This window comes from Biomaibacter sp. TOL (genome assembly GCF_059717795.1).
This window is the reverse complement of the sequence record NZ_AP046092.1, coordinates 2,606,436-2,721,778: the sequence shown is the minus strand read 5'-3', so window position 1 is coordinate 2,721,778 and position 115,343 is coordinate 2,606,436. Positions and strand designations below refer to the sequence as shown.

The 115,343-nt window shown below is 43.4% G+C and carries 114 protein-coding genes, 6 pseudogenes and 1 riboswitch (2 of these 121 cut by a window edge); of the genes and pseudogenes, 28 read left to right on the top strand and 92 right to left on the bottom strand.

Annotated elements, in window-relative coordinates:
• Nucleotides 1–475: the final stretch of a YcdB/YcdC domain-containing protein gene (locus AC6I1H_RS13475; protein ID WP_497738059.1), read on the top strand. Its footprint begins 1,700 nt before the window's first position; 475 of the gene's 2,175 nt are visible here — the last part of the coding sequence; its start codon lies beyond the left edge, outside the window; its stop codon occupies nt 473–475.
• A gap of 64 nt (nt 476–539) precedes the next feature.
• On the opposite strand, the gene AC6I1H_RS13470 is transcribed toward AC6I1H_RS13475, so the two are convergent.
• The 7 genes from AC6I1H_RS13470 to AC6I1H_RS13440 all read right to left on the bottom strand — a co-directional run bounded on the left by AC6I1H_RS13470 (nt 540) and on the right by AC6I1H_RS13440 (nt 7,352).
• Nucleotides 540–2,264, bottom strand: a complete 1,725-nt coding sequence (locus AC6I1H_RS13470; RefSeq protein WP_497738058.1) for a PEP/pyruvate-binding domain-containing protein — start codon at nt 2,262–2,264, stop codon at nt 540–542.
• Between the two features lie 900 nt (nt 2,265–3,164).
• Nucleotides 3,165–4,310 (bottom strand): NAD(P)/FAD-dependent oxidoreductase, encoded by a 1,146-nt coding sequence (locus AC6I1H_RS13465; RefSeq protein WP_497738057.1) that lies wholly within the window; start codon nt 4,308–4,310, stop codon nt 3,165–3,167.
• A complete protein-coding gene (locus tag AC6I1H_RS13460) occupies nt 4,294–4,581 on the bottom strand; it encodes a (2Fe-2S)-binding protein (protein ID WP_497738056.1) in 288 nt (95 codons plus the stop codon). The genes AC6I1H_RS13465 and AC6I1H_RS13460 overlap by 17 nt, the downstream gene beginning before the upstream one ends.
• Nucleotides 4,578–5,075, bottom strand: coding sequence for a 4Fe-4S binding protein (locus AC6I1H_RS13455; RefSeq protein WP_497738055.1), 498 nt, complete (start codon nt 5,073–5,075; stop codon nt 4,578–4,580). Before AC6I1H_RS13455 ends, AC6I1H_RS13460 begins: the two co-directional genes overlap by 4 nt.
• A gap of 23 nt (nt 5,076–5,098) precedes the next feature.
• Complete coding sequence (locus AC6I1H_RS13450; RefSeq protein ID WP_497738054.1) at nt 5,099–6,190, bottom strand: NAD(P)/FAD-dependent oxidoreductase; 1,092 nt, start codon at nt 6,188–6,190, stop codon at nt 5,099–5,101.
• A complete protein-coding gene (locus tag AC6I1H_RS13445; RefSeq protein ID WP_497738053.1) occupies nt 6,187–6,492 on the bottom strand; it encodes a (2Fe-2S)-binding protein in 306 nt (101 codons plus the stop codon). The genes AC6I1H_RS13450 and AC6I1H_RS13445 overlap by 4 nt, the downstream gene beginning before the upstream one ends.
• Nucleotides 6,493–6,653: 161 nt before the next feature.
• Nucleotides 6,654–7,352, bottom strand: a complete 699-nt coding sequence (locus AC6I1H_RS13440) for a FadR/GntR family transcriptional regulator (protein WP_497738052.1) — start codon at nt 7,350–7,352, stop codon at nt 6,654–6,656.
• A gap of 183 nt (nt 7,353–7,535) precedes the next feature.
• Here AC6I1H_RS13440 and AC6I1H_RS13435 point away from each other — a divergent pair, with 183 nt between their 5' ends.
• Both AC6I1H_RS13435 and tsaD read left to right on the top strand, forming a co-directional pair.
• Nucleotides 7,536–9,413, top strand: a complete 1,878-nt coding sequence (locus tag AC6I1H_RS13435; RefSeq protein WP_497738051.1) for an ABC-F family ATP-binding cassette domain-containing protein — start codon at nt 7,536–7,538, stop codon at nt 9,411–9,413.
• 112 nt (nt 9,414–9,525) lie between these two features.
• Nucleotides 9,526–10,536 carry a tRNA (adenosine(37)-N6)-threonylcarbamoyltransferase complex transferase subunit TsaD gene (gene tsaD / locus AC6I1H_RS13430; RefSeq protein WP_497738050.1) on the top strand — a complete coding sequence of 337 codons (1,011 nt, stop codon included), beginning with the start codon at nt 9,526–9,528 and terminating at the stop codon, nt 10,534–10,536.
• 108 nt (nt 10,537–10,644) lie between these two features.
• Here tsaD and rimI read toward each other — a convergent pair whose 3' ends face one another.
• The 14 genes from rimI to acpS all read right to left on the bottom strand — a co-directional run bounded on the left by rimI (nt 10,645) and on the right by acpS (nt 22,078).
• The gene (gene rimI / locus AC6I1H_RS13425; RefSeq protein ID WP_497738049.1) at nt 10,645–11,106 is read right to left on the bottom strand and encodes a ribosomal protein S18-alanine N-acetyltransferase; all 462 of its coding nucleotides are present in this window, start codon (nt 11,104–11,106) and stop codon (nt 10,645–10,647) included.
• Entirely contained in the window at nt 11,072–11,818 is a 747-nt protein-coding gene (gene tsaB / locus AC6I1H_RS13420; protein WP_497740801.1) for a tRNA (adenosine(37)-N6)-threonylcarbamoyltransferase complex dimerization subunit type 1 TsaB, read from the bottom strand. The genes rimI and tsaB overlap by 35 nt, the downstream gene beginning before the upstream one ends.
• A complete protein-coding gene (gene tsaE / locus AC6I1H_RS13415; RefSeq protein WP_497738048.1) occupies nt 11,818–12,273 on the bottom strand; it encodes a tRNA (adenosine(37)-N6)-threonylcarbamoyltransferase complex ATPase subunit type 1 TsaE in 456 nt (151 codons plus the stop codon). Before tsaE ends, tsaB begins: the two co-directional genes overlap by 1 nt.
• Nucleotides 12,274–12,421: 148 nt before the next feature.
• Nucleotides 12,422–13,036 carry an ECF transporter S component gene (locus AC6I1H_RS13410; protein WP_497738047.1) on the bottom strand — a complete coding sequence of 205 codons (615 nt, stop codon included), beginning with the start codon at nt 13,034–13,036 and terminating at the stop codon, nt 12,422–12,424.
• Nucleotides 13,037–13,202: 166 nt separating this feature from the next.
• Nucleotides 13,203–13,331, bottom strand: a riboswitch (FMN riboswitch).
• Between the two features lie 165 nt (nt 13,332–13,496).
• Nucleotides 13,497–14,672: an amidohydrolase gene (locus tag AC6I1H_RS13405; RefSeq protein WP_497738046.1), complete on the bottom strand. Its 1,176-nt coding sequence runs from the start codon at nt 14,670–14,672 to the stop codon at nt 13,497–13,499.
• Nucleotides 14,673–14,686: 14 nt separating this feature from the next.
• Nucleotides 14,687–15,505: a M55 family metallopeptidase gene (locus tag AC6I1H_RS13400; protein WP_497738045.1), complete on the bottom strand. Its 819-nt coding sequence runs from the start codon at nt 15,503–15,505 to the stop codon at nt 14,687–14,689.
• Between the two features lie 92 nt (nt 15,506–15,597).
• Nucleotides 15,598–16,317, bottom strand: a complete 720-nt coding sequence (locus AC6I1H_RS13395; RefSeq protein WP_497738044.1) for a gamma-glutamyl-gamma-aminobutyrate hydrolase family protein — start codon at nt 16,315–16,317, stop codon at nt 15,598–15,600.
• Between the two features lie 65 nt (nt 16,318–16,382).
• Entirely contained in the window at nt 16,383–17,585 is a 1,203-nt protein-coding gene (locus AC6I1H_RS13390) for an HD-GYP domain-containing protein (RefSeq protein ID WP_497738043.1), read from the bottom strand.
• 215 nt (nt 17,586–17,800) lie between these two features.
• Nucleotides 17,801–18,040 carry a hypothetical protein gene (locus AC6I1H_RS13385; protein ID WP_497738042.1) on the bottom strand — a complete coding sequence of 80 codons (240 nt, stop codon included), beginning with the start codon at nt 18,038–18,040 and terminating at the stop codon, nt 17,801–17,803.
• A gap of 18 nt (nt 18,041–18,058) precedes the next feature.
• A complete protein-coding gene (locus tag AC6I1H_RS13380; protein ID WP_497738041.1) occupies nt 18,059–18,439 on the bottom strand; it encodes a type II toxin-antitoxin system PemK/MazF family toxin in 381 nt (126 codons plus the stop codon).
• Entirely contained in the window at nt 18,411–18,686 is a 276-nt protein-coding gene (locus AC6I1H_RS13375; RefSeq protein WP_497738040.1) for a CopG family ribbon-helix-helix protein, read from the bottom strand. The genes AC6I1H_RS13380 and AC6I1H_RS13375 overlap by 29 nt, the downstream gene beginning before the upstream one ends.
• Before the next feature lie 90 nt (nt 18,687–18,776).
• Nucleotides 18,777–19,958: an alanine racemase gene (gene alr / locus AC6I1H_RS13370; RefSeq protein WP_497738039.1), complete on the bottom strand. Its 1,182-nt coding sequence runs from the start codon at nt 19,956–19,958 to the stop codon at nt 18,777–18,779.
• Between the two features lie 184 nt (nt 19,959–20,142).
• Nucleotides 20,143–21,705, bottom strand: coding sequence for an NAD(P)H-hydrate dehydratase (locus AC6I1H_RS13365; RefSeq protein WP_497738038.1), 1,563 nt, complete (start codon nt 21,703–21,705; stop codon nt 20,143–20,145).
• Nucleotides 21,683–22,078 (bottom strand): holo-ACP synthase, encoded by a 396-nt coding sequence (acpS, locus tag AC6I1H_RS13360; RefSeq protein ID WP_497738037.1) that lies wholly within the window; start codon nt 22,076–22,078, stop codon nt 21,683–21,685. Before acpS ends, AC6I1H_RS13365 begins: the two co-directional genes overlap by 23 nt.
• A gap of 292 nt (nt 22,079–22,370) precedes the next feature.
• On the opposite strand from acpS, the gene AC6I1H_RS13355 reads away from it, so the two are divergent.
• Entirely contained in the window at nt 22,371–22,805 is a 435-nt protein-coding gene (locus tag AC6I1H_RS13355) for an Hsp20/alpha crystallin family protein (protein ID WP_497738036.1), read from the top strand.
• A 411-nt stretch (nt 22,806–23,216) separates the two neighbouring features.
• A complete protein-coding gene (gene tyrS / locus AC6I1H_RS13350; RefSeq protein WP_497738035.1) occupies nt 23,217–24,446 on the top strand; it encodes a tyrosine--tRNA ligase in 1,230 nt (409 codons plus the stop codon).
• A 5-nt stretch (nt 24,447–24,451) separates the two neighbouring features.
• Here tyrS and AC6I1H_RS13345 read toward each other — a convergent pair whose 3' ends face one another.
• From AC6I1H_RS13345 to AC6I1H_RS13330, 4 genes are all read right to left on the bottom strand, one after another.
• A complete protein-coding gene (locus AC6I1H_RS13345; RefSeq protein ID WP_497738034.1) occupies nt 24,452–25,255 on the bottom strand; it encodes a formate/nitrite transporter family protein in 804 nt (267 codons plus the stop codon).
• A gap of 159 nt (nt 25,256–25,414) precedes the next feature.
• Entirely contained in the window at nt 25,415–26,296 is an 882-nt protein-coding gene (locus tag AC6I1H_RS13340; RefSeq protein ID WP_497738033.1) for an amidohydrolase family protein, read from the bottom strand.
• Nucleotides 26,297–26,325: 29 nt separating this feature from the next.
• Entirely contained in the window at nt 26,326–28,005 is a 1,680-nt protein-coding gene (locus AC6I1H_RS13335) for a formate--tetrahydrofolate ligase (RefSeq protein WP_497738032.1), read from the bottom strand.
• A gap of 41 nt (nt 28,006–28,046) precedes the next feature.
• Nucleotides 28,047–28,874, bottom strand: a complete 828-nt coding sequence (locus AC6I1H_RS13330) for a methyltetrahydrofolate cobalamin methyltransferase (protein WP_497738031.1) — start codon at nt 28,872–28,874, stop codon at nt 28,047–28,049.
• Between the two features lie 315 nt (nt 28,875–29,189).
• Here AC6I1H_RS13330 and AC6I1H_RS13325 point away from each other — a divergent pair, with 315 nt between their 5' ends.
• Nucleotides 29,190–31,001, top strand: a complete 1,812-nt coding sequence (locus AC6I1H_RS13325; protein WP_497738030.1) for an ASKHA domain-containing protein — start codon at nt 29,190–29,192, stop codon at nt 30,999–31,001.
• Between the two features lie 16 nt (nt 31,002–31,017).
• Here AC6I1H_RS13325 and AC6I1H_RS13320 read toward each other — a convergent pair whose 3' ends face one another.
• Together AC6I1H_RS13320 and AC6I1H_RS13315 are read right to left on the bottom strand one after the other, a co-directional pair.
• Entirely contained in the window at nt 31,018–31,785 is a 768-nt protein-coding gene (locus AC6I1H_RS13320) for a GntR family transcriptional regulator (RefSeq protein WP_497738029.1), read from the bottom strand.
• A gap of 15 nt (nt 31,786–31,800) precedes the next feature.
• On the bottom strand, nt 31,801–32,454 hold the full coding sequence (locus AC6I1H_RS13315) for a cobalamin B12-binding domain-containing protein (protein WP_497738028.1): 654 nt from the start codon (nt 32,452–32,454) through the stop codon (nt 31,801–31,803).
• 905 nt (nt 32,455–33,359) lie between these two features.
• Here AC6I1H_RS13315 and AC6I1H_RS13310 point away from each other — a divergent pair.
• The 5 genes from AC6I1H_RS13310 to AC6I1H_RS13290 all read left to right on the top strand — a co-directional run bounded on the left by AC6I1H_RS13310 (nt 33,360) and on the right by AC6I1H_RS13290 (nt 38,519).
• Nucleotides 33,360–33,998 (top strand): cobalamin B12-binding domain-containing protein, encoded by a 639-nt coding sequence (locus AC6I1H_RS13310; protein ID WP_497738027.1) that lies wholly within the window; start codon nt 33,360–33,362, stop codon nt 33,996–33,998.
• A 90-nt stretch (nt 33,999–34,088) separates the two neighbouring features.
• A complete protein-coding gene (locus AC6I1H_RS13305) occupies nt 34,089–35,570 on the top strand; it encodes an MFS transporter (protein WP_497738026.1) in 1,482 nt (493 codons plus the stop codon).
• 63 nt (nt 35,571–35,633) lie between these two features.
• Nucleotides 35,634–36,806 carry a uroporphyrinogen decarboxylase family protein gene (locus AC6I1H_RS13300; RefSeq protein WP_497738025.1) on the top strand — a complete coding sequence of 391 codons (1,173 nt, stop codon included), beginning with the start codon at nt 35,634–35,636 and terminating at the stop codon, nt 36,804–36,806.
• A 24-nt stretch (nt 36,807–36,830) separates the two neighbouring features.
• Nucleotides 36,831–36,986, top strand: a complete 156-nt coding sequence (locus AC6I1H_RS13295; protein WP_497738024.1) for a hypothetical protein — start codon at nt 36,831–36,833, stop codon at nt 36,984–36,986.
• Between the two features lie 1,089 nt (nt 36,987–38,075).
• Nucleotides 38,076–38,519, top strand: a complete 444-nt coding sequence (locus AC6I1H_RS13290; RefSeq protein ID WP_497740799.1) for an ATP-binding protein — start codon at nt 38,076–38,078, stop codon at nt 38,517–38,519.
• Nucleotides 38,520–38,628: 109 nt separating this feature from the next.
• Here AC6I1H_RS13290 and AC6I1H_RS13285 read toward each other — a convergent pair.
• From AC6I1H_RS13285 to AC6I1H_RS13270, 4 genes and pseudogenes are all read right to left on the bottom strand, one after another.
• Nucleotides 38,629–39,019, bottom strand: a pseudogene (locus tag AC6I1H_RS13285) (transposase family protein); the annotation flags it as partial.
• Between the two features lie 516 nt (nt 39,020–39,535).
• Nucleotides 39,536–40,036, bottom strand: a complete 501-nt coding sequence (locus AC6I1H_RS13280) for a transposase (RefSeq protein ID WP_497738023.1) — start codon at nt 40,034–40,036, stop codon at nt 39,536–39,538.
• On the bottom strand, nt 39,954–40,397 hold the full coding sequence (locus AC6I1H_RS13275; RefSeq protein WP_497738022.1) for an IS110 family transposase: 444 nt from the start codon (nt 40,395–40,397) through the stop codon (nt 39,954–39,956). The genes AC6I1H_RS13280 and AC6I1H_RS13275 overlap by 83 nt, the downstream gene beginning before the upstream one ends.
• Before the next feature lie 60 nt (nt 40,398–40,457).
• Complete coding sequence (locus AC6I1H_RS13270; RefSeq protein ID WP_497738021.1) at nt 40,458–40,670, bottom strand: hypothetical protein; 213 nt, start codon at nt 40,668–40,670, stop codon at nt 40,458–40,460.
• A gap of 395 nt (nt 40,671–41,065) precedes the next feature.
• On the opposite strand from AC6I1H_RS13270, the gene AC6I1H_RS13265 reads away from it, so the two are divergent.
• The 3 genes from AC6I1H_RS13265 (at nt 41,066) to AC6I1H_RS13255 (ending at nt 43,569) form a co-directional block, all read left to right on the top strand.
• Nucleotides 41,066–42,538 carry an SLC13 family permease gene (locus AC6I1H_RS13265; protein WP_497738020.1) on the top strand — a complete coding sequence of 491 codons (1,473 nt, stop codon included), beginning with the start codon at nt 41,066–41,068 and terminating at the stop codon, nt 42,536–42,538.
• 191 nt (nt 42,539–42,729) lie between these two features.
• The gene (locus AC6I1H_RS13260) at nt 42,730–42,852 is read left to right on the top strand and encodes a transposase (protein WP_497740798.1); all 123 of its coding nucleotides are present in this window, start codon (nt 42,730–42,732) and stop codon (nt 42,850–42,852) included.
• A 189-nt stretch (nt 42,853–43,041) separates the two neighbouring features.
• Complete coding sequence (locus AC6I1H_RS13255) at nt 43,042–43,569, top strand: IS3 family transposase (protein ID WP_497738019.1); 528 nt, start codon at nt 43,042–43,044, stop codon at nt 43,567–43,569.
• Here the strand turns inward: AC6I1H_RS13255 and AC6I1H_RS13250 are convergent.
• From AC6I1H_RS13250 to AC6I1H_RS13240, 3 genes are read right to left on the bottom strand one after another with little or no spacing between them, the layout of a single operon-like run.
• The gene (locus tag AC6I1H_RS13250) at nt 43,566–44,606 is read right to left on the bottom strand and encodes a tyrosine-type recombinase/integrase (RefSeq protein WP_497738018.1); all 1,041 of its coding nucleotides are present in this window, start codon (nt 44,604–44,606) and stop codon (nt 43,566–43,568) included. The two genes, AC6I1H_RS13255 and AC6I1H_RS13250, sit on opposite strands and share 4 nt — an antisense overlap.
• Nucleotides 44,606–45,370 (bottom strand): tyrosine-type recombinase/integrase, encoded by a 765-nt coding sequence (locus AC6I1H_RS13245; protein WP_497738017.1) that lies wholly within the window; start codon nt 45,368–45,370, stop codon nt 44,606–44,608. Before AC6I1H_RS13245 ends, AC6I1H_RS13250 begins: the two co-directional genes overlap by 1 nt.
• A complete protein-coding gene (locus AC6I1H_RS13240) occupies nt 45,367–46,587 on the bottom strand; it encodes a site-specific integrase (protein WP_497740797.1) in 1,221 nt (406 codons plus the stop codon). The genes AC6I1H_RS13245 and AC6I1H_RS13240 overlap by 4 nt, the downstream gene beginning before the upstream one ends.
• A gap of 189 nt (nt 46,588–46,776) precedes the next feature.
• Between AC6I1H_RS13240 and AC6I1H_RS13235 the strand changes: the two are divergent.
• Nucleotides 46,777–46,932: pseudogene (locus AC6I1H_RS13235) on the top strand (IS3 family transposase); the annotation flags it as partial.
• Nucleotides 46,933–47,056: 124 nt separating this feature from the next.
• On the opposite strand, the pseudogene AC6I1H_RS13230 reads toward AC6I1H_RS13235, so the two are convergent.
• Nucleotides 47,057–47,656, bottom strand: a pseudogene (locus AC6I1H_RS13230) (transposase); the annotation flags it as partial.
• Nucleotides 47,657–47,747: 91 nt separating this feature from the next.
• Here AC6I1H_RS13230 and AC6I1H_RS13225 point away from each other — a divergent pair.
• The 5 genes and pseudogenes from AC6I1H_RS13225 to AC6I1H_RS13205 all read left to right on the top strand — a co-directional run bounded on the left by AC6I1H_RS13225 (nt 47,748) and on the right by AC6I1H_RS13205 (nt 51,880).
• A pseudogene (locus AC6I1H_RS13225) lies at nt 47,748–48,413 on the top strand (IS256 family transposase).
• Between the two features lie 267 nt (nt 48,414–48,680).
• Nucleotides 48,681–49,319: a cobalamin B12-binding domain-containing protein gene (locus tag AC6I1H_RS13220; RefSeq protein ID WP_497738016.1), complete on the top strand. Its 639-nt coding sequence runs from the start codon at nt 48,681–48,683 to the stop codon at nt 49,317–49,319.
• 1 nt (nt 49,320) lies between these two features.
• Nucleotides 49,321–50,682, top strand: a complete 1,362-nt coding sequence (locus tag AC6I1H_RS13215) for a uroporphyrinogen decarboxylase family protein (RefSeq protein ID WP_497738015.1) — start codon at nt 49,321–49,323, stop codon at nt 50,680–50,682.
• 47 nt (nt 50,683–50,729) lie between these two features.
• Nucleotides 50,730–50,978, top strand: coding sequence for a hypothetical protein (locus tag AC6I1H_RS13210; protein WP_497738014.1), 249 nt, complete (start codon nt 50,730–50,732; stop codon nt 50,976–50,978).
• 212 nt (nt 50,979–51,190) lie between these two features.
• Nucleotides 51,191–51,880: a DUF1638 domain-containing protein gene (locus AC6I1H_RS13205; RefSeq protein ID WP_497738013.1), complete on the top strand. Its 690-nt coding sequence runs from the start codon at nt 51,191–51,193 to the stop codon at nt 51,878–51,880.
• A 351-nt stretch (nt 51,881–52,231) separates the two neighbouring features.
• Here AC6I1H_RS13205 and AC6I1H_RS13200 read toward each other — a convergent pair whose 3' ends face one another.
• From AC6I1H_RS13200 to AC6I1H_RS13190, 3 genes are all read right to left on the bottom strand, one after another.
• The gene (locus tag AC6I1H_RS13200; protein WP_497738012.1) at nt 52,232–52,357 is read right to left on the bottom strand and encodes a hypothetical protein; all 126 of its coding nucleotides are present in this window, start codon (nt 52,355–52,357) and stop codon (nt 52,232–52,234) included.
• 295 nt (nt 52,358–52,652) lie between these two features.
• Nucleotides 52,653–53,804, bottom strand: a complete 1,152-nt coding sequence (locus AC6I1H_RS13195) for an iron-containing alcohol dehydrogenase (RefSeq protein ID WP_497738011.1) — start codon at nt 53,802–53,804, stop codon at nt 52,653–52,655.
• A 21-nt stretch (nt 53,805–53,825) separates the two neighbouring features.
• Nucleotides 53,826–55,790, bottom strand: a complete 1,965-nt coding sequence (locus AC6I1H_RS13190; RefSeq protein ID WP_497738010.1) for an oxidoreductase — start codon at nt 55,788–55,790, stop codon at nt 53,826–53,828.
• Nucleotides 55,791–56,027: 237 nt separating this feature from the next.
• Between AC6I1H_RS13190 and AC6I1H_RS13185 the strand changes: the two genes are divergently transcribed.
• Entirely contained in the window at nt 56,028–56,936 is a 909-nt protein-coding gene (locus AC6I1H_RS13185; RefSeq protein WP_497738009.1) for a LysR family transcriptional regulator, read from the top strand.
• A gap of 143 nt (nt 56,937–57,079) precedes the next feature.
• On the opposite strand, the gene AC6I1H_RS13180 is transcribed toward AC6I1H_RS13185, so the two are convergent.
• The 7 genes from AC6I1H_RS13180 to AC6I1H_RS13150 all read right to left on the bottom strand — a co-directional run bounded on the left by AC6I1H_RS13180 (nt 57,080) and on the right by AC6I1H_RS13150 (nt 64,504).
• On the bottom strand, nt 57,080–57,550 hold the full coding sequence (locus AC6I1H_RS13180) for a flavodoxin family protein (RefSeq protein WP_497738008.1): 471 nt from the start codon (nt 57,548–57,550) through the stop codon (nt 57,080–57,082).
• A gap of 141 nt (nt 57,551–57,691) precedes the next feature.
• Entirely contained in the window at nt 57,692–57,991 is a 300-nt protein-coding gene (locus tag AC6I1H_RS13175; RefSeq protein ID WP_497738007.1) for a nucleotidyltransferase domain-containing protein, read from the bottom strand.
• On the bottom strand, nt 57,897–59,315 hold the full coding sequence (locus tag AC6I1H_RS13170) for a GGDEF domain-containing protein (RefSeq protein ID WP_497738006.1): 1,419 nt from the start codon (nt 59,313–59,315) through the stop codon (nt 57,897–57,899). The genes AC6I1H_RS13175 and AC6I1H_RS13170 overlap by 95 nt, the downstream gene beginning before the upstream one ends.
• A gap of 10 nt (nt 59,316–59,325) precedes the next feature.
• Complete coding sequence (locus AC6I1H_RS13165) at nt 59,326–60,729, bottom strand: DUF7125 family protein (RefSeq protein ID WP_497738005.1); 1,404 nt, start codon at nt 60,727–60,729, stop codon at nt 59,326–59,328.
• A gap of 3 nt (nt 60,730–60,732) precedes the next feature.
• Nucleotides 60,733–61,104 carry a hypothetical protein gene (locus tag AC6I1H_RS13160; protein WP_497738004.1) on the bottom strand — a complete coding sequence of 124 codons (372 nt, stop codon included), beginning with the start codon at nt 61,102–61,104 and terminating at the stop codon, nt 60,733–60,735.
• Between the two features lie 449 nt (nt 61,105–61,553).
• Nucleotides 61,554–63,494, bottom strand: coding sequence for an oxidoreductase (locus tag AC6I1H_RS13155; protein WP_497738003.1), 1,941 nt, complete (start codon nt 63,492–63,494; stop codon nt 61,554–61,556).
• A 632-nt stretch (nt 63,495–64,126) separates the two neighbouring features.
• Nucleotides 64,127–64,504 (bottom strand): winged helix-turn-helix transcriptional regulator, encoded by a 378-nt coding sequence (locus AC6I1H_RS13150; protein ID WP_497738002.1) that lies wholly within the window; start codon nt 64,502–64,504, stop codon nt 64,127–64,129.
• A gap of 133 nt (nt 64,505–64,637) precedes the next feature.
• Here AC6I1H_RS13150 and AC6I1H_RS13145 point away from each other — a divergent pair, with 133 nt between their 5' ends.
• Complete coding sequence (locus AC6I1H_RS13145; protein ID WP_497740796.1) at nt 64,638–65,033, top strand: pyridoxamine 5'-phosphate oxidase family protein; 396 nt, start codon at nt 64,638–64,640, stop codon at nt 65,031–65,033.
• Between the two features lie 27 nt (nt 65,034–65,060).
• Here AC6I1H_RS13145 and AC6I1H_RS13140 read toward each other — a convergent pair whose 3' ends face one another.
• The 7 genes from AC6I1H_RS13140 to AC6I1H_RS13110 all read right to left on the bottom strand — a co-directional run bounded on the left by AC6I1H_RS13140 (nt 65,061) and on the right by AC6I1H_RS13110 (nt 73,249).
• On the bottom strand, nt 65,061–65,381 hold the full coding sequence (locus AC6I1H_RS13140; protein ID WP_497738001.1) for a PTS sugar transporter subunit IIA: 321 nt from the start codon (nt 65,379–65,381) through the stop codon (nt 65,061–65,063).
• A gap of 19 nt (nt 65,382–65,400) precedes the next feature.
• Nucleotides 65,401–66,714, bottom strand: coding sequence for a PTS sugar transporter subunit IIC (locus tag AC6I1H_RS13135; protein WP_497738000.1), 1,314 nt, complete (start codon nt 66,712–66,714; stop codon nt 65,401–65,403).
• Nucleotides 66,715–66,731: 17 nt separating this feature from the next.
• A complete protein-coding gene (locus tag AC6I1H_RS13130; RefSeq protein ID WP_497737999.1) occupies nt 66,732–67,055 on the bottom strand; it encodes a PTS sugar transporter subunit IIB in 324 nt (107 codons plus the stop codon).
• Between the two features lie 5 nt (nt 67,056–67,060).
• Nucleotides 67,061–67,291: a hypothetical protein gene (locus tag AC6I1H_RS13125; RefSeq protein ID WP_497737998.1), complete on the bottom strand. Its 231-nt coding sequence runs from the start codon at nt 67,289–67,291 to the stop codon at nt 67,061–67,063.
• Nucleotides 67,292–69,364, bottom strand: coding sequence for a BglG family transcription antiterminator (locus AC6I1H_RS13120; RefSeq protein WP_497737997.1), 2,073 nt, complete (start codon nt 69,362–69,364; stop codon nt 67,292–67,294).
• A 388-nt stretch (nt 69,365–69,752) separates the two neighbouring features.
• Nucleotides 69,753–70,670, bottom strand: a complete 918-nt coding sequence (locus tag AC6I1H_RS13115) for a DMT family transporter (protein WP_497737996.1) — start codon at nt 70,668–70,670, stop codon at nt 69,753–69,755.
• Nucleotides 70,671–70,945: 275 nt separating this feature from the next.
• A complete protein-coding gene (locus AC6I1H_RS13110) occupies nt 70,946–73,249 on the bottom strand; it encodes a putative bifunctional diguanylate cyclase/phosphodiesterase (RefSeq protein WP_497737995.1) in 2,304 nt (767 codons plus the stop codon).
• Between the two features lie 118 nt (nt 73,250–73,367).
• Here AC6I1H_RS13110 and AC6I1H_RS13105 point away from each other — a divergent pair, with 118 nt between their 5' ends.
• Nucleotides 73,368–73,484: a stalk domain-containing protein gene (locus tag AC6I1H_RS13105; RefSeq protein ID WP_497737994.1), complete on the top strand. Its 117-nt coding sequence runs from the start codon at nt 73,368–73,370 to the stop codon at nt 73,482–73,484.
• A gap of 108 nt (nt 73,485–73,592) precedes the next feature.
• Here the strand turns inward: AC6I1H_RS13105 and AC6I1H_RS13100 are convergent, their stop codons facing one another.
• From AC6I1H_RS13100 to AC6I1H_RS13085, 4 genes are all read right to left on the bottom strand, one after another.
• The gene (locus tag AC6I1H_RS13100) at nt 73,593–74,240 is read right to left on the bottom strand and encodes a LysE family transporter (RefSeq protein ID WP_497737993.1); all 648 of its coding nucleotides are present in this window, start codon (nt 74,238–74,240) and stop codon (nt 73,593–73,595) included.
• 41 nt (nt 74,241–74,281) lie between these two features.
• Nucleotides 74,282–74,836, bottom strand: a complete 555-nt coding sequence (locus AC6I1H_RS13095) for a plasmid pRiA4b ORF-3 family protein (protein ID WP_497737992.1) — start codon at nt 74,834–74,836, stop codon at nt 74,282–74,284.
• Nucleotides 74,837–75,349: 513 nt separating this feature from the next.
• Nucleotides 75,350–75,853: a type II toxin-antitoxin system PemK/MazF family toxin gene (locus AC6I1H_RS13090; protein WP_497737991.1), complete on the bottom strand. Its 504-nt coding sequence runs from the start codon at nt 75,851–75,853 to the stop codon at nt 75,350–75,352.
• Between the two features lie 3 nt (nt 75,854–75,856).
• On the bottom strand, nt 75,857–76,051 hold the full coding sequence (locus AC6I1H_RS13085) for a hypothetical protein (RefSeq protein WP_497737990.1): 195 nt from the start codon (nt 76,049–76,051) through the stop codon (nt 75,857–75,859).
• A gap of 235 nt (nt 76,052–76,286) precedes the next feature.
• Between AC6I1H_RS13085 and AC6I1H_RS13080 the strand changes: the two genes are divergently transcribed.
• Complete coding sequence (locus AC6I1H_RS13080) at nt 76,287–76,502, top strand: hypothetical protein (RefSeq protein WP_497737989.1); 216 nt, start codon at nt 76,287–76,289, stop codon at nt 76,500–76,502.
• A gap of 234 nt (nt 76,503–76,736) precedes the next feature.
• Here AC6I1H_RS13080 and istB (AC6I1H_RS13075) read toward each other — a convergent pair whose 3' ends face one another.
• The 10 genes and pseudogenes from istB (AC6I1H_RS13075) to AC6I1H_RS13030 all read right to left on the bottom strand — a co-directional run bounded on the left by istB (AC6I1H_RS13075) (nt 76,737) and on the right by AC6I1H_RS13030 (nt 85,772).
• Complete coding sequence (gene istB, locus AC6I1H_RS13075; RefSeq protein WP_497737988.1) at nt 76,737–77,378, bottom strand: IS21-like element helper ATPase IstB; 642 nt, start codon at nt 77,376–77,378, stop codon at nt 76,737–76,739.
• A 40-nt stretch (nt 77,379–77,418) separates the two neighbouring features.
• Entirely contained in the window at nt 77,419–77,874 is a 456-nt protein-coding gene (locus AC6I1H_RS13070; RefSeq protein WP_497740795.1) for a Mu transposase domain-containing protein, read from the bottom strand.
• A 3-nt stretch (nt 77,875–77,877) separates the two neighbouring features.
• A pseudogene (istA, locus tag AC6I1H_RS13065) lies at nt 77,878–78,399 on the bottom strand (IS21 family transposase); the annotation flags it as partial.
• A gap of 106 nt (nt 78,400–78,505) precedes the next feature.
• Complete coding sequence (locus tag AC6I1H_RS13060) at nt 78,506–78,679, bottom strand: hypothetical protein (RefSeq protein ID WP_497737987.1); 174 nt, start codon at nt 78,677–78,679, stop codon at nt 78,506–78,508.
• 9 nt (nt 78,680–78,688) lie between these two features.
• Nucleotides 78,689–79,567 (bottom strand): ADP-ribosylglycohydrolase family protein, encoded by an 879-nt coding sequence (locus AC6I1H_RS13055; protein ID WP_497737986.1) that lies wholly within the window; start codon nt 79,565–79,567, stop codon nt 78,689–78,691.
• A 79-nt stretch (nt 79,568–79,646) separates the two neighbouring features.
• Entirely contained in the window at nt 79,647–81,311 is a 1,665-nt protein-coding gene (locus AC6I1H_RS13050) for a GGDEF domain-containing response regulator (RefSeq protein ID WP_497737985.1), read from the bottom strand.
• A gap of 92 nt (nt 81,312–81,403) precedes the next feature.
• Complete coding sequence (locus AC6I1H_RS13045) at nt 81,404–82,588, bottom strand: glycosyltransferase family 2 protein (protein WP_497737984.1); 1,185 nt, start codon at nt 82,586–82,588, stop codon at nt 81,404–81,406.
• Nucleotides 82,589–84,164: 1,576 nt separating this feature from the next.
• Nucleotides 84,165–84,587: a PIN domain-containing protein gene (locus AC6I1H_RS13040; RefSeq protein ID WP_497737983.1), complete on the bottom strand. Its 423-nt coding sequence runs from the start codon at nt 84,585–84,587 to the stop codon at nt 84,165–84,167.
• Nucleotide 84,588: 1 nt separating this feature from the next.
• Nucleotides 84,589–85,389, bottom strand: a complete 801-nt coding sequence (locus tag AC6I1H_RS13035; RefSeq protein ID WP_497740794.1) for an ImmA/IrrE family metallo-endopeptidase — start codon at nt 85,387–85,389, stop codon at nt 84,589–84,591.
• The gene (locus AC6I1H_RS13030; RefSeq protein ID WP_497737982.1) at nt 85,383–85,772 is read right to left on the bottom strand and encodes a helix-turn-helix domain-containing protein; all 390 of its coding nucleotides are present in this window, start codon (nt 85,770–85,772) and stop codon (nt 85,383–85,385) included. The genes AC6I1H_RS13035 and AC6I1H_RS13030 overlap by 7 nt, the downstream gene beginning before the upstream one ends.
• A gap of 195 nt (nt 85,773–85,967) precedes the next feature.
• On the opposite strand from AC6I1H_RS13030, the gene AC6I1H_RS13025 reads away from it, so the two are divergent.
• A complete protein-coding gene (locus tag AC6I1H_RS13025; protein WP_497737981.1) occupies nt 85,968–86,159 on the top strand; it encodes a hypothetical protein in 192 nt (63 codons plus the stop codon).
• On the opposite strand, the gene AC6I1H_RS13020 is transcribed toward AC6I1H_RS13025, so the two are convergent.
• The 7 genes and pseudogenes from AC6I1H_RS13020 to AC6I1H_RS12990 all read right to left on the bottom strand — a co-directional run bounded on the left by AC6I1H_RS13020 (nt 86,133) and on the right by AC6I1H_RS12990 (nt 92,114).
• Nucleotides 86,133–86,645, bottom strand: a complete 513-nt coding sequence (locus tag AC6I1H_RS13020) for a DNA-deoxyinosine glycosylase (RefSeq protein WP_497737980.1) — start codon at nt 86,643–86,645, stop codon at nt 86,133–86,135. The two genes, AC6I1H_RS13025 and AC6I1H_RS13020, sit on opposite strands and share 27 nt — an antisense overlap.
• 14 nt (nt 86,646–86,659) lie before the next feature.
• Nucleotides 86,660–87,256: a hypothetical protein gene (locus AC6I1H_RS13015; RefSeq protein WP_497737979.1), complete on the bottom strand. Its 597-nt coding sequence runs from the start codon at nt 87,254–87,256 to the stop codon at nt 86,660–86,662.
• A gap of 298 nt (nt 87,257–87,554) precedes the next feature.
• A pseudogene (locus tag AC6I1H_RS13010) lies at nt 87,555–88,472 on the bottom strand (DUF4830 domain-containing protein); the annotation flags it as partial.
• Between the two features lie 391 nt (nt 88,473–88,863).
• Nucleotides 88,864–89,235, bottom strand: coding sequence for an SHOCT domain-containing protein (locus tag AC6I1H_RS13005; protein WP_497737978.1), 372 nt, complete (start codon nt 89,233–89,235; stop codon nt 88,864–88,866).
• Nucleotides 89,236–89,395: 160 nt separating this feature from the next.
• The gene (locus AC6I1H_RS13000; protein ID WP_497737977.1) at nt 89,396–90,199 is read right to left on the bottom strand and encodes an ExeA family protein; all 804 of its coding nucleotides are present in this window, start codon (nt 90,197–90,199) and stop codon (nt 89,396–89,398) included.
• Nucleotides 90,192–91,541, bottom strand: a complete 1,350-nt coding sequence (locus tag AC6I1H_RS12995) for a transposase (RefSeq protein WP_497737976.1) — start codon at nt 91,539–91,541, stop codon at nt 90,192–90,194. Before AC6I1H_RS12995 ends, AC6I1H_RS13000 begins: the two co-directional genes overlap by 8 nt.
• A 60-nt stretch (nt 91,542–91,601) precedes the next feature.
• Nucleotides 91,602–92,114 carry a DUF6431 domain-containing protein gene (locus tag AC6I1H_RS12990; protein WP_497740699.1) on the bottom strand — a complete coding sequence of 171 codons (513 nt, stop codon included), beginning with the start codon at nt 92,112–92,114 and terminating at the stop codon, nt 91,602–91,604.
• A gap of 786 nt (nt 92,115–92,900) precedes the next feature.
• Here AC6I1H_RS12990 and AC6I1H_RS12985 point away from each other — a divergent pair.
• Nucleotides 92,901–93,140: a hypothetical protein gene (locus AC6I1H_RS12985; RefSeq protein WP_497737975.1), complete on the top strand. Its 240-nt coding sequence runs from the start codon at nt 92,901–92,903 to the stop codon at nt 93,138–93,140.
• A 192-nt stretch (nt 93,141–93,332) separates the two neighbouring features.
• Here the strand turns inward: AC6I1H_RS12985 and AC6I1H_RS12980 are convergent, their stop codons facing one another.
• From AC6I1H_RS12980 to AC6I1H_RS12925, 12 genes are all read right to left on the bottom strand, one after another.
• Nucleotides 93,333–94,439 carry a PD-(D/E)XK nuclease family protein gene (locus AC6I1H_RS12980; RefSeq protein ID WP_497737974.1) on the bottom strand — a complete coding sequence of 369 codons (1,107 nt, stop codon included), beginning with the start codon at nt 94,437–94,439 and terminating at the stop codon, nt 93,333–93,335.
• Between the two features lie 222 nt (nt 94,440–94,661).
• Nucleotides 94,662–95,420: an IS21-like element helper ATPase IstB gene (istB, locus tag AC6I1H_RS12975; RefSeq protein WP_497737973.1), complete on the bottom strand. Its 759-nt coding sequence runs from the start codon at nt 95,418–95,420 to the stop codon at nt 94,662–94,664.
• A gap of 20 nt (nt 95,421–95,440) precedes the next feature.
• Nucleotides 95,441–96,499: a PD-(D/E)XK nuclease family protein gene (locus AC6I1H_RS12970; protein WP_497737972.1), complete on the bottom strand. Its 1,059-nt coding sequence runs from the start codon at nt 96,497–96,499 to the stop codon at nt 95,441–95,443.
• A gap of 92 nt (nt 96,500–96,591) precedes the next feature.
• A complete protein-coding gene (locus AC6I1H_RS12965; RefSeq protein ID WP_497740793.1) occupies nt 96,592–97,422 on the bottom strand; it encodes an IS3 family transposase in 831 nt (276 codons plus the stop codon).
• A gap of 17 nt (nt 97,423–97,439) precedes the next feature.
• Nucleotides 97,440–97,721 (bottom strand): transposase, encoded by a 282-nt coding sequence (locus tag AC6I1H_RS12960; protein WP_497737358.1) that lies wholly within the window; start codon nt 97,719–97,721, stop codon nt 97,440–97,442.
• A 999-nt stretch (nt 97,722–98,720) separates the two neighbouring features.
• Nucleotides 98,721–100,550, bottom strand: a complete 1,830-nt coding sequence (gene glmS, locus AC6I1H_RS12955) for a glutamine--fructose-6-phosphate transaminase (isomerizing) (protein WP_497740792.1) — start codon at nt 100,548–100,550, stop codon at nt 98,721–98,723.
• Nucleotides 100,551–101,067: 517 nt separating this feature from the next.
• Entirely contained in the window at nt 101,068–102,405 is a 1,338-nt protein-coding gene (glmM, locus tag AC6I1H_RS12950) for a phosphoglucosamine mutase (RefSeq protein ID WP_497737971.1), read from the bottom strand.
• A gap of 33 nt (nt 102,406–102,438) precedes the next feature.
• Nucleotides 102,439–103,662, bottom strand: a complete 1,224-nt coding sequence (locus AC6I1H_RS12945; RefSeq protein ID WP_497737970.1) for a CdaR family protein — start codon at nt 103,660–103,662, stop codon at nt 102,439–102,441.
• Nucleotides 103,655–104,473 carry a diadenylate cyclase CdaA gene (gene cdaA, locus AC6I1H_RS12940; protein ID WP_497737969.1) on the bottom strand — a complete coding sequence of 273 codons (819 nt, stop codon included), beginning with the start codon at nt 104,471–104,473 and terminating at the stop codon, nt 103,655–103,657. Before cdaA ends, AC6I1H_RS12945 begins: the two co-directional genes overlap by 8 nt.
• Nucleotides 104,474–104,816: 343 nt before the next feature.
• Nucleotides 104,817–105,683 carry a DUF8173 domain-containing protein gene (locus AC6I1H_RS12935; RefSeq protein WP_497737968.1) on the bottom strand — a complete coding sequence of 289 codons (867 nt, stop codon included), beginning with the start codon at nt 105,681–105,683 and terminating at the stop codon, nt 104,817–104,819.
• Nucleotides 105,684–105,719: 36 nt separating this feature from the next.
• Nucleotides 105,720–106,298 carry an anti-sigma factor family protein gene (locus AC6I1H_RS12930; RefSeq protein ID WP_497737967.1) on the bottom strand — a complete coding sequence of 193 codons (579 nt, stop codon included), beginning with the start codon at nt 106,296–106,298 and terminating at the stop codon, nt 105,720–105,722.
• A complete protein-coding gene (locus tag AC6I1H_RS12925) occupies nt 106,279–106,887 on the bottom strand; it encodes a sigma-70 family RNA polymerase sigma factor (protein ID WP_497737966.1) in 609 nt (202 codons plus the stop codon). Before AC6I1H_RS12925 ends, AC6I1H_RS12930 begins: the two co-directional genes overlap by 20 nt.
• A 339-nt stretch (nt 106,888–107,226) precedes the next feature.
• Between AC6I1H_RS12925 and AC6I1H_RS12920 the strand changes: the two genes are divergently transcribed.
• Together AC6I1H_RS12920 and hydF are read left to right on the top strand one after the other, a co-directional pair.
• A complete protein-coding gene (locus AC6I1H_RS12920; protein ID WP_497737965.1) occupies nt 107,227–108,630 on the top strand; it encodes an aspartate ammonia-lyase in 1,404 nt (467 codons plus the stop codon).
• A gap of 28 nt (nt 108,631–108,658) precedes the next feature.
• Complete coding sequence (hydF, locus tag AC6I1H_RS12915; RefSeq protein WP_497740791.1) at nt 108,659–109,879, top strand: [FeFe] hydrogenase H-cluster maturation GTPase HydF; 1,221 nt, start codon at nt 108,659–108,661, stop codon at nt 109,877–109,879.
• A gap of 135 nt (nt 109,880–110,014) precedes the next feature.
• On the opposite strand, the gene AC6I1H_RS12910 is transcribed toward hydF, so the two are convergent.
• The 7 genes in view from AC6I1H_RS12910 to AC6I1H_RS12880 are tightly spaced (at most 50 nt apart) and all read right to left on the bottom strand, a layout consistent with a single transcriptional unit that may run on beyond the window.
• Complete coding sequence (locus AC6I1H_RS12910; protein WP_497737964.1) at nt 110,015–110,635, bottom strand: V-type ATP synthase subunit D; 621 nt, start codon at nt 110,633–110,635, stop codon at nt 110,015–110,017.
• A gap of 4 nt (nt 110,636–110,639) precedes the next feature.
• The gene (locus AC6I1H_RS12905; protein ID WP_497737963.1) at nt 110,640–112,010 is read right to left on the bottom strand and encodes a V-type ATP synthase subunit B; all 1,371 of its coding nucleotides are present in this window, start codon (nt 112,008–112,010) and stop codon (nt 110,640–110,642) included.
• Nucleotides 112,000–113,784, bottom strand: a complete 1,785-nt coding sequence (locus AC6I1H_RS12900) for a V-type ATP synthase subunit A (RefSeq protein ID WP_497737962.1) — start codon at nt 113,782–113,784, stop codon at nt 112,000–112,002. The genes AC6I1H_RS12905 and AC6I1H_RS12900 overlap by 11 nt, the downstream gene beginning before the upstream one ends.
• 1 nt (nt 113,785) lies before the next feature.
• Entirely contained in the window at nt 113,786–114,412 is a 627-nt protein-coding gene (locus tag AC6I1H_RS12895; protein ID WP_497737961.1) for a V-type ATP synthase subunit E, read from the bottom strand.
• Between the two features lie 10 nt (nt 114,413–114,422).
• A complete protein-coding gene (locus AC6I1H_RS12890; protein ID WP_497737960.1) occupies nt 114,423–114,731 on the bottom strand; it encodes a V-type ATP synthase subunit F in 309 nt (102 codons plus the stop codon).
• A gap of 9 nt (nt 114,732–114,740) precedes the next feature.
• Complete coding sequence (locus AC6I1H_RS12885; RefSeq protein ID WP_497737959.1) at nt 114,741–115,160, bottom strand: ATP synthase subunit C; 420 nt, start codon at nt 115,158–115,160, stop codon at nt 114,741–114,743.
• Nucleotides 115,161–115,210: 50 nt separating this feature from the next.
• On the bottom strand, nt 115,211–115,343 hold the 3' end of the coding sequence (locus tag AC6I1H_RS12880) for a V-type ATP synthase subunit I (RefSeq protein ID WP_497737958.1). 1,910 nt of this gene lie beyond the right edge of the window; only the last 133 of its 2,043 coding nucleotides appear in the window; its start codon lies beyond the right edge, outside the window; it ends in the stop codon at nt 115,211–115,213.

Here is a 115,343-nt window from a genome sequence, read left to right as displayed (position 1 = left end):
AATACAGTCTCGAGAAGACAGATTCCGCCCCGATGATGTCATAAGCCAGGGAGAGTTTATAAGGCTTTTGATGATGGCCACAGGCCGCGGCCCGATAAATAACGATATAGTTCTGAATAATGCCGCACAGTCCGATGAAGATTCAGGCAGCGTTCAAGATTACATCGATGCAGCCATAAAGGCGGGCATTGTGAAGCAGGGCGAGGTGGACGCTCAAAGGCCCTTGTCCAGGGAAAAGATGGCCGCTTTTGTAGTGAGGGCTCTTGGATTCGAGAAGGTAGCGTCAATCAACAGTATCTACACCGTTCCCGCAAAGGATGCATCAGCCATAACGCCAGCCTATAAGGGTCATGCGGCCATAGCCATGGGACTTTCACTTATCACCGGCATCGACGGCAGGTTTGAGCCCCGGGGCAGCGTCACCCGCGCCCAGGCGGCGGTGGTGCTGGTGAGGATGTTGAAGATGGAAAAGTAAGTCAAAGTAAGCCGGGAAAGTTTTGAGTCAGGGTTGAGTCAGGGGAGGATTGACTCAGACTCACTCATTTTTTTATCACTACGCCCTTCATGTGGTCGCCGTCGAGAAATACATCGAACTTGCCTTCATAGACCCATACAGCTTTATGGCCGGTGGCCTTTCTGGGAGCGTTTTTGAACCAGTCGAAGTTTATTATGTTGGTTTCCAGGTTGTCAAACACGGGCATGTAGAGGATGCCGTCCACGTCCAGGTCCGCGAAGAAGTGGGTGCCGTAGGAAAGCTCCGGCGTGAAGTTTTTGCGCTGGATGCCGACTTCCACCAGCATGCCGCAGTTTGCGATTTCGTTGTAGTTCACAGGAACGCCCAGTGCCGGGTTGCTGGAACCCCAGCGCCCGGGGCCCACCAGTATGTATTTTTCTCCGGCAAGCACGTCGTTCACCTTGCCCACTTCCCGGGCGATGGCGTGTTTGTCGGGGCTTTTGTAAAATTCGTCATGGTCAACGTACACCAGGTATTTTACGCCCCGCAGCACGCCGTTGGTGAGCATGTGGTCTCCGGACAGGAGAATGTCCTCGGGTTTTATGTCATCGGGTATTTTTATTTTCCTGTACTCTTCCCAGCTGGAAAGGGGCCGCACCTGGAGAAGGGCAAATCTGGGGTCTTCAGGCTCGTAGGCCCATTCCACATCCACCGCTATGCCCATGGCGTCTTCCAGCACTTCAAACAGATACTTCATGAGCTCGAAAAACCGCGGCCTGTAAGACGGAAATCTGTCGAAAGTGAAAATTATCTTTTCTCCCGGCCGGGGACCGGCAAACACGGGCGAAAGGTCGTTTACCATGTTTTCTGTGGTTGAATAAATGGACGCTAGGCGGTAAAAATTGCTGTGGTATTTTACTATATCAAGCCTCTCATTTATGTTATAGGATTCGAGCTGCCCCGTTTCCATATTGAGCATGTCAAAAGTCTCCTGGGAATACTTGGCGATCTCCTGAGCATTATTACCTTCGGGCCGCAGGCTCAGGTTTGTCAGGGAAAAGGTCCTGGCATAGCCCCTGGAGGTGCTCTTGGTGCCGAGGCCGAACACCACCCTGACCACTCCGTCTTCTTTTCTTATCCTTTCGGTAAAGCGGCGGTAATTTTCGGAAAACCCCACTCCCGCCACTTCGGGATAAAAGCCGGCACCCCGCCTTTTTCCGAAAAGCTCCTGGATGATAACCGCCATTCTTTCTTCGGAAAGGGCGTGCTTTTTTCTGTATACTACGGCGTTTTTGCCGTAGGTGCTGGCATAGATCTGCTTTATGGCTGAGATGAGCTGGGAGAGCCTTTCTTCCATGGTGCCGGTGTTGGGGATAAAGGTGGTGAAGTACTTTCCGGCAAAGGAGAAGCGCACGCTGTCTTCCAGCATTGAAGATGACCTTATGGCCAGGGGACATGTAAGTTCACGGAGGATATTCTCAAACTGCCCCCGGGCTTCTTTTGAAAATTCTCCGTCAAAAATGGCCTGGCGAATCTTATCTATGTCGTTGGGAGATTCTTCTATGATAAGGTCTATCTCGTTTTGGGCAAGATAATCGTCGTACATGCTGGAAGCGATGAAATAACTTTCGGGAATGACAACGTTTTTTAAAATATCATCATCTTTCTGTTTTAACACCATGCTTGAATAAAGCAAGCCTTTAGCCTTCCCGCCTATGCTTCCGGTGCCAATGGTCCTTTTTCGAAATTCCGGATATTTCAAAGGGTCGAAGGCTATGTATTCCTTGATTTTGTCGTTCCACTTGGCCATAAGTACCCACCTCCGGTTATATGGTTAAAAAACGTAAAATGGCGCATGTTAATGCCACCGCAGTTTTTTGTGCGGCGCTGCCACAGCTTTTCGTGCATCAGGCACTGCAGCTTTTTGTGCGGCGCTGCTATAGTTTTTTATGCAGTAGCCGCCACGTTCATCTTTTATTATATCATCATCAAACAAAATTTAAATTATTTTAATAAGGTTTTAATTCGGTAACTTCCGGAGTGTGTCAATGGAACCTTCCCAGTGACACGGGAAAATTTTTTTGAAAAAGGGGTGCATATTTTTGATGTCGCGGGGCAACATAATAGTGAGGGTTCGCAGTGGCCGAGCCAAGACTGTCGGAAGATCCCCGTCGGGTTTTCCGACAGTCGGCCAAAGGTCTGTGCCGGGTCTTGGGGCTCGGCACAGGCCGGCGGGCAGAGTGTCATGCGTCCTGTAAGGCTTCGTGGCAGCCCAACTGCTGTCACGTGGTCAAAAGGGATGCAGGGCATTCGAGCAAAGATCGTCGTGGGTTCCGCAGATTTTTACAATATTGAGTATTTTTATAATACTTATATTGTAATAATTGGAGATCTGGGGCAGCCGGGAGGTTGCCGCAGGTTTCTAAGGGACTCTCGATGGTCGAGCACAGGTTGTTGCGGGTTTCGTAATGGTCTATTGCAGCCGAAAGGCTGCAGTGGGCTATGCAGTGATCCGTGACAGCTGCAGCGCAGGTCACTGCGGGCTCTTTTTGTTGTCCGGCGGGTTCGGGATGAGTCAGGGGAGTGAGTCAGGGGACGGTTCCTTGACTCAACAAGTTGAGTCAAGGAACCGTCCCCTGACTCATTTTTGTAAGCCGGCGACCTTTCAAAGGTGCCGGCAAGGATGTGTCACACAGTACCGCCGCATGAATCAGACGACGGAGGGTTCGAATATGAGTTCTCCTCTCTTGAATCTTCCTACGTCCAGCTTGTCGATGGGCAGGGTGGTGGGGAGGCCCAGGATGTATTCGGCCATAAGCTGACCCGTGATGGGGCCGAACATGAAGCCGTGGCCGGAAAATCCCGTGGCAAGGTAAATTCCCTCCACTTCTTCGGCCCTGCCCAGGATGGGCTGGGCATCCGGAGACATCTCGTAAAGGCCCGCCCACTGGCGCACTATGCGCACGTTTTTCATGTAGGGCAGGTAGCGGGTGGCTTTCTGACACATGGTCTCCACGAATTCCCAGGTGGATGTGACCTTATGCTCCGGTGGCTCGTCCTTGCCGAAGCCCATGATGAATTCTCCTCCGGGCTCCTGCTGCAGGTAGATATTTCCGGCAAAGGACATGAGCATTGGCCCCAGGATGGGATTTACCGGCTCCGTCACCAGGATCTGGTGGCGTTCTGGCCTCACCGGCACATCACAGCCCGCCATTTCTCCCACCTGTTTTGACCAGGCTCCGGCCGCTATGACTATCTTGTCGGTGGAAATATATCCTTTATTTGTCTGAACACCTCTCACCCGGCCTTCCACCACATCGATGCCGGTGGCTTCGGTATAGGTGTATATTTCAGCTCCATGCCTTTTGGCGGCTTCGGCGTAAGCCTGCATGGTCTTGAAGGGATTTGCATGACCATCCTTCTGGCAGAAGGTGCACGCCAAAATCCCCTCGATGTTGAGCTCGGGCACAATATCCAGGGCTTCCTGCGGGGTCAGCATCACCGATGGTATGCCCATGCTGTGCTGAAGCTCTATATTCTTCTTGAATTGTTCCACTTCCTTTTCGGTGATGGCCATCATCAGGTATCCGCCCTGCTTGAATTCGATGTCATCTTCAAAGTCCAGTATTTCATTGAGGTTCTCGAATATTTCGCAGGTGGCCTTGCCCAGGGCGCAGTTCATCTCGGTACCCCACTGCTGCCTTACGCCCGCACCGCAGCGCCCGGTGGAGCCGCTGAACAGGTAACTTTTTTCCAGGACAACGACATCTCTCATGCCCATGGATGCCAGATTAAAGGCTATAGACAAGCCGGAGATCCCGCCGCCTATTATAACCACCTCAGCTGTTTTCTTCATCTTCTATCCCTCCCAGTATCACCGACATTTTTACATTTTTCACCGGGGGCCTGAAAGTGGTTATCTTTATATCATTGGGATGGGTATTGGTGGCTTTTGCCAGCTCCGCCAGCAGCAGAGTCCTGCAGGTGCGGCCCTGGCACTGCCCCATGCCGCACCGGGTGATGCGTTTTATCTCATCCATGGAGGTATAACCTTTTGCGATGACGGCTTCTATATCTTCCAGGGTCACATCCTCACAACGGCATATGATGGTTTTGCTTTTCGTCATGACACATCGCCCCCTACCTTAATGTTCCTTACAACCATGGAAAGTTCTTTCGGAACTATCACGGTGATGACCGGAGTCCTGTCTTCATATTTTCCGTTTCTAACTTTCAACACTTTGCCCCTGCCTACTTTTGTTCCGCTGCGATCTAATAAATCCACTTCTTCCCCCTCCCGGGGAAGTGGCAAAAACTCGAATGGAAGCGAAACGGTGGCCTGGGTTTCGGAATAGGTCTCGTCTATGACAAATATGGCAAGACCCGGGCACTTGCTTATGCAAAGGCCGCATCCATTGCAGTTGTCGAAATTCACGGACGGAAGGTCATTGATATCCTCAAATTTTTGAATGGCTCCATGTTTGCAGGCCGTATAGCAAGGGTTGCACGGTATCTTCTGAAAACACTCTATCATCACCACCGGACCCTTTTTCCGCCTCTCTTCCGGCGGAATTCTTGTGGCCAGGTCTTCGGCGGTGGGAATTCCATTTGTGCAGAGCATCCTTTTTCCCTCCTTGATACTAATTATGATACCAGTTGAGCCAGACCCTGTCTAATCTTTTCACCCACAGGACCCGAGCGCAGACTTTCAAGTTGTTCCAGGGCTTCCCGCCTTTTTTCATTAAAGGTGCCGTTGTCATATCCCAGGCTCTTGGCGGCATTGAGGCCTGCCAGCCTGCCTTCTATCATGGCGCTGCTGGCCTCTTCCACGCCCGCCACATCGCCGGCCACATACACACCGGGTACGGTGGTTTCCATGTTTTCATTTCTGAGGGCTACGTGTCCTCCCAGCTGCGGTACATATTTCATCTTGCATCCCGCCTGCCACAATATCTCCGCCAGCGGGGAAAGTCCCACGGAAATGCATATTACATCTACTTTTAACACCTTTTCGGTCCCCGGTATGGGCTGCCATTTGTTGTCCACCTGCCAGATAACGGCTCTTTCCAGGGCTCCGGTAAGTTCATTGGCATAGGCTGCCTTTACGGTATAGGATGTCATTATGGGCACACCCAGGCGGGCCACTTTAGAGGCATGGACCCAGTATCCTCCGATGTTGGGAGCAGCATCGATGATGGCCTTTACATTGACTCCCGCCTGTATAAGCTGGTAGCTTACTATGAGGCCTATGTTTCCGGCTCCCACCATGAGCACATTTTCGCCGGGGACCACGCCGTGTTCGTTCATGAGGGTCTGTACCGCTCCGGCCCCGTATATGCCGGGCAGGTCGTTATTTTCAAAGGGCAGGAATTTCTCCGAGGCGCCGGTGGCCACTATCACTTTTTCGGGTTTTATTTTCACGAAGGTTTTTTCCTCAACTTCCACACCCAGAACTCCGTCATCGGGATAATACCCTATGACCGTGGAATCCAGCATGGTTTCAATCCTGGGGTTTTTGAGCACTTCGGCGGAGAGGATTTTTCCTATGTCTATACCTCTTATGGAAGCATATTCCTTCTCCGAACCGAAGAACATATGGGTCTGTTTCACCAGCTGGCCTCCCAGCCTGGAATTCCTGTCAATGAGGGTTACCCTGGCTCCCATTTCGGCAGCGGCCAGAGAAGCCATAAGACCTGCAGGCCCTCCGCCAATTACCGCTATCTCGGTTTTCTTCATTTGATATCACCTCTTCCCTTTTGCGTTTCTACAACCATGCCTTCCCGGAGCTTTTCTGTGCAAACCCTGACATTGGGCTCGCCGTTCACAGTCATAAGGCAGGACGAGCAGTTTCCTATGGCGCAGTAGAATCCCCTTGGCCTGTGCAGGTGCTTGCTGTAGCTCAAAACCCTCACGCCGTTGTCGTGGAGGGCTGCGGCTATGGGTTCTCCTTCGTATCCTTTCATTTTCTTGCCGTCGAAAGTAAATTCGACTTCCCTGCCTCTTTCAAAAGAAAGAATGGGGTGTTTTACTATTCGCATTTTTGTCCCTCCTTTGTAAATTTCAAGAAATATACAATAGTGAGATATTTGGAAATATATCACTCCTTTCCTTATATTTTGCGGATAATACTGGATAGTAACATGCATCCCCCCTTTTGCAGGATTTCTCCTCCCCGGTGCAAAGCAATTTGTGAATATTGTCACTTTATTTTCCCCTTCAGAATATCCCGGCGCAGGCTTTCCAGATGCAACGACATCCTGTACGCCGCATCAGCGCCGTTTCTTTTCACAATGGCTCTTACTATGTCGCTGTGCTGCTCACACAGCATAATCCAGTCGTCGTAATCCAGAATAGCTTTTTCCCGGAGGTCCCGGGTAAGAGTGAGCATGAAGTTCACCATTTCCCTGAGCATGAAGTTATGTGCCATCTCCGCCAGTGCTATGTGAAATGCCAGGTCCCGGTCCTTTTCCCTGTATTCGGCAAGGTTTGATCTGTTTCCATGAAACTCTTCATCAAGCGCCAGCAAGTTTTCCAACTCCTGATCCGTAGCCCTCTCCGCCGCAAGCCTGGCCACCCTTACCTCAACTATTTCCCTGGCCTCCACCACATCCACCAGAGCGAACCTCTCCAGGTCCATCGAAGTGCTTCCCTGAAGCTGGAAGCCGTCAACTTTTCTAAGGTAACGCCCGCCGCCGGGCTTGCTCTCCACAAGCCCACGTGACTCCAGCACTCTGAAGGCTTCCCGGAGCACCGCCCTGCTGACTCCAAGCTTTTCCATGAGTTCCCTTTCAGAAGGAAATTTATCGCCGGGCTTCATTTCCCCCAGGTCCACCATGTTTTTGATTTGTTCGATTATGGACTCGTAAAGTCTGACGTTTTTTACTTTCTGAAAATCCATTCCTACCTCCAATATCCGGGCTACTGGGTAACCCACTTTGTTATATATATTTCGATATTTTTTTCGAGATTCCTGTCTCTCGTAAAAATTTAATTAAATTTTTTAAAAGCTGATGAAATCTTGTTTTATGCCACCGCCTGTGCTAACATATACTGTAGTATTGTTGAACGGGTGATTTATTGAATGGCCATACTTTCCGTATCGAATCTCGTCAAAAGCTTTGGAGCGGAAACGATACTTCAGAATGTGAGTTTTTTAATAGAAGAAAAGGAAAAGATAGGGCTTGTAGGGTTAAACGGTGCGGGCAAGACCACCCTACTCAAGATCCTTGCAGGCAGGATGCCTTACGATTCGGGCTTCATTTCAATCGGGCGGGGTGTCTCCATAGGGTATCTTGCCCAGGATATAAGATCCGAAGGTTTTGAAACCGTAGGCGACGCGCTGGAATCCGTATTTGTGAACCAGTGGGAGCAGGAAAGACAGATTAGGGAACTGGAAGAGCAGATGTCCCGCCCGGAGGTTTACGGTGACAAGGATGCGCTTTCCCGTCTCATGGAAAGGTATTCGGCCCTTTCGGAGGCTTTTTTAAGCGGCGGAGGCTATGAAATCCGGAGCCGTATCCGAGGAGTTCTGAAGGGCCTGGGATTTGAGGATCCGGCCACCCCGATTTCCGCCTTGAGCGGCGGGCAGAAGACCCGGCTTGCTCTGGCGCGCATGCTGCTTCAATCCCCGGAACTGCTGCTTTTAGACGAGCCCACCAATTATCTTGACATGGATTCCCTGCAGTGGCTGGAAGGATTTTTGAGAGATTACCCCGGCGCCGTGCTGGTGGCATCCCACGACAGATATTTTCTCGACCGAATCGCCACAAGGATTTTCGAACTGGAAAATCACCGTCTGACAATATATTCCGGAAATTATTCGGATTTTATAAAGAAGAAGAATGCAAATCTCGCCATTGAGCAAAAGCGCGAAATCCTCAGGCAGAAGGAAGCCGAGCGCCTGAAGAAAAGCATTCAGAACTTCATATCCCACAGAAATTATGTCCAGGCCGGAACCCGCCGCAGAATGCTGGAGGAGCTGTCGCCCGATACCGCAGCCGGCCGGAGCGGACAGCCTTCCGTGAGACTGAAGTTCGAAATGGAGCAGGCGAGCGGCCGCGAAGTGCTCCGGGCCTGCGGCCTGGATTTTTCCTACGGAGAAAAGGTTGTTCTCCGTTCCGTGGACCTGAAGGTTTTTCGCGGGGAGCGCATCGGAATCATAGGGCCAAACGGCATCGGAAAGTCCACACTTCTCAAGATCCTGGCGGGAGAGCTTTTGCCCGACGGCGGGGATGTGTATTTAGGCCACAAGGTGCAGACGGCGTATTTCGCCCAGGAACAGGAAGGGCTTTCGCCGGATTCCACGGTGCTTTCGGAGGTGTGGAGCTCCGCACCGGGGCTTTCCATGACCCAGGTGCGCTCTTTTCTTGGAAGCATGATGTTTTCCGGCGAGGACGTGGAAAAGCCCGTGAGCGTATTGAGCGGCGGCGAAAAGAGCAGGGTTGCTCTGGCAAAAGCCATTTTGCAGGGGGCGAATCTGCTTTTGCTGGATGAGCCCACAAATCATCTGGACATAATATCTAAAGAGAAGCTCGAACAGGCTCTCCTGGAATACGGCGGCACGATTATAGCCGTTTCCCATGATAGGTATTTTCTCTCAAAAATCGCCACCCGCATCTGGGAATTTACCTCCGAAGGCATCCGGGATTTTGATGGCGGTTTTAACTATTACCTGGAGAAAAAAATGGAAAAGCCCCGGGAGGAGCAGCCCGTGGAGAACAAGACCCGGCTGCGCAAGGCGAGGCGCGAGGAAAGGCAGCAGAGGGAGGAGAAAAGGCGGGAGGAACAGAGGTTAAAACAGCTCGAGGAGAAGATTCTGGCGCTGGAAGAAGAAATTGAAGAACTGGAACGTCTGCTGTGCCTGCCAGAAGTTTACGGCAACCCCGAAAGGGCAAAGGAAGTAAATGCCCGCTACAGGGCCGCGTCGGAGGAACTGGAAGCGCTTTATGAGAATCTTTGATATTGAGTCAGGGGATTGAGTGAGTCAGGGGACGGTTCCTTGACTCAACAAGTTGAGTCAAGGAACCGTCCCCTGACTCAAAATTTAAACTAGAATAAGGAGCGGAATCGGATTGGCTGAAGATTTTTTGACGCTGGGCATAGAAACATCATGCGACGAGACGTCGGCAGCCGTGGTCATGAACGGCCGCCGGGTGCTTTCAAACGTCATCTTTTCTCAGATAAAGTGGCATGAAAAATTCGGCGGCGTGGTGCCCGAGATAGCATCCCGCCAGCATCTCGAGGCCATATGCCATGTAACGCAGAAGGCTTTGAATGATGCGAGCGCTGATTTTTCCGATATCGACCTGGTGGCGGTGACCTGCGGCCCAGGCCTGGTGGGGGCTCTGCTGGTGGGGGTATCCTATGCCAAAGGCCTGGCATATGCCGCAAAAAAGCCTCTCATAGGGGTAAATCATATTGAGGGGCATATTTTCGCCAATTTTCTGGAGAACAACCTCGAACCCCCGTTTCTGTGCCTGGTGGTATCGGGAGGACATTCTCACATAGTGTATGTGGGGGATTACGGAGTGTATGAGGTGCTGGGCAGGACGGTGGACGACGCAGCCGGTGAAGCTTTCGACAAGACCGCCCGGGCTCTAGGGCTTGGTTATCCCGGAGGCCCGCTCATCGACAGGGCCGCAAGAAGCGGCAATGAAAACGCCGTTTCCTTTCCTGTGGCGCATGTCAGGGGAGAGGACTTCAGCTTCAGTTTCAGCGGCATAAAATCCGCTGTGCTCAATTATTTAAACCAGATGCGCATGAAGAATATCCCGATAGTTGTGGAAGATGTGGCGGCGAGCTTTCAGAAGGCAGTTGTGGACGCTCTGGTGGAAAACACTCTTGCGGCTGCGCGCGTTAAAAATGTGAATACCATCGCCATTGCCGGAGGGGTGGCGGCCAACAGCAAACTCAGACATGAACTTTCGGCACGGGCGGGAAGTGATTTTACGGTCCATTTTCCTCCGGCGGTTTTCTGCACCGACAACGCCGCCATGATAGCCTGTGCGGGTTATTATAGGCATAAAGCCGGGGAATGCTCGAGTATGGACTTAAATGCCCATGCGACTTTAAGCTTATTTTAACCATGTGGATTTGTGGATTTTTATTCTGGGGATATTGTGGACAACCTGCGGATACGGTATATTTTTAAGGTTTTTCTGTGGATAAGTCTGTGGATATGTGGATAAATATCATAAATTCAGCCACATGATGACGGCGTCTTCTTTGTTGTCGACGTAGTATCCCCGACGGATGCCGCAGGGCTCAAATCCCAGCTTTGAATACAGGTTCTGGGCTACATAGTTGCTTTTCCTCACTTCGAGAGTCATTTTGTCGGCGCCGTTGTCTTTCGCTATCGCAATGAGGCTTCGCATAATGAGCTCTCCGATGCCCTCGCCCCTGTATTCGGGCAGGACTCCCACATTGGTCACATGGGCTTCGTTGAGCACCATCCACATGCCGCCGTAACCAACTATTTTATCGCCGACTTTTGCCACAATATAGCGTGAAAAATCATTGTCTCGAAGCTCGCAGGCAAAAGCATATCGGGACCACGGGTTTGTAAAACACCGGTGTTCTATCTCCAGCACGTCGTCCAAATCCTTCATTTTCATTATCTCAATTGTCACATCTTCCGGCGCTCGCTCTTCCATGTTGCTCCTCCCATTTTTCCTCCGCATGGGACCTTCTGATATAAAAAGGCTTTATGGTATAGCATGTGTCAAATCCGCCTCGAGCATATTCGTCCATGGCTGCCGCTGCTATGGAAGATGCCCTGGGCATGGCAAAGGCGGGAGGCGCCGCGACGACGAGATTTTGCGCCTCCCATATTTTTTGCCCTTTTTCATCCGACGCTCCGGCTAAAACCGGCACTCCATCGCCCAGGACCACAGTTCGCTCCTTTTTCGACGACAGCCTTGCAAGCAGGACTTCGGCTTTTACGACTTCATATTCCGCAAGTTTCTTCAACTTGCCGCCCTCCCAGCGGTAAAGACACGTATAAACTTCTCCCCTCTGGGCGTCCATCACGGGGCATATGAAACCGTTCTCCCCCATTAAATTATATGCCAGGCCGTCAAGCGTGTTAACCCCCACCATGGGCTTTCCGAGAACGTGGGCCATGCCTTCGGCGCAGGCCATGCCTATGCGGATGCCGGTGAAAGAGCCCGGACCTATGGCCACCGCCACCGCATCCAGGCCCTCAGGGGTTATGCCGGAGTCCTGCAGCACCCTGTCCACCACCTGCATCATCTTCTCCGAATGGTTTTTTTTGTTGTTCACAATGTACTCGGCCAGCAGCTTCTCCGGGCTCATAACCGCCGCGGTGGCTACCATGGAAGAAGTGTCTATGCCCAGAATATACATCAAACATTCAACTCCCGAAGTATTCTGTCAAAGTGCGGGGTTTGGGAATGAAACCTTATGCTGCGCCGGTTTTCATCTAGCACCGTGAAATCTATCCTCAGTGCATCTTTCGGAATCAGGCATTCAACCCGGTCCGCCCATTCCAGCACCACGACAAAGTCCTCCAGATAATCGTAATATCCTATATTTTCCAGCTCATCGGGGTCCCGAAGCCGATACGCATCCATATGTGCCAGAGGAACCGCAGCTTCGTATTGGTTGATGATGGTGAATGTGGGGCTGGTGATATCTTCAGTGATGCCGAGCCCCCGGGCTATTCCTCTGGTAAATGCGGTCTTTCCGGCACCCAGGTCGCCCGTCAGGGCGAGAAAATCCCCCGCTTTCAGCAGCCTGCCCAGAGCTTCCCCCAGCTTTTGCGTTTCATTCCGGCCTGTGGTTTCAAAAATTCTGTCCATATGCATCCCTTAAAAGTTGTCTATTTCTATATATTGTATTACATTAATAGGCGAATTACAAGGCTTAGGATGGAAAACAGCCGGCAGGGCAAAAAAAGTCGGCGCCACACGACGCCGTTTTATAAGTTTTATAAAATTTAGTTTCCTTTTACCGGTGCAGCAGGGGTGAAAGCCTCTTATAAATCAGCGCTGTCGCTATGGTAAGAAGAATGCCTTTAATAATATTGAAGGGCAATATGCTGTACACCACCAGGGTCTTGAGGTCCACCACCCGTGCATTGGCCTGGGCACCCATGGCGACCACCGCCTGGGTGGGAATGTTCAGTATTTTCTGGTACAGCGGCACGATGACATAGTAATTTGCTATGGACATACCCACTGCCATTATGACGGTTCCCGCCAAAAGTCCGATAATGGCGGTCTTTTTGCTCTTGTGCATGGAGTAAATCAACGATGCCGGAACTACCAGCAAAATACCCGTTAGAAGATTTGCCGCTTCTCCGATGAAGGCCGTCTGGCTTTTGAAAAGGTGCAGGAAGTTTTTAACCACTTCCACCATTATTCCGGCCCAGGGTCCCATGGCAAAACCCGCCAGCAGCGCCGGCACGTCGCTGAAGTCGATTTTCAAAAAAGCGGCAAACATGGGCAGCGGAAATTCCGCAAACATGATTATAAACGCCAGGACCCCCAGGACCGCTGTCTTTGTAAGGTTTTTGGTTTGATAAATCTCGCTTTTCAAGGTTTTTTGATTGACAGCCGTCATAAATATCCTCCTCGTATGATAAAATAGCTTTTTGAGTCAGGGGATTGAGTCAGGGGACGGTTCCTTGACTCACTTTGTTGAGTCAAGGAACCGTCCCCTGACTCAACTCAGTTTCGCCAAAAATTAAAGCCCCGGAGAAAACCCCAGGGCAACAAAATCAATAATAATACACCTTCTTTCATCCAGACTGTACTGTCGGCTCCGGCTTATACCGGATCGGCTCCCTTAGGAGTTCGCGGGCTCGCCTTTTTGGCTTACCGCCGGTCGGGAATTTCACCCTGCCCTGAAGGTTTTGAATTAAACTCTGTATTCAATTGATATCATGATATCGTTTATATATTAGCATGTTTTTATCTTTTTTTCAATACTTATTTAAAATGCAGCATGAAACTCTCGGGCCAAGTTTTCTACAGCATTATGTTTTAAAAAAGTACCGCTTTAATTCCTCGGGTCTTGTACCCTAGGATTTAGAATCAAAGTTTCTTTTATATACTATCCTGCCGTCTATTATTACGGTGGAAGGCCTTGATTTTATATCAAGCGGATGGCCGTCCCAGATTACCACATCGGCATCCTTGCCTTCCTCCAGGCTTCCCACCCTGTCCGCTATTCCGATTATCTCCGCGGCATTGATGGTGATAGCCCTGAGCGCGTCTTCTTCTCTCATGCCCTCTTTCACGGCCAGGGCGGCGCAAACCGGCAGGTACTGGATGGGTATCACCGGATGGTCGGTCATTATCGCCACTTTTACGCCCTTGCTGGCCAGTATGCCGGGAGTATTGAAGCTGAGGTCTTTGAGTTCCACCTTGGAGCGGCAGGTCAGGGAAGGCCCCACCACTGCGGGAATTTTCGCTTCGGCCAGTTCGTCGGCGATGAGGTGGCCTTCGGTGCAATGTTCTATCACGATATCCACGTCAAACTCCCGGGCTATGCGGATGGCGGTGAGTATGTCATCGGCCCGGTGGGCGTGGGCCCGCAGGGGGATTCTTCTGTCCAGCACATCGCACAGGACTTCCATTTTGAGATCCCTTTCCACGACTTTGTCGGGATCTTTTGCGTCCTTTTCCATTTTTTTCTTGTAGTTTAACGCCTTCACCAGGGTTTCCCTCAGGAGTGCGGCAGTAGCCATCCTGGTGGAGGGCATTTTTTTCTGTTCCCCGTAAACCCTCTTGGGGTTTTCTCCAAAGGCCACTTTGAGGCCGGCGGGAGCTTTTACCACCATTTTATCTATCACTTTACCATGAGTTTTGAGAGCGATGGACTGGCCCCCTATGACATTGGCGCTGCCGGGGCCGGTGAATGCGCAGGTGATGCCTCCCCTGACAGCGTCTTCGAAGGCTCTGTCCGCCGGGTTCACCGCATCAATGGCCCGCAGCTGGGGTGTCACGGGATCGGTCCACTCATTGCCGTCCTCCCCTGTTTCCCCCACCGCCTCTTCAAATATCCCCACATGGCTGTGGGCGTCAATGAACCCAGGGAATACATATTTCCCGGCTGCTTCGATGATTTCGGCGCCGTCGGGAGTTTTTACGCCCTCGACCACTTCTTTTATCCTGCCGTTTTCGATTATAACGGTGCCTTTTTCATATATTTTTCCGGACATGGTATATATTCTACCGCCGGTTATTGCAATCATACAAAACGCTCCTTTCATTTTACGCCCTGCGACAGCGCAAGCATCGCCCTGAACACTTTAAAGGCGTCCATGTAGTCTTTTGCGGTGTGCACGACCGTGCGCCCGTCTTTTCTGGATGTCCCCGGTATCAGCATAGCCATGTCCGCCATGCCGGAAATTGAAAAACTTACTTCAAGCTCTACCGGGCCTTTTTCCACAGTAGGCTTAAATGATTTCAGGCTCTTCATTGCTTCGGCTACTCCGGCCCTGAGCCTTTCTTTCACCACATCGAAGGGATATATGACCGCCGCATTGCGGCCTACGGCTAATTTTACCACGACGCCTACCGGGTCGTTCAGTTCCTCCTTTGCACAGGCAACGGCGTTCTGGTCTCCGGATAAAAATGCCACTGGCACGCCGAAACAGCCCGCCAGCCTGCCGTTCAGGCCGGCTTCGCTCATGAGCCGGCCGTTAATCCTGGCACTGAGGACCCGAAAGGCATATGTATGATCCACCACAGCCCGGCCGGTGCCCGCTCTGGCGTGGTAGCCCACAAAAAAAACTGCATCGAAACTTTCGTCGATGCCCTGCATCATGCTCAGGGGCTTGGGGCTGCCGCTGATGAGTACGGCTTTTGGGTTTAGTTCTTCTATAAGAATATTGTCCATATTGTCATGGGAATCATTGATTACTATTTCCGAAGCGCCGCACTCCAGGGCGGCTTCGACTACGACATTGACCTCTCTCGTCATCATGCGCCGGGCCCTTTCATAATCCCTTGCGCCGGGCTCTATCTGTTCCATTGATACGACGCCTGAGATGCCTTCCATATCTGCTGAAATGAAGATTTTCAAAAATAAAACCTCCTCTCTCTATTTGATATGTGCGGGGAAGGCGGTGTAAGTCAGGGATGAGTCAGGGGACGGTTCCTTGACTCAATCCTGAGTCAAGGAACCGTCCCCTGACTCACTTCTATAAAATGCCGGAAGAGCTTAAACTGCAGGGAATCCTTCTGCCACATTTCTTCCGGATGCCACTGGACCCCGATGCAAAAAATGTCCATGTTCTTCGCTTCAACGGCTTCTATGACGCCGTCACCGGCCACTGCCGCCACCCTGAAATCCGGAGCGATGTCTTTCACTGATTGATGGTGAAAGCTGTTGACGCGGATTCTGCTCTTCTCAAATATTTTAAAGAGGCGGGAGTCTTCACATATTATCTCCACTTCATGGCTGGCGTGCCAGCGTGGAGCATCCTGCCAGTGTTTTATCGGCTTTTTTATCTGAGAAGGGATGTCCTGATATATGCTTCCCCCCAGGGCTATATTCAATATTTGTATCCCCCTGCATATGCCAAGCACGGGCTTTCCTTGCCGCAGGCACTCCCGGGCAAGAAACACCTCAGCCTCATCCCTTTCGGGGCAAATTTCCCCCGTATGAACGTGAGGTTCTTCATGGAAATAGGAAGGGTCCACGTCTGGCCCTCCGGAAAAGATGACGCCGTCTATGCGCTCGAGAAGCCTGAGAAGGCGCTCACTGTCACTCAGAGGCAAGATCGGCACGGGTATCCCCCCGACCTGTTCTACGGCCCTGAAATAACCGCCGTTCAGGTAGGCTTTGTTTTTTTCGCTGTCAAAAGATGCGGTAATACCAATAATGGGTCGCACGGCTAATTTCTATCTCCTTTCATATATCCGGCCTTCGACTTTTGATTCGAACTTCGAACATCGAATCATGGCAGCACCTTTGCCGCGACTTTCGCCACTTTTGGATCAAACTGGCTGCCGGAGTTTTTATTGAGCACTTCTTTTGCCTCGACGGCATTCCTCTGCTGCTGGTAGGGCCTTCGGGAAGTCATGGCGTCATATGCATCGGCGACCGCCATGATTCTGGCGCCAAACGGTATTGCTTCCCCCGAGAGGCCGTCGGGATATCCGGCTCCGTCATAGCGCTCATGGTGTCCTCCGGCTATAACCACCAGGTCCTTCAGGGAGCTCACCATGCTCAGTATCTCCATCGTGTAAACAGGGTGCCTCTTCATGAGCTTGAACTCTTCTATCGTAAGACGGCTAGGTTTGTCCAGTATGCTTCTTGGAACCGCCACCTTTCCCGCGTCGTGCAGGTATCCGGCCACTTTAAGCCTCTGGGCTTCCGCTTCCGTCAGGCCGAGGGCTTTCGCCAGGATGTATGTATATTCAGCCACGCGTTCAGAGTGTCCCGCGGTATAACTGTGCTTGGCGTCGATTACCTTGGCGAACACTCTTATGATCTCATCGGCTTGCGACCGGTTTGGGTTCTTATCAATCAAGGGCAGCCCTTTTGTGATATTCAAGACTTTTTCGGAAACTTTCTTCTCATCCATAATTTCATTGAAAAAATCGCCTTCTTCAAGTGTTGTAACCATCAATTCATAAATCAAGTCGGAGTATTCGGCACCCCGCCGGGCCGAAAGCGATGTCTTCATGCCTTCCAGACTGAGAGGGGGTTTGACCCGGGCAAGGATGTCGAAAGTATCGGCTATCCGTAGAATCTGCCCCCCGAGATTAATTCTGTTTCCGGCAAGCCCTCTGGGATAACCACTGCCGTCCCACTGCTCATGGTGATCCATTATCATGTCTGCCGCCAAAAAAAGCGGACTTATCTGTCTCACGATCTGGGCGCTTTTTTCGGGATGGGAAAAAAGGATGGGATTTGTAAAATGTTCTTTGATATCGGTATAGTGGACCACATGTTCCGGAAGCGATATGGCTCCGATGTCGTGGAGCAGCCCCGCATAAAAAATCTGGGCGCGATATTCGGGAAGTATTTTTTGTGCAAGTTTCTCGGCTAAGATGGCTACCCGCCACGCATGAAACAGTTTTCTGTTTTCATCCAGATCCATCATAAGAGAAAGGGCCGAGATCAGCTCGGAAAAGAAATGTGACCTATCTTCCATATTACTCCTCCATATGTTTTGCAAAAAGCTGCAGCGAAATTGCCCCAATGAAGCAGATTTTTGCATATGTTTTTCAAAAAAATGACATATATTAATATATATTCTAAATTAATTTAAGTAATCCTTCTTTTTTTGTAAAATTTATCAGGATTATTGTAAAGGTGTATAAAAATGTACAAAAACTTCGGTATATACCCGAAGTTTTTGTATCTTTTCTATATTCTCATATAGGAAGCGCTTACTCCGCCAATGGCCGTCAATTCTTTCGAAAATTCCTCGACTTCTTCTGCCGAAGCTTTCATGTAAAGGGTTATTATACCATCCTCTTTGGCCGGGTCCGGCAGTCCCATCCGGCACAGGATTTTGTCGCCGTGCCTGGTGAGCACTTCCTGCACCTTCGGTGCTATATCCACTCTGTGGTCCAGGCGTAAACCCATGATAGTCAGGTGCTCCATCATGTCACCTCCCCGTTTTTAAAATTCTGTAAGGCCGAGGCTTATCTTCAGGGCTTCATCCACTCTGACCATGATATCCTGGTCGAGAAATGTTATTTTTTCCTTGAGTCTCCTCTTGTCTATGGTCCTCAACTGCTCCAGCAAAATTACGGAATCTTTTTCCAGGCCAAAATCCTCATGTGCAAGTTCCACATGAGTGGGCAGTTTGGCTTTGTCAATCTGGGAAGTTATGGCAGCAATAATAACAGTGGGGCTGTACTTATTCCCCACATCGTTTTGCACCACCAGTACCGGCCTTATTCCACCCTGTTCCGAACCGACCACAGGGTTTAAATCGGCATAGTATACATCCCCTCGCCTTACAAGCACATTATTCACACTCCGAAAGTCTTGTTTCATAAAGCACAAAATCCTTCAAATCTTCGTATAATCCCATTTCGGACAATTTGACATTGAGCTCGGCCATCTGCATGTAGCCGGTCTTCAACTGTTCCCTCACCCTTATCTTTTCCCTTTCTCTTATATATAATCGCATGGCATCACGAATAAACTCGCTGCGGTTTTTATTTTCCAGAGCCACGATACCGTCTACTTCTTCGAGCAAATTATTGGGCAGACTTATTATTATTCTTTTCAAGTCGGCCACACCGGCACCCCCTAACGAATTTCAAAACGCACGCACGTATATACTTCATTATATATAAGTCAATATAATTATGTCAATCGAACAAGAAAATTATACCTGCTCTGCCAGCAGATTTTTGATCTTTATAATTTTGCCATTCTTAAAGTATACCCTGGGAACACGCCTTGCCACTGCGCAGACCACTTCGTAATTGATAGTGCCTATTATTCTCGCTATTTCATCCGTGGTCACGGCGGATTCGGCCGCTCCCCCGAATAGAAGAACATCGTCTTGCGGCTTTACTGCGCCTTCGATATCCGTAACATCTACCATGCACTGGTCCATGCATATCCTTCCCACTACGGGAACCCTGCGGCCCCTTATCACCACCGACGCCTTCGATGATAAAAGCCGCGAGTAACCGTCGGCGTATCCGACGGGCAGTGTGGCGATGACGCTCCTTCTTTTGGTGATGAAAGTGCCGCCGTAGCTCACGGCTCTTCCGGCTTCCAGGACCTTTACGTGGGAAACCCGGGTCTTCATTGCCATAACCGGCTTGAGGTCAATCCTGCTCTTATCCACCTCGTCGGAAGGGTAAAGGCCGTAAAGGATTATGCCCGGGCGCACCATGTCCAGGTGGGTATGGGGCAGTTCCATAACGGCTGCACTGTTGGCGACGTGCTTTATGGGAATCTTGTATCCGGCCTTTTCCAGTTCCCCGGCCACTGTCATATATTTTTCAAACTGCTCATTTGTAAATGACTTATCTTTCTCATCGGCTTTGGAAAAATGGGTGAACATGCCTTCCACTTCAAGGTTTTCCATAAAAAACAGTTTCTTTATATCTTCAATGGAAGAACGTTCCGCCTGAAATCCTATACGGCTCATGCCGGTATCCAGCTTGATGTGGATTTTCGCCTTTTTGCCTTGTTTTCGGGCCTCCCGGGAAAGTTTTTGAGCCGATTCTACGTTGTATATAGTCTGAGTAATATCTTGCTCTACTATTTTATCAAATTGCTCGTCGGGTGTAAAACCCAAAATAAGGATGGGGGCTTTTATACCCGCCTGTCGAAGCTGAAGCGCTTCGTCCAGAAAAGCCACCGCCAGGTAGGAAGCTCCGCAGGCCAAAGCTGTCTCAGCCACTTCCACAGCCCCGTGGCCGTACCCGTCGGCTTTTACCACGGCGCAGATCCCGGCCCGGGGATCGGTAACCCGCCGGATCTCCCTCAGGTTGTGCTCCAGATTGTCAAGGTCTATTTCGGCTCTGGTGGGCCGAAGTTGCGTAAGGTCCATGTGTTTAGCTCCTTTCAAATTTTCGGTGAAGTGAGAAGCAGAGGAGCAACTGGTTTGCGCCGGCTTGTTTCGGACCGGCCTTGCGGCAGTCCGGTTACCCCCTCTGCGCCGGGTGCTGTTTCCGATGCTGCACAAGTCACCCGCCAAAAACCACTTGCACCATCTTTAAATAATTGTTGAATAGTCACCACAGTCTCTTGAAGGCATCCGGCAAATACTTTATTATATCTCCCGCTGTCATTGAAAGCTGGCCTTCTCTTTCTGCGGCGATATCGCCGGAGAGGCCGTGAATGTATGCCCCGGCTGCGGCTGCTTCGACGGGGGACATTCCTCTTGCTAAAAAAGCCGCTATCATGCCGCAGAGCACATCTCCGCTGCCTCCCGTAGCCATGCCGGGGTTGCCGGTGGGGTTTATGAAAAGCCCACCCCGGGGAGCTGCAATAAGGGTCCGGGCTCCTTTGAGAAGGGCGGTACAGCCAAATCTCCTGGCTGCCTCGCGCGCCGCCCAGGGCCGGTCCTGCTGTACTGTGTCGGCCGTCGCGCCCAAAAGCCGCGCCATCTCGCCGGGGTGCGGCGTGATTACAGTCTGCGCCTTGAACGCCGCAGGCTTTTTTGCCAGCGCATTGAGGCCGTCCGCATCTATTACCATGGGAACGGGGCATTCCTGTACAAACCGCCTGACAAATTCCACGGTCTCCTCCTGCTGCGATAGGCCGGGGCCCAGGGCCACAGCGTCACACCCAGCGGAAAACTCCAGGGCTTTTTCCAGAGCCCTGATGGAAAGGCTTCTTTCGGGTGTTTCCGGGAGGGGAAGCGTCATCGCCTCCGTAAGCTTCACCTCCATGATGTCGTTCAGGCTTTCCGGCACCCCCAGCGTAACAAGTCCCGCGCCGCTCCGGACCGCTGCCGCGCCCGCCAGGGCCGCTGCTCCGGTGAAGCCCCCGGACCCCGCCAGTATGAAAACTCTGCCGAATATGCCCTTGTGGGCATCGGGAGGATACGGCGCAAAGAATCTCCGGATCGCATCCTTTTCAAGGATTTCCGCTTCGGCGGCCGCATCCCGGATAATCGAAAAAGGCATGCCTATATCTGCTACAGTGATTCTTCCGGCGTAAACAGCCCCGGGGTAAAGCACAAGTCCCGTTTTCGGCAGAGCCATGGTCACCGTTTCTTCCGCCTTTACCGCCGCACCAAGGACTTTTCCCGTCTCTCCGGAAATTCCGGAAGGAATATCCACCGAAACGACAGGGGCTTCCAGTTCATTTATGAGCTCTATGACCTGCCTGCTTACACCCTGCACTTCGCCCTTTAAACCGGTCCCGAAAAGAGCGTCCACTATTACCGCGGATTTCATGCACAGCAGCTGGGCTCTGGCCAAATCCTTTTCGTTTCTTACCGGATATACGGGAATCTTCATATTCAATATTATTCGGTGGTTTATGGCAGCGTCGCCTTTTATTTCTTCGGCATCCGCCACAAGGAAGACTTCGGGCTTAAAACCCATGTCCGCCAGGTGACGGGCCGCCGCGAATCCGTCTCCGCCGTTGTTGCCCTTTCCGCAGAAAATTGCTATCTTTACGTCATGCGGAGGAGTTTTACCATTTGCCATGCGCTCGTAAATGCGCTTCGCCGAGAGGGCCACCTCCCTGCCGGCATTCTCCATGAGCACAACGCCCGGCACTCCCATATCCTCAATAGCCTTCCTGTCCATCTCTCTCATAATGTCAGGGTTTACCACTTTCACCATTATCACCTCCCTGAACTACCGCAAAGGCCACAGCATATTCTCTGGCGTGAGATATGGTTATAAGGATACTTGAAAAACCTCCGGATTCCAGAACTTCTTTTGCCCTGCCCGAAAGGGCTGCAAACGGCTTGCCGCTGGGGTCGTTCAATATCTCGATTTCCCGCCACCTGAAGTATCTGAAACCGGTGCCCAGAGCTTTTGCCACGGCTTCCTTGGCGGCGAACTTTCCCGCCAGACGCTGGTAAAAAACATCGCTATTGCTTTTGCATATGCCCTCCAGTTCGGCCGGAGTGAAAAATCTTTCCAAAAATCTTTTTCGTCCGCAGGCCCTTTTTATTCTTTTTATTTCAATAATATCCACACCGATTTCCATAAAACGCTCCTATGTGGTTAAAATTGCAACCGCTCAGCATCACGAGCTGATGTGGCAAGCCGCCCGACAAAAACCGCCGAATATTTCTTTGCAGTTGCTGAAAGTTCCCATGAATTTTTTGTCTGAAAAAATGCAAAATATAAATGGATAGAATATATTATATTTAATTCTATGCAGCATCTATAAAACCTGCAAAAGGTCAAAAAAATTTATTTAAAAATATTGACCTTCTCTGACCTTAGTGTTATAATAATAGTAACAAATAGTAATTTTTGTTAAAGGAGGAGATTTTATGCGTGGCAGAGATCTTGTTCCATGGAGGCGCAGGGGAGGATTGCTCCCGGGGTTTTTTGATTTCGGTTTTGGCTTCGACGACTTCTTCGAAAACTTCTTTAATTTTCAACCGGTAAAAACGGACATGAGGGAAACTGAAAACGAATACATCGTTGAAGCTGACCTGCCGGGATATGACAAAAACAACATTGAGATTCACTTTGAAAACAATCTTCTCACCATCTCGGCCCAGCAGGACGAAAGCACTGAAGAAAAGGGAGAAAATTACATCCACAGGGAGCGCCGCCGGGGCAGCTTTTCCCGGACCATCCCGGTGCCGGATAATGTCAACGGCGATGCCATCAAAGCCAGCTTTAACAATGGCGTGCTTCAGCTGATACTCCCCAAAATCACACCATCAAAGCCGCGGGGCCGCAAAATCGATATTGAATAACCATATTTTGGGCCGCTTCCACTCCAATCTATTTCCCGGGCAATATCGACACCGATATCGACACCCCTCTTGCCATAAAGCAAAGATTTTGATAGTATATAATCAAAAGCTGTACGATGAATGAGAAAGTAGCCGCCCGGGGTTACAAAAAAGAGAGCAGTCCGGCAGGTGAGAGGGGTGCAGCACCTGGGAGGGCGAATTACACTCAGGAGTTACCGGAAATCGGCGGCTGCCTCCGTTAAAAGGCCAAAAGGCATCCTGCGATGCGAATTAAGGTGGTACCACGAGCCTCCTCGTCCTTAAATGACGGGAGGCTTTCATTTTTAAAAAATGATGGTCCGGCAGCGGACTTGGTCTCTACACCGGAATTAAAAATGTATTCCAATAAAACTGCAAAAGGGAGGCGCAAAGATGAAAAATGTTTATGACATTTTGAAGGAAAGGGGTTTTATTGAACAGGCGACCCATGAAGAAGAGATTAGAGAGCTTTTGGGCAGGGAAAAAGTCGTTTTTTATATAGGCTTTGACCCCACAGCCGACAGCCTGCATGTGGGGCACCTCCTCCAGATGATCGCCATGACTCACATGCAAAAGGCCGGCCATGTACCGATAGTTCTGCTGGGGGGAGGCACCGCCATGGTAGGAGACCCATCCGGAAAGACCGAGATGCGCATGATGCTCACCCGGGAACAGATTCAGAACAACGCTCAAAAGTTTAAAAAGCAGTTTGAGAGGCTGATCGACTTTTCAAACGATAAGGCCATCATGGTGAACAATGCCGACTGGCTGCTGGAGTTGAACTATGTTTCCTTTTTGCGCGATATCGGCAGGCATTTTTCAGTAAACAGGATGCTGACTGCCGAATGCTACAGGCAGCGCCTGGAAACCGGATTGACTTTCCTTGAATTCAACTATATGCTGATGCAGTCGTACGATTTTCTGCAGCTTTATAGAAAATACGGATGCAGACTGCAGATGGGGGGCAACGACCAGTGGTCGAATATCATCGGCGGCGTCGAGTTAATCCGGAAAGTGGAAGGCGCAGAGGCTTACGGACTTACCTTTACTCTCCTCACCACCAGCGAAGGCAGAAAAATGGGCAAGACCGAGGCCGGAGCGATCTGGCTGGACCCGGAAAAGACGTCCTGCTATGATTTTTATCAGTACTGGAGGAACGTGGACGATAAGGACGTGTTAAAATGCCTCTCCCTTCTTACATTTTTGCCGATGGAGGAGGTAAGGCGCCTGGGCCGTCTGGAGGGTGCAGAAATAAATAAGGCGAAGGAAGTGCTCGCTTTTGAGCTTACAAAAATGATTCACGGAGAAGATGAGGCAAAAAAGGCGGAAGCGGCCGCAAAGGCCCTTTTCTACAGCGGCTCGGACATTTCTTCCGCCCCGACCACAATCGTAACAATGCATGATATCGAAGGCGGGATGGGAATTCTCGACATCTTGATGCTCACAGGCCTTGCACCTTCAAAAAGCGAGGGCAGGAGGCTCATCCAGCAGGGCGGCGTGTATGTGAAGGAAAGGCGCGTGGACAGCATAGACTTCAGGATTTATGAGCAAGATTTCGATGAAAATAAAAATCTCATAATAAGGAAAGGCAAAAAAATCTACCATCTTGTAAAACTTCAGTAATGATTTTACATCTGTATCGACTCTTTATTCGGCAGATTGGTTCGTTTTACATAACATAAATAGTAGGTAAACGGTACTATCACCGCACCGCCGACGATGTTGCCGAAAGTCACGGGGATAATGTTGTTTGCAAAGAACTGCCCCCATGTGACATCGGCGCCGAGGAACATCCCCAGCGGAATAAAAAACATGTTTGCCACGCTGTGTTCGAAGCCGGAAAGGACAAAGAGCATGATGGGGAACCACAGTGCCAGGATCTTTCCGGCCATGTCTTTTGAACCGGCCTGCATCCAGCACGCCAGAACCACCAGCATGTTGCACAGTATCCCTCTGACAAACGCCTGCATGAAGGTGAGCGACACCTTGGCGGCAGCAATGTTTACGGCTTTTGCCGCCAAAAACTTTGAACCGTAAAGTCCCGACCCTGCCAGCAGCATCGCCAGAGCCACGGAGCCGACAAAATTCCCCAGGTATACCATCGACCAGTTAAGGAGCATCCTCCCGGGAGTGATTTTTCCGTCCATCAGCGCCAGAGTCATCAGGTTGTTGCCTGTAAAAAGCTCGGCGCCCGCCATTACTACCAGCATCAGGCCCACCGGGAATACCGAAGCTCCGAAAAACTTCGCCAGCCCCACATCCACATTGCTTTCGAGGGTTTGCGTCACCACGATGCTCGCATTCGCCCCAAAACCTATGAATATGCCTGCAAATATACCGAGCAGAAGCATTTTGTCTACCGATAAATTCGCCTTCTTTTTTCCGTTTTCAATCCATACGGATGCTATTTCGGCCGGTGTAAGTATATTCATGCGTGTAATCGACCCTCCCTTAATACAGATATTCTCTTTGAGTCAGGGGATGAGTCAGGGGGACGGTTTTGAGTCAGGGGACGGTTCTCTGACTCACTCGTGAGTCAGAGAACCGTCCCCTGACTCAAAACCGTCCCCTGACTCAACCAACCACCTGACTCATTTAATGCTTAAGGCTTTAATACCGTTTTCAAAGGCCATGTCATATATTTTATCTTCTGATATGCCGCATTTCTGCAAATGCATAACTTCGTCGAAAAAGCCCCTGGCGTGATGGACGCCGTAAGAGCCGGCATCGCTTCCGACGGCGATTTTTACCCCTATTGCCAGCGCCTTTTTTATTTTCCCGCAATGTTCTTCATATATCCTCTTGATGTTCGGAATCTGGTTTAAATACCTCCGGTCACAGCTTTTTATGTTACCCAGCGGTGACAGAGTGGGCACCCACACGGTGCCTCTTTCTGCCATCATATAAAGTTCATCTTCAGTGATGAAATACCCGTGTTCTATTGTGTCGGCTCCGGCCAAAACCGCCATCTGCACCGCCGCCGGCGAATTTGCGTGCACCATTACCGGCAGATTCTTTTCTTTCGCGCTCTGTACCATGTAATGCAGCTCATCAAAAGTAAAAAAAATTCCTCCGACCCGACCGTAAGATTCAAAATCCACCAGGCCGGTCAATATTATTTTTAAATGGTCGGGCCGGACTTTTAGAAGTTCTTTGAAGCTTTCCTTAAATTCCGAAATATCTCCCACAGGCCTGCCCAGGAAACTACCGTAACCTCCTTTTTTGTAAATCCCCCATCCCGGCGTCTTATATATAATTCCGAGGGTTTTGGCTATTTCCCGGGCCACAAGCGTCGCTCCCAGATTGTCGCCGCCGTCGCGAAGTATCAAAATGTTGTTATCCCTGTATTTGCGAAGTATTTCTTTTAAAGAATCATACTTTTTTTCTTTGAGTTCTTCGCGCAGCTTCTTTGAGTTTTCTCCATCCAGCGATATGTGTATGTGAGTGTCTATAAATATTCGCTTATCACGCATATTTTTAAACTCATCCTGCTTGAGCCGAATCAGAACAGCCCTGAAATCACGCCGTTTTCGTCCACGTCAATCCTCTCAGCGGCCGGTGACTTCGGGAGGCCCGGCATCTTCATTATTTCTCCCGTCAGGGCTACCAGGAACCCGGCTCCCGCCGACACGGTCACGTCCCTGACAGTAATGTCAAAATCGGTCGGCCTGCCAAGTTTTGTAGGATCGTCCGTAAGAGAATACTGGGTCTTTGCCATGCATACGGGCATTTTCCCGAACCCGAATTTCTCCATATTGCTGATTTCTCTGGATGCCTTGTCGGTAAATATTACATCCCTTGCTCCGTATATCTTTTGGGCGATAGCCCGTATTTTCTCTTTTATCGGCATATCCAGGTCGTATGCAAAGGTTACTCCGCCGCTGTGATTGTTTTCTATCAACCGGAGCAGTTCCTGCGCTAAATCTATGCCGCCTTCGCCGCCCTTCGCCCAGACCTCGGACAGCACCGCATTGACGCCCAGCTCTTTGCATCTTTTCCTGACCAGTTCCAGTTCAGCTTCTGTATCCTGCGGGAATTTATTTATAGCCACCACTGCCGGCAGATGGAAAACCTGAGTGATGTTTTCCACATGCTTGAGCAGGTTGGGCAGGCCCTTTTCAAGGGCTTCCAGGTTTTCTCTCCCCAGTTCGGATTTCGGCACGCCACCGTTGTATTTCAGGGCTCTTATGCTGGCGACGATGGTCACCGCATCGGGTTTTATCCCCGCCAGTCTGCATTTAATGTCGATGAATTTTTCCGCTCCGAGGTCCGCGCCGAAACCGGCTTCAGTGACCACATAATCCGCCAGGTGCATGGCCATTTTCGTGGCGATGACAGAGTTGCACCCGTGGGCAATGTTTGCAAACGGGCCGCCGTGCACAAAAGCGGGTGTGCCTTCCAGAGTCTGCACCAGGTTTGGTTTCAACGCGTCCTTGAGCAGTGCCGCCATGGCGCCGTGGGCTTTTAAATCCCCTGCAGTCACCGGTGCGCCATCCCTGTTGTACGCCACCACTATTCTGGCCAGCCTCTCTTTTAAATCCTTTATATCCATCGCCAGGCAGAAAACCGCCATGACTTCCGAGGCAACAGTAATGTCGAAGCCGTCTTCCCTGGGCATACCGTTTGCTTTGCCTCCCAGGCCGTCGACAATGAATCTCAGCTGCCTGTCATTCATGTCGAGGGCTCTTCTCCAGACCACACGCCTGGGGTCTATGTTCAGCTCGTTGCCCTGATAGATATGGTTGTCTATCATGGCTGCCAGCAGATTTGTGGCGGCGGTTATAGCATGTATGTCGCCTGTAAAATGAAGATTTATGTCTTCCATCGGAACGACCTGGGAATACCCTCCTCCCGCAGCGCCGCCTTTTACTCCGAAAACGGGCCCCAGCGACGGTTCCCGTATGGCGACAATCGTTTTCTTCCCCAATCGCGACAGCGCATCAGCAACACCTATAGTCGTCGTGGTCTTGCCTTCCCCGGCGGGAGTGGGATTGATTGCGGTTGTAAGAATCAGTTTGGCCTTTTTGCCCGTACTTCTCTTTAGCAGGTTGTAATCCACCTTGGCTTTATACCTGCCGTACAGTTCGATGTCGTCGTCGGAAAGACCCAGCTTTGCCGCAATTTCCCGGATGTGTTTGGGCTTCACTGATTGGGCTATCTCGATGTCAGATTTAAAGCTCATATAAATGCCTCCTCCTAAATTTTTTCCGGCTGATTTCAAATTTATTTCTTGCCCTCGGCGGCATTTTCCTTGACGGGACCGATGAGGCCCTTACGATACGCGTTGGAAAATTTTCTGCAGTATTTGTCCCTGCCGGCAATCGCTTCTGCTGCCATGAGCATGGTCATCATTTCTCTGTTGCACGGGTCCATTATGGCAGAATCCATGCCGTTGAACACAGCTATAATGAGGAAGTTTTGGTTTATTATCTTTCTTAGCGGCATGCCAAATGAAATATTGCTCAGGCCGGAAGTAACCTTGATGCCCGGAAACATTTTCTTTATGCCGGTCATGGATTCCACGAATTTGTGCATGGATTGGGTATCCGTGGCCAGAGCGATAACTAGCGGGTCAATGTGAATGCGTTCGGGTGCTATATCATATTTTTGCGCTTTTTCCACAAGTATCTTGGCTATTTCCAATCTCGTCTGCACATCCGAGGGTATGCCGCGGTTGTCGCATGTCAGGCCGATAACCTGCCATGTGGTGCCTTTTAGAAGAGGATATATGATTTCGCATTTGTTTTTTTCTTCGGATACGGAGTTGATTATGCCGGGCTTTTTTGCATACTGCAATACCTGCTCTATGGTCCTCGGATTCGGGCTGTCAATGCACAGAGGCGTGTCTACTGCATCCTGAACAATGTCCATCAGCCATTTCAAGGTTTCAAGCTCCACTTCCGGCGCAGTGCCGGCGCATACATCGATGTAGTCCGCCCCCGCCTCTGCCTGCCTTTGAGCCAGGCTGCGGATGAAGCCTTCGTTTTTTTCCTCAATGGCTTTTTTTACGCTTGGTATGGTGCCATTGATTTTTTCTCCAATGATAATCATTTCACATCCCCTTTTCGATTCTGATATGTATTTCAATATTTAAGCTTTATATCCGGCAGTCGATCACCGGTATATACATGTATATCTCTTATCTTAGAATAAATCTAACATATTTTTTAATTTTTGTCAATGCATTTAATTTCAAATAGTTTCAGCTGTCACACTATTTAGGTTAATAGTGTACAATATTTTATATAATCCGGTGATTTTTTAAGCCGTTCAGTAATATTTCATTAAAAACAGAGAATTTAAAGTTTGGATTTGCAAACCGAAGTCTGATAAGATGAAAAAAACCGATGAAAAGGAGAGATTATTTTGGCTGAAAAGATAATGGTGCATTTTCCGAATCAGGGCAAAACGGTTCTGATGGACGATGGCGCCACCATTGCAGCTGCCTGTGCCCGGGCAGGGCTTTACCTGGATTTGGTTTGCGGCGGCAGGGGCAAGTGCGGAAAATGCAAAGTGGATATAGTCGAAAATGGAGAAACAAAAACAGTCCTGGCGTGTCAGGAAAAAGTATCCGATGGGCTTTCGGTGCTGCTGAAAGATGATCAAATAAGCAAAAAGGCAAACATTCTAACGGAGAGCGATCTTGCCCCCCTGGATTTCGATCCGGCTGTAAAAAAAGTATATATAGAAAAGGAGGCCCTTGCAACGCCTCTCTGTTCGGGGGATTGGGAAAACATAGTCGAAACGCTGGATGTCAAAATCCACACTCCGCCCCTGGAATTGCTTCAAAAGCTTTCGAATACGGTCCACAGGCAGGATATAGACGGAATAACGCTCACACTGTGGAAACATGATTTAATAGATGTGGATATCGACAACACCGTCGGCGATTTGTACGGTTTTGCCATAGATGTGGGGACCACTACGGTTGCCGCGTATATGTACAATCTTTGCAGCGGGAAAAGGCTGGGTGTGTATTCAGCATTGAACGGCCAAGTATCCGAAGGCGCCGACGTCATTTCAAGAATCGTCGCCTGTGTCAACAATCCCGACGGGTCGGCGAGACTGCAGGAAAGGATAATATATACTATAAATCAGTTAATCCAGCAGGCTGCATCCGAACAAAATATCGACAAAAACGATATATATTACATTGCCCTTTGCGGAAATTCCGCCATGCAGCATCTGTTTTTGGGCCTTTACCCCGAGCATCTTGGAAAATACCCGTTTACCAGCACGACAAAAAGCGATGTGGTGACGCGGGCAGAGAAGCTCAGGCTTTGTGCCAATCCCAATGCCGTGGTGCATTTTCTGCCGCTCATCGGAGGTTTTGTGGGTGCAGACACAATAGCAGTGCTTCTGTCGCTTTCGGAAGACGAGCTTCTTGAACATCGGTTGATACTGGACCTTGGAACAAATGGAGAAATAGTCCTCGGAAACAGAGATAGAATGCTCGCAGCATCGACCGCAGCCGGGCCGGCGCTGGAAGGGGCAGGAATTCGCTTCGGCATGAGGGGAACCGTGGGAGCTATAGAAAGGGTGTCGCTTTCCGGGGGAAACGTCAGCGTCAAGGTCATAGGAGACAAAAAGCCTATCGGCATCTGCGGTTCCGGATTGATAGACGCCGTTGCGGAAATGTTGAGAGCAGGCATCATTAACGAAAACGGCAAAATGATGAACAGGGAGGAATATGTTCAAAGCTGTATCCCGGAATACAGGGAGCTGGCGGATCGCCTACAAAAAATCGACAACATCAACTGTTTCGTGCTCGCAGACGAAGAACAGTCTCAAAACGGCGAAAAAATATATATCTCTCAAAAAGATATACGGGCCGTTCAGCTGGCCAAAGCGGCCATATATACGGGATGCATGCTGCTCATGCAGGAATACGGCCTGAGTCCGGAAAATCTTAAAGAAATCCTGATTGCCGGGGCCTTCGGCAATTATATAGACATCGGCAATGGGCAATACATCGGCCTGATTCCTTCTTTTTGCGGCGTCCCCACCCGTTCAATCGGCAATGCGGCAGGAGCCGGCGTTCAAAGATTTATGCTGTCGCAAAAGGTTCGGGAAAAGGCCGGCGAACTGCAAAAAAAAGTCACTCACGTGGAGCTGGCCTCAAATCCCCACTTCCAGCAGGAGTATTTTAAAAACCTGAATTTTATCAGGAAAAATTGAGCCGGGCGGAATAATTTTATTTTTCGCCCAGCCTGTCAATTTTTTCATCTTCATTTTTATATTTTTCGTTCGACTTGATGTCCGAAAAATACGACTCGGCATATAGCTTGCAGTAATCCGCTTTAAAATAGGTTATCCCCAGGCCGATGGGTTTGCCCTCCCGGTTGTACAGCTTTTGTTCCACCACCATCAAAGGCTGCTGGTTGTAAATATTGAGATATTTCTTTGTCTCTTCGTCCGGCATCTGGGCGGATATCACCAGCTCTTTTTTTATCGCAAAAAGGGAAGTGCTCTTTGCCACCATCTCGGGAAATGTGGCGTAGCGGATCTCTTTTTCCACAATCGGCATACCCTTGCAGTAAGGCAGGTATTTTACATCGTAGGCCACGGGTTCTCCTTCCGTGAAAAAGAGCCTTCGAATCGAGATAATCTTCTTGTTTCTGTTTACCTGCAGGCTGTTTATCAGCTTATAGTTGGGCAGAATTATATTGACCTCCAGCAGCTTGGTCTTATCCACGCTATTGATAAAATTTTTCATTTCATTATAGTAGAGGGTGTATGTGTTGTAGTCCGGTTCCTGGACAAAGTTCCCCTTGCCCGGAATGGAATAAATATAGCCCTCGTTGGCGAGCAGTGCCAGCCCTCTCCTGACGGTCATGCGGCTCGCGTTGTACGCTTTGCACAGAGCGTTTTCGGAATAAATGGCATCCCCGGGTTTCAGTTCTCCGCTATTTATTTTTTCTTTTATATCATCTGCTATTCTAATATAAATCGGAATTCCCATACTTTACTCCTCACCCTATATTTTGCCCAGCATTTTTTTGCAGAGTTTTACGCCGAGAGAAGCGTCGTTGGTGAAACAGTCCGCACCGATATAATCACAGGATTCCTTAGTCAAATGATTGCCTCCCAGTATGATTTTAACATCTTTCCTGATGCCTGCAGTCACGAATGCATCCACAATCTCCTTCATCGCCTCTATGGTTGATGTCAGCACGCCGCTCAAGCCCACGATATCCGGTTTGTGTTCGATGGCTCCCTTCAAAAATTCTTCTTTAGTCACATCTACCCCTAGATCTATTGTTTCAAATCCGTTTGCTTCCATCATCCCTCTGAAAATGTCCTTCCCTATGTCGTGCAAATCCCCTCTTACCGTCCCTATAATCATTTTCCCCATTTTTTTGTTGTCATCGTAATGAAACTGCTGCTTTACCTTTTCAAGTTCCAGAACTTCCTTGAAGATGATGCCGGCCATGATTAAATCTGCTATGAAGTACTTTTGATTTTCATATAATATCCCCACTCTTTTTACGCCTTCTTTCACCAGATCCAGCAGCGTCAGCGGTTCCATTCCCGAATTCAGCGCTCTGGTGGCCAGCTTCATAACCCTGTCTTCGTCCAGATCCTCCACTGATTTTATAATCATATCCTCAAGAGTTATGAGATTTCTCATGCTTTCTTCCTCCCCTCTCCATGAAAAATCCTCGAATATTTTAAGATATTATGTGAAATATGTGCCAATTCGATTAAGAAAAACCCATCTTTAATAATAGCCTCTTTTACATTCTTTTATATTTAATGATATCACTATTCCAATTATTTTTCAATGAAGTCTGATTTTTTATTTCGCCCGTTTGATTGGGTAAATTATATACTACTATGAATATATAATGCTTTCGTTAAAAATTTAATTGTGCATTTTTTCTTAAATGCTTGACTTTTATCGCCATCTGGTATATACTAGTCATAGAACATGTATATACATATGCTTAACTGAGTCCTTTACACGAAGAATTTTCGAGAAAAATTGAAAGCAAATACTACAAGACCTGGGAAGAGTACAAGGCGCTTAATCCCGAAGTTTCGGATTTCGGTGCGTCAAAGCTTCAGGGCCTGGAAGAAACTATATTTCATTATTTTACGTTCCTTGCTCATGTAAAACCGATAGACGAAAGAAGCGGAAAATGATTTAAAATAGTGCAGCAGACTATTTCCTTTTTTTAATTTAAAACATTTTGGAGGTTTGCCTTCCAGGCAAGAGGTATCTGACTTTGGCGCAGCAAAACTTTAAGATTTAGAAGATACAATTTTCCAGTACATGATGTTTCTTCTGATTTAATGGTTTTGATTTTTTGTAATTTACTATTTAATTTCTGTTTTAAATTTATAATGATTTATATAAATTTTTCTTGACATTTTTTGCGTAGTGGTATATACTAGTTATAGAACATGTATATACATATCCTCACATGCTTTCAGCTTTCAATGCAAGATTCTGTTAAAAACGGGGGTGAAATGGGAGCAAATTCTGACCTCAATTTTTTCAGAATATTATTTTAATAATGAGGAGGCAAAAGCATGATTGATTTGAATCAATTGACCCAAGCGGTCGGAGAACTGGACGAAGAAAAAGTAACAGGAATGCTGACGGAATTCGTGAATTCAAAACCTACTGAAGAAGAAGCCCAGAAAGTGGTCAATGCGTGCCAGCAGGGCATGGGAATCGTAGGGGACTTGTTCGAAAAGGGCGAATACTTCGTAGGCGACCTCATCTTCGCGGGAGAGCTTCTGACCGAAGCCATCAACACTTTAAAACCGGTGATAGGCGGCAAAAGCGAATCAAAAGTGGGAACTATTGTCCTTGGCACGGTCCACGGCGATCTGCATGACATCGGCAAAAACATTTTCAGAAGCATGGCCGAGGCTGCTGGGTTTGAGGTGTATGACTTAGGCATCGATCAGCCGGTAAGTGCCTTCGTGGACAAAGTAAAAGAAGTAAAACCAAATATAGTAGGTTTGAGCGGTGTTTTAACTTTGGCCATCGAATCAATGAAAAATACAATAGATGGTTTAAAACAAGCTGGATTGCGTGACGGAGTAAAAATCATTATTGGCGGAAATCCTGTAACAAAAGAGGCATGTGAATATGTGGGAGCCGATGCTTTTACTACTAATGCTGCCGAAGGCGTAAAAATCTGTCAGGGGTGGGTGAATTAATATAAAATATTTAAATTATATTTTCTCGAATGCTTAGATCATGCTTTATCAGTTTAACCTTAAAATATTTAATTGGAGGGGGTAGGCAAAATGATTAACTTGGAGAAAAAAACGGAAATCTCAAACCGACAAGCCAAAATAGATAAGTTAACAAGATATCTCTACATTCTACCAAGCTTTGGTACTTCAGCCCCTATGGCGTATTTTTCATCGTATCTCCCAATGTTATTTACTGATATTTATACGTTGCCTGTGGCATTATCCGGGGCTTTGGAAACGATAAGGTCACTTATTGCTTGGTTTGCGGGGCCTAGTTTTGGAGTTTTTCTGGACCGAGTAACAACAAAAATAGGGAAATATTGGATATGGATCGTAGTTGGTGTAGTAGGTGCTAATATTGCAAACATGATTACTTTTGGATTACCATCAATATCAAATTCACCCGAAAATTTAGCATTTTTTGTATTTATATTGGCAATAATAGCTTCTGCATGTGAATCAATCAGTGCAACTTCAATTGTTGGGTTTTATCCAAGATTGTCGTCCGACCCAAAAGTAAGATCTTTTTTGGCAATAGGTCAAAAGATTGGTCGAGATGGTGGTAAAACTCTATGGGGTCTAATCGTACCAGGACTTTTGGTATACTTTACTGCTAAAGGCGGATCAGATGCATCTGGTTGGGCATCAACAGCTTATATAATCGGCGCCTTTGCAATAACATTAAACGTTATCTATGCTTTTATATTAAAAGGTTCATCTATTGAAAAAGAAGCTATCGCTGCTAGACATGAGGTTGACACTAAGAAAAAAACCAAAGTACCACTTTCAGCTGTATTTAAGGGAGTAGTAACAAACAAAGTTCTCTTAACAATGTTTCTATTCCTCGTAATTCATAAGATTTACTATTTCTTTCAACTTTTAACTGCTTCGTATTTCTTTAAATATGTCGCTGATAATTTTGCTCTTTTGGGAACTTTTATGTTATCATATAACCTATGTGCAGTAGTAGGGGCGACGTTTGGAGTAATCTGGGTAAGGATCTTTAAAGACTCAAAAAAGTCATTTGTTGCAGCTGGCATAGTGCATATAATTCTTTTAGGCATTCTTACATTGTTCTTCAATAGTTTTTCAACTGGCGCTTTTATAGCAATGGTTGGAGCAGCGAATTTCTTTGCAGGAGTTATTGAAGCATACCTAATGCCGATGTTTGCAGCAGCATCTGACTGGGGGATGTGGAAAACCGGAGAAAGAGCAGATGCTATAACCATGGCAGTTTATTCATTATCGGTAAGGGTAGGATTAACTCTTTCAACATTACTAAGGTCCTCAATTCTCGCAGCCGTAGGATATGATGGTGCAGCATATGCCAAAGGAGCGGTACCAACTCAAAAAGTTATAAGTACACTTATTAATTTACAAACTTTGTATCCTTTCTTATTGGCAATAATAGCATTCGCATTAGTCGCTATATTCTATCCATTAACTGATAAAAAACTTGCAAAAATCAAAGAGGAAATAGATGCGGGCAGAGTTGGAGATTTAGCAAATGAAAAAGTACTGTCAGAAGCGTAGAAAACATAAAATTATAATTTTTTTCAAGAGATTTATGAATTTATGTATTAAGGAGGAATTGTAGTGGGTAATGTGGATAATAAGGTAATGAGTGAACAATCACAGGAAAGAAATCAAAACTTTATTGATGTTTACGAAGGGAGAATACCTAAAAAAATACCTATAGCAATAAATATTGATGGTGCTGCAGCCCTTGAATATGCAGGTAAAAATTTAATTTTAGATCAATATAGTGCAGATAGAATGATTGAAGCCATGGATTATACTAATGGATTGTTTGATACAGACTTGGTAGTCGGCTTTACATCTAGGCTGCCATCATTTTATAAAATGCTGGGAGCAAAAAATTATGTTATGGGTGGAGACGGATTCATGCAACACCCAAATATCGCCGGAATTGAACCCGAAGATTATGATGAATTGATTAAAGACCCTGTTAAAGTATGCTGGGAAAAGGTTATTCCCAAATTTTATACTGAATTGGCAAAACCCGCACCTCATAATATGATTGCTTTACTTAAAATGTATGTTTCCATGCAAAAAATTATGGGAAAAGTAGGACCTGCCTCCGCACGTATAGCAGCGAAATACGGAAAGGTTACAGAAAAATTTTCAGGAAAAAGAACGAGAGCACCATTTGATTTACTTGCCGATACTTTTAGATCTTTTACAGGGGTAAGCATAGATATTAGAAGATATCCCGAAAAGGTAATTGAAGCTTGTGAAGCACTGCTGCCTCTTGTTTTAAAAATGGGGATTCCAACTGGAAAACCTTCTAAAAGGATCCGTGTTGGAATCTCATTACACATGCCTACCTTTATGAGAGAAAAGGATTTTGCAAAATTCTGGTGGCCAACGTTTAAAAGAATGGTTGAATATATCGTAGAAGCGGGATATGGTGTTTCTATGTTTTGCGAAGATAACTGGATGAGATATCTAGATTACCTAAAAGAGTTGCCCGCAGGATGTGACATGCAATTTGAATATGGTGATCCAAAAGTCATTAAGGAAAAGATCGGTGATAAACATATTATACAAGGACTATATCCAGTATCTTTGCTAAGAACAGGTACTGTTCAAGAAGTTGAAAGGAAAGCTAAGGAGTTAATAGATATTTTAGCACCTGGAGGAAACTATATTTTTAATCTGGACAAAGGAATCCTCAGAGCAAGTGACGCAAAAGTAGAAAATTTGCAGGCACTATTGAAATGCATAAGAGAGTATGGTGTTTACTAAATAATTTGAAAGGAGAGTAGTAACATGAATGAAATGAAATTAAAATCAGAGTATTATAAGACACTAGAAGAAAACTTGGAAAAGTACGGGATACCTGCAGAAGCAATTGAAACAGCAGAAGAAAGTATTCAAGGACCTGAAGAAGCATTATTTGATTTACTAGCTTTTCTAATAACTTGATACAAAGCCTTTGGTTGTTTTCTTTGGTGAAGCTAGTACAAACGAAATTCGATATGGTGGAATATATGTAAATAAATAAGGGAATAGACGATATGAATACAAAAGTTAATTTTGGTCAATTGGTTTCCTGGTACTCAATAGTTTTAAAAAGAAAGTTATAAAGCCTATATGGGATTCGGCAGATTATGAAATGTTTGTATTCATATCGTCTAAATTATTATACAGCATATATTTATTTATATCTGTAGCAATTACGAGGATATACTCATTTCAGACTGCGGTACAAGTAAAATAATTTATCAAAAAAAATAATAAGTCAGGATATTTCTATTAAATAATAATTCTCATTCTAAAAAATTTAAAGAAACTAAGCCTTTTTAAGTTATAGACATGTTTCTTCCGGCAATGTAGAGTTCTTGAGTGCATGCTATTGTCAATAAAAAACCCACAAAAAAGGGAAAGTGTAACTGCTCACATTTACTAACCGCATTCTGCTCAAATTGAACGTCCGAAAATTTGACTCACTTTATTTGACCATAAACTTGAACCATGAAAAGCACCCCTTGGAGGGGACAAGGTTTGACCCTTGCCACCCCTTAGAGGGAAAATACTTTATACCGCAAACTCATTTTCAATTACAACGCCTTAAGATTCCCAGTAAAAATGCCTGGGGGTAAGTGCTGAGTCACTGATATAGATAACTCTGTATTTATTTGGATTTAAAAGCTCAAGAAGTTTCCTTAAAGAAGTGGATTTTCACGAGCCCACTTCGCCTGTTATGAGGGTAAAGAGGCGTTTTTCTGTGGTGTATTTGAGCCTTGATACCAGCTCTTCATAGGCGGGGGGGGGGGGGGATAAATAGTTTTTCTACAGGCAGGTCCTTTTGAAAAGGAGTCTTTTCAAATCCAAAGAAAGGTTCAAACATTGTGTTCCCCTCCTTCCATATGGCAGAAAGGAATAGCCCCTAGTTTATCTTTCATGCGGTTTTTAGCTTGTTTTGAAGATATTGACTACGGTTTTGCCAGAAGCCTTAACCGCAAACTGATAAGCCGTCTTTCCGATTGCTCTTTTATCCTGCAGCATTAGAACATATTAATTTTCGGCCCCACTGGTATTGGGAAAACATATCTTGCCTATGCCTTGGGTAATGACGCCTGCAGAATGGGCTATTCCACCAGGTATTATTGGGTTTCGAGGTTGATGGATGAACTTTTGACAGCTAAAGGTGACGGCACATATTTTAGTTTCCTTGGCAGCTTAAAAAAGGTACAACTTCTCATATTGGATGACTTTGGTCTTAATCCCTTTTCAACAGCGGAAAGTAGAGAACTACTAGAATTGGTGGAAGACCATACAAACCTGCGGTCTACAATCATCGCAAGTCAGCTTCCGGTTGAACACTGGAATCAGGTGCTTACAGATCCTACTCTTGACAATGCTATTTTAGACCGCCTTATACACAACGCTTACAAGATATCCTTAAAGGGGGAGTCTATGAGAAAATTAAAGTCTCAAATACCTGATGTAGAATAAAGATATTTTATCGCTTTTAAAATTATGTTACACTTAAAACAAAATACTACCTTCGCTTTGCCCCGATACTGTTCGGTTTAGACCGGAATCGCCGTTCAATTTGACCGGAATACGCATCTCCGGGAATGCCTCTTTTAAGTACAGCTTTTCTAAAACAATCTTCGAGTATTGGAAGCTTCTGGTTTAGGTAAAATTCCCCATGGCATATCAGTCTTGTGGCATCATCGATGAAGTATATGAGGTATGTGCGTATCTTTTTCTCCGGATTATCCGGGTATGGAAGGTAGGGGCCGTATTTGACATCGGCCTGCCATAATTTGTTTCTGTGCTCTTTTTGAAATCTCCTGAGGGCTCTGGATTGTTTTGCTTTAACTCTTTTTGGGTTAAACCTAGGTTTGCAAGATGCCATGTGAGGGTGGACCTTGCCACATCCCCGGAGGATATGAGTTTTTTTCCTCCAGGATCTCTAGTATCCTGGTAACGCTTCTTTCGTGCAGTTCTTATGCTTTCCAGGGTCCCTAAAAAAAATATTAAATACTCCTTTACTGAAGAGCCTAAAAATGTTACAATCATATTGCTTGGTATTTGTAGAGAAGGCCTTCAGTAAGGGAATGTCGGAAACTATCACTTACTTGAAGGCTTTCTTTTTTTCTCCCTCCCATAGCTTACTTCATTTTCTTTTATTTCTCTAATATGTGTAAAATTCATTCCTAAACGGTCAGGAAATTTGAGCAGGGAGGAGAGTGGGAAGAAACAGTTCATTATTATGCCACAAAAATGTGTAAAAGAAAATCTTCCTTTTTAAGGTTGTTAAAGATTTGTAATATCAGTATTTAAGGAGTTTTGCAATAAGTTATATTAAATTAAATATAGAAAAAGAGTGGGGTGTAAATGTCAAGAGAGAACATAAAAAATTTTATTAAAAAAAAACCAAAAAAAGACAACAATATACCCTCTAGAAGAAATGCCGCTTCTTCCAGATAATGGCAATAACATTTAGGTATTACAAGGTAATACTAGAAATTTACCACTCCTTTCTCAGGTTTAGAATAAGCTCTATTATCGCGCAGCAGTGCGAAAATGAGCCGAACCAATTTACGAGCAGTTAAAACACAGGCACGGTGATGCTTATGTTTTAAAGACTCATTAAACTTTTTCTGATAGTAGCTCCTATATTCAGTGTTGTGCATCCTAACACTATTTGCGGCCTCTATCAGATAATAGCGTAGATATGCATTACCGTCTTTTATCAAAGGTTTTTCTTCGCCCTCAAAATCAGCTGATTGATTTTGATTGCAGGTAAGGCCTGTAAATTTGGCTAAAGAATCATCATCAGGGAAGTTGTGTATATTGCCTATTTCAGCAATAATACCGGCCGTAAGGACAAAGCCTAAACCTGGAATAGAAAGCAAAGGGTTTTCCAAGCCCGCCATTTCATGAGCAATAGCTGGCAGCTTTTTGAAACTCTCTCGCCATAAAATCAGGATTATCGATCCTGGTCCTGCTTTTTTCAGCAAGGAATATGGCCATTTCTTCCAGAGGTTTTGAAGCTACTTCTTCTACGGAGTAAAACTCTGTTACTAAAGCTGGCGTACTAGTTCCCAGTGGGCTGCAAAGAGGGCATGCTTGAGCCACTCGGCTAAACTTAAAGAAAAGGTATGACAGGAAGTAATTTTTTTCCCTGGTCAGTTGCTTTACAAGATGGTATCGATGCCTTGTAAACCTCTGGAGTGGAAAATATCTTTCATCTGGTGAAAAAGGTCTGGGAAGCTGGCCGAAGCGGACCCTGTTAGCAATCACCCAGGCATCAATCCAATCGTTCTTGGGCAGGTTTTTAAAAGACTTCTTAAAGTTTTTAATAACCTTAGGATTAAACATAAACACCTGGGGATTAAAAGAAGAAAGCTCTTTACATCCGTTAAGATACAAAGCCAAATGTCAGGCATAAAAAGCTGTGGCTTCCAATCCAAACAGAACATTTTGGAGATTATTCTTGGTTAAAGCCCGGCATGTTTCCCGGACCAAAGCAATAGCTCCGTCGGCGTCATTATCAAAGGCTAACTTATTCCAGCAGTCATTACCTTCTGCATTAACAAATCTAGCCTTGTTATTCTTAAGGCCGACATCGACACCGATATATAAGACAGACATGAGCGTGACACCTCCTTTCAGTCTAAAACTCGAGGTCTTAACAAAGTTTTGGGGTTCCCAGCAGCTCTGGCTTCATCCAGCAGCCTTGCCATTAGCGTTATTCCAAGTTTGAGCGATGCACAAGCCGGCCTGCTGCTACCGGGCTCTCCCTTGGGTACGCAGAGTGGGGGTTAGCGGTGTCCGTCAGGAGTGGGGGCGCAGTCTTTACTAGCACTATTGTGCAAGGAGTGATAGCGCTTCCTCAAAACCAACCTCGCAGTAGGTTTCTACTGAGGAACCCCGAAATCCTTCTCAAATAGATAGTTTATTTTATATCTTTTTTATATTTAGTAAACTTATCTTTAATTAATATCATACAAGCTAATCTTAAAATATTGAGATAGGAGTGAAAGGTAATGCAAAAATTAGTAAAAGGGTATGCAAATAAAATTGACGTAGTATATTTAACAACTTTGCTAATATCATTTACTTTTATATTCGTATTAAAGTATATGCCTGCACCGCAAGGTATGACTCAAGTAAGTATGGATATTCTTGGCATATTTATTGGAACAGTTATTTTATGGTTGTCTGTGTCAACTGAATGGCCCAGTATACTTTGTTTAGTGGCCTTATCTTTTACTCCCGTTCTGAATTATCAAAAAGTATTAGCAGGCTCACTTGGAAGTTGGCTTCCAATGTTTTTAATAAGCTGTTTCATGATTAGCTATGCGATGTCAGAATCAGGGTTTTCAAAACGTTTAGCGATATGGATTATAACAAGGCCTATGGCAAGGAAAAATTCATTTTTATTGTTGGGAGGATTTTTGTTTTCCTCCATTTTAGTAGGCTCTTTGATGTCACCAACAGCCACAATTTTAGTATTCCTTCCCATTGCAGAAGAGATCTTTGAAGAATTAGGGTATAAAAAAGGAGATTCGTTTCCACAGATGGTAGTATTAGCTTTGACCTTCTCCTGTGTAATCTCGGGATCCATGACGCCATTTGCACATGCATGGGTACTTATTGCCATATCGCTTTTTGCAAAAAATACCGGGGTCAATATAAACTTCCTTTCATATAGTATATTTGGTATTATAACTGGGATGATTACTTTTCTTGCTATGATGTTTATTTTTAAATATATTTACAAACCTGATATGAGCAAATTAGAGAATTTGAACGTTGAGCAATTTACTAAAAGATTAAAACCAGTAGACCTTAAAGAAATAATTACAGCAATTACCTTTGGTGTTGTGGTTCTTGTATGGCTTCTTCCTAGCCTAATAGGCCCTTTCTTACCCGATGTAGCATCTAAAATTGAAGCCTACGGAGTTACAATTCCTCCGATGGTTGGTATTGTTATATTAGGTATGATTAGGGTAAATGGAAAACCAATATTAAATTTCAAAGAAGCCCTAAGTAAAGGTGTAGCTTGGCCAGGAATCTTTCTAGCTAGTGCAGCATTTATGGTAAGTCAAGCTATTACTATGCCTGAAGTTGGATTAAACGAATACTTAGTGTCAGTTTTTTCACCTATAATAGAGAGAGTGTCCTCCTATTGGTTTGTTTTATTTACAATAATTGGGGTACTTATCATAACCAACTTTGCATCCAATCCTGTTGCAGTAGCTATCGGTTACAACGTTGCGATTCCTCTTGCATTAAGTATGAATGGAATCGTTAACCCTGCGGCTTTAGCAGCTATCATTGGAGCAACAGCAGGTTTTGGTTTCGCTAGTCCTACTGCCGGTGGCCCAACAAACGTAGCCGCAGCAAGTGGTTGGATTGATCTGAAAGCAATGCTTAAATATGGCCTATTATTAGCATTAGCATCCACAATCATAACAGCTATAGTTGGCTATCCATTAGCAAATATATTATTTTAATTCTTTTTCACTTGTAGCCGCTCACACTTTCTGACCGCATTCTGCTCAAATTGACTGTCCGAAAATTTGACTTATTTTATTTGACCATAAACCCGAACCTTGAAAAACCCCTCGGAGGGGCAATATAATGGATAAAGAAATTTAGACAAAAAAACGGCTTCTTTTTAGGTGATAAATTGTATAATAGCCATATGAGAAAAACATATACAGGAGAGTTCAAAACCAAGGTTGTACTGGAAATTTTTAAGGAAGAAAAAACCATTTCTCAAATCGCATCTGAATATGAAGTTCATCCAAACCAGCTGATAAAATGAAAAAAGGAGGCGCTGGAGGCTCTACCAAAGGTCCTTGAAGATGGCCGAAGAAAGGGTGATAAAGAAAAAGAATCATTAAAAAACCAAATTCAAGAACTTTATACACAGATCGGTGAGCTATCAACCAAGCTCAACTGACTCAAAAAAAATCTGACATCAAACTCGACTAGAGCTGAAAGAATTGAACTTGTGGACTTTGAAAACCGAATATTGCCACTTACGATCCAATCAGAACTGCTTTCATTAAACCGCTTGCGCCTTTACTACAAGCCTGTACAACCTTCACCTGCGGAAATCGCTATAAAGCACGAAATTGACCGTATATACACAGATGACTCATATATGGGCTCAAGACCCATTACAGCCATACTGAACCGCCAGGGCTTTAAAATCATCAGGCCAACTGTACAAAAATATATGCGGGAAATGGGGATATCCGCAATCAGACCCGGACCGAACCTTTCCCGCCGCAACCATGAGCACAAGATATACCCTTACCTGCTCCGTGACATCACGGCAGAATACCCAAACCACATATGGGGCACCGATATAACATATATCCCCATGAAAAATGGCTGGCTATATCTTGTAGCCTTCATGGACTGGAAACCCGAGATTGCAAACAGCGACTATGTTGAAAAAGAAACTATGCCGAAAAATGTTAGAAGGTGCTGTGTCACTAAGGATTTCTTCGAAAAATTTGGCATAGTTTTTTAGTCAAAGCTATAGAGGCGGGATAATATTTCTGGAGTTTTCCATTGTGGCTTATCGTTGGCGATTTCCGGATTTGATTTGGCAATAGCGTCATGCAGCATATCGACGGTAGCGAAAGCATAAAACGTTTTTGTTGTTGCTTCGCTTTCGTGGCCAAGCAGTTCCATTATGTACGGAAGCGGAATTCCGTTCCGGTATAAATCCATGGCTCTGGTTTTTCTGATCGTATGGCAGCCGACTTTTTCAGGAATATCCGGGCAAAGCTCTCTTGCCATATCCACATATTTGCTCAGGATGATTCTGATAGCATCTGTCGTCAATTTATGAGGCAAGTTATCTCTTGTTGAATAAAATAACGGTCTGTTTGAATCCGGCGTTCTGCCGGGATGAAACTCTGCAATGTAATGTTTAAGATGATCGACTGTTTTAGCCATCAGCGGGATATTGCGAAGCTTATTGCCTTTGCCGCTTCTGACGGTAACAAACGGGCTTGTTCTGTTAAGGTGTAAATCTCTAAACTCCATGTCCGCCAGTTCCTGAACCCTGACCGCCGTATCATACAAAAATATGAGCAGCATCCGATTGCGGCGTTCTTTATCCGTGTCGTTCTTCGGCATTTTTAACAGTGTGCTCATCGCGTTTTCAGGAAGGTACTTGACCGGTTTCTTCGCTGATTTCATTCCGTTTATGCTGTCGACCTCATGAAAACGTGCTTCAAATAGAAGGTCCTCATCGGAACAATATTTGAGAAATGATTTAATAGCCGTAAGACGCAGACCGCAGGTTTTTGGAGCGAGCTTCCTTTGGGTATTTAAATATGCCATATATTCCTGAACCGTGTTTCTATTAAAGGCTCCAATAGAAATGTTTTTTCGTTTAATGCCTTTCTGCTTTTCGAGATAGTCCACGAAATCCTTTAATGACTGTTTGTAGGCGTCAATCGTATTTTGACTTAGATTGCGTACGTGTGGAAGATAGCTACCGAGGAATTTATGTGCTAATGGCCAAAAATTGCCGTTGTTTCTTTTTGTTCCCGCCATTATCCCACCTCCGGAATCATGCTTTCCAGAGCTTTTGTCTTTTCGGAATATACTCCGAAAAATTCGGGGATTTTGTTGAAAGCACGTGAAATTGCCTGACTGCTGTAGGGATCATTATCATTACAGGGAAAGAAATAGGTTCTGCTGGGGTAATAAATGCTGATTTTGCTGTCAAATTCGTCAAGTAATTTTATCAGCTCATTGCTGAGAAACAGCCTGCGGCATTTGCCTCCTTTGGTATTAATGATGTCCGCATAGCCTTGAACGAAATTTACATCATCTGTCTTAAGCAGTCTTGCTTCGCCCGTTCTGACGCCACAGCAATACAAAAAGCGAAAATATGCAGGCAACACCAAAGGTTTACCGGGATTCTCTTTTTGTGGCGTTATCCTGTCACATGCCTCAAAAAATTTTTCAATCTCATCTTCACTGAGGAGATAGGGCATATATTTGGGCCCTCTTTTGCTCAAGCCAGTTGGAATAATATATGCATCGCGGTATCCCTGTGATTGAAGAAAGCAGCCAAATTCTCTCAAATATGAAGTGCGGAAATTATGCGTATCCGGATTTTCATGTTCCCCTCTTATGAACCAGCCATTTATATGCTCTTTTGAAAAATTATTGTCGTATCCGTTTGCAGCCCAGTAGTCATCCAAATTGGAGAGATAATATTCCGCTGTGTCGTATTTAAAGCCCTGTGAGCGTTTAAATTCCAGAAACCGTTCTATCTGAGGGCCGATGCTGCTTGTCAAGTTCCTTTTCATCTCAGCGCCTCCTTAACCTTTGCTGGAAGCGGCAGGCAGCAGCCAAGAAGTTTTTCGTGGTCTGTCGAGAGATAAAGCTTTGTTGTATCAGGATCCGTATGTCCCAGGAGAGATGAAATAGTTTGTATTGCAACACCCTTTGAAAGCATCTTGGAAGCTGTATGGTGCCGCAAAAGATGTAATCCCTTCCGTTGGTTTCCTTCGCGGATGCCGGCCAAGGCAAACACCTTTTTGGTTATGGCATAACATGACGAGTGCCCTTCAAGCGGCCTGTATGGCGCATCATAACGCAGAAAAAGTTTCGGACTGCTTGATTTGGGCCGGTCATTCAGCAGATAGGTCATTATTGCATTGCCAACAGCAGGTACCAGTGGGAGCATCAATGGAGTTCCTGTTTTCCTTTGAACAACGCTTATGGTATCGTTTGTCCAATCAATATCTTTGATTTCCAGGTTGACAATGTCAGACGCCCGTAAACCTGTCAGCATCGAAAGCAATATGATTGCTCTGTCTCTTGGCGCAACAAGCCCTGAATCAATTATGCGCCATAAAGCCGATTCCTCATCTTCGGTCAGCGTCGGAATAATAGGCCTGATTCTTCTGGCCTTTGGGACACATGGCAAAAGGCGACTATCTTTATCAGCAAATTTCAGGAATCTTTTCAGGCCGTCAATTATGATATGCATCCCTCTGCGACTCCATGTTTTCGACATTTCACCGAAAAAACCTGGAATAACCCAATGAGGAGCATCGTCTATTGATTCGATACCAACGCTTTCAAGATAATGAAGAAACCTGTATGCAATAAAGAGAGCACAATATGTTGTTGAATCACCGATATTTTCTGTTTTCAGGAATTGTTCAAATCCAGAATAGATTTCATCGCTGTACTTCGAGCAAAACGGTTGCTTCTTGCTTTTTTTGTAGATTTTAAAAACAAACGTTCCATTAGCAAGATAGTCTTCCAGCAGTTTTATACATCTTGTTCGCAGCCGGACTTTTTCTGAGCTGTACTGACCAGTCCTTTCATTAAGCGTATCGTTCACAAATGCACCTGACAATTCCAGAGTCAGCCTATTAGTACTCATTTGTTTTGATAGATTGATCAGCTTGTTGAATGGACGCCGGTACATGCTGATGGTTGATTCCATGTACCCCTGCTCGTGCATGCTGTCGAGCAAGTTTTCAATAAGTTCTTCGAGATTTAAATATTCCATTATCAAGCATATCCCCTTTGCATAATTATTTTGGTAATCCAAAACAATTATACCGGGTATATGGTTGCTGTAAACAACTAAAAAACTATGCCAAATTTTTCGAAGAAATCCTTAGTGACACAGCACCTTCTAACATTTTTCGGCATAGTTTCTTTTTCAACATAGTCGCTGCTATACTGAATTCGTCATAGCAGCGACCAGGGAAGCCAGTTCACCAGCCATCAATACACTAATGTACTGCTTGAAAACCAGATAAAAATAAGCATGAATGGTCGTGGCAGGGCCATGGATAACATCTTCACAGAAAGGCTCTTGCGTACCGTTAAATATCAGACCCTCTATGTCAATAGCCAATTGAATTAAACTAAAATCAATATATAATCTAAATATTAACATATATGTTATATATTGGTAATCTAGCTCCAAAATTGACTATTACAAGAAAGCCTTATCTAATAGCCTGCTGTTTCTATGCTGCAGCTAAGCTATGTTTAGCTTTAGCTGAAATAAAGATTGATTCGTCATATGATTGGTAGCTTTTCCACATAGCAAAGATAATTCTAACCCAGATATTAGCCAAAGCCCTTATAGCTTCATGATGAGATTTGCCGGAAGAACGCTTTTTATCGTAATATTTTCACGAACCCAACCAACCCACCGTACTGTTTGATATGCAAACTGATGCAGTGCATTGCGGAAGGGCTTCACGCAGGATTTTCTTCGTCTGGTAAATCGATATTTGCCACTTTGGTAAAGTACCGGTGAAGTTCCTGCTAGAGTTTGTACTACGGAAGCGTTTAAAAAGCGTTCCCTGTCGTCTCCCCACTCCGCCAGCATTCTTGGAGCCAGCCGCAAACCCGCTCCAGGCAGACTGTCAAACAACTTGCTGTCAGAGCGGAGCTTAAAAAGGCGTTCTATCTGACTGTCATACTCTTTGATTTGCTCGAGGAGCGGTTCGAGCTGAGAAAGAATTAGCCAGCATCAGACGGGGTTTAGTTCTGGTAACTACCGGGCTAGCCTTTAGCTGAGGAGAATGTAGCTTTTGGTAGATTGCGGAAGCTATCTGATTGGTCCCTTAAGGATAAAATTCATCTCAAACGAGACTGTTTAAAGTTTTGTATAAATGGTTATAATTACCAATAAAAAGGAGATGACCATTTATGCAAAACATTGAAGACATGAAAAACAAAACAATTAAGGAATTGGCGAGGACTTGCCATACTGTAGATGATGTCTACGAGATGTTAAAAAATCTCTTTAAAGACACTCTACAGGAAATATTCGAAGCAGAAATGGATGAACACCTGGGTTATCCTAAACATAGTTCAATCGGTGATAACTCAGGAAACAGCCGCAACGGTTATAGCAAAAAAACAATTAAAACAAGATTTGGAGATACTGAGCTTAAGATTCCAAGAAACCGAGAAGGAGATTTCAAGCCAAGAATAATCAAGAAATACGAAAAAACATCCAACCAGATCGAAGACCAGATAATTGCCATGTATGCCAAAGGTATGTCTACAAGAGATATCGAAGAACACATGAAAGAAATCTACGGTATAGAAGTATCGCCATCTATGGTAAGCAAAATAACCAATAGAATTTTTCCCATGATCGCAGAATGGCAGTCAAGGCCATCAGCAAAAATTTATCCCATAGTCTTTTTGGATGCCATACATTTTAAAGTCAGAAAAGAAAACCGAGTGGTAAAATAAAGCTGCATACAGTGTTTAGGCATCAATTTAAACGGCCAGAAAGAAATACTAGGTATCTGGATTGGGGAAAATGAAAGTGCAAGTTTCTGGCTTGGGTATGTAATGACCTGAAAAGCCGAGGTGTTGAAGATATTCTTATTGCCTGCTTATACTACATGCCGCCCGGCATTTTTTAAAAATCCTTTTTTGGATTGTTGGTTTATGTATATTTTCATGCGTTTGGGTGAATTGAAAAAGTAACTTCCACTTTGTAGAATTAACGTATAATTTTGATAAATATAATTTTATATAACTTTTTCTTGACATTTTATATTAACTAGTATATACTAGTCAGAGGTCATGTATATACAAATCTATTAATTTCTGGGAGGTAAAAGTATGATCGACTTAAATGAATTGACCCGGGCGGTCGGAGAACTGGACGAAGAAAAAGTAACAGGAATGCTGACGGAATTCGTGAATTCTAAACCTACTGAAGAAGAAGCCCAGAAAGTGGTCAGCGCATGCCAGCAGGGAATGGGAATCGTAGGGGATTTGTTTGAAAAGGGCGAATACTTTGTGGGAGACCTTATCTTCGCCGGAGAACTTCTGACGGAAGCCATTAACACTCTAAAACCGGTGATAGGCGGCAAAAGCGAATCAAAAGTGGGGACCATTGTCCTTGGCACGGTCCACGGCGATCTGCACGACATCGGCAAAAACATTTTCAGAAGCATGGCCGAAGCAGCGGGCTTCGTGGTGCATGATTTGGGCATCGATCAGCCTGTGAGCAACTTTGTGGAAAAGGTAAAAGAAGTAAAACCCAATATAGTGGGCCTCAGCGGAGTTTTGACGCTGGCCATAGAATCCATGAAAGATACGATAGATGGATTAAAGCAGGCCGGGCTGAGGGATAAAGTGAAGATAATAATCGGCGGAAACCCTGTGACAAAAGAGGCATGCGAGTATGTGGGAGCCGACGCTTTTACCACCAACGCCGCCGAAGGCGTAAAAATCTGCCAGGGGTGGGTGAAATAAAATGACTGATGTGAAAGCGCTGCAGCAGGAAAGGATAAGTATATATCACGACGTATTCGACAACAAGATCCCAAAGAGAGTGCCGGTGGATATAAGTCTTACATTTGAGGTTATAGCCCAGTTCGGCGGTTTAAACTTGATGGAAGCCCAATGGAACCCGGCTTTAATGGAAGAAGCTGTTGATAAGGCGTGTCAGACGGTATACTCAGATATATGCGTTTTTATGGGTTCATTTAGATATCCTTCTTTTTATCAACTTCTAAAATCACAATCCTTCCAGATGGCCTCAAACGGATTCATCCAGCATCCGGAAGTCGTAGGAATGCTTCCCGAAGATTATGATTACCTCATCGAAAACCCTTACGACTGCCTGCTGGAGAGGGTCATTCCAAGGCAACATAAGGCTTTTAATCCAAATGACCCCATAAGCATGGCAATCAGCTTTACTAAAAGCTTGCTGGCTTTTAACAATGATTTTATGCAGGCGGGAGCCATAATAGGCAAGATGGTAGAAAAATATGGATATTATCCCGGGGGATTGCTTGCCGGCGGATTTACGGAAGCGCCCTTTGACTTTCTGGCCGACCAGCTCAGGAGCTTCAAGGGCATCAGCATGGATATAAGGAGGATGCCGGAAAAGGTAAAAGAGGCGTGCGACGCCCTCTATCCGCTTGTGTTCAAGCGGGGAATGCCTCCAACAATTTCAAACTATGCTACCGTACTTATTCCTCTTCACATGCCACCGTTCATGAGAGAAAAAGATTTTGCAAACCTCTGGTGGCCCAGCTTTAAGAGAATGGTGGAAGAATACGCATCAATGGGAATTCACTGCACCCTGTTCTGCGAGCAGGACTGGACGAGGTATCTCGATTACCTGTACGATCTGCCAACCGACACAGTGCTCTGGTTCGAATACGGCGATCCAAAAGTTATAAAGGAAAAGCTGGGCAAAAAGCACATTATAACCGGTCTTTACCCTGTTATGAACCTCAAGACCAAATCCAAAGAAGAGTGCGTGGCCGAAGCCAAGAGATACATTGACATATTGGCTCCGGGCGGCAAGTATGTATTCAACTTCGACAAGAATCCATTGCTGCTCAGCGACATCAATATCGAAAATCTATGCGCCGTGGCCGAAACCGTAAGGGACTACGCTGTATACAGCAACCCCGGCGAGACGGCGGGAATGGTATTCAACAAAGAAGATTACAAAGCACAACCTTCAAGAAAAATTGAGAGCAAATACTACAAAACCTGGGAAGAGTACAAAGCGCTTAATCCCGAAGTTTCGGATTTCGGGGCGCCAAAGCTTCAGGGCCTGGAAGAAACTATATTTCATTACCTGATGTATCTCCTGATGTAAAAAACAATAGATGAAAGAATTGGAACTGAATCAAAATAGCGTATCCCATGCTGCTGCCGGAAATCGGCCCGGTTTATGCCGGAAGCGCCGGAGGTTTGATTGCCACCATGCAGCTTATCGGTGCATTCTGCATCCCCGCATTTATCATAACCCCTATTGCTGGCACAAACTTTTATACCATGTTCGGCCTTGCAGCACTGAGCTTTTTAATGGCCGCCGTAGTAATCATGTTCCTGCCCGAACTGGGCGTAAAAGCCCGGGCAAAATCCGCCCCGAATTCCTCTCAACAAGCCTGACCATCTTACCAGGCTCGACTGTCTGATTAAGAAGAAGCCGGAATGCAAATTCTGGCTTCTTTACTCCAATGAGTCAGTGAGTCAGGGGACGGTTCTCTGACTCAGAATTGAGTCAGAGAACCGTCCCCTGACTCACTGACTCAAAAGTCCCCCTTGAATTAATCGTCTGTTGACGTATAATAGAATTATAAACATCGCAAGGATGTGAAGCCATGAAAAATGTCATCATTGCCTGCCAGACGCTTCATGACGAATTGAATCTGGCCATGAATAAAACCAAATGTGCATACCCGGTCGTATGGGTGGATTCAGAGTATCACAGCGATCCCAATCGTCTCAGGTCAAAACTGCAGCAGGAAATAGATGCGCAGAAAGGATTCGAAAACATATTGCTTGCATACGGATTTTGCGGCAATGCTATATTAGACTTGAAGGCTTCGACTGCAAACCTTATCTTTCCGAAAACCGACGACTGCATTTCAATGCTCCTTTCCAGACCGAAAGAAAAGTTTGAACGCATGAAGGCCACATATTTTCTTACAAAGGGCTGGATAGAAGGTTCTAAGAGCCTTATGGAGGAATATATGAATGCGGTAAGCCGATATGGAGAAAAAAGGACGAAAAGGATATTTCAACTCATGTTGAAAAATTACGATAAACTAATGCTAATCGATACAGGCGCATACAGTGTGGCCGATTACTGGGATGAAGCTTGCAAAATAGCGAAAATCGCAGACCTTAAATTGTTTACGGAAAAGGGCCACCTCTGGATGCTGGAGAAATTATTGACCGGTCCATATGATGAGGATTTTATCATTATCGAAAAAGGCAAGTCGGTAAATGTATCAGATTTAGGATATGTATACGACGAAAAGCTTTTTCAAAATTCCACAGTAATATAGATACACTGAGAAATTGATTTTAGTCATCTGAGAGGAGTACCGCTCAGCCACATGGGCGTTGATGTAGGAATACATCCTCTAGGCAGTTCCAGTATGGTTTGCAAATGAGCCTCATGCTGCCATTGACTGTCTAGGAGTTGCCAGATTGCGGCAAACTCTTTTTAATATGGTATCCGAAATAAAACCCACGGGGCCTCAATCAAATTGTCGTATTCGTCAGCTTCTATAAACGTGCCGCCGATGAATGAGGCGAGGCATTTTCCTCAATTTCCCTGCAGGGTATCTATAATATTAATCGTCTAACGTATCATGCATAGGCCCCGAAATCATCCCTAAGCTTATTTATCGACTCTACCCCCACCTAGAATTAGTAATCCCAGTTGCTTTTAATGCTTCTACAGTCTTCTTCATCGGGTTTAAGCCGGCAGTTATCAAGCAGGACATTCCAACTATTTTGTTGAAAAGTTCTTCTTGCACTTTATCTTCCCCCTTTTGTAATTGCTAATATTCCGATATTAAAGGTAATTGTTGAATCTTCGATGCCACCTCCTTATATCAAGCGATAGTTGTATATACATGTTGCAATTTTACTATAGCTCTACATGACTGAATTATTAAGTGTTTTTGAATATATTATCGCAATTTGCTAATTAAAGCGGAAATAGGTAAAGGGCCGTATATTATACGGCCCTTCCATATTAAACCGAAATAATCGTCCGGTTCAACCGTTATAAAAACTTGAAAGATAAGCACTAAGTCCCAAATGTACTATTTAATAATTTTCGTAAATATTTTCTAATATCTTAACAACCTCTTGCCTGTCCAATTCTTTTGGCACGAATGCATAGCACGGGTCTTTGAAAATCATGTCAGCGGTATTCAGTAAATCTTCCTTTGATATTCCAAGCTGCTTCAAAGATTTTATCTTAAGGCTTTTACTAAATCTTTTTATCGCTTCGGCAACAATATCTCCTATCTCTTCACTGCTTTCATTGCCGGTAAAGGATATTCCCATCGCTTCGCCGACAATCTTAACCTTAGAAGCGTCTATTCCCGCAACGTACTTCATTACCTCCGGCAGAGCCAGCGCGCACGCCTCGCCGTGTGTTACGTGAAATTTCGCGCCTATAGAATGAGCAATGGCATGTCCCAAGTGAACCAAGGCATCGTTGAATGCAATTCCGGCAAAGTTGCTCGCAATAAGCAGGTTATCCCTTGCCTCCATGTCCGCGCCATTTTCATATGCTTTGGGCAGGTAATTTACGACCTTTTTAATTGCATCCCGGGCTAGAAGCTCGGATTTTGGATTTGGGATTTTAGCCGTAATGGCTTCCGCTGCATGTGCGAAGGTGTCCATGCCGGTATGGACCGTATCTTCAGGAGAAAGCGTAACCGTTGCCTTGGGGTCAAGTATGCCAAGAGTCGCCGCTCCAAGCACTGAATTTTTTACGCCGTTTTCAGTATCAGTTATAACTGCCACAATAGTGCTTTCGCTTCCGGTTCCAGCGGTGGTCACCACCATCACTACCGGTACGCCAGGCTTGTAAACGGGGTTGCCAAAATACTGGTTTATGGGCGGTGGATTGTTTATAAGGATGTTTATAGCCTTGGCGGCATCCATTACACTTCCTCCGCCTATGGCCACTATTGCATCGACCTTCTCCGCCCTGGCCACTTCTCCTCCCCGGTTTACGATATAGTCCGGTGGGTCGGGTAACACTTCATTGAATTCAACTATCTCTATTCCTGCATCCAGCAGGCTTTTCCTGCACCTTTCATAAAATTTGATTTTTGATACATTTTCATCCGACACCACTAGCGCTTTAGAGCATCCAAGTTTTTTAACTTCTTCTCCCAGTACTGCCGCACTTCCTCTGCCGTATATTATGGGGCAAAGCTGTGCATATCTTGAAACTGTTTCCATATATATCCTCTCCCTCAATTTTTATAGTTCGTATGCTGCCATAAAGCCTGATTCCATTGCATTTCGTATTTTCCCGGCTTTTTGGGCATCCCCAAGCACTATGACATTGTCAAAGACTGACTTTATTTCATCAATAAGCTCCGTATTGGGGGTCCTCCCTAAAGACAGAACAACATAATCAAATGCATGGCTTGATTTTTCTTTGGTTTGCGTATTTTCGAAAACCACCTTGTCTTCGCCTATCTCCACGAGCTTATGTTTGGGGTAGAATTTTACGCCAAAAGAATTCAAATGACCCATTACATCGATTAAATTCTGGAAGAAAAGCCCTGGCCCTATATCATCGAGCATTTCAAACACGCTTACCTCGTTCCCAGCGCAAGCGAGGTAATGTGCGGTTTCCAGACCGGTCATTCCAGAGCCGACAACGGCTACTTTTTTATTCTTAATCTTCGCCTTGCCGCTCAGTATATCCTCCGCTAAATAAACATTTTCCCTGTCTATTCCCGGGATCGATTTCGGCAGGATCGGGTTTGACCCCTGCGCTATGAACACCGCATAGGGACTCAGCTCTTTTAAAGCCGCCACTGTTGGGGCTGTATTGTACCTGACCTCGACTCCGGCTTTTTCTATCTGGGTTTTTAAGTAGTCTATCAGCCAGTTTATCTTATCCTTTTTTGGCGGTTTATTCGCCAGCTGCAATTGGCCGCCCGGTTTATCCGACTTTTCAAATATCACGGGTTTAAATCTTCTCTTCGCCAAAATCCTCGCAGCCTCTAGACCTGCAGGGCCTGCGCCTATTATTGCCACAATTCTTTGAGCTCCATCTTCTTTAAAGTCGTTCAACTCTCCTTCTCTTCCGCTTTGAATATTAACGGCACACTGGGCTGAGGTCCCCGCTATGTCGGCATTCATCAGAGTCTCCATGCAGTAGAGGCAGGAGATGCATTTTCTTATTTCATCCAATCTGCCTTCCTTCGCCTTGTTTGCCCATTCCGGATCCGCAAAATGCTGCCTTGCGGAACCCGCAAAATCGATCTTTCCTTCTTCAATCATTCTGTTGGCATATTCGGGATTCCTGTACACCGATACACCTATTACGGGTATGTTTACCGATTTCTTTATTGTTTCAGCCAAATGTGACTTCCAGCCCTGCTCATAAGAAGAAGGTTCCCAGGCTACGTTCATGGTCTCGTATATGCCGCAGCTTATATCCAGAGCATCCACGCCGAGCTCCTCGAGTCTCTTTGCGATCTTTACTCCATCTTCGATATGAAGGCCTTCGTCTGGAAGCCCCACCATTCCCAAAAATTCGTCAACCGACAGCCTGACAAGCAGCGGAAAATCCTTGCCGCACTTTTCTCTTATGCCGATTACAATCTCTTCCAGGAATCTCATCCTGTTTTCAAGGCTTCCGCCGTATTTGTCCGTCCTTTTGTTCGTATATGGGCTTAAAAATTGATTTATCAAGTAACCGTGGGCGCCATGAACCTCTACCGCGTCTATGCCAGCACTTTTGATTCGCACTGCTGCATTTATGAATTTATTCACCATATCTTCAATCTGTTCGATGGTCATAGCCTGTACCGGCTGCCGCACCACCTTGCATTCCACTTCGCTCGGGGCCATCATGGGCAGATTGCCGTTAATGGCGGAAATCCCCTGCCTTCCCGGATGATAAATCTGGACAGCTATTTTTCCATCGTATTTGTGAATCTCTTTTGCCAACGCCTTAAGTCCGGGTATAAACTTGTCATCGTAAACGCATATCTGTTTGGTGTTGCCTTTGCCCCTTTCATCAACCACTGCGCACTCCGTAATGATGAGACCGACTCCACCTTTCGCCCTGGCGCCATAAAAATCAATGTCTCTCTGCGAAACAGTCCCATCATTGTTGGCCAGGGCGTTCCCCATGGCAGTCATAACTATGCGGTTTCTGGTTTCCATCGTGCCTATTTTGCCTTTTGAAAACAGTGCGTCAAACATCTTTCGTCCTCCTTTTACATATTTGTTAAAGTGAATACTTTAACATTCCATATTAATATTTTAAATTATTCGCACACATTTGCATATCAATAAAGTTTTGTGGCAGCCACAACCGATCTGAACAATTTTATGTGCCTTTCGAGAGTACTCTTAAAAATATTGCTATTTTCCGTCAAATCGTGTAACATTATTATAATCCCTCTTGTCATTATTATTGATGTATAGAGGCGGAATGTTATGGATATAACATCTTTAAAATATTTCGTAAAGATATGCCAGAACAACAGCTTTACCAAAACGGCAAAGGAGCTCTTTATCACCCAGCAGGCCTTGAGCAGGAGGATAAGTAAGCTTGAAAAGGAGATTGGCGCCCCCCTCTTCAACAGAAATTCCAGAGGAGTCGAGCTCACCGAACTCGGCAGATATATGCTTCCCAGGGCAGAAGCCCTGGTTAATGCCTGCGATGACCTCATTGCTGATATAAACAGTAAAATCGAGCGGGAAAAGGCAAGGATAAGGATAGGCTTTGCTCCGGGGACTTTGCAGATCCTAGGGGTTAAAGCAATTATCGAATTCGAACAGAAACACGGCGATATAAACATTGATATAGCGGAGTTTTCTGATGTGGACTGCGAATCTAATGTCTTAAACGGCAGTCTGGATCTTGCCTTAACGGTGAAGCCCAATGATATAAGCAGCTTTGATTATTATCATTTAATAAGAGAGAAGCTTGTTGCCATAATAAATAAAAATAATTCCCTTGCGCAAAGAACTAGCGTTAAATTTGAGGATCTGAGAAATGAAAGGTTTATTCTTCTCACCGATACATTTCGCATTCAGCCGGTCATTCTTAAACACTTCGAAAAAGCAGGCGTCGTTCCGAATGTTTATTTTAAATCCAGCCACGATTTAAAAGCAGCATATGAGTTTGTCGCATTAAACAAAGGCATCTTCGTTTTTGTGGATAAGCTTACCCACATAGAAGAGTTTGAAAATATCTGCTCCATCCCCATTGACGACCCTACGGCCTTTTGGGATGCCGGATTTATAGTAAAAAAGGATTCCAAGCCAAATAAAGCCGCAAAAAAGTTCATGAACTATTTCATCTTTCGATTTCGGCCTACTACTTCCCTTGCCTACACTTAGGCTTTAGGTTGCCCATCGGCCCCAAGGCTAGATAATGGTGGCTGGCTAGGCCTTACCATAAAGTTTTCTGCTATATACTGTGCGTCTCGTGGCGCACAGTACCTTTCCCTGGCTCACCTTTTGTCATATATCTTACGGATATCTCAAGATGGTACCTGGAATTGCACCATCTTTTTTATCCGTAATGCAAAGTCTCTGGCATTGTTCAAATCTTCGTCATCCGGATGCCCTTTATTTATTCCTCCTACCAGTTTGAAGGGACCGAAAGTATCAAACCCCTTACAAGCAAAGCTACCTACTACGTTAAATTCTTTTTTTGATAAGAGCTCTTTCGCAAATTCGTTGAACTTATCGCTACCCATCCCGCTAGTTGAAAATACAAAGACTTTCTTTTTTTTGTCGGATGGTATTTTGTCAATTAAGGCAAGCATATCTTTATCAAATTTTCCCCAATATATTCCTGAACCAAAACCTATAATATCATAATTAGTTATTATACCAGGTCCTGATTTCCGGATATCCAAAAGATCCGCTTCTAAGGCCTGTGCCATGACTTCAGCCACTTTCAGAGTATTTTTGTGATGGTAGGATCTTACTAATATAAGGCTTTTCATAGACATCCCTCTTTCCATTTGTGGGTATTGTCAGTTTTCCCAGATATGTGATATAGACGTTCAGCTTTCACTCACTTCAATATACTAATTACGGCTATTCTGAGAAGAATACTTTCAACTATAATGATTAAATATTCATCGCTATCTATTTTGTAAAAAATCATCCATATTTTTACATTTGAATTCGTTGATGGCTTTGGAAATGTCTTCAATTTCTTCAAATGTTTCATCTAAATATACAAGAAGATCTACATCACTTGAATTATCAGCTTCATTTCTCGCATAAGAGCCAAAAACAGCAGTTTTTGGCAATCTGTTTATTTTAAGCCAATTTAAGGTGATATTGTTACGATGGGTCCAGGTAAAAGCGGTTTTTCCCTTGTCTTTTTGCTTGATACAAGGCCTGATCTGCCTTTTCAAGCAAGGTATCAATAGAGTCACTTTTTTTTGCTAAGGCTATACCCTGGCTTGCAGTAACTTTGCAATGTGGGAAAGGATAGGTCTCTATAGATTTTCGTATTCTTTCAGCAACAGCGACAGCGCCTTCTTCTTTTGTCCCAGGAAGAATAATTACAAACTCCTCGCCTCCGAAGCGTCCCGCAATATCCACTGTCCTTATAGAGTTTTTTATTATATCTGCCGTCTTCTGCAGCACCACATCGCCGGCAACATGGCCAAAGGTGTCATTATAAGTCTTGAAGTTATCAATATCCAGGAAAATAACCGTTAAAGGAATGCCGTACCTGATTGTCCTTTCGAGTTCATTAACCAGTATTTTGCGGATTGTACGCTTATTAAAAAACCCTGTCAAAAAGTCGGTTTCAGCTTCTTTTTCCAGTCGGCTTACAAGTTTTGCATTAGCCAAAGCTATCGCGGCAAAGTTCGCATAAATCTGCAGGTTTCTGGTATCGTTGTCATCCATTGAATCAGGTGAAAACACTATACCTAACAGGCCAACAGCACCCAAAGAAGTCCATAGCGGATAAACCATGATTTTATCCCTTGAATCAAGCTCCAAATCGAAAAGGTCCGGTAAGGTCTTTAATTCATCAATACTCAAAAATGAGGGCTCGACTTTGGAAAAAACATTTTCAATCAACGGCTGTACCATCGGCCATTCCTTACCTATCAAAAGGTCGCCGTGATCACCTTTGGCCTGAGCAATCCTTATTTTATCACCCTCTCGAAGGCCAACAAAACCCAGTTCAGCCTTATATATTATGATCAGGGAATTCGTTATGAGTTCCATAACCTTATCTAGTTCGACAGTTGAGGTCAACAGGCGGCTGATTTCATAAATGCTGTTTAGCTCAAGGCTTCGCAATCCTAAAAGGTTTTTTTCAAGGATGGCCTTAAGAACTTCATTGATAGTCTGGTAAATGCTGTGTGCTTTGGTGATAAAAGTATTTTCTTCCTCGCTGCCCGCTCGGGTTCTTATCCTGGTAGGAGCAACGATAAGGAAGCCTATCTTTTGAGCATAGGTACCCAGGCGGTATGCATAAAGTTTAATCCCGTAAGGGCATGTAAATATGCCTTTATCTTTCAATGAACCCAAGATTTCTTTATAAAAACGGACGCACTTTTCGTTGCAGATCTTTTCTCCTTTATTTACGTTTCGGCATAGTTCGGCTTCTCGACTGAAGTGGGAAAAAGAGCTGCCATTTGTATCAAAGATATAAATGTTCGCATCCATTACCCTTGCAAGAGTATCCTGGAAATCTTGCCAATATTTTAACGAAACACTTAATAAAAGGTTTGCCGGCAATTAACCCACCTCATCTCAATATGTTTGCTTTATCTAACTTTCCGAGAACATTTATTCCACTGGGGGTAATCTCGTATTCTCTAATGTCTCTGTCGTGGTTGGTGCCGCGGGCTTTAAGGATTCCCAGAACTTTTTTGATGCTTGAATTTTCTTCCACGTAGCGAAGAATAATTATATTATCTGCTAACAAAGATATTTGATTTTTTGTTACTGAAGCCGGCGAAAAGAGGTCTTCGTTTAGTGCAGTAAATATAGCAGTGATATGCCGTCTTTTGATCTGCTGTGCTATCGCCCAAAGATAATCTTTATACTTTTGCATATCAGAAACGCTGCTTTCAAAAGAAGATATGCTGTCAATAACAAGCCTATTTATCTTCTTATTGCTGATCATGTCCAGTATTTCAAAAGCGTGTTTATCTACGTCCAGTTCTATTGGAGAAATAAACTTGATATCAAGGTGGCCGTCTTTCAGATATTTATCCGTCTCCCATCCCAGATGGCAGGCGCTATCTATAAGCTGCGAAACCGGCTCTTCAAAAGAAAGAAACAGCCCATTTTCGTTTTTTTCAGCCCCATCCAGTAAAAATTTAAGTGCAAGAGTGGTTTTACCCGTGCCTGTGCCGCCGGAAATTAGCGTAATAGTACCTTCTCTAAATCCACCATTCAGCATTTCGTCCAGGCCTGTGATTCCGAATCCTTTTTTCCCCGGTTTGACATCGTACTGTAGTTCTTCGCCCTTCGGCTTTATCCTCGGATAGACTTCTATTCCTGCTGGGCTTATTTGAAACAGGTGCTCTCCTTGTTCAAAATTGGTACCTCTCATCTTCAGAATACGCAAATACCTTTTTTGAAACCTTTTTTCTTCCTGACCGTAAAGGTGAAAAATCCCATCAGCAATAGCAAATTCACTTAAGAGAGTGAGTTCTTTTTCTTCATACTCGCCCACGAGAAACACAGTAACCTCCCATATCGATAAAGCAGCGGCCAGGTCAAAAACAAAAGCCTTAAAAGTCTTCTCATCAGGAAAAATATCTCTTATGGCCTTGAAACTGTCGATTACAAGTATATTGGGTTGATGTCTTTTGATCATTTCGGTAAGGTATTCAAGAACCTTCTCAGTGCCCTGTTTGTGCAGAACAGCTCCCAGATCACCGTAAATAAACTTGTCCCCCAGGAAATCGTCCGAAAAAAACTCAAATTCCTGTAAATGCCTTACCATCTTGAATTGTGATTCAGAGATAGTAGTCAGGTATAAACTTTTAAGACCGTTCCTTGCGCTGTTAAAAATAATGTTTTGAACGAATATCGTTTTTCCGCTGCCTGGAGAACCGGAAACAATGTTCAGCGAATACACAGGTATACCGCCGGAAAGAATGCCATCAAGATTTTTAATTCCTGTTTTCAATTTATCCATCTCTTATTCCTCCTTTGAGTCAAAAGGAATATTCCCGAATTCTTCTTTCAGTTTCTTCGCTATTTTGTCCGTTTTTTCACGACCAATAAGCTTGTCTAGAATTTCTAGATATCTGGTAATAAACTTCATGAACATATCATCAACCGGCAGGTTTGGATTTTCCTTCATACTGACCGCTATTTCTGCACACGATATCCTGCCCTCATCGTAGTGCAGCAGTTCTATTTCCCTATACTCCGTAGAAATATCCCACACAACCCTTTCCACCAAAAGTTTAACAGAAAACGCCCCGAGGTACTTCTCAGACGCAGCCCACATCTCTCGCAGCAAATTTTCATAGCGTTCGACCTTGTTGTCAACAAGATCATTCAACATTATCCCTCCAAACTCATTACATTATAGTCATATTATAACACAGCAGCTTGTGCTGTGCTAACTTTTGTTGCCAGGGCACCGCCACGGCTTTTCTAAATTATAGCCCTGTCCGTATCGGATGCCTGCGTTTTCAAAAAGATGGGGCCTTATCCAGTTATATTCTATCATAAACTCATCAAGCTTTTTGCCTCATCATAGGTATAGGTAGTTATATTGCCGGCCTCATCGGTAACCGAATGGAGGAGACCATTGATGTGCGGTTTACCGTTTAGGTGGGGTTATTGACCATCGGAGTAGTTTTAAGATGTTTTATGTATTCCGGGGATATAGCTATATTTACGAAATTAATTATGATGTCTAACTTTTTGGGGTCAGTTCGTTAGCGATGATCATAATTGTATAAATGACAGCGGAGCTTTTTGCTCCGCTGTTACTGAATCTAACGTGTTTTATTCCACTGCCATAGCAGCATAGAATCCTGTACGGATGGCATTGCTTACTTTACCTATCCTTTCAGCATCTCCTATGACTGTCGTCTTCATGCAATACTTTGCCCTGACTGCATCTGTAAAATCATTATCATTAGACTGACCGAAGGCTGTAATGACTGTATCGGCGTCAATCTTTTCCTTCGAACCGTCTTGTTTCTCAATGGTAACGCCACTGGAATCAATCTCAACTACTTTGCTGTTGGTCAGGAGTGTCACGTTATTTTCAGCAAGCAAGCGCATAAGGCTTATCTTATTTATGGCCATGACATCTCGAGCACATTCATCAAGCATTTCGATGACAGTCACTTTTTTACCCTCCATGGCAAGTTCCAGTGCTGTGTCACAGCCACTGAGTCCACCACCGCAGATGGCGATATTCCGGCCCTTGACGCCATGTTTATGCGCTTCCACTACATTTATCACATTTGAGCAATCTATACCCTTTATCGGTGGAATAATCGGTCTGGAACCCGTGGCTACAAAAATCCTGTCGGCGGCCTCGAGAATTGGGTCATCGGCCTTGATTTCAGTATTGAGCACTACTTTTACGCCTAGTTTTTCGAGCTGCACGCCGTACCAGTGAATTAATTCGCGTATGCGTTTTTTAAAGGGCCCGGTGGCGACTATACCTAAGGTTCCGCCTATGGAATTGCCTTTTTCAAATACTGTAACTTTGTGGCCTTTAAGGGCTGCTGTGCGCGCTGCTTCCAAGCCCGCTGGGCCTGCACCAACGACTACAATGTTTTTCGGGCTCTCGGTTTTCTTGATCTCCATATAATCCTCAAAGCCTGCGCTCGGGTTGACGGCACAGCTTAACTGTGTTAACCGGCCGAAGATTCTGCCAATGCATTCCTCATTGCATAGGATACAAGGGCGTATATCTTCCCTTCGGTTTTCCATCAGTTTTTTGGGAAAATGCGGGTCAGCTATGGCCTGGCGGCCGAACATGACAAAGTCGCAGTCACCAGAGTTTATAAGTTCCAGGGCTGTTTCCGGGCTGTGGCTGCCGGAATTCAGAAGTGGTACCTTAACATGTTTTCTTGCCTCTTTGCAGACATAGGCCATGCAAGCCTCACCTAGATAAGATGGTGGGAAAATATAATCCATTGACTCATAAGCTCCGGCATCAACATCAAAGGCATCCACTCCCGCTTCTTCAAGGATTTTGAGCAGCGGTATGCTGTCTTCTATAGTGCGTCCGCCGTTGAACCGGTGATCAAGAGCGATTCGGAATATGATCGGCATGTCATCACCAACGGCAGCACGTACTGTCTTCACAATCTCTACTGGAAAACGGGCTCGGTTTTCTAAGCTGCCGCCGTACTCGTCTGTGCGCTTATTCCAGATGGGTGACATAAACTGGTCAATCAAATAACCTGCATGAGCGTGAATCTCAATGGCATCAAAACCTGCTCTTTTTGCGAAGATTGCGGCGTTTGTCCAGTCCTTCATCATGTCGTGAATTTCTTCGGTGGTGAGAGCCCGGCAGATGATGTTGGGATCGTAGAAAGAGGGGATTTCAGAAGATGAAATCGGTACCCGCTCGCCGATGTTTGGCATACCATTGCGGCCGGTACCAGGGCTCATAGAGATGCAGATCTTGGCTCCCCAACGGTGCACCCGTTCACATAGGACCGTGGCTTTGGGGATAGCACGCGGGTTGTCAAGGGCGATGGTGGGGCCGCCTTGGGCGGTTTTCTCGTTTAGGAACATGGAGCCAGTAATGATCATTCCGAACCCACCACGGGCCCGCTCTTCATAGTATCTCATGCCCTCTTCGCTTTCGGTGCCGTCTTGCATGGGGGTAAATGTCCCCATTGGTGACATAACAATGCGGTTTTTCAGATGCATTTTGCCGATTTTCATCGGCTCAAACAATTTTGCATATTTGTTTTCCACATATGTTCCCCTTTCTTTAAGTTTTATTCTTCTTTAAGTTTTTTTCATTGATTGTCTCAAAAATAATACTTCCTCATCAGGGGGCAAATGAATCATACGAACGACTATAGAATTGATACGATAACCACTCTGTTTGATACAGAAATATAGCTTAAGACCGTCTGCCCCAAAATTATGTGTGTTTTTGGAATTTCATAATTAGGGTTCTCAAGTTTATTATTTCCAGATACTGCATATATATTCTTGTCCGTCCTAATGCTCATGCTGACGCTCAGGACCCCCATTTTCCGTGTCTAGTTTTCTGGGGCCATTATAATTTGCCTCCTGTTTTTAAGGAATAAAAAAGACAGGAATGGATTTAACCTACCTGCCTCAGTGATAATGCTGACATTATTCGGATTATTGATTTATTGGTTCATGGACTGCCGTGTTAACTTCTACATTAACCCTTCGTTCACCCTGTATATACTTAATTTGACCGCTTAAATAAATTCAATCCGGAAATTACGCAGAGAATAAAAAGCAACCCTTGCCTAATCCAATCCATACAAAGCCAAAACTCCCCGCCAGACACAAGGACAGGGGATGAGCCATATTCATCTGCATACTCACCCAGAATAGCCCTTTTAACTTTATTGGGATGTATTCCCACCTGCAATATCACATTTATTGTTATATTGCTTCATTTGTTCTGCTCCCCATCTGGCGAGTTCGTCAAGCGCCGGCAGCAGACTCATTCCAGCATCGGTTAGAGAATACTCCACGCGCGGGGGTATCTCCATGTATTGAACGCGCTTAATTAAGCCGTTTGCTTCCAAATCTTTTAAAGATTGCGTCAGCATCATGTTAGTTATACCTGATATTTTTCTTTTTAACTCGTTATACCGCATTGTCCCGTTTTGGCTGAGTACCCACAGTATCGGAATCTGCCATTTTCCACCTATAAGCTTTAATGCATATGTTACAGGACAAGAATTGATTCCCTCGGAAAATTGCTTTTTCCCGTTCATTAACCGTTCCCCTTTACTCATAAAATACTGATTAAGTATGAAAAAACTGTGTACTTGATATTTTATGTGTTTCACTTATAATGATATCAGATATGAAAATATTAGTAAAGGAGACATGTTTATGAATGAAGGCCTGAAGGAAGTCCTCAAGTTTTTAACCGACAACCCCACGTTTTACATCGCCACTGTCGATGGCGCAAAGCCCAGGGTGCGGCCTTTCGGTTTTGTAATGGAGTTTGAGGGGAAACTGTATTTCTGTACAAACAATCAGAAGAATGTATACAAACAGTTAAAAGAAAACCCGTATTTTGAGGTATGCACAGCATCGCCCGACGGGAAATGGATACGTCTTAGGGGAAAGGCCGTATTTAATTCCACTCCCGCCACAAAAGCAAAGGCGCTGGAGGTCATGCCTTCCCTTAAAAAAATGTACTCAGCCGACGATTCTATTTTCGAAGTGTTTTACATAGAAGAAGGCGAGGCCACTTTTTACTCCATGGGCGGTGAACCCAAAACAGTAAAAGTTTAAAGTCGGAAAAAAAACCCCGGGTAAAAGTTATCCCGGGATTTTTTTCTCCAATTTATCTATTCTCTTATATAGCCCAATCATTCTTTTAATCAGATTTTTTTCAGCCAATGCCGTCATTAGCTGGTCCTGGGCGTGTATAACAAGGAAATTAGGTGCTTCTTTCAATTCGCCTTGTACCAGCATGTTCTGGTAATCATGACCTGCATAAAACTCTTCGTCGGCTTTTTCCAAGTGCTTTTCTGCCTCGTCGAAATTGCCATTTTCTGCAGCGTCCAATGCTTCATAAGCTTCACCTCGCGCATTGCCCCCATGGAGCACCAGGTTATATATTATCTGTTCTAAATCCACATTCGCACCACCTTTATATTTATTGTTTTGTTTCCTTCTCAGCCTTTAAGAGCTGTGCTTCATACATCTTAAAGAATGGATAGTATATCATCCCTGCGGCTATTAAGTCCACAAACTGCAAAACTATGGCTTTCCAGTCGCCTCCGCTGGATATAAAACCACTGAAAAATACTGGTACAGTAAATGGAAGCTGAAGGAGCGGCCTGGCCACAATATTTGCGGCAAATGCAATATAATTTATTGTTACCACTACAGCCGGTGCAACCATAAACGGTATCATCAAAATCGGGTTTAGTACAATTGGCGCACCGAATATTACAGGTTCATTTATGTTAAATATGGCTGGAATAATAGCTGCCCCGCCAATAGCTTTAAGCTGTGCCGATGTCGACAATAAAAACATTATAACCAAAGGCCATGTCGTACCCGAACCGCCAAGATGTGTAAACACATGGAAGAACGGCTCCGTTACTATGCCGGCAAGAGGCTGGCCCGCAGCAGCAGCCTGTGCATTGGCTGCGAGCTGGTTCATCCAGAATGGATACGCTATGGAAGAAACCACATTCATTCCATGAATACCCAGCGACCATAAAAGCATCATTAGAATTATCTCCGCCAGAGCTGCCGGATAGCTGTTAGATGCTGATACCAACGGTTTAAACACGTCTATAACAAGCTGAGGCAGAGTGATACGATAGTTTGACCATACAATCCATTCCGTCCCCCATGCCAGAACAACCATAACGAACATTGGCACCAAAGCCAAGAAGCTCCTGACAACATACGGCGGTACCCCATCGGGCATTTTAATTACCAGACCTCTCTGGTTGAAAAACCTCACCACAATAGGTGTTACTATGCCGACAATTATTGCAATGAAAAGCCCCTGGCCACCAAGATAATTCAGGGCGTCGCCAAAACTAACTTTTGTGATGTCCTCTGCCGGAAAACTGGTTATCAAAAAAGCCAGCATGGATATTAAACCTGTTATAGCTTCGTCTAAATCCCAGCGCGCGGCCAGGCTGTACGCAGTGCCGAATGCTACCATAAGTGCCATTAAACCGAAGGTAAGGTTAAATGGTATCATAATCTGGCCTATAATCGGTTTTATGGCATCGGCCCACGCGTTTACCGGCCCCCAATTTAAATCTGCTGGCGGGTTAGCTATTATCAGAAATATTGCACCGGTGAGTATTACTGGCAGGGCAAAACTGCTGAATGCATCGCGTATTGCCTGAAGATATACATTTTGAGCTATGTTAGCCAGAACAGGCATCAATGATTCTTCCATCCATTTCATGAATCTGTTATTGTTCAGGCTATCTTTATCCATTTGCAGCCTCCTCCCTTCTAAGCGCTACCCTTTTTTTGCGCAAGGCTGATTATTTGATCCAGTATTTTCTTGCCGTCCATCATTGCAAAAGCCTGCATGTCCACCACATCGACGGGTATATTGTATTTGCCTGCTATACCTTCAATCTCCTTTTTCAAATGCCTGACTTGAGGCTCCAGCAGCGCCACGTCATATTTTTCTGCGTTCTTCTTAAACTCACCAGTGCCGCCAGCGTCAACAACGATATCAAGCCCCTGCTTTTTTGCCTCATCAAAAACCTTTTTTGCTAGAGAACTGGATGTCGCTCCCCAGCTGCACAAAATCACAGCGTGTATTGACACGGATATCACCTCTTATTTTTTATTTTTTCCCCCAAGGCATTGTTTTCCAAATATATCATTCTTATAAACAGCTTTTGCATATAATAGACACAAAGCGTAAACGAAATTCCAAATATCATTACTATGGCTCCATGCCAGAAATCAACTTTCACCATGGTGTGTACGGAGGCGCTGCCCCAGAGCCCAAGCAACAGCAAATAAAAGGCCCGCAACTGGGTTTTTGCAATTCCAAACATTTACATTACCACCCTTTTTATCTCATCCAAAAATTTGGTTCTCATAGCTTCCTCAACTATATCGCGCAGTTGTCTGGCATCTTTTGCATCATTGATTTTGTCTATAATCAAATTATCCTCTATCAAGGAAGCGCTGATATCTCCCATCGCCTCAATGCCTTCTTTGTCTTCTTCTGGAGCCAGCATTAAAAAAGCGGTTTTAATGACTTCATCTTCATTTATAAGATTCTTCATGGTTACCTCGTTTTTTACTTTTCCCACCATTATCAGAGGATGTTCAAGGCTACTAACGGTGCAGTGGTATATTACAAACCCTCTGCCGGGCAAGATTATTTTGCCGAGGCTTTCCCTGTTTAAAAGCCTCTTTTTTATTTTATCCTTGTCGGTTATTAAACTGCGCCTTGATAGGCAGGACAGAAGCTCATCCATCAATTCTTCTGATGTCGTGCCGTTTAGTGCTGCAATATCAATGCTGTCCAGCATATTTAACATGTGCCTGGCATATCTGGCTATGTGCATGATGTCATAATCGTGTTTCCCTTTAAATTCATGTGCGCTGCTGTTCATTATCAGGTCGGTGTTTAAAGCTTTTTTTATTTTGTCTATATCCTCATTCAGCAGCAAAGGATTTACGACAATACTCTTTATGCCTACATTGTTTATAGGTATGGTTGATATTATCAGGTCTACATCCTCATTTTTTATTTCTTCTTTTAACCTCAAGCTGGATACAGCGTCCACAACGTTTATTTGCGGAAACAGCTGAAGCTTTGATAAAAGCATTCTGGATGTCCCTATGCCGCTGGCACATACCACAAGGACATTGTACTTTCTGGCGTTTCTTTCCTTTCTTTCAATAGCTGCCCCAAAATGCATGGCAATGTACCCTATCTCATCGTCCGGCACGGGCATGCCCGCCTCCTTCTTGAGAACCTCGCACACCCTTTTTGTTTTCTCATATAGATCCATGTATTTTGACTTTATATCTTCCAGCAAAGGGTTGCGAATGGCCAGGCCTGTAGACAGCCTGTATAGAGCAGGCTCAAGGTGGGTCAGCAAGCCACTTTTTAGAAGCTCATCGCCTTTAAATGACGTACCAAAAATTTTTTCGGCCTCACTTATCAGAGAATCTGCTAAATCACTAAGCTCGTTCCTTCCACCGGTGTCCATATTGGCTCTGTATCTGGCACCGCGCAGGTGCACTGTTATATACCCTATCTCGCTTTCAGGAATTTTAATCTTTAATTCATCCTCAAGATACCCTGCAAGGGTCACTGCATAAAGGTATTCTTCAGTATCTTTAAGTTCGTTCAGTTTATCTGTATCTATCTCTATACTCTCACCAGCTTCAAGCCTCTTTATTGCCAGCGCCAGATGTATAATAAGCCCCATGTATGAACTTTCTGCGATATAAAAGTCCAGTTCGTTGGAAAGCATCGCCATAGATTTCTCAATAGCCACAACAGTTTTATGGTCAATGACATCCAAAAAGTGGCTCCTGAAGTTCAAATCATTTTTTGTCTTCTCCGGATTGGCCTTGTTCAAAAACTCAACAAGAGATTTTGTGTCTATATTTTCATACAAAAAATCGGTAATGGCTTTCCTGAAGTCACTTTCGTCACCAGTAACCAAAACACCAAATCCAGGCTTTGCAACGAGTAAAAGGTTGTGACTTTTAAACCATTTTTCCAATTCTTTCAGGTCGTAACTTACGGCTGCTACCGATACGCCAAACTTTTTTGCAAAATATTCCAGCTTTATAGGCTCCTTCAACTGTAGAAGTTCAGACAATATTAAAGTCCTGCGCTTGTCAGCATTAAACTCAAGGCGAACACCGAGCAAATCCATCCTCAGCTTTTTTAGATTGTCTATCTCGCCTTCAAGGGCTAATCTTTCTGGTGAATTTAGTATTGATATGCCGTAACTTCGTATTGCTTTGTTAATTGCACTGATTTCCCTATATACTGTCCTTTTGCTGATATCATATTTATTGCATATCTTTTCAATATTTAAATTTTCACCCCCGATCAATTTGTTCAAAATCTCAAACTGGCGTGCACTCAGTTTAATCATGTCATGGCGGCCACCTTTAAATGCCATAAATTTAATAATTGCTTTTTCGCTACACTTATAATTATATATCTGATATCTCAAAATACAACAAAAAGATATATAAGACATGGCAGGCCATATGTGTCATAATCTTAATTTCCGAGTTAGCCTAAAGAACCCTTCCCCTTCCTGCAAACCCGCATAAAATCTACATGGGACTTTATGGAAGGTAATAAAGTTTATCTAATTTGTGTGAAAAAGTTGTTCCGAAAGGGGAGGTTCATGGAATAAAGAAAAAAGGGATAATCGGAATCCCTTTTTTCGCATGGGGAGAAGGTATGAATGGGAAATACTTGGTTTGGAAACAAACTTAAGAGATAGTACGGCAGCATGTGGGAATTATTGAGGCTTATTGTTCTGAGCATCTTCTTGTTATATCCTGGGTCATTATAGAGCATGATTTTTTGTCTGCGTGTTGAACTATAGCGATTCCGGATAATATTACTAGTGTGCCTATCACCAGTTGTATGGATATTTTTTCTCCCAAAAACATCCATGCAAGCAAGCTGGCTATTACAGGTTTTATGAAAAATACCATTGAACCTGCTCCTGCATTTGTATAAGACAGTCCAACAAAGTAAGTATAATAGGCCAATCCCGTCACAAAAAATGTGAGATAAGCCATAGGCAGCAGTGCTTTATAAGGTATATATAATGCAGGGCAGTGCTTTATTATAAGTACTGGTAGCAAAAACAGGCTCCCTATTATAAAAGACAGTGAATTCATTATTATACTATCGGTCTTTTGAGAAAATTTTTTACCCATAGATGTGTATATGCCGTAGGATATGGCCGAAATTATAAGCATAGCAATGCCATAATTGTATGACTTGCTCAGGTTTAGGTCCTTGTAAAATACTATTATAATTCCAGCAATACCCACCATGAGCCCCAGGATTTTTCTTAGATTTAAATCCTCATTCAATATAAAGTAAGCTGAAATCATTACAAATAGGGGATTAGAACTAAATATTACAGCTGCCAGACTGGCTTTTGTAGCATTTACGCCTATCTGCAAAAGAGACATGCTTAGGCCTACATTTACAAGGCCTATAAGGGATACGTAGAGCATGTCTTTTGCAGATAGCTTTATTCCCCTGCTTTTTATATGATCCAATGCCATGGGTAAGAGCATCAGCCCACCTATCAAAAACCTTACGAAGTTCAATTGGTATGGGTTTACGACGCCTGACAGCGTCTTTCCTACAACTTCATAGGAGCTGAAAAAAATTACTGTGATTGCTAGATAAATAAAACCTTTGTTCACTGATGGTCCCTTCCTGTTATTTTATTTTTTTAAATCCTGGGTACAGATCTATTATTATACATTATAAAATCTACATGGGACTTTATGGAAGGTAATAAAGTTTATCTAATTTATGTGAAAAAGTTGTTCCGAATGGACGGAATCATGTTTCAAGGAACAAAGGGATAAGTGGCGTAAATCTCGAATCCTTCGAGGCCTTACCACTTATCCCTTTGATCGGCTGTATTAGAAAGCTGCAGGAACAAGCAGAGAGTGAAGAAGTGGCATAAACATCATTACCTATCTGGCCCAAATATGGGATAGATTTTAGTTTTTTGCACCATTCGAATAGCTTCGTCTGGAGGCAACGGCTTGCTGAAATAATAACCTTGTGCTTTATCGCACCCACACTCTACAAGACAATCAAGCTGCTCTTTTGTTTCCACACCCTCAGCAGTCACACTAAGTTTCAGCCTGTGCCCCAATAAAATAATCGCATCCACAATAGCCATATTTACATCTACCTTTATCTCGCTAACAAACGACCTGTCAATTTTTAGACCATCAACCGTAAATTTTTGCATGTATCTGAACGAACTGTTTTCTGTTCCGAAATCATCTATTATTATTTTAACCCCAGCTTCCTTTAAGTGATAAAGGTTTTTAACCACCGTTTCTTCTGCTTCTATAAGAACGGTTTCAGTAATCTCCAGTTCCAGGTATCTTGGTTCAAGTTCAATTTCGTTTAGTATATCACACACAACCTTCGCAAAATCAGGCTGTTGCAGCTGATGCACTGAAACATTCACCGAAATACTGAAATCAGAATACCCCATATCAAGCCATTCTTTCATTTGTCTACAGGCTGTCCTTAATACCCACTCACCTATAGGTATTATTTGCCGCATTTCTTCAGCAATAGGAATAAAATGAATTGGACTGATCAACCCCTTTTTGGGATGCTGCCACCTCAATAGTGCCTCCATGCTTGCTACCTTACCAGTCCTTATATCAATAAGAGGCTGATAGCCCAGAAAGAATTGGCTTTTTGCCAAAGCCGACCTTAAATCCCTTTTTATTGTGTTGGCGAATTCAACCTCACTAATCATAGTACTGTCAAAATATTGAAAACCATTTTTCCCATTTCCTTTAGCCTTGTACATAGCCATATCTGCATTTTTGAGTATAACTTCTTCAATTTTCCCATGGTCAGGATATATGGCAATACCTATGCTAATAGTAACATATAATTCATAATTATTGAACTTTATTGGTTGGTTAAACAATTCCAATATTCTTTTTGCAACCTTATCCGTATCGTCAATACTAATTATGTCAGGCAGTAAAATGGCGAACTCATCGCCACCTATTCTGGACACTGTATCTGATTCGCGCACACACGCCGCCAGCTTCCTGGCAATCTTCTTCAACAGCTTGTCACCCATATGATGTCCGAAGGAATCATTAATGTTCTTGAAATTATCAAGGTCTACAAAAAATACTGCAAGTTTCTTCCCTTTCCTTTTTGCATCTGCTATGGCAACTTTGAACCTATCCATAAAAATATTACGATTAGGCAAACCCGTTAAAGAATCATATAATGCCATATATTCTAACTTGCTTTCCATTTGCTTTCGTCTAGTAATATCTGTGTGCGACCCTGCCATCCTTATAGCTCTGCCCTCTTCATTCCATAATGCCTTCCCTCTGCTTAAAATCCATATATATTTACCAGCATTTGTTTTGAGCCTATATTCGCATGAGTAAAACGGTGTCTTCCTCTCAAGATGATTACGCAACTTATTGATGACTGTTTTAGCATCTCGGGGATGGATAAATTTAATCCATGTTTCATGATAGTTATTCACTACTTCTTTATCAAAACCAATGATATCCTTCCATCTCTCGGATATGTATGCCGTATCCGTTATCAAGTCCCAGTCCCATAGTCCATCACTTGCTCCTTCAACTACCAGTCTGTAGCGTTCTTCACTTCTTTTTAATTCATCCTGCTGCCTTTGTATTTCAATTAATTTCTGTTTTAACTCTTCTTCTCGGGCCATAAGTTTTTCATTCATTTCAGATAGTTCTTCCTGTTGAGCTATCAATTCTTCGTTTAAAGCAAGAAGGTCATTATTTGCTTCTTCAAGTCTCTTTTCGGCATTCTTTAGGTCTGCAATGTCTATACCAGTGGAAACAATATACTTGCTCCCTTCATCATCTAAAATAATACTGTTATGCCATATGATATAAATTTGTCTGCCGTCCTTCAAAACCATCTGATTTCCACATTTGTAACGAATGCTTCTATCTCTAGTATCACCCAATTGTTCTTTTATATAGTTCACCACATCTTGGGGAATTATTGAACTTATATTTATACTCTCTGTTTGTTCCTCGACCGCTATATCAATTACAGTCTGGGCATATTTGTTGAACCAAACTACTCTGCCATCCAGAGTCCAGACTAGTATAAGCATCTGCTCGTTTTCAAAAATTCTAATCAAGAATTCTTCTTTCTTCTTAAAGTATGCAATTGATTTCCTGGATTCTTCAATAAAATTCCTATTCTTCTCGATGCTTAACTTCTCGCTATCCATAATTTATCATTAATTTCTCCTCTCTGGTTTCGAATAAAAATTTAAACTTTGAAATTTATTTTAACATTATTGACAAAAATTTGCAATATTCGACTGTACGGGCCAAAACGGTTTTGAAATGACACCAAGAGATGGAACTGGAAAGGTAGTCGAACCTTTTATTGTTGACGGGACAGTCTACTTGCCCATAAGAGCGGTCGCACAGGCACTTGGAAAGAACGTTAATTGGGTATAATGGATAAAGAAATTCAGACCATATCAATTCCCATATGCCCATACCCTTTTCCCCTTTTATATTTTATAAGCATAAGCGTTCCTGCTTTGGCTCACCTTTGAGATTACATCATGAGATTCGAAGCATCTTCCATCCGCTGGCTATAAAATAGATTGAAAACGCTACAATAAATATACCCAACAATAAAATAATCCAGCGATATACAGTATCACTTATCAATTTTTGACCTCTGGAAAATGCTGTGGAAATTGCTGAATACCATACAAAGTCGGATAAAACATGTCCTATAAAAAAGAACAAAACACCAATTAACCCTAAAGTATAAGACTGGCGTATTGATTCCATCCCCGTTGACGCCCACCAAAGAATGAAGTATGGATTAGTAGCGCTTACAAGTGCTCCTGCTAATACAAGATTTCTCATGCCTGCACTATTCCCTGCTCTTTGGTTCTCCAGAGAAACTGACTTATTTATACCAGATTTTATCATTCCATATCCCATCCATGCAAGAAAAGCCCCACCAAATAATCCGATAAATCCTGCAACTGTCGAATTAGCGAAGAAATCTTTGAGCCCAAATGTCATGATGATAATTAATGTAAGTTCCAGGATTCCATGTCCTAATACTGTCAAAGGGCCTGCTGTCCACCCTTTTTTAAGACTGCCGTCAATCGTTACCCCCAACATAGGCCCAGGCATCATTGCTCCTGAAAAGCCTATTAAAAAAGCACTAATGAAAATCCCCCACAAAACCATGTTAATTAACCCCCTCTTAGTCAAAAGTAAACCCTTAATCTTTACTTTATCATCTTCAACATATTATTGACTTCATCTATGCTAAATTCTTCAGGGTCAAAAGAACCTCCCACCCATTCAAGCATGGATTCATGCTCTGGATGCTGCGGGTCCTGGATTGCTTCAAGAAAGTCCTCATATCCCCATGGCCCACCTACATCTTCAGGAGGACAGTTTCTTTTACCACCGATACATACTGGATATTTAATACCTTCGTCAGGGTCAAGCACCTTCTCAACAACAATGTCATGTCTCCAGTTATCACCAAAATCGTAAACATATCTGAATTTATCCTTGGGCGCAAAGTTCATACTGCTTAACTTTACCCTTTTTGCACTTTTTACTTCATATCTGTCGTAAAGGTCCCAGTCATCATCTTTTTCCCCAATAATCATTTCTCCCAGCCTGAACTCATAAAGGTGGGATTCAAGCCATCCCATCGCATACTGGATTATCCTGTGGAGTTTATAAAACGTGATATCGTCTTTAACCAGTACCCTTCTCCAGACAGGAGGCTTTACGTCTTTTAATGTTATTTTCAACTGAAGAATTTTCATAATCTCACGTCTCCTTTATTTGTATTTATACATTTCTATTTTATCATTTCTCTATGTTCTGTAACAGTAAAAACAATATTCTATTATCATTATGCATTAATCTTTATTTTTCCAAATATCTTACTATAAATATCACATCCATGCTCTGATGTAAACAAAAAAACTCATGTCAAAACTCCCTCTCAAACCCTTATTCCTTCTTTCCTTAAAACTACTCTCACTAAACAAAAATCATGGCTCCAATAAGGTTTTTACCCTATTTTCACCATGATTCTTAACAAGACTTTTTTATTCATGACACAAGTTTTTTGGGTATACAGCAAGAATATCATTTTAAGTCTATGGGCTGGCACCTTTCTTTAAAACCATTTTGCAGAGCTTTTTTTGACAGATAAATAAGCCTTATCGGGCATTGCGATAAATAGAAAAATATATGCCAAAGAATCAATCCTACGCCAGGTATTTGTTCAAAAGATTGATGAATTGGTTTTTTATCCTTCAATTTAGTTATAATTACTTCCTCGAGTATTTCCCCATATGCATATTTTCAATAGAATTTAGCAAATCTTGAATAACCTCGCTAATAGACACAAACAAATCATAGTTATAAAAAATTGCTTCATCTATATCCCTTGTGTTTACAACTTGTCCCATATACCAGTCTTCAAACAGTTCATCTTTTGATACAGTATATACCTGGTCAAGAAGTACAACACTATCCTTATCCAAGAAAGGGTAATCCTTTTTATATAATGGTGCGTGATAAGGATATTTTAACTTTGGCGGTTGTATTATATTGCCATATGTATCTTTTTCTAAATAGTGTATCATGTCTGAAACTGGACAAATAATAACTCTACTTGATTTAGGGTTATATCTGCTAATAATTATAAATGGTCTTGCCTTTTGTGAAGCAATTGAAGGGTCACTATTACCAGTTAAATCAAACCAGTGAATGCAACCCTTCTCAAAATGGGTACTCTTTTGTGGATTTTTCGGCAACGCTGGACAGGGCAAAACTTACTCACCCCTCCGTCTTTTAGTCATTTCATCGAAAATCTCTTTTTCATCATCTGTTTCTACATAGTCTTTATCGATATCTGCATAAAACTTTCTTCTCTTAACGGGGTTGAATATCATATCAAGAGTGGAAACATCCTGACGTCTAGGTATTTGATTTAATTTATAATCCTTAATACTAACTACCGTCGCCATTCTATACAACCTCTTTCTTGCTTTCCTTATCCTTATGATATCACTTCCTTATGTTCTTTTCAAGTATAATTCCAATTCTTAACTTCTATATATATTATGTCCACATTTATTTAATTGACACCTTACGAGACAATTTAAATTCTTAATTCTTTAAATAAAATTTAGCGCTGATTTTTTGATTTGTAATGCCCTCGCCTGTATAATACCTGAAAATCTCTTGTGAGGAGTGAGCATAATGATAAATTTGGAAGTTTTCAGACTGGAACTAAATTATCTCGGACAGGTTGTGAAGAGCATTTTGGGTAATAAGGCTTCAAGAGAAATAAGTGAGGCAATCACTTCATTGGTCATTTCTTTCCTTTATCCTAACACCTATGATTCCTTATCCCTTTCTTACCTCCAAACAATTGAGCAGTATTTTATTCATACTTTCCCTGCAACCTGGCTTTAGGAAATGTTTTATTTAAATCCAAAATTATTTTACTCGAAAAATTAGCAAAACCAAGCATTGTCTACCTCCTCAATACTCCTTAAACCTTATTCCTTATGAAAATGTATGCCCTTCAGAACTGATTTTGCTTATTCCCATAATATTGTTGTTTTTCAAGAGACTTTACGCTTGTTATTGTCAATGAAAAACCCGCAAAAAAGGGAAAGAAAATCCACCACCATAAGGACAATAAATTTATTGTTTGTTTAGCTGTTCCTTCTGCTCCTTCATCCTATAACTTTCTCCCTTGATCAAAACCAGGTGACAATGATGAACGATTCTATCAAGTATAGCAGATGCAAGTATAGAATCCCAAAATATATTACCCCATTCGTCAAAAGTCTTATTTGAAGTGATTATCAAAGATCCCTTTTCATATCTTTGGGAGATGATCTCATAAAACTGGTCTACAATATGCTCATTTAGTTTTCTAAATCCCAGTTCATCAAGGATTAAAAGGTCAGGAGATAAATAATATTTAAGCTTCTGGCTATAAGAATTATCCGCTTTTGAAGCAAATAGGGCGGCCATCATATCCGAAACAGTTGTAAATATTACTTTATACCCTTGATGCAGGGCCTTTATCCCAAGACTTATGCTAAGATGAGTTTTGCCGGTCCCGGGTGGGCCGATAAACACTATATTTTCCTTCTTGCGTATATATTCGCATGTGGCCAAGTTATATATTTCCTGCCGGTTTAATGTGGGCTGAAAGTTGAATTCATATTCCTCAAGGGTTTTGGTAAATGGAAAATGAGCTTTTTGAAATCTTTTTTTGTAACCATTGTCTTTTCGATTAGCAAGTTCATCGTCAATCAGGAGCTCAAGAAATTCCATATAAGATAATTTTTCTTTTATTGCCTGTTCATTTCTGACTTCAATACTCTTTGCAGCACCTGACCCTCATACAAGCTTTTTCGATCTTTTCATTGCCGTATTTTTCTTTTAGCTTAAGTATGCCATATATGGGTTTTCCCCAATAATTTTCCTGCTCAGCTATGATTCTGTCAAAGAACTCAAGTGCATTAGGACCAATACTTGCCATTTTATTTCTGTAGGTGTACTGAAGTTCGGTTTTTGTTATCACCTTATACCCCGGGTAATGGGAGGGGTTGGTAGAAAATTCGCCCCTGCCCTTTAGCTTTAAGTGTGTTGCTATTAATTCATTGTTGCCGTAGATCCTTATCACTTTTTCAGATACCTGAACCGTTACTTCTTTATTGATAAATTGATACGGTACTGAATAAAAGTTGCAGTCGTAATTTATGTGGCAGTTGCTGTTGACTTTTCTTGTGACCCACATGGAAAAATCATATTCCTTAAACGGGAGGATACCAAGAACATTTCTTTCTTCTTTTTCAAATACTTCTTTAGGGATCTTTTTTGTTGTTCCGTGGACTCTGATGTTGCAAATATCCTTAAGCCATGTATTTAAGGCATCCTGGCATTCTTCAAAGGTGTTAAAATTTCTGCCTTTGAAAAAGTTGTTTTTTACGTATTTTACTCCAGATTCTATCTTGGCTTTATCGGTAGGGGTCTTTACCCTGCATGGTATTGATGAAAAATTGTAGTATTTGCTAAACTCCTGATATTGTTTCTGGTATACTGGCTCATAAAAGTTTGCTTCAAGTATGGCTGCTTTTAGGTTATCTATCTTTACTGTTTTTGGTACGCCGCCGAAGTATTTAAAAGCATGCTCATGGCATTTGATGAAGGTTTTTACTTCCTGATCAAAAACTATTTCACAATACATGAACCTTGAATAGCAAAGGATCATGCAAAATACCCATGCTTTCTTAAGTTTTTCTGTAAGATCAGGTATTTTGCCCACGTATCCAAAATCCACCTGGGCTTCCTCTGCTGGAAGGGTGTAGTATACATATTTTCCCTCAGCACCTTTCTAACCTCCTTTGGTAAAAATATCCTTATCAATATTCTTACCAAATGGGCAATATTTAACGTTTTTACTGAGGGATTTTCCTTCCCATTTTTGATGGATTTATTTTACCATTAACAACGCTCGGCATAGTCCCCAAGATTAGTATTTTGCAGTTTTTATCAATAATTGGTTCAAAAGACAGAATCATTTTTCTTCTCCAATTTATCCATAGGTTTATTATGGGTTCAATAATTTTCAATTTAAATAATTACCCTTTTAAAATTCGTTGTGCAATAGAAGTTAACTGTTCTTTAACCAATATCTTTTCCTTCCACCTATCGGGAATAGCATTGTAGCCATAATACACCCCAGCCATTCCACCAGTAATAGCGGCTATAGTGTCCGCATCTCCTCCAAGGTTGGCCGCTTCACACACAGCATCCTCAAATGAAGAGGTGTTAATAAAACACCATAACGCACATACCAGAGTATCAACTACATATCCTGAAGGCTTCAATTCATCTTTTGATAACTGGAATATCTGCTTATATTCTGGATACTTTTCAATATGTTCCCTTATAGGAGGTATTTTAGGCTTAGCATTAAGATACTGATAAACTAACAGATTGTAAAACTGGCAGGCATCAGTTGCTTTTTTGTCATAGTGAGTAAGAATACTTTGCAAAGCAGTTATCTCAAGCATTTTTTTAACATCACTATAATATAATGCAACTGGCAAACATCTCATAAGTGAACCATTTCCAGCACTCATACCACCTGTTGCCTGATGGGCGTAGCAGGCTGTTTTCATCCAGTCATTGCTTCGCTTATATTCTTCAAGTGCAATTCGAATAATGTTGCCTATGTCCTTGGGTTTACTATCATACCATTTAATAAAGTGTTTTCCGATATCATCGATAGGATTCTCTGGGTTGTCCAGGATACCTTCTGCGACAGCAATAGTCATCATTGTATCATCAGTCACTTCACCAGGTGCTAAGTCCCAACAGCCTCCACCGATAATATCTTTTAAGTATCCATATTTTCTTTTAATCTCACCCTTTGACATGAATTCCAGCGTTCCGCCAAGGGCATCTCCGCAGGCAACACCAAAAAGCCCTCCGAGTATTCGTTCATATCTGTCCATAAAGTGCACTTCCTTACGTTTTACTTTAAATCCAAGGATAAACAAAAAATGCGTCTTTTAGCTTAAATTCCGCATAGACTCATACAATACATTTTTTCACGCAATTTCTTCCAGAAGTCTTAGCTTCATAAAGCATGTTATCTGCTCGTAAAAGAATGGTATCGATTGTATCCGATGGTTTATGACTTGCTACACCAAAGCTCGCAGTTACATGCTCCACTTTTGGCAATGTCATGCTGCTTATTTTTTCCCGAAGCTCTTCGGCTAAATCTGCCGCATCATTTATATAAGTCTCAGGTAAAAGAATTATGAATTCCTCTCCACCCCATCGTGCAAAGCAATCTGTTTTGCGCATTCTTTGTTTTACCATATCAGCAAGGCTCTTCAATACCATATCCCCTGTAGCATGGCCGAACCGATCATTTACTCTCTTAAAATGGTCTAGGTCAAACATAATAATCGAAAAAGGGTTGCCATTTCGTCGCGTGCGTTCCATCTCCTGTTCCAACATCTGTATGAAAAAGCGACGATTGTAAATATTTGTTAGCGAATCAGTTATGGATTGCAGGTAAAGCGTTTCTTCAATTTTTTTGCGTTCGGTTATATCGCGGACAATTCCCACTGCATGCCAGGTATCCTTTATTTTTACAGCCGACAGTGAGAGTTCTATATCAATTTCATGACCATCTTTATGTCTTGTTTTCAGTTCAATTGTTTTTCCTACTATACTTCCTTTGCCATTTAATTGAAATTTTTTAAGTGCTTTTTTATATAGCGTATAAAGGTTATCATCCTGTATCATAAATTTGTGAAGTTCTTTGCCCATTGCTTCTTCCTTAGTGTACCCAAATATCCGCTCTGCCGCAGGATTCCAATAAGTGACATCCCCATTATCATCAATCATAATAATAGCATCTTCGGCAGATTTCATTATCGTGCTTAAAATTTCATTCTTTTCCTGCAGTTCTTTTTCTAACACTTTCTGTTCCGTTACATCAATTACGATTGCCATATATACTTTTTCTTTTGCAAATTCTACACGCAACAAGTGAACTTCTACAGGATAAGAAGAACCATCTTTTCTTCGATGTGTCGTGCTAAAGATAATAAATTCCTGTTCACCTTTGCATAAAGGACCAATAACTTCATTAAAGCATTGCATGTCTATATCAGGCTTCAAATCAAACGGTGTCATTTCTTTTAACTCATCCATGCTATATCCCAAATTTTCTCTTGCCCTACGGTTTGCAGAGATAAATTTTAATGTTTCCGAATGGAATATGTACATTTCGTTCGGAGAATTTTCAAAAAGATGATGATAAAATAAAAGCATTCTTTCCCTTTGCTTAAGCATTGCATTTATTTCATGAAGTTTAAAAGCCATTTCAATTGTAGATATAATCGCATATTCATCTACACCCTTCAATATGTAGCCGTAGCCAGTAACTGTTTTGATTTTATCCATAATTTCTTTATTTGCGTTAGCAGTAAGAAAAACAACAGGAATGTCTTTAATTTTCTGGATTATGCGAGCTGTTTCTATGCCATCTAATTTGCTTACAAGTTCAATATCCATAAGAATCAGATCAAGGTTCTGATCATTTCTAGCTCTTTCCACAGCTTCTTCACCTTTATGCACTATTTCATATTCATATCCATATTTGCTCAAAATATCTGCTGTTATTTGTGCGTTAAGTTTACTGTCTTCTACAATCAGAATTTTTTTAGGTGCAATTTCATTCATAAAGCCCTCCTGCTTCAATTCTGTAAAAAATATAATTTTAGATTTTATCATGTAATCAAAATAAGATATGAGTAAAACTACATATTTGCTTTTTAAACCGAAATATTAATCTTTTTTCGTTCAGGGCTTTTCCATTTTCCAGCTTTTTCTAAGCTTCCAAAAAGTCCTTTTGGTAAAGTTGCAACTATGAATAATGCCCCAAAGCAGAAGAAAAATAGTGGATACCAAGGAATCCAAAAAAGCTCTTTCCAAAGTTCTTTATCATATTGATTATTGACAAAAATTGCTACAATAAATTGAATTATACATATTAAAGAAATTATAGAACCATACCATTGCGGTAAAGGGGAAACATAAAAATAAAAATCCAGGTGAAAAATTAGATTTATAAGCCAAATTATTGATCCACCGACAAATGAAATACCCCATACTGCGCTCAAAATACTCTCAATATAAACAGGCCAAAGCCGTCGATATTTCCAGGACGTAAAGATATCTTTATGCGTTCTTATCAATTGCCAACCTCCTAAAGCCCATCTTCTTCTCTGTTTAAAATATTGTTTTAAATTTGACGGTACCTGTATGTAAGCAATTGCTTGCGGCACAAACCATATTTCGTTAAAATGTTTTTGTATTCTCCATGTTATATCTATATCTTCTGTTGCAGTTAACGGTGAAAAACCTCCAATTTCCTTCAAAACTTTGGTATTATAAGCAGCAAAACAGCCTGAAACCGTAAAAACTCTGCTCACTACTCTTTGTGACCTTTTTATTAAGCTAATTATTGAAGCAAATTCAGCAGTCTGGAGTTTTTCCAAGAAATATTCTCTATTTAATACAATAGGATTTCCCGTCACTGCACCTAATCTTGGTTGAAAGAGGAAGGGCTTTACTATCTCATATAGAGAATTCTCTCCGATTATAGTATCTGCATCAATAATAACAGTAATTGGCGTATTTACAAAATTAAATAAGGCATAATTTAACGCTTTTGCTTTCCCACTATTTTGAGTTAACCTTAATAAATGAAAATTATCAGTGATATCAACGAATTTTCTAATAATATCAGTAGTAGAATCTGTTGATGCGTCATCAATGAATATTACATGGTAGTCAGGATATTTAAGTGTAGTTAATCGTGTGCATAAATTAGCAATCATGTTCTCCTCGTTATAGCAGGGTACCAATATTGTAATTGGTGGATAATTAATATTAGTTTCTGGTTTTTTCGCTTGTTTTTTTTCTTTCCTTGCCCAAAAATAAAGTCCACCTATCATCCAAAACAATGCTCATTATAATTGGATAAAAGAAAATAAAATAAGCCAATATATTAGAAATACGTTTTATATAATAAAGCAAACTTATGCCCCCTTTTTATCTTCAATTCACTTTAAGGAATTATTTCTTTATTATTTCTTTTTTATTTACATCGATAACCGCTTCTTTCCATGATAACTTTGTCGTCGAATTGTCAGTATTTATTTTATTTAACATTCTTTTGTTTTTAGAATAATATTTTTTATAATTATACTTTGCCCACAAAACCATTGTTATAAAAATTGCAATTGCGCAAAATAATATCTTTAAAATTGTATAGATAGTATATCTCACGCTTTGCGGTATTAATAATTCTTTTTTCCACAAAAGAGAAATTAAGAACCAACCAATTGCAATTATTACATTGTTCATTAAATATAATATTATAGTTGTTCATTAAATATAATATTATAGTCCATGCCGCAAAAGTTAAAATTAAATTTCTTATAAAAAGAAGTGAATCTTTTATTTTAAGGAATTTATCTTTCCCCATCTGCAGAGCTCCTCTAATTGCAATTTTTTATTGCAATCTAACCTATATCATATTCTTATTACCATATTTGAAAGCAAAAGGCAAGCATTAAAATTATGCTGATCGCTTCAAGTATTAATTCTAATGAAAAATCTAATCCACTCAACCCTTACACCTTAGCCCTTTCTGTATACACATAAAAAACTCATGTCAAAATCCAACACCCCTCAAGTCCTTACCCCTTCTCGCCTTAACCCCATTTTCCTAATTCTTTCCAGATAAAAAAGTCATGACCCTTCAAACCCTTTAAAATCAATACCTTTAGCCTTATCCCTTTGCCCTTAAAACTAACAATAAATCATGGCTCCAATAAGGTTTTCTACTCTATTTTCACCATGATTCTTAACACAACTTTTTTATTTTTAACACGACTTTTTTATTCGTAACACGAGTTTTTTGGGGGTATACATAGTAGGGATATGGTAACAAGGAATAAGGAGCAAGGATTTAATTAACTGGTTCCAATTTTCTTTTACAGAATGCACTTCATTTTTATCAAAATTCACACCTAGATAAATAGCAGTAGGCTTTAAAGGACAATATTCTAATCCACTCGTAAATTCTTTTTCTTTTGGTAATCTCATTTTAATAATCCGCCATTCTTTTTCATATGACCAACTACTATGTTTTAGATTCATTAGGAAGTAAAGCAGTTTTACTCTAGGGTCATAAGGCTCACTAGATGTCATTTTAAATAAGGTTAGTTATATCGTAATCAAAAAAATAAGGACAGTAGCCGTCCCTCAATAATAAAATGGGCTAATTTATCGGCACTTGGTTCGCTCCAGGATATGGGGCCTCGGGAAAGTCTTTCTGACTAATTCCTTTAACCTATATCCCTTTTTACATATGCCTTCCTTTATATGCCTAAATATCCTTTCCAACCGTTTCTCTCAAACCTTATTAGGGCTTTTCTATACTGCTCTTCAAATGTGTCCTTAGTTGGATGAGTCAATTTGCTATTAATTTCATTAAAAATATCTTCTGCTTCGTTTTTTGTAATCTCACCAAAAATACACACATAAAGCCAAAATATTATTGTGTGTAAGGGTAATGAACTCATCTAGCCACTTAAATTCAGTATAATTATCTGATATTATTATTGGAATTCTCAACGCCTGGGCATATCCTGCGCATTCACTTTCTCCCGGACCGATTACCTTTTTCTTATCTTCGATGATATCTCTTGCAAGTATGTTTACAGATATATCTTTCTTCCTATCTACAATCCTAAATATACTCCCGTCCTTATGAATGGCTTCGTTAATCAAACTATAATATCTTCCTGCATTTTTCTTTATTTCAATGTCATATATAAATTGAGGAATGATGATTTCTTTAAATAAAAGTTCTAAAATGTCCAACCTGTTAACCATGGCTAAATTAATTACAATATCAGCATCAGATATGGCTCCTGTATATTTCATGTTAATAGTCCTCTTCCTGGGGATACTCATATCCGAATTGTTCAGGTGCCAGTCCTATAAATTCAAGGCTGTTTTTCATGTTCTTGTATGAGATATTCCCTCTTTCGTAGTTGGTTTTTATAAACTCGATATATTCTTTTGGAACATATGTTTCTCTTGATGAGGTTATCAAATCTATACTATAGCCTTCCCGTCTGGTTAAAGATTGGAGTTGTTCCGTATTTTCCAGTGAACAGATGTCTAATAGTTCCTCATATTTGTCAATAGAGCATAAATTAAGTTGGATAAGCCTTTTTAACATAGCCTTATAACTTACTTTAAAATAATTGTGCATTCTAATGATATGCCTTGGTAAAACACTGTCTTTATCTACATTAACAATTTTATAAAATACTTCTTTTACATAGTCCTCAGGCATTAAAAATTCGGAAGCAAATACATCCGCTTTCGCATCTTCCGCTTTATGCTTTTCGTCATCCAAAAGGATTTTTTCTTTTTTCAGGATGTCAGCATTATAAATAAGATGGTATAGTTCATGAGCACCAGTATAGCGCTCATGTCCCAAAGTAAAATTGCTGTTTAAATAGACAATAAACTGTCCCTCAAAATAGGTGCTAAATCCTGATAACTCGTCAGTATCCAATGGCTTTCTTATTAGAAATGCAGCCTCTGATAGAATATCAAATATATCAGAAAGCCCTTTCTTCGCAAATTTTATTCTCACATCTTCTGCCAAATCTTTAATTTGCAGTCTGAAGGATTCTTCTGGGAGATTCAAATTATTCTTTTGCAATATTAACACTCCTCCCACAGTGGCTTTCTCTTTTGTGGTTTAAACTCTCCATTATATATTTTCTTTTGGTAAATAAACATCTTTATCATATCCTGAAGGTTCGCCACTTCTTCAACTGTTTTCTCTGAAAAATTTTTCTTCCTGAATAGTGTAACTAAATCGTCGTCTTCATCCTCTTCAAAAAGAATGTTTATATCTATATTCAGAACTTTGCATAGAGTATTTAACTCCACGGCCGATACAGTCCTGTTGTCGTTTTCTATTTTGCTCAATGTTTCCCTGCTCATGTTAATACCCTTTTCAGCAAGTCTTTCTACTACCTCAATCTGGCTTAATCCCTTTGCCTCTCTAATAGCCTTTATTTTTAATCCAATAGGAATATCCTTTGACATCTTTAATCCCTCCTTTTTGTAATGTTATATTACATCAATATTGGTTTTGTGTCAATATATTATGCTGTTGTGTAATATTTTATTACTTTTTGTATAAAGTTATACTTAATTCGTTAAATAAAATTTAGCGCTGATTTTTTGATTTTCTATGCACTCACCATAATACCCGAAAATCTCTTGCGAGGAGTGAGCCTAATGATAAATTTAGAAGTTTTCAGACTGGAACTAAATTACCTGAAGCAGGTCATAAAGGGTATCATAGGAGATAAGGCTTCAAAGGAATTAGGTGAAGCAAATGTATGCCCTTTCGCAGTAATCAAGATTCTTGATTCAAGACCAAGGTCCTATTATTATAAATGCTTACTGGCTATTATCAATAAATCCTAAATACAATAAAATAACCTTCCACTGGTCTAACTTATCTTTGAATCGTATGGCTTTTGCTGGGCTGGTAGACGGCAGTCTATAAAATAATAAGCCTTCTTTAAGATTCATTTTCCCTATTACCAATTTTCTAAATAATTCCTCTGCTTTACTTCCATTAAAAAATACTGCTTTTATATCAGGATACTGATTGAAAAAAGTTTCAAAATCATTAGGAACAGGGTTAATTATTTTGGAATCACTGCTCCCTTCTCTATAACAACTTTTCAACACATCCCAAATAGCAATGTGGTGGTCCAATAAGAATGTCTTCCTATTTTCATAATCTTCTTCAACGTCTTTATTAAAAAGCCCGTATATTATCTTCCAGAACTGATTTTGCTTATTTCCATAATATTGCTGTTTTTCAAGAGACTTTACGCTCGGCATAGTCCCTAAGATTAGTATTTTGCAGTTTTTATCAATAATTGGTTCAAAAGATGTAATCATTTTCTCCCCTCAAATTAACGCTTGTTTGTCCATAAAATTCCTGAAACTACCTTCCTATCACTTCCATAAACCCAATAATCAATGCTGCTGGTTTCCCACGGGTAATATTCATTTCTTCTTTTTAAACGGTCCAAAACAGTATCCCCTAAATCTGCCTTTCTCTTTTCAATAGAAACAAATGCAATCGGGATATCTTTACTTATAGCATATTCTTTTGCATCATGCCAATTATGCTTATACTTGCCCGCACCATTTGTATTGTTAAGCATAACTAATAGACCAAAGCCAATCCCATTATAATCTCTTGCATTTTCCAAATAGGCTGCAATTGAATCTATCTTCTCTAAATATTTAACAACTGTTGTTTCTACTTCAACTACTATAAAAGGTTTATCTCCTTTACATAACAGAATATCTGCGTTCTTTTGCCCTTTTCTTCCTTTGCCGACAAAAGGGGAAGGGGCTCCATCCAACACAGAATGGTCAGATGACTGTTTAATCCATTCGCTTGACAAAAACCCTATAACAGAATTGTGAGAACTGCCGTACATTCTGGTGATAATACCCCAATTAAATATCCTGATAATATTTTCTATAGACGCAGAAATCATGCTGTTATCTCACCCTGTAATCAATTCATTGATAATAATGAAACTACATAAATTAATGCATTATCTATATTTATTTCATTAGTTTCTTGTAACTGTGATTGTAAATAATAACATTCAAAAATCTTTTTTGAAAACTCGAATATTTGGTTATCTAAATTAAAGTTAAAATTTGATGGTACCTTACTGTCTTCTAAACATTTCATACAATAGTTCTAATAGGTTCACCAAAATATTCTATGTTTGATACATCCTTTGTTTCCTTCGGTGTTGCCGTAAGCCCTACAAATCTCGTCCCAATTCCATCATCTGCTGTTATTATTTTTTTGAAATCAAAATCAACTTTTACCTGATACTCCAACACCCCTGGTTCATTGTTAAATCCCTTTAACTCTTTTATTTCCAACAATTTTGCGCTATTAATGTTATAGTCAATTTTATCCTCATCCTTATTGAAAAGGTATTGGTTGTTCATATTAGTTGATAAATGCTGCGATAGATTTTTCCTCGTCATACATGCCCATACCATTTTTATGTCGTGTTTGTCTAATGCCTTGAAATACTCTCTAATAATATCCTCTGGTTCCATTTTGGACAACTTGATTTCCAATTCATCCTCATAATCAATATAATCTGCAATCCATCCATCCCATTCCTTACCCGTAATATCTTTCAAACTTTTTCTATCGAGAGAACATGCAAAAGAATCATGCCTTCCAGCATCAATGTATGCTCCAATAATCTCATCATTATATTTAATAACAATACCTCTTGCATCTCTTCTTGGCTTCATAAATTCGGGAAGTGATTCCCTCAGCCTGTAAATCTCAACTATTACTTCCTTTCCGAGGTAATCAGTAAAATCAAGCCCAATTTGTTTGGAAAGTTCATTATTATAAGCCCAATATATCTTTACTGGATATTCTCCTGCCTTATGTTTAAGACTTTCAGGTAATTTCTCTTTTAAAGTGTTTATTCTATAGTCAACAGTCCAGTTATACTTGCCAAATAGTTGCAATATCTGCTGCTCTATATTAGTATCAGGATTTGTATACTCGTTTAAATCCGCAACATATCTAAAAAAACTATAATCTGGCTCAACCTTTTCCCCATTTTTCTCTATGTACCCTATCTCATAGAGAGCATCGTATGCAAATGTAATCTCTTTTTTGCTGCCCTCTGCTTCTGTAATAACCAACTTATTATTTTTACGGGCCATTCCACTCATCTTGCTTATTTTAGATTCGTCCGTCAATGGTTTGCTTTCCTCTATCATTGACATAATGTCATTTATCATCTTAGAGTCTTTAATTAATATAGGTTTTACCTCATTCCAGTAAGGTCCATTCGTATCGAGGATAAGTTCAATCTTTGTAATATCCTTAGTCCTGTCAGTAGTTCCATGCTCCTCATCCACAACCTTATCTTTTTGTGTCTCTTGCTCTAAAGAAATTTGACTGTTTTTCACTGTATTACAGCCTGCTGAAAAAACTATTATTGTTATCAATAAAAGCATCAAACATTTTCTATGCAACATATACACCTCCTTATTTCAGCAATTCTGCATTATCAATCATGAAACAAAATCCAGCGTCTACAACCTTATTTCTCTACCACTTTTCCCGTAAAATCTCTTCACGCTTCTTCTGAAATTCTTCTTCAGTAATAAGCCCATCTTCTTTTAGACTGTTCAGTTTTCTAAGCCTCATTTCAAAATCACCACTTACAGATGTTGACTGATTATTCTTCTCTTCATTGGCGCCATTGTCTATGTCTATCTCCCATGATGCAACACCTTTGTCACCAAAAAAGTTATAGGCTTGAAACCCTGTTATACCAACTGCAATCAGTGTCCAGAATATACCGAACAGACCTGCGCTAGGAATTACCACAAATAACCCAATAAACACAAAAACAATACCTACTATCATACCGAACAATGATGCTGGCTTACTTGGTTTAACTCTTATTCCTTTTGACATAAAACCAACTTGTAGCCTCTCACACTTTCTGACCGCATTCTGCTCAAATTGAACGTCCGCAAATTTAACTCACTTTATTTGACCATAAAACCCGGACCTTGAAAATCCCCCTCAAAAGAGGCAAGCATTCACTCCTGCCGTCTTTTGAGGGATAAATAGCTTATACCGCAAACTCATTTTCAATTACAATCCTGACCATATGGTCATCTATCAAACGCTTTTGACTGGCTGAGGCCGAAAGCAGACAGGCAAGGCAGACATTGTTTATCTTTCTTGCAATGCCTCCGGAATATTCATAGATAACATCCAGAGCATCATCAGTGAAGATTGAGGAAGTTGCTCCGGCAATCTTCAGATGGTGGCAAACATATTCTTTGGATTCCTGCCTGTCCATGGGTGGTAGGTGATACCGGAGATTTACTCTCTGAGCAATGGCTTCATAGACTTGAAGCTGCAATACCCTTTTAAGTTCCGGCTGGCCCACCAGTATGAGACTCAAAGGGTTGTAGGAGTCCATCCGGAAATTGAGTAAAAAGCGCATTTCTTCCAGCATTTCTTTATCCAACAGGTGTGCTTCATCGATTATTATGACTGGTGTTTTTCTTTCATTTTCCGCAAGGTCCAATATTACCTGATGAAGCTGTCTTTTAGCCTGGCCCCGGTTAAACTTTGGTTCACATCCAAGCTGCCTTAAAGATTCCCAGTAAAAATGCCTGGGGGTAAGGGCTGAGTCGCTGATGTAGATAACCCTGTATTTATTCGGATTTAAAAGCTCAAGAAGTTTTCTTAAAGCAGTGGATTTCCCCGAGCCCACTTCGCCTGTTATTAGGGCAAAGAGGCGTTTTTCTGCAGTGTATTTTAGCCTTGATACTAACTCTTCATAGGCCGGGGTGCTGAACAGTTTTCCTACAGGCACATCTTTTTGAAAAGGAGTTTTTTCAAATCCAAAGAAAGGCTCAAACATTGTTTTCCCCTCCTTCCATACGGCGGAAGGGGATGGCACCTAATTTGTCTTTCATGCGGTTTTGAGCTTGTTTTTCCAATATGCTCAAAAGTCTTGAACCGGATGATTTTTGAGGAGTTGGGGCATCTTTTTTGCTATAGGACACTTCATTGTATTCTCCTATGATAAGCGGCCTTGCTAAACCCCGTTTTTGACCTTTATGCCATACTTCTATTTCTTCAAGGTCAAAGGGGTCATAGCGTAAATCCACAGTCTTTCTTACCCATTCAAGGCCCACTTCATAGGTTTTGCCGCAAAGTTTTACACAGCCGGTTTTATCAACTTTTCGGCTTTCTTCTCGAAGGAAAGCATCCCTTAGCTCGTCAATATTGGCAAAGCGCAAGCGTCGGGTATCCTTTTGGAATCGACCGGCCGGGGTTTCACCTTCTAAGGAGCTGTGGGAATGATGATTGTATCCTTCTTCCACCCAGGCAAAGAAGGCTTTGTTTAATTCGTCCAATGTCCCGGGGTTTTGGAGGCTTACCTCGGCTAAAAAATCCTCTACGGTGCGGTTAATTCTTTCAATTTTGCCCTTAGACTCTGCGGAATATATTGGGGTATTTATATGGCGGATGCCCAGTTTACCGCAGGCTACTTTAAACCAGTGTGAGATGAATATCTTGCCATTGTCTACATATACCGCATCGGGGATGCCTCGTTTAAGTATAGCTTTCCTGAAACAATCTTCCAGTATGGGAAGCTTTTGATTTAGATAAAATTCACCATGGCATATTAATCTTGTGGCATCATCGATGAAGCATATGAGGTATGAGCGTATCTTTTTCTTTGGATTGGCCGGGTCCGGAAGGTAGGGGCCGTATTTGACGTCAGCTTGCCATAATTTGTTTCTGTGCTCTTTTTGAAATCTCCTGAGGGCTTTGGGCTCTTTTTGCTTTAATTCTTTTTGGGTTAAACCTAAGTTTGCAAGATACCGTGTAAGGGTGGATCTTGCTACATCCCCGGGGGATATGAGCTTTTCCCCCTCCAGGATCTGAAGTATCCTTGTAACACTTCTTTGGGGCAGTTCTTGTTTTAGACTTATGGCTTCTTTTAGGATATCTTCCGGTATGGCTCTTGTTTGTCCCTTATCGGAGCGCTCTTTTGGCATTAATCCATTAAGGCCTTTTTGCCTGTAGGCCTGTAAGTAGCGGCGCAGGGTCCTCTCTGAGATTTGGCCTTTTGACAGTATTTCATTTCTTCTTTTCCTTCTTTCCGCTGCTTCAAGGTCTTCTTCCAGAAGGGGTGAGATTAGTGCGAAGCGCTCCAGGGCTTTTTCCATACTTTCTTTGTTCATTTTGGTCATCTCCCCTGTTTTTTGTTTATCTAAAGACTACCACCAGGGGGAGACGGCCAAAAGAGCAAACTATGTTGATTTTTTTCCTAAAAGCCACAGGTTTGTGTTTTCCACGAAAAGCCAGGTGTTAATCTTTCCGAACAGGCAGCAGGAAAGAATATCGGGTAATAGTTTTAAAACGGTTTTTAAACGGCTAAAGCAGCTTTCTATTTCCCCGACTATGGATGACGTCTTGCCATACAGTCTGAACGCTATGCTCTCCAGAGTGCCTACAATTTCGCTTGAGAGGAGTTTAAATGTTTTTACCCAGCGTTTTGTGGTGGATATGTCCTGCTCTCCCTCTGTATATTCCGGTGAAATCCGTTTTTCCACCACATCTTCCACCGCTTCTTCAATCACTTTTGCCGGGTAATGCTTATAGGGCAAGATGAAATCCGGTATTATCGCATGGGTTTTCTTGCATCCCGGGCAGTAGTATCTGGCTATTGGGAATTCTTCTTTCCCGGCCGTTGTCTTTATCTTCCTAAGGTACATCCCATAACCTACAAGGGCGCTACCGCATATGGGACAGTGTAGTTTCATTTGAGCTAATTTATGCAAAAAAATATTACGATACTCCTTTACTGTTGAGCCTAAAAATGTTACAATCATAGTGACTTGATATTATGGAGAAGGCCTTCAGTAAGGGTAGGTCGGAAACTATCACCTTACTTGAAGGCTTTCTCTTTTTTCTCCCTCCCATGACTTGCTTCTTTCTCTTTTATTTCTTCAATAGGTGTTAAATTCCTTCTTAAAACGGTCAGGAAATTTGAGCAGGAAGGAGACAAAAAGAGTGGGAGGAAACAACCAACTCCCTTTAAATAATCGATTTTTCTCTATTAACATATTCAAGGGTATAATCCAGTTTCCATTCACTATTCATTCCCCCTAAAGATTATTCAAATGTCTAAATTATACCCTATTTTCGAATTAATTTCCAGTTTATATGCCAAACACTGTTAATTTTAAAAAAACCTTTTCATTTCTCTCCCCTCACATCCGCATAAAATCTACATGGGATATTATGGAGGTAACAAATTTTTTTCGTAGAGCAGTATAATTTTTCTTATAAATTCCCAAATACTGGCCAATATTGTGTGAAAAAAAGTTGTTCCAAAGGGGCAGGGTCAAGGATGAAAGGAAAAAAGGGATAAGTGGCGTGAGGCTTCTAATTTCAAGCCTTTCACTTATCCCTTTCCTTATTCCTTTACCCTTTACCCTTTATCCTTATTCCTTCATTTATCCTTTTCCCTTTTCCTCCCTACTTGGAATCACTTTTTTCGCATGAGGAAAAGGAATAATTGAGAAATACAACAGGGAGCTCAGAAAGTGACCAAGACTAAAAGCATTTTCCCGAACGGCGAAGCTTTGATGAAAATGCTTTACCTGGTGACCATGGATGTAGTCGAAAAATGGACGGACCCGTATCCCGAACTAGGGCATAATTTTGGCTCAATTTCCCGTCTTCTTCGAAGACTGTCTGAAGGGGTATCTGAAGTAGGAAGATTTTGGGTTTATACAAAATTGTTGACAGACCCCAATGAGAAATACATCTGGAGCCTATCATGAGTACCTACCATAGCTTCCAGAGCCGCCCATTTACTCTTTAGTTTGTTTTTGGTTTCTCATCATTATGGAATAGATTCCCGTTTTATTTTTCTTTCTTGCGCTTCTTGCCATAATTTATACCTTCCAACTTAGATTAACATGGGTTGGAAAGTGTTGTCAGCAACCCCGTCCCCTTGACACCCAATTTCGTATTTATTTGAAAAAAGCTTTTTCATCCTCTAAGATTTCTTTATATTTATTCAGGATTTCCTTTGCTTCATTTTTTGCATTCTCCAAGCTTCCATATTTCTCTGGTTTTGGATAGAAACATAAAATCGTACCATTTGATTCCTCTCCATATTCATATCCATCTTTTTTTAAGGTTGATATAAGCTTTTCCCTGTTGTAGGTATTGAGCCTGTGAACATAATACTGTACTGCAAAACTTCCATTATCCTTTACTAATATGTAAATATAATAATCATAATTCTCAGTCTCTCGCCTGAAACCTGCCCAAATAGCCTTAATTTCTCCCCAATTCAAAGGTGATTTACAAAGTGACACTTTGTCCTCTCTGATTTGAAGTGTACTCATAACCATATCTTGCAATTCTTTGGCAATACGCTTATAAAAAGCATCGGTCAGCTTGTTTACCTCGACAAACTGTCTGTAGTTATCCATTACAAATTTGAAAGATTGATCGTCCATTATATATCCCTCCACAATATTTTTAAGGTTTATAATAAAGTCCCTGAAAAATAAAGCCCATTTGTTAAATGATTGACTCATGAAATAACTGATCGAAAATCGTTTTTCGATTTCACAGATGAATTCAGTATATGTAATACCAACCCAGCCATCTCTTTCGACCTTCTTTGGCGCAAGAATCATAAAATAGTAGTTTTTCTTTTGAAATTTACTTTTTACAAATGATCTGTATTCTTCAAAGTCATTATTAGCTGTATGATAGATCTTGTTTTCAATAATAAGTACCCAATCTATTCCTTCAAAGACCAAATCAAGCCTTAAATTGGTATTCGTCGGTAATTCCCTCTGAGGTTTGTCAACTAACTCTGTTGTTTGTGGACATCCTTTTCCGCCATTTTTGATATAACATGAAAACAGTGAGTCGAGAACTAAATCCCCAAGGCCATGTTCTTCATTTGGATCCCCGAAAAATGCTAGCATGTCGCTTGTAGGGTTTTCATAATACCCTTTTCCGCCAACATCAAATATTGACCTTTCTCCTTTTTTTAACGCAAACTTGCTTACTTTCGGTAATAAGGCTTTTAATTCTTCGCTTGTGGTTATATCCATCATAAATAACCTCCTTCATGATTAGCAGGCTTTACCTTACAAAGTGACAATATTAAGTGGATACTATAGCACTATATTGTAAGGTATATATGGACAAAATCATAAACCAAGAAAAAGGATTAAGTGCATATACCGATTCAAAAACTCAATTGTTCCGGACGGGTGGTTACAGCCCGTCCGGAGAATGGTTACAACCGTTCCGGTTGTAAGTTTCATCGATAAATGTTATCTACCTTTTCCATTAATGCCGTATACCTCTCGCATGGAACGATCTGATCCGTCACCAATCTCTATGGTGTAAGAATCATGTACGATTCTATCAAGGATCGCATCTGCCAGAGTTGCTTCTCCAATCTTGCTATGACAACCGACAGGCGAAAACTGGGAGCAAAAAATTGTGGATGCTCTTTTGTGGCGTGCATGGATGAGTTCAAGCAGATCTCTGGCTTCAGTTTTCGTAAGAGAAACAAGCATCCATTCATCCAGTATAAGAAGATCAACTTTGCGGTATTGGCTTAACACTTTTTTATAGACGCCTTCACCTCTAGCAATTGCTAAATCGGTCAACAACTCAGGTAAACGGACATATTTTACCGTATAATACTGTTTACAGGCTTCCATGCCGACGGCACACGCCAGATAGGATTTACCGGCTCCCGAAGCACCCATAATAATTATGTTATGCTTATCCGTGATAAAAGTACAGGTTGCTAACCGATCAATCAGTGCTTTATCCAGCTTTCTACCAGCGCTGTAGTTGATGTCGGCTATACAAGCATAGCTTTGGTCAAAGTTGGCATTTCGAATCAGTCGTTTAAGACGGTTGTTTTTACGGCTGGTATATTCGATATCAACGAGCAGACCTAATCGCTCCTCAAAGGAAAGATGGTCTAGTGAATGCTCTTTTAACTGCATACGGTAAGCATCCGCCATGGCCGTGAGCCGCATTTCAATCAGTTTGTTGATGGTTGTTTGATTTGTCATAATCTATTTCCTCATATCACCTACAATTTAAAGATTTCTAACATTGGATATACTACGTCTAATATGTCATCAACCTTTTTCATTACTTTATTCATGCCTTCTTTTTTAAAATCAAAATTCCATTTGTAAATTGAATTATAAATTCCATATCTATTTTGCGTCCCCTTTCCTTTTACCTTGGTTATAGTTTCACAAATTTTTGCAATCTCTTGCCGCAACATATTTAGATTATCTTGAGACATCATACTATCGTTATCTAATTTTACCTTTAAAACAAAATCTTCATAATTAAATTCAGAGTAAAATTGAATCTTACTCCCCAAAATATCTTTTGCAAGCCATCCTTTGCTCCAATTCATTACTGGATTATTTTGACCACTGTATATAATCCATTCGCTACACCGTTTCGATGTTTTCCTTAAATCATTGTAAATATAGTAGAATAGTGGAAACCATGTCCTATATCCTTTATCTTTCCAATACTCTTCTTTCCATAGATTATCGACTCTATCAATCTCAAGGGCTATAGAACATTTTCTCATTTCTTCTTCTCTTAAAGCATATATCCAATCTTTGTAGACACTTTGCTCAATACAGTGACCTGAAAATACTTCCAATATTTCTGGTAATCTAAAGACATGAAAACTATGTAAATCTGGGATTATGCATACCTGTGATGTGCCAAATAAAAATAATAAGAACAATGCATCTTCATTATTGCAGTTTTGACTTTGAATAAAATCTTCATAAGTTCCAATTAACTGTTCTTTATTGGGAATAGAATCCACTTTCATTTCAATTACTAGATATTTAGACTTATTGTCAATCAAATCAACCTTTATTACAAGGTCTATCTTTCTTTTTCTTCCAAAGGAAAACTCAGGTATACAAGATATGTTATATATTTCATTCATGCTAAAAGGAATATCTATATTGCATATCTTATAGATTCTTCCTAAAATTTCATATTTCTGTTCAAAAGATACACTCTGATTCTTCCAATCCAGCAGCCATCTTATAACTCCTGTATGAACTTTTTCTAACTGATATCCTACTATACTCACAAAATTACTATTCATATTGTACTGGCCCCCTATTATTTGGACTTAAACGACCAACACGCCACGATTCACAGTATTTCTTAAAAATGCTTCATAAAATGCTGATGGTGTCATAAATTTGCGGATTCGTGGGGCCGTTCGCAAAGATAAAATTTTATATAATCATCCAGGCCTTTAAAAAATGACTTATAACTTGCAAAATCATTTATATTAATATATTCTTCTTTCAAGGTTCTATGAAATCTTTCAATATTTGGGTTTCTTTCAGGCGACCTTACTGGTATTCGCTCATGCAGTATACCCTGTTTTATGCAAAATTCCTGAAATTCTTTTGACTTAAACTGCGGCCCATTATCGGTTCTGATTGTTAAACTATCTGTTATATGCCTTGATGCAATGGCTTTTGTTACGGTTTTTATCACATCGCTCTTTGTTATCGAAAAACCAGCCTTATAGCCTACTATCTCTAAGGTATATGTATCTATTATATCCAGGATAAAGATTATTCTAGGGAAAATGGTCACATATGTAATATCCATCTGCCAGTGGGTATTCGGGGCCTCGACAGATACTTTTTTGAAAACTATTTCAGTATTGGAAGAAGCGTAGTGTTTAATAACTGGCAAAAGCAGATCCATTTCTTTGCATAGTCTGTAACCCTTTTTCTTGTTGATAATAATTCCAAACTTTGACCTTAAGAGAAATGTAAGTTTTTTATACCCAAAGAATGGGAATTCCTCAGCTAAATCAAAAAGTAGGGTCTTTATCATTTCATCGGATATATATTCACCACTAAGTGTTTCTGAATAACCCGGCTTTGAGCATCCCCGCTTTGAATCCGTACTTTCTTGTCGAGGTTCATAGAAAAATGTGCTTTTGGGTATATTAGAAATTTTAAGTAGAAAATCTAGATTATAGCCCTCAGAATATAAATGCTTTATTAGATCGATTTTATCGGCTATAGACGGTTGGTTTTTTTTAGAAGCTCTTTTAGATAAGCAATTTCGAGGTCTTTATCAACGATGATAGAACGAAGCATGATGTTTTCTTTTCTGAGATTTACTTTTTCGTCATCATCGTTACTATCGTTAGGGTTTAAAAGCTTTTTTCTCCAGTAATCGATTGTAGTTTTTGATATGCCGTATTTCCTACAGACAGCTATTTTAGTGGTACATGAACTCTGAGCTTCGGATAAGATAGCGAGCTTTTCTTCCGTAGTAAAATTCTTCCTCGCTGCCATAGAAAAATTCCCCCTTCAAGAGTTATTTTATCATGTTGTGCGTTTTGGTCCAATTCTCTTGAGGGGCCAGCAAGAATAGTATACATTCCATTTGGCATATTGAAAATCGTTTCTGCTGATATGATAAAAAGAGTAATAAGCGAAAGCACTTATTATACATATCATAATGCTAATGACAATAAATATTAAAAAAATATTAAAACTACTTTTCTTTTTTTCAATGGCATAACCTCCCCCTTACATTACAAAGCAATCCTACTTCGTCATATTTTATTGTTGCATCCTAATTAATTAAGATTATTCACTATTTATTTCTGAAGACGATGTTGCCTCCACTTTATGCCTATATTTCTTCAAAGATAATTCATTATATTATTATTATTATACATTAAATTTATTAACACAACTTTATTATTTCTAACACAAGTTTTTTATCTTTAACACAACTTTTTTATTTTACCCCTTATCCCTTTCCTTTTTAGAATAAAACTTAATCCTAACTATGTATATAAATAAAAAACTCATGTCAAAACCCAACACCCCTCAAACCCTTGTCCCATCTATCCTTACCCCTATTCCCCTATTTTCTTCCATATAAAAAAGTCATGTCAAAAATCCCCCTTTCCCCTTGCTCCTATCTCCTATTTTCTTCCTATTTTTTAGCCTCATTTTAGATAAAAAAGTCGTGTCAAGAATAGGGAAAAGTTAAAAGGAAAAAGGGGAAAGTTTTAATCAATATCTTTCATCAATACTCCCTTCAAATCCTTTAAAATCAATATTTTCAGCCTTATACCTTACTCCTTGAGCCTAGTAATCCTAAGAAAAAATCATGGCTCCAATAAGGTTTTCTACCCTATTTTCACCATGATTCTTAACACAACTTTTTTTATTTTTAACACGACTTTTTTATTCGTGACACGAGTTTTTTTGGGTTATACAATTATCATGGAGTGGAGTTTATTTGTATTATACAACAACCGCTGCGCGCCTTGCTTGGCTTTACTCCACCGTGACGCTCTTGGCCAGGTTTCTGGGTTTATCCACGTCGCAGCCGCGGGCGACGGCGGCGTAATAGGCCAGAAGCTGCATGGGTATTACCGTTAAAACAGGCGTGAGGATGGGATGTGTTTTGGGGATATAAATCACATCATCCACCGATTTTTTAATTTCTTCATTCCCTTCGTTAGCTATGGCTATGACATACCCTTCCCGGGCTTTGACCTCTTTAATGTTGCTCAAGGTTTTTTCAAATAGATGTTCCTGGGTAACCGGGGCGATTACTGGAACGCCTTCCTCTATCAGCGCCAGGGTGCCATGCTTTAATTCCCCGGCGGCGTATGCCTCGGCATGGATATACGAAATCTCTTTCAGCTTCAGGGCACCTTCCAGAGAAAGGGGATAATCCAGACCTCTACCAATGTAAAATACGTCTTGATGCCCTGAAATCTTCTGGCCGAGGGCTTTCAGCCTGTCTTCTGATTCAAGTATAGTTTTTGCCTGATCGGGGAGATGTTTCATGGCTGCAGCTATATCCTTTAATGTCTCTTCGGATATAGTGCCGAGTGTTTTGGCTATATATAGCGCTATAAGATCCAGTGCGATAAGCTGGGTGCTGTAAGCTTTGGTGGAAGCTACGGCTATCTCGGGGCCGGCCCAGGTATAGATAATGTCGTCGGCTTCGCGGGATACGGAGCTTCCCACCACGTTGGTGATGGCGAGCACTCTAGCGCCCAGTTTCCTGGATTCCCGAAGGGCAGCCAGGGTATCAGCCGTTTCTCCGGACTGGCTGATTATGATGACCAGTGTATCTTTATCTATCATCGGGTTCCTGTAGCGGAATTCCGATGCAATGTCCACTTCGACGGGAATCCGTGTCAGTTTTTCTATGATATATTTTCCGACCATTCCCGCATGGTATGCGGTACCGCAGGCGACGATAAATATCTTTTTGAGATTTTGCAGGTAATCCCTTCCGAGATGGACATCGTCGAGCTTAATCTCTCCTTTTTCCGGGGATATCCTGCCTGCCATGGTATCTTTAAAAGCTTTTGGCTGCTCGTGGATCTCCTTGAGCATAAAATGAGGATAGCCTCCCTTTTCGGCCGCTACGGCATCCCATTTTACTTCAAAGACGGGTTTTGCCACAGGAGTTCCTGTGAAGTCGGTCACTTCCACTTTGTCTTTCGTGATCTTTACCATTTCGCCGTCTTCCAAAATATATACTCTGCGGGTATGCTGCAGTATTGCCGGAATATCCGATGCAATGAAGTTCTCCCCTTCGCCAAGGCCGGCTATGAGGGGACTGGATTTACGGGCAGCCACTATGGTGCCGGGCTCCCGCCTGGAGATGACACCCAGGGCGAAAGAGCCTTCCAGCCTACTTATGGTTTTCTTCAGAGCTTCGAAGAGGTCACCATCATAGTAATGCTCAATCAGATGAGGTACCACTTCGGTATCGGTTTCGGATTTGAAAACATGGCCTTCCGACTGCAGCCATTCCTTTAACTCCTGGTAATTTTCGATGATGCCGTTGTGAACCACGATGAAATCGCCGGTGCAGTCTTCATGGGGATGTGCGTTCACATCCGACGGCTTGCCGTGGGTCGCCCAGCGGGTGTGGCCGATGCCTACACCGCCTTCGGGATATGCGCCGCCGAGCTTTTCCTCCAGCACTTTTATCTTGCCTTCGGTTTTTATAAGACTGGTGTGCCTGCAGTTATGGATGGCTATGCCCGCCGAATCGTAACCTCTATATTCAAGCCTTTTCAGGCCGTCCAGCAAAATCGGAGCCGCCTGTTTGTCTCCAACGTAACCTACTATTCCACACATAGTTTTTCCTGCCTTTCCTAATTTTTTTTTCAAGGTTCGCCGCAATTTTGACAAAAAGCTACCGTCCGGTATATAGCCGCATAACAGTATTCCGCGCAAATACCGGGTGCTTACAGTATTCAATATCGATACGATGTTGCACTCTGCCGAAATCCTTTTGTGCCGGCGATTGCTCGCCGGTTTTGTGGACTTCTGTCGGTGGCAGGCCACCGTGGGGCATCCGCCGAACATTTCGATAAACCCCAACCTCGTCAGCTTTACCGCCCATTTTCCGAGCGACGGCAAGCTCTGGCGCTTTTCTTGCGGTTCGATGTTCGAGATTCGATGTTCGAATCCATTCTTCGAACACACACTTTTAGTTTCAATATCGCCTCCTTTTATTTAATATGCCTCTTTTAATCTCATCATCACCTCCTTACAGGGTAATCTCTCCTTCTCCCAATGCGAAGGTAGGGATTTTTCGATGGGAATGCGCAGCCGATGGAGTTTTGTGCCGGTCGCATTTTTGAATTGACCATTACTTGAGCTCCTCTTTTATCACTGCCGCCACTTCTTCCGCCAGCCGGTTAATTTCAGCCTCGTCTTCTCCTTCCGCCATTACTCTGATCAGCGGTTCGGTGCCCGACGGGCGCACGACTATACGGCCCCTTTCGCCCAAGGTTTCCTCGGCTCTTTTTACAGCTTCCTCTATTCTTACGTTGGCGGCGTATTTTGATTTGTCCTCCACTCTCACGTTCAAAAGCACCTGGGGATATACCTTCATTATTTTCGCAAGTTCGGACAGGGGTTTTTTCTCCTGAACCATCACTTTAACAAGGTTTACCGCGGTTATGAGCCCGTCTCCAGTGGTGTTGTGATCGAGGAATATGATGTGGCCCGATTGTTCGCCGCCGAAATTGTGGCCTCCCTTCAATATTTCCTCCAGCACGTAACGGTCTCCCACTTTTGTCCTGACCATCCTGATGCCAGCTTTTTTCAGGGCTGCCTGCAGCCCCATGTTGCTCATAACAGTGGTCACCACGGTGCTGTTTTTAAGAAGACCGCGGCGGTTGAGATAAATGCCGCAAATGGCCATGACATGATCGCCGTCTACGATTTGCCCGTTTTCGTCCACCGCTATTAATCTGTCGGCATCGCCGTCAAAGGAAAGGCCCACATCAGCGCCGGTTTTTTTCACAAAATCCGAAATGGCGGCCGGGTGGGTGGAGCCGCATTTCACATTTATATTGCAGCCGTCGGGACTGTCATTTATTACAAGCACCTCGGCGCCCAGAGCTCTAAAGGCGGATGGAGCGACTCTGTATGATGCGCCGTTGGCGCAGTCCATGGCTATCTTCAGCCCAGAAAAATCCATACCTGCCACATTTGTTATAAAATCCACATAGGGTTTGTGGCCGTCTTCCTGCATAACCTTACCGATTTCAGGCCCGATCGGATTTTGTATCCGGCCGTCAGGGTTTTTCACAAGGGCCTCGATTTCGTCTTCCATGGCATCCGGTAGTTTGTAGCCCTCTTTATTGAAAAATTTTATGCCGTTATACTCCATAGGATTATGGGAAGCGGATATGACCACTCCCGCATCGGCATTGAAATGGCGTGTGAGAAAGGCTATGGAAGGGGTGGGCATGATTCCCACTTTCAGCACATCGGCACCTGCGGAAAGAATACCTGACACCAATGCGGATTCCAGCATGTCTCCGGATACGCGGGTATCTTTGCCCACTACTATCAACGTTTTTTTATGATTTTCTGAAAGCACATGGGCTCCTGCTCTTCCAAGATGGTATGCCAGAAGGGGAGGTAAATCCCTGTTGGCGACTCCCCTCACTCCGTCAGTTCCAAAAAGTCTGGACATTCAATTTCTCCTCTCTGCAATACATTATATGAATCATAGGCGTCGTAAGGTAACTTTTATAGTATCGGGTTCAATCTTTTGTATGATAAAAGGCTCGGGGGCTTCCGCTTTTATCTTCAGATAGTGCTCGCCCTCTGAAAGGCCGGCGGCATCCAGGTAAACTTTTATTACATCGCTGTTTACTCTATCAATAATACTCTCAGGACCGTTCACTGTCAATACGATGTCTGTGTTTTCCATATCTGCCGTAAGTTCCGGAGAAAGATAATTCAAGCTGATTTTATCGGGTGTAACGGTCACGGACCTTGAAGAAATTTTTTCTATTTCAACAGTCACCCGCACCGTTTTTGTGTTCGTATCGTCTATCCTGTTATCTTCCAGTATCTTCACTCCGCGGGGCAGCGCCGGTTTTACTTCCTTTGTGACGGTACGGGCATATCCCTGAATGCTTAGGGGCTCGGTGTCAATGCTCTGGAGCTGTCTTAAAACTTCTTCCGGAGCTGTGACAGTTATTATCGACGGGTCTATCTGCACATCTTTTATAATATATCCTTCAAGGGGTGCACCCTTTATATTCGGGTTTATTGACACGCTGTTTACCGGGACTATTGGTACCGTCACTTCCACCACTTCGGGTCGGAAAGAGACGTCCTTCTGTTCTTTGCCCTGAGAATCCAGTACCCTCAGAGGAAGGGTGTTTACAACGGCGGAGTCTTTACCGGAAATATCGATCTGCGCCGATACAGTTTTGACGGCATCCACGCGACTTCTGGGCCCTTTCAACACCACCGCTTGTGGCTTTGCCACGGGTTTTACCCATTCAAAGCCTTCCGCGGGGACTCCTTTCACATCCACGGAAACCTGCATCTGTTCTTCGATGATGGAATCCAGAGACACCATTATCTCTTTCGGAGAAAAGTCTATAAGTTCCACATTTCCCGGCACGCTTACGCTGACGGGAAGAAGATTCTCCCCCTCCATACGTCCCCGCAGGTTTACTTCCGCTTCTATATCCTGAGGCTTTATATTCGTAATCAGACTGCGGCGTCCCTTTACCTTCACATTTACAAAATATTTCTGAGCGTCATCCAGCAGAGCGAATTTGCTTTTGTCAAGATTCTCAAGCTTTACGGGCACATCCCTCACCACATATGTGACCTGGGGGTTCTGTTCGTTCATCACGTACATCCACATTAAAACAGCGGCCATTACAGAAAATATCTTTATTGCAAGGTCGCTTGAAAAAAACTTACCCATTGGATCTCCTCCAGTACCACAGGGATGATTTCTTCTCCTTTATCTGATATATGTCTTTCAGCATATTTTTAAGAGTCTTTACATCCAGATAACGGCTCAGCTTGCCTTCTTTGGCCACGGATATGACGCCGGTTTCTTCGGACACGATGATGGCCACCGCATCCGACTGCTCGGTGACTCCAAGGGCTGCCCGGTGTCTGGTGCCCAGCTCTTTGCTGAGGTTAGGGTTTTCCGTGAGAGGGAGATAGCAGCCTGCAGCCATTATTTTGTCGTTCCTTATGATCACCGCTCCGTCGTGCAGGGGGGTGTTGGGGATGAAGATGTTTATCAAAAGCTCCGCAGTCACATTGCCGCCTATCTTTACGCCGGTTTCGATGTACTCGTTCAGTCCGGTCTGTTTTTCCAGGACGATGAGGGCGCCTGTTTTATCTCTCGACAGTTCTTCGGCAGCTCCGGCGATATGGTCTATGAGGCGATTGAGTTCTTCTTCCCCCAAGCCCAAAAGCGGGGAGAAAAACCTTCCTCTACCCATCTGCTCCAGCGCCCTGCGGAGTTCAGGCTGAAATACTATGAGAAGGGCTATGGCCCCGACCGTCATGGCATTTTTCAATATCCAGTTGATAGTATAAAGGCCGAGCCATTCGCTGAGTTTGGTGGATACCACCAGCACCACAAGACCCTTTAAAAGCTGCACAGCCCTGGTGCCCCGGATAAGTTGAATCGCCTTATAGGACACATACGCCACAATGGCTATATCCAGCAGATCCATCAGGCGGAAGCCTTTGAAAAGTTCAAACAACTGAGGAGACATCTTTTCACCCCAAAAATATTACTGCATTATAAATTATAACGACTGCGGCAGAAAATCTGGCATATTATGGGAGACGCCCGCCGCACAAAGTTTCAAAAGAACTACCGCTTTAATACATGGGACCTTATGCCCGAGGATTTTAAATAAAGGTTCTTTTATAATTATAACATTTTATCACGTATATAAGTATATTTTAAGGAGGTTTTGTTAAAAAATTTTTTAGTAATCAAGGGGTTGAGTGAGTCAGGGGATGTGAGTCAGGGGACGGTTCTCTGACTCATTTCTGAGTCAGAGAACCGTCCCCTGACTCATCCCCTGACTCACACTCACCCGTCCTCGAAGCTCAAGCGATGGTCCTTGTGCCGAAGCGGGTGTCGGCCGTAATGCCCAGCGCTAACATCAACACAACCAGTCCGGATATGGTCCCCACGAAGGGCACCAGTTGAACGAACCAGAGCAGCAGCGCTCCCAGTATATATTCCGTAAAAATGCCGGGCTTCAGGTGAAGCTGCTCATTGAGTTTCCTGCCCAGGAATATGCTTATGCTCAAGTATCCATAAAATCCGGCGGCAGCCACCAGAAGCACTGCCAGCGGTATCAGGGGAATGCCGATAATGGTTACGGCCATCAGGATTATCGCCAGAGGCATCAGTATTATGGCCAGAAATCCTATCAAAAATCTTCTCGCCGTCTCCCTGTCAACCTCGTCGGCCAGATTCCTTATGCTGTTGGGGAAAAGGATTATCGTCAGGGACCCCAGTGCAATCAGGCCCAGAAGATGCATCGTCCTCACAATATAAGGAAAGCCCGTATTAAATATCGTTATGCTGCGGTTTCCAGCAGCTCCCCGGTGAAAACCGTATTTTGTCACATTTTTTATGATATCCCCTATGCCTTCTCCAACTCCAACCTGAGTTATCTTGCCGTATATCCTGGCGCTGTCGCTTCTTGTAACCCGGCCTCCGACGGCGGTCACATCCCCCATCACTTCGCCGTTTACGGTTACATCGCCCATAATAGCCACCACGTCGCCCATCACCTTGCCGTTTACGGTGACGCTGCCCATGATGGATACAGCATCGCCCATTATCACCTCATTTTCTCCCACCACCACATCTCCCTGAATCTGCACGCGGTCGTTCTTCCCGTCAGCCAGGGCAGCTCCGGGAAGCAATAAAAAGACAATCATAATCACCAGCAATTTTTTCATATCAAATTCCTCCCTGTATGTTTTTACCAATTTGCGTCAGCTTTTCCGCGGATACAGCAACCTGCCCCATAGGAAAACCTCCGCCAGAGACAGCGCCGCAATCAGCGCCACGCCAAGAGGATATTCGCCCAAAATATCCGACAGAACTCTTTCGAGAAAAACCAGAACGGTCTGACTGTGTGTGAATAATTTTGCGGTAAAATCCATCATCCAGAAAGTAGTGTCAAAAATGCTGCCCAGGCATCTTGCGATAACAACGAACCATCTCACAGCGCCTGTCATGGTAAAGATAAGATGCTCCGGATTCCAGGATTCCAGGATATATAAAGCCAGTGCCGAAAAAGCCAGAACAGCCGCCGGTAAGATTGATTCTTTCGAGGTATTGTCGACCGCCTTTTTATTCCGGATGCTCGACATCACTTTTTGGGTAAAATCCGGCGTGGGTGAAAGAAGCGGAAGTTCGGAGAGCAGCGTATATTCCATACGCATCGCCGCCAGAAAGTCCGAGCACCGGGAGCATCCGCTGATGTGGCGCAGAATATCCTCCTTTTTCCTTAAATCAAGTTCACCGTCCAGATACTCCATTATCTTTTCTTCATAAAAATCGCATCTCACCGCCATTACCTCCATCCAGTTTTTCCTTCAATAGTCTCCTCGCCCTGAAAAGCCGGTTTTTCACGATGGACATGGGTAAGTTCAGGACCCGGCATATTTCCCGGTAAGAGAGGCCCTGAAAGTGGAACAGCACCAGTGGCACCCTGTATTCCTCCGGCAGGCCGCTCACAGCCTCGTGGAGTATTCTGGCACCGTCTTTCGCCACAGCCAGTTCTTCGGGACAGCCTGAAGGCGCCGCAATCATATCTTCCTCTAGAGGCGCCATCTCCCTTCTTTTTCTCAGATGGTCGACACAGAGGTTGTACGTTATCCTGTATATCCAGGTGGAGAACCTGGTGCGGCCAGCATCGTATATCTTCAGGCTTCTGTAAATTTTTACAAAGGCTTCCTGGGATATGTCTTCCGCCTCCTCCCTGGAGGACAGCATCCTGTATGCCAGCGTAAATATTCTGCTCTTGTACCGCTCCACCAAAACTGCAAAGGCGCCGGTGTCCCCCGAAAGCACCTGTTTTATTATTTTTTCATCAAATTTTTCATCATCGGACATTTTTCCGGCATAATTTTCATCAGCCGCCAGCTCCCGGCACATGCAATCACCTGACTCTAAAAACCTGTTTTCCCGGCTCTACATAAATATATACGGAAAATTTCTGTTTTGGTCTGAAAAAACTCTAACATTTTTCAGGAAAGAACAAGCTGGATATAACTTCTTCCCGCACTTGATGAAACCCAAAAAACATTATACTATAATCCGGTATTAACTAAAATAAAAGGTTGATTTTCGTCAAACAAAATATCTAACATTATTTACCGAAAAATGAAATACCTCTCTGTTTTCTAAATGTGATATAATCAATATATCAAGTCGAGCCTTGTGTCATAATTTGAATAGAAATAGCGGACAACATCATGGAAAGGGTGAGGCGCATTGGGATTTCGAGTGGAACACGACCTGCTGGGGGAAAGGTCTGTGCCTGAAGACGCCTATTACGGGATTCATACATTGAGGGCAACGGAGAACTTTCCCATCACGGGACGGCCCATACATAAAAAACTGATCATGGCGCTGGTGACGGTGAAAAAAGCCGCCGCCCTGGCCAATCTGGAACTTAAGTTTTTGCCGGAAAGAATCGGTCGGGCCATTGTGGCGGCCTGCGACTATATACTGGCGGGAAACCTTCTGGATCAGTTCGTGGTGGATTCCATTCAGGGCGGAGCCGGAACTTCATCCAATATGAACGCAAATGAGGTCATTGCCAACAGGGCTATTGAGATACTCGGGGGCAAAAAGGGCGATTATTCCATTGTCCATCCTATAAATCATGTAAACCTGTTTCAATCCACCAATGATGTTTATCCAACAGCCCTCAGAATAGCCTCCATATGGCTTTTGAAGCCTCTGAGCGAGAATATGGCCAGGCTGCAGGATGCTCTGCAACAAAAGGAAAATGAGTTTTGCGACGTGATTAAAGTGGGCAGGACCCAGCTCCAGGATGCGGTGCCCATCATGCTGGGTCAGGAGTTCGGCGCCTATGCGCAGGCCGTTGCCCGGGACCGATGGCGGCTTTACAAGGTGCAGGAACGTTTGCGGCAGGTGAATATAGGAGGCACGGCAGTGGGCACGGGCCTCAACGCGGATCGAAGGTATATATACCTTGTTACGGAAAAACTCCAGGACCTTACGGGCTTAGGCCTCGCCCGGGCGGAGTACCTGATGGACCCCACCCAGAACGCCGATGTTTTTGTGGAGGTGTCGGGGCTTCTGAAGTCCGCCGCCGTGAACCTTTCCAAGATTGCAAGTGATTTACGACTGCTTTCCTCGGGCCCAAGAGCAGGCTTTATGGAAATCAGCCTTCCGGCCATGCAGGCTGGTTCCTCCATCATGCCAGGCAAGGTGAACCCCATCATACCGGAAGTGGTAAACCTGACGGCTTTTCAGGTAATGGCCAATGACCTGGCCATCACCCTGGCGGCACAGGCCGGGCAGCTGGAGTTAAATGCAATGCTGCCGCTCATCGCCCGCAATCTGCTGGAATCTCTGGAAATTATGGACCATGCGGTGAAAATATTCATAGAACGCTGTATATCAGGGATAACGGCAAACCGCGAGCGCTGCTGCCAGCTTCTGGAAGAAAGCTTCTCCACTCTCCCGGCTTTAACACCTCACATAGGTTACGACGCGGCGACAGCGGTGGCGCAAAAGGCGCTGGCCGAAAAAAAGCCTGTTCGGCAGGCGGTGCTTGAGATGGGGCTTATGGATGAAAGTGCGCTGGACAGCGTATTGAATCCGTACGAGCTTACCAAGCCGAGCAAGTTTGATGTTCAAAGTTAGAGAAAGGATGATTGTTATGGAAAATACTTTGAATTCCACCCCTGCGGCCAGCAGGCTACACATTGCCATCTTCGGCAGGAGAAATGCCGGCAAATCCAGCCTCATAAACGCCATCACAAATCAGGACATAGCCCTGGTGTCTTCGGTGGCCGGGACCACTACGGACCCGGTTTTCAAGGCCATGGAACTTTTGCCCCTGGGGCCCGTGGTCATCATAGACACCGCCGGAATCGACGATGTGGGGGAACTGGGGGAGCTTCGTGTAAAAAAGACATACCAGGTTTTGAACAAGACGGATTTAGCCGTACTCATAATCGACGGTGAGACTGGAGTTACCGATTATGACATGGAGGTTTTAGCCAGTATAAGGGAGAAAAAACTTCCGGTAGTGGGGGTTATTAATAAAAAAGATATCGCAGGCTATAGTCCGGACGATAAGAAAAGGTGGGAACGGCAGCTGGGGATGAGCCTTGTGGAAGTTTCAGCTTTGAAGAAAGAAGGCATCGACGATTTAAAGAGGGAGATAATAAACAAAGCTCCTGCGGATTTTTCCGAGGTTCCCATCATCAGCGACCTTTTAAATCCCGGCGATTTTGCGGTTCTGGTTATACCCATTGACAAAGCCGCTCCCAAAGGGAGGCTAATCCTCCCCCAGCAGCAGACCATAAGGGATATCCTGGACCATGATGCCATGGCCATCGTCACAAAAGAATATGAATTGAAGGAAACCCTGGACAGCCTTTCTAAAAAGCCCAGGATTGTGGTCACCGATTCCCAGGCCTTTTTGAAGGTGGCCGCCGATACCCCGAAGGACGTATGGATGACATCTTTCTCCATACTGTTTGCCCGCCACAAGGGGGAGCTTTCACAGCTCGTAGCCGGAGTGAAGGCTGTAGAAGACCTGAAGCCCGGGGACATGGTGCTCATATCCGAGGCCTGCACCCATCACCGGCAGGCGGATGACATCGGAAAAGTCAAGATACCCCGGTGGCTTCGGCAGATAGTCGGAGGTGACCTGCACTTTGAATGGTCCAGCGGCTTCTCCTTTCCGGAAAACCTGTCGGAATTCAAGCTGGTGGTGCACTGCGGGGCGTGTATGCTCAACCGCCGGGAGATGCTGTACCGCCTGTCCATCTTGAAGCAAAAAAACATCCCCGTGGTAAACTACGGGGTACTGATAGCCTACGTGCATGGCATCCTGCCCAGGGCTCTGGAACCTTTCCCTTATGCAAGGATGATGCTAACATAAGTTTGCGACAGCGGGGACGGTTCTCGCGACAGCGGGGACGGTTCTCGATTTGTCGCACTCTCGAAGTGCGACAAATCGAGAACCGTCCCCGCTGTCGCATGTCGCGCAAAATGAGTCAAGGAACCGTCCCCTGACTCACCGGCGGAGTTTTTTCTTTTTCAATACCTTCAGGCGGAAGAAGTCTTCCCTTTCCTTTTCCTCCAGCACCTCGGATATCATCTTCACCAGAGCTTCGTATTTTGGTATCTGGATATTCTGGAGGGCGTTGGCCCTTTTCTGGGTCCTCTTTATCTCCACCGCGAGCTTATATACGGAATCTTCCACTTCCGCCAGCTCGTATATCAGATATTTCACCTGGTGAAATTTGGTAAGGGCCACGTCCAAGGCCGTATTGGTATGATAGAAGCTGTAATAGTGCTCCAGGTCATGCTTCTCATATTTTATCTCGGGTATCTCCACTCCCATGACGCTGTGTGTCAGCACCGTAAATTCGGTGGCCTGGGGTATGGACTTTGCCACTTCGTGTACTTCGTTGATGCCCAGAGTAATGTTGGCCAGTGTCAGAGCTTCATACGCATCTTTAAAGATTTCTCTCATTTTACGCTGGATTTCTTCGGCCCTGTCCATGAGGCCCATCATTTCCCTTATGAGGACGTTCCTCTTTTTATCCAGGAGTTCATACCCTTTTTTTGAAAAGGCCAGGGCGGCCTGGGCCGCCATTAAATTTGACTTGGTGGGTGCAATGTTTTCCTGCATCGAATCACTTCCTCAAGTATCTTTTCACAAGGGAAGGATCTATTCTGGTGAGCTCCTGTTCGGGCAGAATGGCAAGAAGGTCCCACATAAGGTCCAGGGTTTTATAAATATCCCGGTCTTCCTCGAAATCCTGCTTTGCAAAGCGCTCCTCAAACTGCCGCCCGAACTCCATGTATTTTTTGTCGGTATCCGAGAGTTCGTCCTCTCCTATGACCTGCGCCAGAGCCCTTATCTCCTGGACCCTTGAGTATGCGGAAAAAACCTGATTCGCGACGTCGGGATGGTCTTCCCGGGTGTATTCCTTGCCTATGCCGTCCTTCATCAGTCGCGACAGGGACGGAAGTACATTGATGGGAGGGTATATGCCCATCTGGTATAAAGACCGGTTCAACACTATCTGCCCTTCGGTGATGTAGCCGGTCAGATCCGGCACAGGATGAGTGATATCGTCGTTGGGCATGGTGAGTATGGGTATCTGGGTGATGCTTCCTCTGGAGCCCTTCAACATGCCCGCCCTTTCATAGAGGCTGGCGAGATCCGAGTAGAGGTATCCCGGATATCCCTTTCTGGACGGCACTTCTTCCCTGGCGGAGGAAATCTCCCTCAAAGCTTCGCAGTAGCTGGTGATGTCCGTCATTATGACAAGCACATGCATGTCGCATTCAAAGGCCAGGTATTCCGCCGCGGTCAGCGCGCATCTCGGGGTGATGATCCGCTCCACCACAGGATCGTCGGCCAGATTCATGAACATCACGACCCTGTCCATGACTCCCGCCTCTTCAAAGACCTTCCTGAAAAAGTCCGCCTCATCATGCTTTATGCCCATGGCTGCAAATACCACGGCAAATTTACCGGCTTCTTCATCGGAAATCCTGGCCTGCCTTACTATCTGGGCCGCCACTTGGTTGTGGGGAAGGCCGTCTCCGGAGAAGATGGGGAGCTTCTGTCCCCTTATCAGGGTAATTAAGCCGTCGATGGAGGATATCCCGGTCTGGATGTAGTTTCTCGGGTAAAGTCTTGCCACGGGGTTCATGGGCCGGCCGTTTATGTTGTAGTATTTGTTGGAATATATCTCTCCCGCGCCGTCAATGGGCACTGCAATGCCGTTGAATACCCTGCCCAGGATTTCCCGAGACAAAGGTATTTCCATGGGCTTGCCGGTAAAGCTCACACTTACGTCATTTAACGAAATTCCCGACGTCCCCTGAAACACCTGAATTATGACCCTGTCTCTGTCAATTTGCACCACCTTGCCCATCCTGCGCTCCCCGGGCATCTCTATATCCACTATCTCATCGTATACGGCGCCCTCGACCTCGTTCATGACTATCAGAGGGCCTTCAGCTTTATCCAGTTTCAGATATTTAACTTTCATCGGCAGCACCTTCTTTGTACATGCTCTCCAAGCCGTCGTAGTACCTGTCTATCCTTTCGGTAAGTTCCTGGAAGAGCCCGGGTTTTTCATCGGAAGCATTGTACTTCATCATTATTATGTCTGAAAAGAGCTTCTCATCCTTGATTTTCGAAAGCGGAATACCCTTTTTCACGCACGAATAAGCCCTGTCGTAAAGCCTCTCGATAACCTTGAGCATCTGATACTGGCGCGAAAGGGGCACGTACGAGTCCTGAGGATGATATGCATTTTGCTGCAGGTATCCCATCTTTATTATCCTGGAAATCTCCAGTATGACCCTCTGGTCATCCGGCAGCACATCCTCGCCCACCAGCTTTACTATATCCATCAGTTTGTTTTCTTCCTGAAGTATTCTCAGCATCTTCACCCTTAAAGCCATCATATCCGGGGCCACGTTTTCTTTGAACCAGTCTCCCAGCATCGGTACATAACCGCTGTAAGACGAAAGCCAGTTTATTGAAGGGAAGTGCCTGGCGTAAGCCAGTTCCCGGTCCAGGGCCAGGAAAGCTCCGACGATTCTCTTGGTGGACTGGGTCACGGGTTCCGAAAAGTCTCCCCCCGCCGGGGAAACCGCACCTATTACGGTTATGGAACCCTCCGTGCCGTTCAGATTTTTAACGTAACCGGCCCTTTCGTAAAATGCAGCCAGCCTGGATGCAAGATATGCGGGATAGCCTTCTTCGGCCGGCATCTCCTCGAGCCTTCCGGCGATTTCCCTCAGGGCTTCGGCCCATCTCGAAGTGGAATCAGCCATTATGGCCACGTTATAGCCCATATCCCTGAAATATTCGGCTATGGTGATGCCCGTATATATGGATGCTTCCCTGGCGGCCACGGGCATGTTAGAGGTGTTGGCGATAAGCACCGTCCTGTCCATCAGAGGGTTCCCCGTCCTGGGGTCCTTGAGTTTCGGAAAATCCTCCAGAACTTCCGTCATCTCGTTGCCCCGTTCACCACAACCGATATATACTATGATGTCTGCATCACTCCATTTGGCTAACTGATGCTGGGTTATGGTCTTCCCCGTGCCGAACCCGCCCGGGATGGCTGCGGTGCCGCCTTTGGCCAGCGGGAAGAAGGTGTCGATTACCCTCTGCCCAGTCACCAGCAGCTTTTCTATGGGCATCCTCCGCGCCACCGGCCTGGGTTTTCTTACAGGCCACTCCTGATACATCTTGAGTTCATGTTTTTTCCCCTCATTTTCCAGTACCGCCAGTGTTTCGTGTATATTGTATGAACCGTTCTCGGCAACTTCCGCCACCCGGCCTTTTATTCCCGGCGGAACCATGATTTTATGGGCCACCATGGACGTCTCCTGCACCACAGCAAAGACATCGCCGGAATCAAGCATATCCCCGGGTTTTGCCAGAATCTGTACATCCCACTTCCTGCTCTCATCTATGGATATGAGCCCGATGCCTTCGGGGATGAACTTATGCCCGGCAGCATAAATTTTTGAAAGAGGCCTTTCGATGCCGTCGAATATATTGCCGATAATGCCAGGACCAAGTTTTACGGAAAGGGGCATGCCTGTGCCGTGCACTTCTTCGCCCATCTTGAGGCCTGACGTTTCTTCATAAACCTGGATGGTGCCCAGATCCTTTTCCAGGGAAATTACTTCTCCTATAAGTTTTTTTTCACCGACCATCACCATTTCCCGCACCATAAAACCTTCCATATGGACGGCTTTCACGACAGGACCGTTGATGTTTATTATTTTCCCTTGATTTGCCATTCTACCACCCCTCGCCAAGCCTCGTGGACAGCAATTCTCCCACCAGCTGGCGACTTTCTTCTATGGTGGTATTTGCGGTATAATCTATTTCCAGTCTGCCGTCGCCGCTTTTTGCAAAGACCCCGCCTATCATTTCATCGCTTTTTTCAATGCTGAAAGTATTCTCATCTCTATAAGACTTTATGGCGCTTAAAATGGTGTCCCTGTGGTTTTCAACATCTTTTTTGCTGAAGGTAAAATTTACAAACTCATAACTGTCAAATTTCTGCGCCACCTGTCCGATGGCCTCCTGCAGAAATTCTACATATTCAGGCGTGTCCGTAAAGGCTCTTGCTCTTTCCTTAACCTCTTTCATGACCCTTTCGGTAAATTCATTCCTTTTCTTCAGCACCGCAAGATGCATATCGGATCTGGCTTTTGAAATCATCTGCTGTTTTTTGGTTTCGGCTTCTTTTACGGCCTCGCGTATCGCAGAGCTCTTTTTTTCTTCGAAATCCTTGATTATATCAGCTTTCCGGGTTTCATAATAGTCCACAAGCCTCTTTTGCTTTTCCTGAAAATCATGTTCTATTCTCTCTATGAGCACCTTGGTGAAAAGGGAAATCTTGTCTTCTATAGTGGTGGACATTTTCCTCACCTCAAATCTTAAGTCCTATGGATTCCCTTATATATCTGGTCAAAAAGTCCGGCGGCCGTCTGGAACCGTGTCTGTCTGGAATCTCTATTATTACGGGCGGGCTGCTGGAAAGCTTCATTTCATCCAGCTCCTGCTGCACTTTTTCTGCCAGCAATTCCGTTATCAGCAGAATCCCGGTATCCCGGCTTTCCTTGACTTTTTTCAGTTCTTTCAAAACCTCTTCTCTTTCATGGACCACTACGCCCTCCACACCCGCCAGCCTCATGCCTGTCAGGGTATGGGTGTTGTCGCTTATGAGGAAAACTTTCATAATAATCCCCTACAGTCTGCCAAGAATCATAATTGAAACTATCAGGCCGTATATGGCGATACCTTCGGCAAGGCCCACAAAAATCAGGGTTTTGCCGAGGATGTTCGGGTCTTCAGATACAGCACCCAGGGCCGAAGAACCCACAGCGCCCACCGCATATCCGGCGCCCACGGTGGCAAGCCCCGTGGCAAGGGCTGCCGCAATAAATCCCATGCCGGAGGAAGGATTTGTGGAAGGAGCCGCACTGGCGATTCCCGGCGCCAGGAAAAACAGGAAAGCCGCCACCAGCGCTGCGTATAAAGACACGCTTACCCTTACCATTCTCTTAAGCCTTTTCGCCTTTTTTCCGTCTTTCGCAAAATAGATATAAAGCCCTGCAGCCACGGTCAAACCCGATATGGCAATGGCTAAAAACAATACTGCATACATATCTATTACCTCCATTTCAATTTTGATTCCGGTATACACCAGAATTAACTTTACAATGTAGCAAAAATATGCGTCCCGATTCCCCGGGAAATCCTCATGTTCCGGAAGAAATTCACCCTGCCCGGAGCCTGCGGAATGCCCTTCAACCTCGCGGGCAGATACTCCACTCCGTCACCCCTGAAG

Excerpts from the sequence above, each read along its gene's own strand:
- AC6I1H_RS13390 (WP_497738043.1), bottom strand. The coding sequence starts at position 17,585 with ATGGAAGATAGGTCACATTTCTTTTCCGAGCTGATCTCGGCCCTTTCT.
- AC6I1H_RS13275 (WP_497738022.1), bottom strand. The coding sequence starts at position 40,397 with ATGTTTAATCCTAAGGTTATTAAAAACTTTAAGAAGTCTTTTAAAAAC.
- AC6I1H_RS13080 (WP_497737989.1), top strand. The coding sequence starts at position 76,287 with ATGATAAATTTGGAAGTTTTCAGACTGGAACTAAATTATCTCGGACAG.
- istB (WP_497737973.1), bottom strand. The coding sequence starts at position 95,420 with ATGACAAATCAAACAACCATCAACAAACTGATTGAAATGCGGCTCACG.
- AC6I1H_RS13335 (WP_497738032.1), bottom strand. The coding sequence starts at position 28,005 with ATGAGCTTTAAATCTGACATCGAGATAGCCCAATCAGTGAAGCCCAAA.
- AC6I1H_RS13095 (WP_497737992.1), bottom strand. The coding sequence starts at position 74,836 with ATGAAAATTCTTCAGTTGAAAATAACATTAAAAGACGTAAAGCCTCCT.
- AC6I1H_RS13270 (WP_497738021.1), bottom strand. The coding sequence starts at position 40,670 with ATGTCTGTCTTATATATCGGTGTCGATGTCGGCCTTAAGAATAACAAG.
- AC6I1H_RS13245 (WP_497738017.1), bottom strand. The coding sequence starts at position 45,370 with ATGAAAAGGAACTTGACAAGCAGCATCGGCCCTCAGATAGAACGGTTT.
- AC6I1H_RS13410 (WP_497738047.1), bottom strand. The coding sequence starts at position 13,036 with ATGACGGCTGTCAATCAAAAAACCTTGAAAAGCGAGATTTATCAAACC.
- AC6I1H_RS13165 (WP_497738005.1), bottom strand. The coding sequence starts at position 60,729 with ATGGATAAATTGAAAACAGGAATTAAAAATCTTGATGGCATTCTTTCC.
- AC6I1H_RS12935 (WP_497737968.1), bottom strand. The coding sequence starts at position 105,683 with ATGAAAAAATTGCTGGTGATTATGATTGTCTTTTTATTGCTTCCCGGA.
- AC6I1H_RS13440 (WP_497738052.1), bottom strand. The coding sequence starts at position 7,352 with ATGGATTTTCAGAAAGTAAAAAACGTCAGACTTTACGAGTCCATAATC.
- AC6I1H_RS13015 (WP_497737979.1), bottom strand. The coding sequence starts at position 87,256 with ATGATTTCTGCGTCTATAGAAAATATTATCAGGATATTTAATTGGGGT.
- AC6I1H_RS13160 (WP_497738004.1), bottom strand. The coding sequence starts at position 61,104 with ATGTTGAATGATCTTGTTGACAACAAGGTCGAACGCTATGAAAATTTG.
- AC6I1H_RS13450 (WP_497738054.1), bottom strand. The coding sequence starts at position 6,190 with ATGAAGAAAACCGAGATAGCGGTAATTGGCGGAGGGCCTGCAGGTCTT.
- AC6I1H_RS13055 (WP_497737986.1), bottom strand. The coding sequence starts at position 79,567 with ATGGACAGATATGAACGAATACTCGGAGGGCTTTTTGGTGTTGCCTGC.
- AC6I1H_RS13355 (WP_497738036.1), top strand. The coding sequence starts at position 22,371 with ATGCGTGGCAGAGATCTTGTTCCATGGAGGCGCAGGGGAGGATTGCTC.
- AC6I1H_RS12895 (WP_497737961.1), bottom strand. The coding sequence starts at position 114,412 with ATGTCCACCACTATAGAAGACAAGATTTCCCTTTTCACCAAGGTGCTC.
- AC6I1H_RS12960 (WP_497737358.1), bottom strand. The coding sequence starts at position 97,721 with ATGGCAGCGAGGAAGAATTTTACTACGGAAGAAAAGCTCGCTATCTTA.
- AC6I1H_RS13180 (WP_497738008.1), bottom strand. The coding sequence starts at position 57,550 with ATGAAAAGCCTTATATTAGTAAGATCCTACCATCACAAAAATACTCTG.
- AC6I1H_RS13330 (WP_497738031.1), bottom strand. The coding sequence starts at position 28,874 with ATGATTATCATTGGAGAAAAAATCAATGGCACCATACCAAGCGTAAAA.
- AC6I1H_RS13405 (WP_497738046.1), bottom strand. The coding sequence starts at position 14,672 with ATGATTGCAATAACCGGCGGTAGAATATATACCATGTCCGGAAAAATA.
- AC6I1H_RS13025 (WP_497737981.1), top strand. The coding sequence starts at position 85,968 with ATGATAAATTTAGAAGTTTTCAGACTGGAACTAAATTACCTGAAGCAG.
- AC6I1H_RS13195 (WP_497738011.1), bottom strand. The coding sequence starts at position 53,804 with ATGGAAACAGTTTCAAGATATGCACAGCTTTGCCCCATAATATACGGC.
- AC6I1H_RS13215 (WP_497738015.1), top strand. The coding sequence starts at position 49,321 with ATGACTGATGTGAAAGCGCTGCAGCAGGAAAGGATAAGTATATATCAC.
- AC6I1H_RS13110 (WP_497737995.1), bottom strand. The coding sequence starts at position 73,249 with ATGGATAGCGAGAAGTTAAGCATCGAGAAGAATAGGAATTTTATTGAA.
- AC6I1H_RS12885 (WP_497737959.1), bottom strand. The coding sequence starts at position 115,160 with ATGTATGCAGTATTGTTTTTAGCCATTGCCATATCGGGTTTGACCGTG.
- AC6I1H_RS13220 (WP_497738016.1), top strand. The coding sequence starts at position 48,681 with ATGATCGACTTAAATGAATTGACCCGGGCGGTCGGAGAACTGGACGAA.
- AC6I1H_RS13100 (WP_497737993.1), bottom strand. The coding sequence starts at position 74,240 with ATGGTTTTGTGGGGGATTTTCATTAGTGCTTTTTTAATAGGCTTTTCA.
- AC6I1H_RS13040 (WP_497737983.1), bottom strand. The coding sequence starts at position 84,587 with ATGAAATATACAGGAGCCATATCTGATGCTGATATTGTAATTAATTTA.
- AC6I1H_RS13465 (WP_497738057.1), bottom strand. The coding sequence starts at position 4,310 with ATGAAGAAAACAGCTGAGGTGGTTATAATAGGCGGCGGGATCTCCGGC.
- AC6I1H_RS13250 (WP_497738018.1), bottom strand. The coding sequence starts at position 44,606 with ATGGCGGGAACAAAAAGAAACAACGGCAATTTTTGGCCATTAGCACAT.
- tyrS (WP_497738035.1), top strand. The coding sequence starts at position 23,217 with ATGAAAAATGTTTATGACATTTTGAAGGAAAGGGGTTTTATTGAACAG.
- alr (WP_497738039.1), bottom strand. The coding sequence starts at position 19,958 with ATGGACCTTACGCAACTTCGGCCCACCAGAGCCGAAATAGACCTTGAC.
- AC6I1H_RS13210 (WP_497738014.1), top strand. The coding sequence starts at position 50,730 with ATGCTGCTGCCGGAAATCGGCCCGGTTTATGCCGGAAGCGCCGGAGGT.
- AC6I1H_RS12910 (WP_497737964.1), bottom strand. The coding sequence starts at position 110,635 with ATGCAGGAAAACATTGCACCCACCAAGTCAAATTTAATGGCGGCCCAG.
- AC6I1H_RS13310 (WP_497738027.1), top strand. The coding sequence starts at position 33,360 with ATGATTGATTTGAATCAATTGACCCAAGCGGTCGGAGAACTGGACGAA.
- AC6I1H_RS13030 (WP_497737982.1), bottom strand. The coding sequence starts at position 85,772 with ATGTCAAAGGATATTCCTATTGGATTAAAAATAAAGGCTATTAGAGAG.
- AC6I1H_RS12995 (WP_497737976.1), bottom strand. The coding sequence starts at position 91,541 with ATGACCAAAATGAACAAAGAAAGTATGGAAAAAGCCCTGGAGCGCTTC.
- AC6I1H_RS12900 (WP_497737962.1), bottom strand. The coding sequence starts at position 113,784 with ATGGCAAATCAAGGGAAAATAATAAACATCAACGGTCCTGTCGTGAAA.
- AC6I1H_RS13260 (WP_497740798.1), top strand. The coding sequence starts at position 42,730 with ATGAGAAAAACATATACAGGAGAGTTCAAAACCAAGGTTGTACTGGAA.
- AC6I1H_RS13190 (WP_497738010.1), bottom strand. The coding sequence starts at position 55,790 with ATGTTTGACGCACTGTTTTCAAAAGGCAAAATAGGCACGATGGAAACC.
- AC6I1H_RS13205 (WP_497738013.1), top strand. The coding sequence starts at position 51,191 with ATGAAAAATGTCATCATTGCCTGCCAGACGCTTCATGACGAATTGAAT.
- AC6I1H_RS13085 (WP_497737990.1), bottom strand. The coding sequence starts at position 76,051 with ATGGCGACGGTAGTTAGTATTAAGGATTATAAATTAAATCAAATACCT.
- AC6I1H_RS12945 (WP_497737970.1), bottom strand. The coding sequence starts at position 103,662 with ATGGGTAAGTTTTTTTCAAGCGACCTTGCAATAAAGATATTTTCTGTA.
- AC6I1H_RS13340 (WP_497738033.1), bottom strand. The coding sequence starts at position 26,296 with ATGCGTGATAAGCGAATATTTATAGACACTCACATACACATATCGCTG.
- AC6I1H_RS13045 (WP_497737984.1), bottom strand. The coding sequence starts at position 82,588 with ATGATAGGTGGACTTTATTTTTGGGCAAGGAAAGAAAAAAAACAAGCG.
- AC6I1H_RS13295 (WP_497738024.1), top strand. The coding sequence starts at position 36,831 with ATGAATGAAATGAAATTAAAATCAGAGTATTATAAGACACTAGAAGAA.
- AC6I1H_RS13005 (WP_497737978.1), bottom strand. The coding sequence starts at position 89,235 with ATGTCAAAAGGAATAAGAGTTAAACCAAGTAAGCCAGCATCATTGTTC.
- AC6I1H_RS12980 (WP_497737974.1), bottom strand. The coding sequence starts at position 94,439 with ATGATGGATATAACCACAAGCGAAGAATTAAAAGCCTTATTACCGAAA.
- AC6I1H_RS13265 (WP_497738020.1), top strand. The coding sequence starts at position 41,066 with ATGCAAAAATTAGTAAAAGGGTATGCAAATAAAATTGACGTAGTATAT.
- AC6I1H_RS13380 (WP_497738041.1), bottom strand. The coding sequence starts at position 18,439 with ATGAAACAAGACTTTCGGAGTGTGAATAATGTGCTTGTAAGGCGAGGG.
- AC6I1H_RS12890 (WP_497737960.1), bottom strand. The coding sequence starts at position 114,731 with ATGAAAGTTTTCCTCATAAGCGACAACACCCATACCCTGACAGGCATG.
- rimI (WP_497738049.1), bottom strand. The coding sequence starts at position 11,106 with ATGGAAGAGCGAGCGCCGGAAGATGTGACAATTGAGATAATGAAAATG.
- AC6I1H_RS13240 (WP_497740797.1), bottom strand. The coding sequence starts at position 46,587 with ATGGAATATTTAAATCTCGAAGAACTTATTGAAAACTTGCTCGACAGC.
- AC6I1H_RS13020 (WP_497737980.1), bottom strand. The coding sequence starts at position 86,645 with ATGATTACATCTTTTGAACCAATTATTGATAAAAACTGCAAAATACTA.
- acpS (WP_497738037.1), bottom strand. The coding sequence starts at position 22,078 with ATGGAAATCGGTGTGGATATTATTGAAATAAAAAGAATAAAAAGGGCC.
- AC6I1H_RS13460 (WP_497738056.1), bottom strand. The coding sequence starts at position 4,581 with ATGACGAAAAGCAAAACCATCATATGCCGTTGTGAGGATGTGACCCTG.
- AC6I1H_RS13385 (WP_497738042.1), bottom strand. The coding sequence starts at position 18,040 with ATGGAGCACCTGACTATCATGGGTTTACGCCTGGACCACAGAGTGGAT.
- AC6I1H_RS13050 (WP_497737985.1), bottom strand. The coding sequence starts at position 81,311 with ATGAATGAAATTGCACCTAAAAAAATTCTGATTGTAGAAGACAGTAAA.
- AC6I1H_RS13120 (WP_497737997.1), bottom strand. The coding sequence starts at position 69,364 with ATGATTAAACTGAGTGCACGCCAGTTTGAGATTTTGAACAAATTGATC.
- AC6I1H_RS13365 (WP_497738038.1), bottom strand. The coding sequence starts at position 21,705 with ATGGTGAAAGTGGTAAACCCTGACATTATGAGAGAGATGGACAGGAAG.
- tsaB (WP_497740801.1), bottom strand. The coding sequence starts at position 11,818 with ATGTATATTCTGGGCATAGACACTTCTTCCATGGTAGCCACCGCGGCG.
- tsaE (WP_497738048.1), bottom strand. The coding sequence starts at position 12,273 with ATGGACAGAATTTTTGAAACCACAGGCCGGAATGAAACGCAAAAGCTG.
- AC6I1H_RS13150 (WP_497738002.1), bottom strand. The coding sequence starts at position 64,504 with ATGAACGGGAAAAAGCAATTTTCCGAGGGAATCAATTCTTGTCCTGTA.
- cdaA (WP_497737969.1), bottom strand. The coding sequence starts at position 104,473 with ATGTCTCCTCAGTTGTTTGAACTTTTCAAAGGCTTCCGCCTGATGGAT.
- AC6I1H_RS13470 (WP_497738058.1), bottom strand. The coding sequence starts at position 2,264 with ATGGCCAAGTGGAACGACAAAATCAAGGAATACATAGCCTTCGACCCT.
- AC6I1H_RS13320 (WP_497738029.1), bottom strand. The coding sequence starts at position 31,785 with ATGGGAATTCCGATTTATATTAGAATAGCAGATGATATAAAAGAAAAA.
- AC6I1H_RS12925 (WP_497737966.1), bottom strand. The coding sequence starts at position 106,887 with ATGTGCCGGGAGCTGGCGGCTGATGAAAATTATGCCGGAAAAATGTCC.
- AC6I1H_RS13305 (WP_497738026.1), top strand. The coding sequence starts at position 34,089 with ATGATTAACTTGGAGAAAAAAACGGAAATCTCAAACCGACAAGCCAAA.
- AC6I1H_RS13125 (WP_497737998.1), bottom strand. The coding sequence starts at position 67,291 with ATGTTTGGAATTGCAAAAACCCAGTTGCGGGCCTTTTATTTGCTGTTG.
- istB (WP_497737988.1), bottom strand. The coding sequence starts at position 77,378 with ATGGAATTTCTTGAGCTCCTGATTGACGATGAACTTGCTAATCGAAAA.
- glmS (WP_497740792.1), bottom strand. The coding sequence starts at position 100,550 with ATGTGTGGAATAGTAGGTTACGTTGGAGACAAACAGGCGGCTCCGATT.
- AC6I1H_RS13185 (WP_497738009.1), top strand. The coding sequence starts at position 56,028 with ATGGATATAACATCTTTAAAATATTTCGTAAAGATATGCCAGAACAAC.
- glmM (WP_497737971.1), bottom strand. The coding sequence starts at position 102,405 with ATGTCCAGACTTTTTGGAACTGACGGAGTGAGGGGAGTCGCCAACAGG.
- AC6I1H_RS12970 (WP_497737972.1), bottom strand. The coding sequence starts at position 96,499 with ATGAATAGTAATTTTGTGAGTATAGTAGGATATCAGTTAGAAAAAGTT.
- AC6I1H_RS13000 (WP_497737977.1), bottom strand. The coding sequence starts at position 90,199 with ATGTTTGAGCCTTTCTTTGGATTTGAAAAAACTCCTTTTCAAAAAGAT.
- AC6I1H_RS13435 (WP_497738051.1), top strand. The coding sequence starts at position 7,536 with ATGGCCATACTTTCCGTATCGAATCTCGTCAAAAGCTTTGGAGCGGAA.
- AC6I1H_RS13135 (WP_497738000.1), bottom strand. The coding sequence starts at position 66,714 with ATGGATAAAGATAGCCTGAACAATAACAGATTCATGAAATGGATGGAA.
- AC6I1H_RS13455 (WP_497738055.1), bottom strand. The coding sequence starts at position 5,075 with ATGCTCTGCACAAATGGAATTCCCACCGCCGAAGACCTGGCCACAAGA.
- AC6I1H_RS13315 (WP_497738028.1), bottom strand. The coding sequence starts at position 32,454 with ATGAGAAATCTCATAACTCTTGAGGATATGATTATAAAATCAGTGGAG.
- AC6I1H_RS12905 (WP_497737963.1), bottom strand. The coding sequence starts at position 112,010 with ATGAAAGTTAAATATCTGAAACTGGATAAAGCTGAAGGCCCTCTGATA.
- AC6I1H_RS13345 (WP_497738034.1), bottom strand. The coding sequence starts at position 25,255 with ATGAATATACTTACACCGGCCGAAATAGCATCCGTATGGATTGAAAAC.
- AC6I1H_RS12990 (WP_497740699.1), bottom strand. The coding sequence starts at position 92,114 with ATGAAACTACACTGTCCCATATGCGGTAGCGCCCTTGTAGGTTATGGG.
- AC6I1H_RS13445 (WP_497738053.1), bottom strand. The coding sequence starts at position 6,492 with ATGCGAATAGTAAAACACCCCATTCTTTCTTTTGAAAGAGGCAGGGAA.
- AC6I1H_RS13105 (WP_497737994.1), top strand. The coding sequence starts at position 73,368 with ATGACACCAAGAGATGGAACTGGAAAGGTAGTCGAACCTTTTATTGTT.